Raw genomic sequence first — 84,845 nt, forward strand, 5'->3', positions numbered from 1 at the left:
CCTTGTTCCTGACGACGCCCTCGCGGGGCGGAAAAACGCGGTCGAATTAGGGGGTTTCGCCGCGCGATGCAAGGGTTTGCGACGCGCGCCCGGCTCAGGCCGCCCTGCGCGAGCCCGCGCGCTCGCGCGCAACAAGCGCCCAGACATGGCCGAACGGGTCGAAGAGCGAGGCGACGCGGCGTCCGTAGAGGTCGTTCTGCACCGGATCGCGCAGGGTCGCGCCGGCCGCGATGGCCTGCCCGACGGCGGTGCCGACATTGTCGACGCCGAGATGGAAGATCGTGCTGACGGCGCCCGGCGCCTTCGGGAAGAACGGGCCGCCGCGCTCCGGCGCCGGCATCCTGGCGGGATCGACGCCTGCGACATGGATCAGCATGCCGCCGATCCGCATCTCGACGGAGGTCGGCACGCCGTCGACCCGGTGGACCTCGCCGCGCTCGGCGCCGAAGGCCTCGGCATAGAAGCTCGCGGCCTCGAGCTCGCGGCCGAGCTCGACGAACAGGGCAAGGGCGAAATCGCCGCGCGCCTCGGCGCCCAGATCGGTGCCCATGTCGCTGGAGCCATCGGAACGGAGGTCGGTCATCATCGTCGTCCCTTGCGGTTGCTGAGGCGGCGCAGCATGCCGGCAAGCGCGACGAAGCTAAGGCGCCGCTCTGGCGCAATCGCGGCAGGATGCCGTAAGACGGCGCCGCTGCGGCGGCGCCACGGCCGCCCGGAGACAGGACGACGAGATGACCGAGACTGCCCCGCGCCCCCGTATCGCCATAACCTATTGCAGCATGTGCAACTGGATGCTCCGCTCCGCCTGGATGGCGCAGGAGCTGCTCCAGACCTTCGGGCAGGATCTCGGCGAGGTCGCGCTGATCCCGCGCACCGGCGGCATCTTCCTGATCCACTACGACGACGCGCTGATCTGGGATCGCGCGGTCGATGGCGGCTTCCCCGATTCGAAGCAATTGAAGCAGCGCGTGCGCGACCGGCTCGATCCGCAGCGCAGCCTCGGCCATGTCGACGGCCACAAGGCGGCGGGCGACGCCGGCGCCTGACCGGCCAAAAAACGAGAAGGGCGCCGGGAGAGCCCCGGCGCCCGCCGATGCTGCCGAGCGGGTTCGACTCAGAAGGCGACGCGTAGCTGGGCGGTGCCGCCGAGGCGGTTGCTGCGGGCGGCGAATTCGCCGTCCAGGTTGAGGCCGAGTGTGACGCTCTCGGTCAGGCGGGCGCTGATGCCGGTCGAGACGAGCGCGCTGTTGCGGTCCATCGTCGCGCCGCGGGTCGAGAAGGCCGTGCCCGGCAGGGCGATCAGGCTGGCCGAGAGGGCCTCGCCGCGCTGGAAGTAATGCGCCCAGGCGCCGCGCACATAGCCGGTGACGCCGATGCCGAACAGGGTCGTCCTGGCGTCGAGCTGCAGGCCGATCTCGCCGCGCGAGGTGACGTCGCTGCGCCGTGTCAGGGTCAGCGCTCCGACCGTGACGCCCGTCCAGTTGGTCTCGACGATCGCCGGCGTGCGCGAGCGGGTGGCCTGCACGGCCGCCAGCGGCGACAGGCTGATGCCGTTCCACTCCAGCGCCGCGAGATTGGCCTGAAGACGCCCGCTCCAGGCTGTGGCCTGATAGGAGGAGGTCACGGCGGTGCCGAGCGCCCGGATGGCGCGGCGGACATCGGTGTCGAGCACGGCATAGCTGCCGGAGGCCGCGAGCTTCAGCGGGCCGAGCTTCGTGCTGCCATAGAGGCCGAGCTGGTAGATGTCGGCCTCGGCGCGGCCGAGCCCGCCCGGCATCGAGGCGTGCGCGCGCCCGGCCGAGACGGCGATGCCGGCGATCGTGCCGGGCATCAGGCGGATGTCGACGCCGGTGGCGATATGGGCGTCCTCGATGCGGCGGCGGGCGGAGCCGGCGGCCGCATCGCCATCGGTGCGGCCGGTCGAGCCCGAGGCCGAGCCCCAGACCGCATAGCGCGGTGCGTCGAGCCGCGCCGGAGCAGCCGGCATGTCTGCGCCCTTGCTGACCGTGCCGGAGAAGCTGGCCATGCCGGGGCCGGGACCGCCATCGTCGAGGCGGCCGGCGGCCATCGGGTCGAGCATCGCACCGAGGAAGCGGTCGGACGAGATTTCGGTGACTGCGGCCGAGGCGGTATGGACCTCGCCGGTCAGCTGCCGCAGCGCGCCCGGGATCGCCGCCGCCGGCAGGTTGTAGATCGGGAAGAGCCCCGAGACGTCGAGGCCGCGCGCGGCCGCCGCGTCGATGGCGGCGGCGATGGCGAGCCCGTTGGCCGATTGGGCGTCGGGGGCGAGCACGGAGATGATCTGCCGCGGCCGCAGCGTCAGCAGGACCTCGCTTCCGGTGTAGCTCACCACCGTCGCGACGCCGTCGCCGAAGGAACCCGTGCTGTCCACGGTCGCGAAGGTGCCACTGCGGCCGCCGGCGGCCGAGAGCAGCGTGTAGGGATTGTCGAAGCTGTAGCTGCCGCCCAGCGGCACCAGCCTGAGCGTGCCGGCGAGGCTGGCGGTGCCGCTCACGTCGAGCCGGTCGGCGGTCGCGCCCTGCACCTCGGCCAGATAGGTCGAGCCGGCGGCGAAGCTCAGGTTGCCGCGGATGGTCAGCGTGCCGGGCGAGGTTCCGGGCGAGATGGTCGAGCCGGCATTCGCGGCGACGTTGCCGATCACGCTGCCGGTGCCGGAGAGCACGCCGCCGTCCAGCGTCAGCGCCGGGGTGACGAGGCTGCCGTTCACGATGGTGGCGCCGGCCGTCTGCCGGTAGCCGGAGCTCGCCGCCAGCGTGCCGCCGGTGGCGATCTCGACGCGGCCGGCATTGTCGACCGAGGTCAGGGCCGTGCGCCAGCTGCCCGCGTTGAAGCTGCCGGTGTTGGCGAGGCTGGCCGTGCCGGAGAAGGCGCTGTCGCGATTCGGGCGCCAGACCCCGCTGTTGGCGATCGCCACGGTCGAGCCGGCGACGTTGGCGCCGGCGCCTGCGATCAGGCCGGCATTGTCGACCGTGAGCTGCCGGCCGGCGCCGGTCTGGCGGAAGGCGTAGCCGGTGCCGTCGATCACGCCGCTCGCCAGGTTGGTCAGCGTGGCGTTGGAATTCGTCGAGACCGCCGTGGTGCCGCCGACGATGGTGCCGGCATTGCTGATCGTGGCGTTGCGCTGGTCGAGGATCGCGACCGTGGCCTGGGTCGCGTCGCCCGGCGAGAGCGTGACGCCGTCGGCGATCGACAACCGTGCCGTCTCGACGCCGCTGCCCTCGAAGCGCACCGCCCCCTGGACGTTGGCGCCGAGGCTGACCGTGTTGGTCGACGGACCCTGCGTCACGACCTGGACGCCGATGCCGGAGGCGCCGGTCGCAATCGCGGCGCCGACGGTGATGGTGGCGTCGCCCGGCGCCGCGTTGACGTTGCGATAGAGGATGCCGACGCCCGACGGCGTCGAGATCGTGCCCGTCGTGACGGTCGAGATCGTGGTGGCGCCGGTGGTATCGGCCTGGATCTCGATGCCGTTGCCGCCGGTCAGGCTCATCGTGGCGTTCATGCCGGTGAGGTTGACGGCACAGGTCGAGGACGGGCTCTGCTCGACGAGAATCCCGCCGGCGCCGTTGAAGACGCTGGGCGGCGTGGTCGTCGCGAAGGTGAAATCGGTGCCACCCGTATCACTGAAAGACAGCAGGCCCTGGAACTCGGCCGCGACATTCCCGGTGCCGTCGCCGATCTCCACGGCGACGGGCGCGCCGCCATAGCTGAGCGGGAACGGGCTGATGGTGCCCACGAACGTGTTTGCGGCGGGGTTTGGGCACGCCGCCGATGCGGCCAGCGGGAGCAGAAGCGCAGTCAGGGAAACGCCGGCTGCCAGACGGAGCCGGTGGACAAAGAGCGAGGACCGCATAGGGGAAGGCCGCGAGCACGAGAAACGGGAAGGCCGCAGCCGATCAGGCCGTGACGGCGCAAGATCGACGGCACTCCGTTCCGCCGTCAATCGGTCGCCTGCCCAACTGCATGCATTTGGCGATGGTGCGGCGCCCGGGACACGTTTTGCGCTGGCGCCGGCGCGCCCTGTCATGCGCCGGCGGCGGTGTTGCGGTCGATTCCCCTGCGTCATCCATGCGGTAACTCTAGGTCGCCCGCGAAGCAGAGATTCGCCGCTTGCGCCCTCTTGGCTTGGGCGTCGTGCGATGCTCATCTCGTCCGACGATCCGCACCCTCAGCAGCCCTGCCGGCGAGGGACCATGGCCGCGCTCACGATCCATCTCGGGCTGCTCGCGGTCGCCTTCGCCGGCGCCGTCGCAGGCCTTCTCGCCCAGCATCTCGACTGGCCGCTCCCGGCGGCGCTGATCTGGAGCGCGGCGACGATTCCCGTCGCCCTCGCCCTGGCGGTCGCGATCCTGCGGGATCTCCTGACCGGGCGCGTCGGCGTCGACGCGATCGCGCTCGTCGCCATGGTCGCCTCGATCGCCCTCGGCGAGCCGCTGGCCGGCACCGTGGTGGCGATGATGTATGCGGGCGGAAATCTGCTCGAGGATTATGCGCGCGGGCGGGCGGAACGCGAGCTGCGCTCCCTGCGCGACCGCACCCCCCGCATCGCGCACCGCCGCGAGGGCGAGGCGCTGGTCGACATCGAAGCCGAGGCTGTCGTCGCGGGCGACGAGTTGCTGGTGCGGGCCGGCGAGCTTCTGCCGGTCGACGGCGAACTTCTCGACGCGCGCGTCAAGCTCGACGAATCCGCGGTCAGCGGCGAGCCGCTGCCCGAGACCAGGGTGAAGGGCGACCCGTTGCGCAGCGGTACTGTCAATGCCGGCGAGGCCTTCCGGTACCGGGCGTCGGCCGCGGCGCGCGAGAGCACCTATGCCGGCATCGTGCGGATGGTCGAGGCGGCGCAGACGGCGAAGGCGCCCTTCATCCGCATGGCCGACCGCTTCGCGCTGCTCCTGCTGCCAGGCACGCTGCTGGTGGCCGGGCTGGCCTGGTGGCTCTCGGACGATCCGGTGCGGGCGCTGGCGGTGCTGGTGGTGGCGACGCCCTGTCCGCTGATCCTCGCGGCGCCGGTGGCCTTCATCGGCGGGGTGTCGCGTGCGGCGCGTTCCGGGGTGCTGATCAAGGGCAGTGCGGCGATCGAGGGGCTGGGGCGGGTACGCACCGCGATCTTCGACAAGACCGGCACGTTGACCGAGGGCGGTGCCCGGCTGATCGCGCTCCATGTCGCGCCAGGCGTCGCGCCCGACGAGATCCTGCGACTCGTCGCTTCGCTCGAACAGGCCTCGCACCACGTCCTCGCAGAGACGCTGGTGGCGCTGGCGCGCCAGAGGGGCCTCGCGCTGGTTCAGCCCACGCAGGTCAGGGAATACCGCGGCTCCGGCCTCGAAGGGATTGTGGACGGGCGCAGACTCATCGCCGGATCGCGGCGCCTCGTGCTGGGCGAGGCGCTGTTGCCGGGCTGGATCCTGCCGGAGCCCGCAAGCGGCAGCACAGGTGCGCTCACCATCCTGGTCGCGCTGGACGGCGAGCCGGTGGCGCAACTGGTGATGGCTGACGCGCTCAGGCCCGACGCGCTCGGGACATTGGCCCGGCTGCGCGGCCTCGGGATCGATCGCATCCTGATGGTGACCGGCGACGATGCGCAGACCGCGGCCGCCATCGCTGCCGGCCTGCCGATCGATGCGGTCCGCGCGCAATGCAGCCCGGCCGAGAAGGTGCAGGCGATCCGTGCGGAAAAGGCCCGGCAGCCGACGATGATGGTCGGCGACGGACTCAACGACGCGCCGGCGCTCGCGGCCGCCGATATCGGCGTGGCGATGGGCGCGCGCGGCGCGACGGCCTCGTCGGAGGCCGCCGATGTCGTCATTCTCGTCGACCGGGTCGAGCGCGTCGCGCTGGCGGTCGCGATCGCCCGGCGCACCCATGCGATCGCGCGCCAGAGCATCGTCGTCGGGCTCGGCCTGTCGGGGATCGCGATGATCGTCGCCGGGTTCGGCTATATCCCGCCGGTGGCGGGCGCCCTGCTGCAGCAGGGCATCGACATCGCGGTGATCCTCAACGCGCTCCGCACCCTGATCGGCCCCGAGGCTGCCGGGCGCTCCGGGCAGGCGCGTGCACGGTCGGGCGGCGACGGGGAGATCGAGGCGGCCGGCGGCACGCCCTGACACGGCCATCGCCCGATAAACAGTCATGGAGAAAAGGCTGGAGCGGGTACCGGGAATCGAACCCGGGTATTCAGCTTGGAAGGCTGCTGCTCTACCATTGAGCTACACCCGCATCGGGCGCCAAATTCCGCATCGGAGGGGGTGGTGTCAACCTGCTTCTTCGGCGCGGTGCGCTTGAGGCGCGCGAAGACGGCGCGGGCCGTCATCGCGGCAGCTTGGCGGAGGTGCGTCCGGGCGGGGCGAGGCGAATCGGCGGCGGCAAGGAACGATTCGCAGCTGGCCCGGTCAGTCTCAGGTGCGGTGGGCACGACGATACCGGCCGAGGCGAAAGGCGCTGTGCCTCGTCTCTGCTCGATGTGCGGCTAGGTCGCTGCGAGGTGTCGTGCCCGTCAGCGCGGGCAGGGCAGGATGGTGGGGGAAGTAGGACTCGAACCTACGAAGGCATAGCCAGCGGATTTACAGTCCGCCCCCTTTGCCGCTCGGGACATTCCCCCGCCCTGCCTGCGATCCGGCCTGAGGGCCGGCTCGCAACCGTCTGTCTCACTTGCGTGAAGCAGCGGGCGCGGCCGGACTTATGGTGACCGGCCGCGCCCATGTCAACGCCAAAAAGGCCGCCGGCTTCCGAAACCCTGTGCACGCCTCGCCGGCTGTCGCTCGATCGCCGCGCCGCTGAACGGAGGCGGGAACCATGACCGAGGGCATGGCTGCGACGCCCGATCTTTCCGCAAACTGGCGTTACCTCCGGGGCGCGATGCCATGGCGCGCGGCGTCGAGCTGCGACAGCACGAAGGCTCGGCGCTCGGCTACCGGTGCGCGGGGCAGCGGCACCGGCACGTAGCCGAAGGAGCGCCAGGCGGCGGCGACCGCTTCGCAGGTCCGTTCCGCCTCGGCGCGGCCCTGCCGGCGCTCGGTGTCGCGTGTGTAGATCTCCGGCCAGAACGGCGCCAGGAAGACGGCGCGATAACGCAGCGTGGCGGCCGCCCGCATGAGATGGTCCGGCACGGGCAGGCCGGTCAGCCTGAGATAGCCGACGATGTCGGGCAGCCCGCGGTCGAAGAATACCGGGCCCGGCAAGGCCGCCGCCTCGCGATGCGAGCGCAGGTCGAAGCCGAGCATCTGCTCAGCGAAGGCGGCGGGATCGCGCCAGGGAAGGGCCGGGCCGTCGATCGCCTGCTGGTCGCGGATCACGGCGCGGCCGGCCTCGGGCATCACCGCATGGCCGGCGGCCGCGAGGGCGTCGAGGAGGGTGGTCTTGCCCGCGCCGGGGCCGCCGGTGACGGCGTAATAGGGCAGGTCGGTCATGCTGTCGGCTCCTTGGCCTCGCGGATCTCGTGTGAAGGAAGGCGGGTGTCGTCGCCGCTGCGGGCTGGCCAAGCGCGGTGCGGCGTGGCAGGGCTGGGGCTCCATCCTCGTCGGAAGCCGCGATGTCCTCGCCCTCACGTCCCCGTCCCGCCGCCCGCCATGCCGGGCGCCCGAAGCGCCCTTCCGGCCCGCTGCCGCATCGCCCCGGCGATATCGACGAGGCGGTGCTCTACGGCGCCCATCCGGTCATCGAGGCGCTGCGCAACCCGGCGCGACGTTTCCGCAAGCTGCTGGCGACGGAGAACGGCCTGCGGCGGCTGACGGAGGAGGTGGGCGAGCTGCCCCTGGCGCCCGAGATGGTGCGCCCTTCGGAGATCGACCGGCTGTTGACGCCCGATGCGGTGCATCAGGGGCTCTATCTCGTCTGCGATCCTCTGCCCTCGCCGGATCTCGATGCGCTGCCGCAGGACGCGGTGGTGCTGGCGCTCGATCAGGTCACCGATCCGCACAATGTCGGGGCGATCCTGCGCTCGGCCGCCGCCTTCGCGGTCGCGGCGGTGATCGTGACGGTGCGCCATTCGCCGGCGGCGACCGGCGTGCTGGCCAAGTCTGCCTCCGGCGCGCTGGAGCATGTGCCGCTGGTGGCGGTGCGCAATCTCGGCGATGCGCTCGATATGCTGGGCCGCCGCGGCTTCATGCGCATCGGCTTCGATTCGGAAGGCAGCGAGCCCTTCGAAGGCGTCACCCTGCGCCGTCCGCTGGTGCTGGTGATGGGGGCCGAGGGCAAGGGCTTGCGCCAGCGCACCCGCGAGCTCTGCGACCATCTCGTGCGGCTCGACATGCCGGGCGCGATCAAGAGCCTCAACGTCTCGAACGCCACGGCGATCGCGCTCTACGCCGCGAGCCGCGCGGACTGACCCGGCAAGCCGGGCGCTGTGGCGTCCGGCAGCGCTGTCCGCAGCCTTTGCAGGCACTGAACGCGCCGGCTTCAGCGCGCCGCGTCGCCCTCGCCGACACCCGGAGTCCGAGCCGATAGGGCGTTCAGCCATCGGCCGCGCGTGCATCCGCCGTTCGTCTTACGCCTTTCGGTGCAAGACCAAGTGCTCGCTTGTCGCAGGGGAGGGGCAGTTTCATTCCTACACCCAGAACAGTGGCCGTTCCAAGGCCACGTCCTGGGTCGGCCCTGTCCGGCTCCAACGCAAGACCGCCGAAAAGGCGGCCGGAGGGCGGCGGATGGTCCGGATCGCCCCCTGGAGGAACGTTAAGACGGGAGCGCTTCATGAGCATGGCACATGCATCGGCGGCTTCGACGCCACGCCCGATGACCAAGGAAGAGAAGCGGGTCATTCTCGCCTCCTCCTTGGGCACGGTCTTCGAATGGTACGATTTCTACCTCTACGGCTCGCTGGCCGTGATGATCGGCGCGCACTTCTTCTCCGCCTTCGACCCGAACACGCGCGCGATCTTCGCGCTGCTGGCGTTCGCGGCGGGCTTTCTGGTGCGCCCGTTCGGCGCGCTTTTCTTCGGCCGCCTGGGTGACCTGATCGGCCGCAAGTACACCTTCCTCATCACCATCCTGATCATGGGCGCCTCGACCTTCCTGGTCGGCCTGCTGCCCGGCTACAACACGATCGGTTGGGCGGCGCCGGTCATCCTGATCGTGCTGCGCATGCTGCAGGGCCTCGCGCTCGGCGGCGAATATGGCGGCGCCGCGGTCTATGTCGCCGAGCACGCGCCGGTGGGCCGTCGCGGCTTCTACACCTCGTGGATCCAGACCACGGCGACGCTCGGCCTGCTGCTGTCGCTGGTCGTCATCCTCGGCATCCGCACGACGATGGGCGAGGCGGACTTCGCCGCCTGGGGCTGGCGCATTCCGTTCCTGCTCTCGATCTTCCTGCTCGCCATCTCGGTCTGGATTCGTCTCCAGATGCAGGAATCGCCCGCCTTCAAGAAGATGAAGGCGGAGGGCACGGGCTCCAAGGCGCCTCTGTCCGAGGCCTTCGGCCAGTGGAAGAACGCCAAGATCGCGCTGCTGGCGCTGTTCGGCCTCACCGCCGGCCAGGCGGTGGTCTGGTACACCGGCCAGTTCTACGCGCTGTTCTTCATCCAGAGCATCCTGAAGGTCGACCTCTACTCGGCCAACGTGCTGATCGCCTGGGCGCTGATCCTCGGCACCGGCGGCTTCATCCTGTTCGGCTCGCTGTCGGACCGGATCGGCCGCAAGCCGATCATCCTGTTCGGCTGCCTCATCGCGGCGCTAACCTATTTCCCGCTGTTCGGCGCCCTGACCAAGGCCGCCAATCCGGGCCTCGCCGCGGCGCATGAGAACGTCAAGGTCGAGGTCGTCGCCGATCCCACCACCTGCGGCTCGGTGTTCGATCCGGTCGGCGTGCGCACCTTCACGCAGCCCTGCGACATCGCCCGCCGCACGCTGGCCCAGCAGGCGATCGTCTACACGACCAAGCCCGCCCCGGCCGGCACCCCGGCCAAGGTCACCGTCAACGGCAAGGACCTCGTGATCGACGCCGGCTTCGCCAAGGCGCTGGCCACCGAGGCGGTTGCCGCCGGCTATCCGGCCGCCGGCGATGCCCGCATCGTCAAGACCGGCTTCATGGGCGCGCTGTTCAACACCCAGTCGCTGACGATCATCGCCATCCTGACGGTGCTGGTGATCTACGTGACCATGGTCTACGGCCCGATCGCGGCCGCGCTGGTCGAGCTCTTCCCGACCCGCATCCGCTATACCGGCATGTCGCTGCCCTACCATATCGGCAATGGCTGGTTCGGCGGCCTGCTGCCGGCGACCTCGTTCGCCATGGTGGCCGGCACCGGCGACATCTATTACGGCCTCTGGTACCCGATCGTGATCGCCATGATGACCTTCGTCATCGGCATGCTCTTCGTTCCCGAGACGAAGGATCGCGACATCATGACCTACGACCATTGAGGCGGCGGGCATCACGCCTTAGCCTGAAACAAGAAGGCCCCGCCCGAAAGGGCGGGGCCTTTGACGTTGGCGGTCGCGCCTGCGGCCGGCCGGCTCAGGCCGGCAGCACGGTCACCGGCGTGCCGAGCGCGACGCGGGCGTAGAGGTGGATGATATCCTGGTTGATCATCCGGATGCAGCCCGAGGAGACGTTGGTGCCGACCGTGTAGGGCTCGAAGGTGCCGTGGATGCGGTAGCCGAGATCGCGGCCCTCGCCGAAGAGGTAGAGCGTGCGGGCGCCGAGCGGGCTCTTGGAGCCGCCGCGGACGCCGAGCCCGCGCGGGGTCTTCTCGAGCTGCGCCCTGATCTCCGGCTCGCGCTCGATCATTTCCGGCGGCGGCACCCAGTCGGCCCAGTCGCGCTTCATGTTGATGCGGGCCGCGCCGGTCCAGCCGAAGCCCTCGCGGCCGACGCCGACGCCGTAGCGCGTGGCGACGCCGGGCGATTCGACGAAATAGAGGTGGTAGGAGCCGGGATCGACGATGATGGAGCCGGGCGCCTCGCCGCGGCGGAACTCGACGGTCTGGCGCAGATAGCGCGGCTCGATGCGCTCATAGTCGATCGCCGGCACCGGGAAGCGCTCGCCCGGATAGGCCATGTAGACCTCGGCATAGTTCGGCCGCGACAGCGTGCGCGTCGGATCCCGGCGTGGCGCGGCGATCTCCGGCAGCGCGACGATGCTGCTGCTGCCGCAGCCGGCGAGGCCCGCGGCGGCGGCTGAGAGGGCGGGTATGGTAAAGGCGCGGCGGGTCAGCATCGGAACTCACTCGGTCTAAGGTTTGCAAAAGCATCGACTTAGATGGTTACGACCGAATGAATGCCGCCGGCGTCGCATCGAGGGCTGCCGCGCCGGCGGCACGGGCGCATGCCCGCGCCTTGCGCCGGTCAGCCCCGCTACCGCGCGACGGCACCGGCAAAAATCGGGGGCTTTCAGGCGATTCCAGCCCGCCCTTGCCCTCGCCGCGCCGGGCTGGTAACCGCAGCGGCGGGCCGGCGTAGCACAGCGGTAGTGCAGCGGTTTTGTAAACCGAAGGTCGGGAGTTCGATCCTCTCCGCCGGCACCATTCCACCCCAACGGAGGCAGTGCAGATAATTCAACGACTTAGGGTGAGCACACCCGGAAATCATTGGAGGTTTTTGCCCTTTTGGGCTCTTCCCGTCGACCGGCCGAACCCGCGCCAAACCGTGAACAAACCGCCCCGCGCCGCCCCCCGCCGCTTCGCGCCTATACAAATTCTGTACATGGCGGCCCCGCTCTGTTCTCGCCTCACCGGTTCCAGTTCGGCCAGCGGATTCGCTGGGTCGGCGAGTGGTAGGCTCGCTCAGCTCTCTTGCTCTCGTCGCGCACGCGCTCGCAGCGGAAGCCGCTCGGGAAGATCGCGATGTCGCCGATCGCCATCAGGGCTGACCAGCTGGCGGCGATCGCCAGGATGACGTCGCGATGGCAGTCGACGGTCTTCGGACACCAGCACGAGACGTCGCGGCCGCCGGCGGCGCTCCGGAGGTCGCGCAGGATCTCCGCCACGGTCGGCGGTGCAGGATCGCCCTCGGCGCGCAGCTCGGCCCGAGCCATGTCGGCGATCGACTCGGGCAGCGTCCCGAGGGCGCCGGCGATCCAGAGCGCATAGAGGCGCGTCGCAGCCCATTACCGGATGCGGTAGGACGGTCTGCTGGATGCGGGTGAGGTTCGCGAAGCACCGTTGGGGACTGCCCCATGACCGCTAAGCCCCGACCTCCGCCCGTCGAGGTGATACCGGCCGATCAAAGGCTCAGATCGTCCGGACCGTCCTTCTTGCGCCCGCGCGCCACGATCTTGAGGCTATCGTCCGGCAGGGGCCGCTGCAGGTAGCTCGCGACCGGCCAGTCAGCGGTCATCCAGGTCGCGCACTGCTCCGCCGTCGTCAGGATCACCGGCATCGCCTTCGGATGGATCGCCTTCACCTCTGCATTCGGCTCGGTCGTCAGGAACGCATAGAGGTCGGCCTCGACCTCTCCTTCCTTGAGCTTGCGGACCGACTTCCACTGCGGCGTCCAGATCCCGGCGAAGAAGGCGGTCGGCCGGCTCTCGTCGAAGGCGAACCAGATGTCGCCGCCGGCGGCCTTGTTGAACTCCGAGAACGACGTGAACGGCACCAGGCACCGATGTTCGACGCCGAGCCACCGACGCCAGTGCGGGCTTTTGGTGTTGCGGACATTGGTGACGCCCGGATCGGTCTTGCGACCTTCGAGAGCGAAGGCAGGCGACGGCATGCCCCAGCGGGCTTTCGCAAGGCGCGGGACGCCGTCGCCGTTGCGCACGATCGGCGCCTCGTAATCGGGAAAGATGCCGGTCTGCGGCGGCAGGTTCATCCCGCCATCGTCAAAGCTGGCGAAGAGCTTGCGCATGGCTTCGACCGGCATTGTGTGGCTGTAGAGGTTACACATCCTCGTCGCGGTCCGAGCAGGCGCGCCAGAACACGGGCTGCAGCATCTCATTGTCCTCCGATACCCAAAGCCCTTCGGAGAAACGCATTCGCTGCACTTCAGGGATCCTGTTAGGCACCATCCCCTCGACGAGAGATCCGTCGCGGGGAGCTGTTTCCATATCCCGCCAACCCTCAACCTCCATCGTCAGCCTCCCCGATCCGCCGCCGGCGCTCGAGCGGCGCCGGCTCTGCAGGCAGCATGTCGCGCCGGCCGCCCTCGATCAAGGTCAGTCCTGAAAGGGACGGCGGCAGGTCCGGCGGGCCGCGGCGCCGCAGATCCGGGCAATAGCCGCCGCACTTCATCCCGTACTTTTGCGGCTTGCGCGTCGGATTGTATGGCGCCCATTCGCAACCGGCGATGAACCGGCCGACGAGCCGGCCCATGGTCACGTCGGCCCCGAACTTGGCGGCCAGGACCGCTAGCCGCACATCGCCGCCGCGCCGGCAAAAATGGCAGGCGAAGCGCACGACCACCCAGGGATAGCGGCGCAGCAGCGTGTCCTCGTCTGGCGGCTCGTCAGCCATCACGCTCTGGCCGCGCGCCCTGTGAGAACACGCCGCGCACGAACCCGCGCGAGACCGACCGATCCGCATCCGCCAGGAGCACGATGAAGCTCTGCGCTAGCGCCCGCAGCGCTGCAGCTTCAGACCCATACTCGTCGAGCAGATCGCCGACCAGGCCGGTGATCTCCGCATCCATGCAGGTGTCGTCTTCCGGCTGTTCGATCGGCTGGGCTGCCATTGATTTCGTCCGCTGATTATGAGAACGAAAAAAGAACAAAACTCAGCTAGGAGTCAAGCCATGGCCGCCGTCGATGCCTTCTTCCTCCAGCCCTTCAAGACGCACCGCAAGCGCCTGGTGCCGGCTCAGCGCGTGCCCGCGAAGACGAAGCATCACGCCATCAATGATGGCGAGCGGCTGGCGCGTACGGCCGAAGGCGTCGCGGTAATTCACGTCGTCGCCGACGATGAGACCGGCGAGGTCGGCGCGATCGAGGTACTGGCGCGCCACGGCGCCATCCCGGACGAGTTCGAAGAGCAGATCCGCGCGCTGTGAGGCGAAACCCGCGCCGGGCCTATGATGCGGATGGCCGCGAGATCCAGCCCGAGACCGTTGCCAGCCACCTCGCGCACGGGAAACGCGAAAAAGGCCCGGCCCCGCGTGAGCGAGGCCGGGTAGTCGGGGAGGGGCCGGTTGCGCCGGCCAGGCGATCGCGGGGCGTCAGCCCGGCAATGGCGGGACCCGAATCTGCGGCAGCTCCTGCCAGATCGTCCAGAGACCGTGCGGCATGCGGTAGTTGATCTGTCCGCGGATGATGAGGCCCGGCACGCGGTCGAGATCGACGGGGATGACGACGCAGAGCTCGTTCCGCCCTGGTCCGAGCGCACTGGCCTGCGGGTTGCGCAAAACGGCCCCGTCGCGCTGGCGTTCGGTGATCGCCGGGAACTCGACAGCGGTCCCCTCTACCGTGATGGACCAGGAGACGACGATCGGCTGCGCATAGCGGACCTTGGTCCAGTACCAGGCCCAGCACATGCGGCCCGGCGATCGATCCTGCTGGTCGATCTCGACGCGCTGCTCGGTCAAGACCGGCGCGAAGCGCGCCTCGAGCATCGGCGTGGCGTAGAGGAACAGCGTCGTCCCAATGATGCCGGCGACCGCCCACACCGCCACAGCCGCGACCGTTCGCGCGCCGAGCATCACTTCGCTCCCTTGATCGCGAGCCAGACCGCCGTGCAGATGCCGCCGAGCAGCACCGTGACGACGGCCTTGAGCCCGTGGCTGACGAGCGCCTCCCGCGTCTCGCGGGCGGCGCGCATCGCGGTCAGGTCCTTGCGGAAGGCCGGGATATCGTCGATCCCGACCCGATCGAGGAAACGCTGTATCCCCTCCTCGACCATACCCTCGACGTCTTCGGGCTTGAGCGCATCGCGCTTGAACAGCACGGCGGCGCGCTCGGCCGCCGCCGTGGCCATGCGGTCGAGATCAGCCAGGTTGACCATTGCATAGCTCGGCGGGACATCGGTGGGGTTCGGTGGGGGCATCGGGGCCGTCTCCGGAGCGGGTTCGGTCAGCCGCGGGTGACGACGGTGGATGGATTGTCGACCTTCGCCGCGATTTCCGGCGTGGTGACGATCCTGGCGACCTCGGAGAGTGCGGCCGCGCGCGCGACGAGGTTCGCCCGAGTGTCGCGCCAGGAAGCCCAGGCGCCGTAGGCGATCGTCAGCAGAAGCACGACGCCCTGCATGATCCAGTCCGTGACCGCGCCGGCGTAGCCGGTCTCGATCCCGAGCCGGGCCAGCAGCCAGACGACTGCGCCGAAGAGCCATACGCGGAGTGTCGGCAGGAGAGGCTTGATGAAATCCATGACGATGCTCCAGTCAGGTTCTGCGTGCCGCGTCGAGCGCGGCATAGGCCGAGGCGAGGCTGGCGAGGGCCGTCGCGAGGTTCCTGGGCGGCGCGGCGCAGAAGGTCGCGACGACGATCCGCGCGTCCTGCGCGGCGCGCTGCGCCTTCTCCGGCGCGAAGATGTCGACGGCGAGCGTCGCAGTCTGGACCTCCGCGCAGTAGCGGGCGAGCTTCGCGCTGACCTTCGCGATCTGCGGGTCGATTCTGGTCTCGCCGATCACGGCGCCGACGCCGGCGGCGATCTGCTGCCAGCTGGTGGCCGTGGTGTGCGAGGTGCAGGCGCCGAGCGCGAGCGCGCAGGCGAGCGCGGCCGCCGCAATGATGCGGTGCTTCATGGTGGTGCTCCGATGTCAGGGATGGCGGCGGCCGGCCGCCGGCGGGGTTCACCGACGTTTGGACGGCGGCCGGTGAAAGTGGAGGAGCCAGACCGCCGCACTGATCGGCGGGAAGGCCTCGCGCAGAAGGGCCGCCAGCATCAGATCGCCCGCCCCAGATCATCCTTGCCGACCTTGAAGGAAGGGCAGGCCTTGGCGTTCGTGTAGTCGTTGTGGCCGTTGACGCGTCTCACGCCGCGATGCTTGCGGGCGAGCTCGCGCGTCAGCCAGAGCATCGAGGCGCGCTGCGCGGCGGTCCTGGTATCCTTCGGCGTCTTCCCGTCGGCGGCGACCCCGCCGATATAGCAGCAGCCGATCGTGCCGCGGTTCTTGCCGCCGTCGGCGCAGTGCGCGCCCTGCTGACCGACTGGCCGGCCGAGCATGATCCGGCCGTCGCGGTAGACGACGTAATGGTAGCCGATGTCGCTGAAGCCACGCTGCTTGTGCCAGGCGCGGATGTCGGCGACGGTGAAGTCCTTGCCCTCCGCCGTCGCCGCGCAGTGCCAGATGATCTCGTCGATCGCCCGGGCCGTGGCGAGCAGCTGGAGGCTGGCGGCGTTCGGCGGGGGTACAGCAATCGTACTGGCGGCCGCCGGGGCAGACGGCGCCGGCTGCGCCATGGCCGACTTGTCCGGCTCGCCGCGGCCGGGCATCGGCGCGGTGATCGCCTGCTTCAGCGCTGTCTTCGTCTGCGGACCGGCGATACCGTCGTCGACGAGCCCGTGGCCGCGCTGGAAGGCGATGACGGCTCGCTCGGTCGCCGCTCCGAAGTCGCTATCTGCGATCAGCGCGGGCGATGCCCCAGCAGAATTCAGGTCGAGCTGCAGGGTGCGGACGGCAGCGCCACGGCTGCCCCGCTTCAGGGTCCCGGTCATGTCGGTGCTCCGGATAATGAAAAGCCGCCCGAAGGCGGCTGGTCAGGACGGCTAGCGCGCCATCGCCTCGCGCCACAGCTCGTCGATCGTCGGCTCGTCGAGATCGAGCGCGGTCCCGATCTGGGCTATGAGCGGGTGGTCGCGGCGATATTCACTGGCGTCCTGCCATTCGATCGTCGCGATTGAGCGATCCGGCTCGGCCAGGCTGAGGATCGCGGGCTCGACCTGATCCAGCACGCCGTGCGCTAGCAGCGTGAGCCGGAGCTGCCGACGTGTGATCGGACGAAGCGGGATTTCGGGCTCCGGATCGGGATCTGGCGACGCGAAATCGTGGCCGTCCCAGGTCCAGCCGGGCGCGGCCTCCTCGGTGGCGACGAGGATTGCTCCGTCCGGAGCCTCGATCACCGCCTCATAGGTGACCTCCTCGGCGCCTCCCGGCCCCTCAACCGAATAGGTCGCCGGGCCGCGCGCGGCACGGCCGTCCGGATCGATGGTCTTGCCCGTGATGTCGATGACAGCCGTCACAAGGCCGCCGCTGACGATGACTGCGTGCATGCTGCGATCCCTCAGTATTCGAGCCAGACTTCGCCACGAGCGCCAGTTCCACCCACGTAGCTGGCTCCGCCGCTGGCCGAGGCCCCGCCTCCAGGCACTCGACCATTCGCGGACGCACCGGCTCCGCCCATCACGCGCTGGCCGCCATTTGGCGAGGCCGAGCCGTTGCCTCCGAGAATGGCCGGGCCATACACGACATAGCCGTAGTCGCCATTCGAACCGGCCAGGTTGATGTCGCCGCCCACCGCAGCACCCCCGTTTGGCGAGTTCGCGCTGCCGTTGGTCGTCGTGCCGTTGAGGCCGCCACCGCCGCCACCCGCCGTAATTGTGGTGCCGTTGACCGTGACCGTGGTCGCATCGCCTGGCTGGCCGGCGCGGGCAGGAGAGCCCGCCCCTCCGAGCCCGCCGGCGCCGACCGAGAACGACACGACATCGCCAGGAGACACGTCGAAGGAGCGCTGGACATACGCGCCGGAGCCTCCGCCCGAAGCCGCGCCGACGGTCGAGTAACCGCCACCGCCGCCCGCACCCCAGGCCGAAACGCGAATTCGGTACACGCCGGCCGGGACAACGAATGTCCCACCGCCCGTCGCGGTGACGATGACGCGCGTGGTTAGGAAGGACGCCGCACGGATCTCGGACGGAAGCGGCGCGATGACGCAGATCGCGGTGCCATCGTCGAGTGTCGGATACCACCGGCCCGCGACCAGATCCCCGACGACCGGGTCAGAGCCGTCTGCCTTCTTGACCAGGCGATTTCCGCGGCCGCTGGTGTTCGCATAGACGGTCGTGCTCGTGTTCGTGCCGGGCGCCTTGACCCAGAGGACGCGGCCGGCGGCGTAGGCGGGAATGGCAAGTGCGGGATCAATCGACCAGGCGTTGGCCGAACCGCCTGCCACGGCGAAGTTCATTCGTCCGCTCTGCACAGCGTAGGCCAGCATCTCGTCGAGATCGTCGATGGGGATGCCGCTCGCTTGGAAGAGCGTCAGGAACTGCGCCTTGTAGTTGTTGATATGCTCGGCGGTCAGTGGCGTGCCGTCCTCGGCATTGTCGTCGGTGCAGTCCTTCAACCAGGAGAAGCCGGCACCAGCGGCGTCCCCTGCACGGCCAGGGCGCGCGAGCGCGTGCTCGGGCGTCGAGGTATAGGGGCCGAGGATGTCGACCATCGGTGGGACGAGCGGTTTCACCATGAAAGTCAGTCTCCGAAGGTCACGATGACGAGGTCGGCATGGGCCGGGATGAAGGGCTCGACGACGCAGCGCAGGCGGGCGACATCGAAGGCACAGCGGCGCACGCGCCCCGCGCGGTAGCGGCCGGTCAGGGCCGGCCGGATGCGGGGCTGGTCCGAGACATCGACCCGCAGCACGATGGTGGACGGGGGGCGGCCGGTGCCTCCCGCCCGGGCCTTCCCGGCGCGGGCTCGCCCGGCGCGTTCGCCGCAATAGCGGGCGAGCCTGTCGCAGCGGACACGGAAGCCGGCCGCCTCGGCCATGCGAACCAGGAGGTCGCAGAGATCGTCGATGATCGGCAGACCGCGCGCGCAAGGATTCTGCTCGACGCCGCACGCGTCCGGCAGGCCGAACTCGCGCAACCATTCGGGCCTGGTCTCGATCGCGGTCGAGCAGAGTAGCTCGCGTTCCAGCGCGCAGGCCCGCAGGTAGAGCCCGTGCAGCGCGCTCGCGGCGGCCGACCAGTAGGCGAAGAGGACGGACCCCTCGTGCGGGCCGCCCGTCCGCGTCTGCCAGGCCCGGCCGGGCGGAAGATGCGCGAGAACGGCCTCGCGGACCTCGCTCTCACTGCGGCAGTCGCGGCCGAGCATCATCCGGAGAACGTAAGAGCGCCGGGGACCGGGAGGCGGCCTGCCGCCACGGCGACGTCGCTCCCAGGCTCGACAAGCACGTGCCTGTCTTCGCCAGCAGCATTGGCCACGGCCTGACCGATCCAGGAGCGTGAGAACGTCTGGCTCGTGGCGAGGAACGGCATCGCCGGATGTCCTGGATCGATGCCGGCGACGCGCGCGCGCCGGGCGAACATCTCGACGATCTCGATCTCGATCGCGTTGCGGGTCGCGATCTTGTTCGGGCTGAGGCCGGAGATCGTCACATCGACCGGCAGGGCTTCGGGCGCGGCGACAATGATGTCGGCGACGCCTGAGGCCCCGACGAGCTCGAGATGCGACTTCACTCGGGCGATCTCGCCGGCCGGCGCAATGCCGTTCTCGTAGATGCCGTCGAAGAGCGGGTACAGCCGCACCGTCCCGGGCCCGAACGGACGGCGCTCGACGAAGACTCGGCTGACCCCGCTGACCTCGCTGGCCCAGATCACATAGTCGGACGGGCGAGCGTGGCCAGGGCGGTAGGCCTTGAAGAACTTCAGGCGAGCGCGATAGGCCGCGAAGCTTTCGCGATCCGCGCCGCCTGTCAGCCCGGATGCTCCGACCACCGCCCCGGTGATCTCCGGAACGCCCTGCAGCGCCAGCGCGACGCCGGGCAGCGCAACGCTGGCGCTGCCCGCCTCAAGCGCGACCACCGGCAGCGCGACCTCGCCTGGCCCGGCCGCGAAGACGTCGGTCGCGAGGCGATAGGCGCGTCCGTCGGCGCGGGTCAAGATCGTGCCCCGCGCGATCGCCGCTGCCGCCGCGGCCGTGGCGACCACCTCGCCCGAGGCGGCGCTCGCCTGCCGAATAGGCAGCTCGAGATCGGCGCCATGGTCCTCGAGGACCTCATCGTCACAGGAGTGAACGAAAATCTGCCGGGCGATCCAGTCCTGATGATCGTAGGCGCCGCCGACCGCGCCGCCGTAGGCCTTGGCCGAAATCGCGACATTGTTCGGCCAGAGCCGGGCGAGCGCGCCCTCGAGCGCCCCGTCGAAGGCGGTGCGCAGCTGCGCCGCGATCTCTCCGGGTGTCCTGATCGAGAATGGCATGCGTCGGGCTTCCTAGTTCACCTGGTTCCACAGCAGCGCGAAGCGCTGGCTGAAGCTCTTCGTTCCGTCCTGGCTGAAGGCGTCGACCAGGAGGTCGAGCCGGTCGGCGGCACGATCCATCTCGACGCTGACGTCGAAGCGGGCGACGGCGCCCTGCAGGCGGATCGGCTCCAGCGCCTCGACAGCGGCATCGCGAACCCGGGCGGGCAGGGCATCGGTCAGCGCCGAGCGCTCGTAGAGCCAGATCCAGGAGCCTAGATCGGCCTCGCCGAGATCCTCGCGGACGTCGATCCGGTCGCCGAACCAGCCGCGCCGGTCGCCGTCATCGAGCATGGCGCCTTCCGGCGCACGCTTGTCCGTGAACAGCGCGATGATGATCGCGGTGGCGAGGCCGGCCTTCGCCTGCAGGCCGCCGCGGCTGCCGCTGGTGCCGCCTGGATCATCCAGCGCCCAGTCGCCCTCGCCGAACTCGTTCGACCAGACCGTGTCCCAGTAACCGGAGAGCGGCGCGAGGGCGCCGTCGCGCACTATGCGGATCTGCATATCAGATCTCGGCCGGTGTCGGGCTGTCGGGCTTTGCCGGGGCGACCGAAGCATAGACGCTCTGCGAGGGGCCGCCCGTGGTAACGACCGGGAACCACGGCCCCTTGCCGAGATAGATCGCCTCGCAATCGAGCCATATCCATTCGGTGGCCTCGACCTTTTGACGGCTGATCCCGCGCAGGTGGCTGTGCTTGCCGGCATGGTCCCAGTCGGCCTTGGTCGGGACCATCTTCAGCACCTGGCCGAATTCGTCGTAGAGCGCGGTCGCGCCAACGGGCAGGTCGCGCGGGCGCTTGCCTTTGAGCTCGAATCCGATGGCGAAGGTGCGCTCGGCCCGCCCGCCGAGCCGCAGCAGGAGCCCCTCCGCTCCGTCGCCCGGGTTCGAAGAGATCCCATGCTGCTGATGCCGAATGACGCCGTCGATCTCCTCGCCGGGCAGGCCGCGCACCTTGATCCGGTGATAGTCGCCGCTGTCGTCGCCCGACAGCATCCGGCCGCGCGAGATCATGTTGCGGAGCTGGTCCTGCATCAGTCCTCTCCCTGGTTCCAGCCGGCGCCAGACTTGTTCCCCTTGCTCTTCCTCCCGCCGTAGCTGCGCGGGTCGACGAGCTCGAACTGCGTGGAGGAGCCGCCACCGCCGCCGGCGGTCTTGCGCTGCGTGCAGCTGATCTTCTCGATCAGCATGTCCTGCGCGAGATCGAGCCATTGCGACTCGCACCAGTAGAGATTGCCGGGCTCGTAGAGCTTGCCGGCGGCGTCGCGCCAGCCGGCGACCAGGGCCTGGGCGCGCAGGGCCTCGCCGGCGGCGCGGTCGCGCAGATGGCGGGCGTATTCCTTCGCGCCCTCTTTCGAGAGGTCCTTGTCGACGACGACAATGCGGGTGCGCGGCCCCTCGACGCCGGGATCCTCGGATTCGCCCTCGATCTCGGTCGCCTCGGCGCCGCTGCCCTCAGACGCCTGGCCGATCACCTTGTACTTGCCGTAGCGGCGCGAGTAGTCGTGCTTGGCGCCGCCCTCGCCGAGGAACTCGCCTTCCTTCAGCCCTCCGGCATGGCGGCGGCCCGTCGGGCCCTTCGTGATGGTGGTGCCGCCGTCTGCGTCGCCGCGCAGCGTCAGGCGCTGATCCTTGAGCATGCGCTCGAGGGCGCGAAACGGGGTCTCGCCAGGCGTGAGCTGGAACTTCGGGAGCACCACCTTGATGCCGGGATCCGTCGAGACCTTGCAGCGCGCCTCGTCCAGCTCGCGGACGATCTCCTCCGGGGTCTTCTTGCGGAAGCCGCCCGTCTTGTGGACGGCCGAGGCGTCGACCAGCGCCGCCCCATGGCCGCGCGCCGAGACTGTCATCGACCGGCGATCGGCGGTGATCCTCGGGTGCTTAAAGTCCATCTTCCCGGAGAAGACTGTCTCGCCGTTCGATGTGACCTCGATCGGGACGCGGCCGTTGAAGGTCCTGTGCACCTCCTTCAGCGTGTCGTCGGAGGCCGCAATCTCGAAGGTCAGCCCGCGCGCCGCCTCGTTGATGGCGGCCGTCCAAGTCAGGCTTTCCCAATCGCGCCAGAGCTGACCGCTGACCCGGATCAGCACGTCCTCGCGGATCTCGACGAGCATCAGATTTCGCCCGCAACGGGGCCCGCCGGGGCTTTCGCCCGGAAACGGAGCGGCATGAAGGAGGGGCTGCGCACCCGGTTCGACCGAGCCAGCTCGCCGGCGCGTCCGGGCTCTTCGTAGAGCGCATAGGCCCAGACGATCGCCGGCTGCGAGCGATTGGTTTCCACGAAGACCAGCGGTGCGAGATCACGGCTGACGATGGACAGGTACTCGACGACGGCGCTGCGCAGCGCGTCGAGCGCGGCGCCGGCGCTGGTGGTCCCGGCCGGCGTGACCGCGTCGCTGCGCGAAGGTGCCGCGAGCACTCCGGAGAAGCCAGGCCGGAGCGGCGCAGAGAGCCTGCCGAGGCCGGAGAGCTCCTCGACGCAGCTATCGACGTGGGTCAGGAAGCTGGAGAGCGCCTCGCCGACCTCCTGCTGGTCGCGCCAGTCGCGCCGCGCCAGCGCTTCTGCCTCTACTGCGACAGCGACGACATGAGCAAAGCTCGCAAGGCCGGATTCCGCAAAGAATGCCGCTGCGGCTGAGGGTGCCGCGCTCGGCCGGGCCGATGGAGCGACATCGAGCATCGGGCGGAAGGAGCCGGAAGCGACCGCCACCGGGTCCATGCCGAAGCCGAGGTCAATGGCGGCCTGGCCGAGATCGGTGAGCAGCGTCGTCGCGGCCTCCGTGCCCCGGCCAATCTCGCCGGTGCGCAAGGACAGCTCGGTCGTCGTCACCGCAGTGGCGGCCGAGGCGATGGACGTCGCGAGGTTGTAAATGCCGACGACCGCAGAAACGATGTTGCCGACCATGGCGATCGCCGAGGAGGCTGTGCCGGCGATCTGCAGGGCCATGCCGACGACACTGGCGGCGGTGCCGGCAATCGATCCGAGTAGGTTGGACGTCGCGGTGAAGACGTTGTTCGCAGCCTGCGCCGGCGAGGCTGCGGCACCCCGGACCGGCTCGACGAGCCAGCGCATGTCGAGCGCGACATAGCCGTGGCGGCTCGCCTTCCGGCTGCGCGTGCACGAAAGCGGGCGGGCCTTGACCGGGCCGACCATTGGCATAACCAGCATGCCGGGCTTGTCGTCCCGGAAGGTCGCGGCGACCGCGTCGCCCTCGGCATCGGCAGTGCGCGACGCGACGAAGCCGACGAGAGAAAGCTCTGTCGGTCCGCGGCCGAGCCGCTCGAGCCGCCACATCCCGTTAGGAACCTCGTGGACCGCCTGGCGCAGCAGGTTTCTGACTTCCTCGTCGTCGACCTCGAAAGGCACTCCACGGAATGAGGCCGGTCTGAGCGTGCTCGCCCAGTCGCGATGGCGGGCCATCAGTCGCCGCCAGCTTCCGACATGGTCTTGCCGGTCGAGCCTGCCGAAGTGACGGCGGCGGAACCGGCCTTCAGGTTCCCGACGGCCGTGATCGTCTGATTGATCTTAGCCATCAGCCCGGGCTCGAGGCCGATCGTGCCGATAAGCTTCACCTCGGCCGAGCCCTCGAGCTTGGCCTCGATTTGCGCGTTCTTCAGCGCTGACCCGAGATCAGGCAGCGCCACGCCGCCCTTCGGCAAGGCGTTCTCATAGGCCGAGACGCGGCCGATCTCGGTCTGGCGGCTGGCCTCGGCCTCACGGTCCCACCAGCGCGGCATGCGGATGGTGTCGCGCTGAGCGGTCCCTGGAGCGGCAAGGCCGAAGCTCGGCCCGGATGGGCCTAGTGGAACGATGCCGGCATCGCCGAGCGTCGGCGAGTGCTGCGCCCGGACCTGCTGGGTCTGCGCTCGAAGAGCCTCATGGTAAGCTCGGCGCCGGTTGCGGCCCTGATTGTGAACCTCACCAGGCGCGACATCCTTGTACAGCCGCGCGTTGTCCTGGCCGATCGTATAGTTGAGCAGCTCGTACGCGCCATATGCTAGGCCAGCGTATCCGAGGCTCCGCGCGCCGAAGCGCGCGAAGGTCGATCCGATGCCGCCAGCCTTGGTGAGCGCGGCGCCGGCTCCTGCAGCGCCTGCGGCCGTCGCGCCGCCGCCGGCGATCGTCGCGGCTGTCGACGCGGTCTTGATACCGAGCAAGACGCCCGCGGCCGTGGAGACGGCGGTTCCGAAGACGATTAGCTTGTCGGGAAGGTTCCCGAGCGCCTCGATCGTGTTGCCCAAGGCGTCGATCGACGGGGTCAACCAGCCGGAATTGGCGGTGCCAATGTTGGTATAGGCAGTCTCGATCGCGCCCGTCAGTCGCTCCAGCGCACCGCCAAGGCCGCCTGTGATCGTCGTGCTGATCTTGTCGCCAAAGTCGCCGGGGGTTGTGCGCAGTTCCTGCCGGTCGCGCTCGAACTGCTCGAAGGCCTTGGCGATCAGGCCGATCTTGTTGCCGTGCTTATCGGTCGCGAAGGCGTTGAGCACGCCCAATGTCGGGTCCTTGGCGAGGATCGCCTGCAGCAGGCCTTCGGAATCGACGCTTTCGGCCGAGAACTTGTGGAACTCGCCGACCTTCTTCGCCACGGCCTTCCTGTCGGCCGCTCTCATCGTGCCGTCCTTCTTCGGCGCGAAGAGCGACGAGACTGCCTCGGTGACCGCTTCGGTAAAGCGCCCGCGGTCAGCGACGATCTCTGTGTCGGAGAGCGCGTCGTTCAGCTTCTCGCGGATCTCGGGGGTGAAGGATTTGCCGAAATCCTGCTTGAACTTGCCTTCGAGGCTGTCGACGCTGAGGCCGCCCGGCATCTTCGAATACTTGCTGTAGTCGACGCCGGCGGTCGCGAGCGCGGCCAGTCCCTTGTTGGTCGGAGCGACGAGTTTGGACGACAGGGTGCGCAGCGCCGTGCCGGCCTGGTCGCCGGAAATGTTCGAGCGCTTCATGCCGATGGCTAGCGCGCCCATAGTCTCGTCGCTGAGGCCGGCGATACGCCCGGCGGAGACACCGCGCTGGACGAACGGCATCAGGTCATGATGGCTCATCGCACCGAGCTTGCCCATGCGAATGAGCAGGTTCGACGCGCGTTTGGCCTCGAAATCGGCCTTTTCCGGGGTTGAGATGTCCTTGCCGGTCGAGAGCAAGAATCCGGTCACCGCCTGAGCGGCGTCGTCCATCGTGGTGCCCTTCATCGAGAGGGCGTAATTCTTCATCTGCCCGACCAGCGGGGCGATGGTCTGGGCGTTCTTCATGTGCGCTGGCAGGCGATTTGCCGTCGTGGTCTGCGCCTCGACGACGTCGATGTTGGTGAACTTCGTGTCGGCGCCGATCCGCTTGGCCTGCGGAATCAAAATGCGGTTCTGCTCGTCCTCGCTGAGGTCTGCGAAGGCCCTCTGGCGTCTGACCGCATAGTCCATCTCGCCGGCGGTCGTGACCGTCTTTTTCACCGCCTGCTTTGCATAGTAGCCGGCGACCAGGCCGCCGCCGACGCCGATATACGGGCCGTGGCCGGGCTTCTGGCCGGGCGTCTCGTGCGGCCGCTGGGAGATGAGAGGCACGCCGGAGCCGGATCTGGCGGCGGTGCCCCAGGGGCTCGTCGCCTGAGCCCGCATAGCGGCGGTCGCGCGGCGCGTGTCCTGCTCGAGCCGGCGCTGTGCCGTTGCCAGCCGCTCGACATTGATGCCGGCAGCCTGCAGCGCTTGGCGTCCGGCGAGAACCGCGTCCTTCTGCGCCGCCAGCGCACGACCGGTCTCCTGGACCTGCTGACGAACCTGTCTGTAACGCTCAGTCTGTACCCGCGTCGGCGGGCCGATCATGTTCATCTCGCGGCTGACCGCCCGCAGGCTGGTCAGGGCCTCGCGATGCGTGCGGCCGAGCTCGAGTGCGCCCCGTGCCGCCTCGCGAAAAACCTTGATCTTGCCGAGGTCATCGCCCGCCTTGGCGTACTTCGCCATGGACTGCCTGACAGCGTCGACCTGCGTCGTGACCGCCTTGACCTGCTTCGATGAGTTGGAGAGCTGGCGCAGTTTCGCCGCCACCGAGTTGAAGGCCTGGCCGGTGCGGTCGTCGGCGAGGATGACGACCTTGCTCTGGAGCTCGCGCGCCATGGGCTATGGCTGCCTGTGCTCTTCGACCCAGGCCGCGGCGCGGACATAGAGCCGAAGCATGTGGTGCAAGGGCAGTGTCATGATGTCCGCAGGCTTCCAGCCAAGGCCGAACATCAGCTGGTCGGCGATGCCGTCCCAGTCGCGTCCGGCTGGGAGTACAAAAAATCGCAGATCACCTCGTGCACGCGCCGAGCGATCCGGAAGCCGGCGGCGTGGAGCACTGCAGGGTCGGCGCTCTCGTCGTCGCCGGTGGTGACGAGGCGCTCGGCATAGGCCTTGATCCGGTCGATGTGCTCGACTCTGATGAGCACGCCTTCGCTGTTGCGCTGGTCCTGCAGGACCTCGCCGAAATCCATGTAGTCGTGATAGCCGGGCGCCCGAACCTTGACGTATTCGTAGCGCTTCGTGCCGATTACGACTGGCGGATCGAGCGGGATTTTGACGTCCGTCCGGCTCACAGCGAGGTCTCCCGGTACTCATCGGCCCGGAAGGCGAACATCACGCCGCTGATCGCGCCGGTCTTGCGGTCGCGCTTCACCGAGCCCGTCATGGTGGCGCGGGGGCAGACATGCATGACGCGCGCGGTCTGCTCGATCAGCGTCAGGTTCTCGTCGCAGAGGTCAAAGACCTCGTTGAAGCTCGGGCCGCTGATCGTCTCGAGGATCTCGACGGTGAGCAGGCCTGGCATCATCTCCTCGGTCGAGTAGAGCATGCCGGACGAGGTCGCCTTGGTCTCGCGGGTCTTGCCGGTGGTGTCGAGCTCGACATTGCCGATGATCTCGAATTTCCGGCCGGCATAGGACAGCGTCATCTTGCCGCCGAAGCGCTTGCAGGTCATCGCGACTTACCTTTCAGGTTGCGCCGGTCAGGCGGCGAGCTGCTGCGGGAACTGGCGGAAGAGCACCGCCGCGGTCCTGAAGACGTGGAGCTGGTTGACCACGTCGAAGGGCAGGTAGACATCGAGCATGTCGGGCTCGACGCCGTTGCGGACGACCTGGACCAACTGGGCGAAGAGCGCCGAATTCTCGACGACGCCCTCGGCCTCGAGCCGGACGTACTCGTGAATCAGCGTCGCACGCGCCTCGGCGGGGGTGGTGATCGCCTCGAGGTCGAAGCGGTCAGTCGAGGCCAGGCCCTGGCGGCCATGAGCGTTCAGCACCGCGTTGCGGATCGAGCGCACCACGAACATCGCCTGGTAGATCTGGTTAATGTTGAGCCAGGTCCAGTCGATCGCGCCGGCGGGCGACTGCGAATACGTCGTGATGATGCGGTCGATCTGGACCGTGCCATCGCGCGTGACGTCGAAGGTCGAGATGCCGTCGTAGAGCAGCGTCTCCTTGTTCGACTTGGTGAAGCGGTCGATCCGGTTGCGCGGCGGCTTGACGCCGGCGAGCGCCAACGTGCGCAGCGGCCGGGAGATTTCGCCGGCGCCGGAATCGGTCAGGTGGAAGGAGGAGATCGCGGCCGCCGACGAGCACCAGAGCTGCGGGCCGGTCGGCGAACCGTAGAAGCCGATGATGCTCTCGTGGCTGTTGTTGCGCGCCGAGCCGAGGCCGGACAGCGCGCCGACCGACGCCTTCTTGGCCGTGATCATATGGCCGTAGATCTGCTGGTTGTCGTGCCAGCGCGCGTCCATCTCGGCCTTGATAGCGTTGAGCGAGACGGTATCCGCCCAGGGCTGGCCCCAGGTGTCGAACTCCTCGTCGCCGAGGCCGGCGAGCAGCGTGGTCCACTGCGCTTCGGTCGGCGTGCCGGTGCCGCCGGTCATCGGCGTGACGGTCGCGATCGCGGCGATCGCGTTGTCCTGCGGCGGGACGTAGACGTCGATGTCGTTGCCGAGAGCGCCCGGATGGCGGGCGGTCAGCAGGACCTCGTTGTCGTCATCGTCATAGGTCGCCTCGACCTCGACCAGGGCGGCAGAGATCGCGGCGGCGAAGGCGGTGCCGATCTGGTCGAGCGTGTCGGCCCGGGTCGCGGCCGAGACGACCTGGACGCCGCCGATCTCGACGATGCACGGCCCGGCGATGCCGCCGCCCGGCAGAGCCGCGAGCGCGATCTTGCCGGTCGCGGCGCCGGCGCCGGTCGGGTCCGGCATCGGCGCGGCCCAGTACTCGCCGCTCGGGCGGTTCAGCATGCCGTTACGGCACATCCGCGCCAGATCGGAGCCGGCACCGAACAGGCGGTCGGCCTCGAGCTCGGAGGCGACGAGGACCGGCACGGAGACCGCCGCGGCGCCGCCGGCGAACTTCTGGGCGATGTAGATGATCCGTCCGCGCTGCTGGTAGGGGGTGCCGCCGCTCCTGACCTCGACATGGAAGAGGCCGGAGCGCGTGGTCGACGAAATCTCATTGAACGCGACCATGCGCGATCACTCCTGTTCGGTGGTGGAGGGACGGGGGGCGAAGCGGCGGCGCGGCGGGGCCGCGTCGGGCGCGGCGGCGGCCGGGAGCTCGGGGGCGGCCTCGAGAAGGTCGCCGGTGAGCAGGAAACGCCGGTAGTAGGCGGTGTCCGGAACCAGGCCGCCGGTGGCGGGCACGGGTTCCATGAGGCGTTCGGGCTGGCGGACGCAGGCGCCCTCCGCCGGAATCACCTTGATGGTGCCGGTCATCTGCGGAATGTCCTCTGCGGTCAGGGGGTGGGGTCGGGCTCGGGTTCGGGATCCGGGAGGTCGAGCCCGGAGACCCCGAATTCGAGCGCCGGCGTATCCCGCGCAGCCGCCGCGTCGGTCCGGCGGGCGGTGACCTTGAACCCGCGGAGCCGTCCGACCTGCTCGGCGAGGGTCAGGCCCGCCGCGTTCTCGACGACGGCGCGGACACGGTCGCCCTCGGGCAACGCGCCGACGATCGCGGCGATATCCGCGCCGAAGCGGGCGAGGCCCTGGGCCGGCACGTCCGGTGCGACCGCCGGGGGCGGGACGCAGACCGCGAAGACCCGGCAGCTCAGGACCATGAGCCGCATCGGCATTTTGTTGGCGCCGGAGGCGTCGCGCACCGTGGTCGAGTTTCGCTCGACATGCTGGACGAGGCCCGACCAGACCGGATCGCGCTCCAGCGCCCAGTCGATCTCCTGCTCGATGATGTCGATCAGGGCCTCGGCGGTGTCCCAGTCGTCGGGCGCGATCTCGGCGAGGGCGCCGTCCACGGTCGCCAGGGCGATCTGGACCAGCATGTCGACGCGCCGGTCGGATTCGTGGCGGCTGACCTCCTCCTCGACGGCGACATCCTCGGTCGAGATGATCAGCACCGGCCGGTAGTCGCCGGCACCGATCCGATCGAACTTGCTCCATCCGGTGTCGTGGACGTCGGTCCCGGCGAGAGCCGGAGAGGCCTTCACGGCGGCGATCGCCGAAAGCCGCAGGGCGAGACGGGTCAGCGACATCAGACGGGCGCCTTGGCCTCGAGGACCCGGCAGTCGATGCGCGCCGGGCCGGCCGGCAGGACGTCCTCGATCACCCACGCGGTGCCGTCCTCCCGGATGAAGAGGTCGCCGCGCCTGAGCCCAAGCGGCGCAGCTGCGGAGCGCCATTCTGCAGGGATCAGCGCCTTGTCGATCGAGATCGCGACCTGGCGCGTGCTGGCGGCGAGGCCAGGCACGCTGAGGCCGGGCACCTTGCCGTTCATCGCGTGGCGCGAAGCGGCCTGCGCCTCATGGAATATCGCCACGAAAGGCGTCTCGCGGGCGAAGCGTGCCGGGTCGGGCTCGCGCCCAGCCCGGGGCAGGATGGCGAAAGGCTCGCCATGGCGCTCGTCGAGGATCGGCTGCACGGCGCGGTGCCGTGCAGCGAAGAGCGAGGGCATCAGGCGCCGGGCTCGATCGCCTCGGCCGGGGTCGGCTCGCCGGCGGCTTGGGCGGGCTCCGCCGGCTTGGCCTTAGCGGACTTGGCCGGCTTGGCCTTGCTGCCCGCTGCCTCAGAATCCGCCGCAGGGCCCGGCGGGTCCTCGCCCTGCCCAGCCGAATCGTCGTCTCCGTCGTTCTCGTCGATGATGCCGACGATCGGCTCGTGCGGCAGCGGCGGCCAGCGGACGGCCTTTCCGTCCGCGATCGCGGCCTTCGCCACGTCGACCGGCTCGTCGAGGACGAGGCCGGCATGCAGCGTGCGGCGGGTCAGGCCAGGCACCACGTCATAGGAGAAGGTCCCGATCATCTTGATCTGCATCGAGGCCTCCTCAGGTCATCGTCGCGCGCACCAGCAGGGCCGGGCGCTTGACGATGGGCAGGGGATTGGCCTGCGCCTTGAACTCGATGCCCTCGTCGTGATCCAGGCGCTTCTGGGTGACGAAGATCATCTGGTCCTCGCGCGGCGCCGAGTTGACCTCGGAGAGCGCGGTCGGGGGCGCGAGATAGGTCTGGAAAGTCTCGCGCGTGCCGGTGGGGTAGATCCTGGCCTCGCCGGCCGGGATAAACTTGCGGTTCACCGTCGTGCCGTCCTCGGCGAGGTAGTTCGCATTGCCGCGGTACTCCTCCCACATGATCCCGCGGTGCAGGAAGCCCTTGCGGACATCCTGGCGCAGCGGCTCCGCCTGGGAGGTGTAATACATGTACGCCTTCTCGACGTCAGCGTGGCCGACATAGGCGTCGAAGAACTCCGGCGAGCACAGGCCATGGGCGCGAACCATGGTCTCGCCGTGAAGATTGTCCTCGAGATACCGCATGACCTCGTTATTTTTCGTCATCATCTTCGTCGCCGGATTCGTCAGATCGAAGTCGACGACCTTCTCGGTGATCCCGAATTCGGCGAAGTAGTCGATGATGACCGAGCCGTCGGCATCGAGCAGGACACCGTTCAGCGCCGACGCCCGCAGGGCTTCCAGCGTGATGTGGAACTTGCCGGCGATGTCCTCGAGCTTCTCGTTGACCGCGTTCTGGACGCGGTCCAGCACGTCGGTCGCGCCGTAGGGAATCCGGTTCTGCAGGTCGCCGGACGCCAGCGCGTCCAGGTGCGGGATGTGCGGCACCTTGAAGATCCGCACGTTGCGACGGCCACGGATGGCGGCGGTGCCGCGCGCGCCGCGCTCGGCCGTGCGCAACAGGTTGAGCACGCCGTTCTTATACTCGATCTCGACATAGGTCGTCGCGACCCCGCGGATCGGGAAGAGGCCGAGTTCGTTGATGCGGCCATAGGTGTTGGGGACGATGTTAACCGAGTCGACGAGGTTGCGCGTGGCGAAGACCGGATCGTCGAGGAGGTCGAGGACGGTGGAGTTCATGAGCGTTCAGGCCCCCTGAGCCGAAAGGATGCCGGCCTTTTCGAGATGCTCGACAGCGACGGCTTTCTGGTCGGTCGTCACGCCGCCGGCGAAGACGAGCTCGTTGCGGACGACGACGGCCTTGCGGGCGACGGTGACGACCTTGGCGTCGGCCAAGGTGGCGTCGCAGGCGCCGATCGCGATCTCGGCCGCGATCTGCGAGCCATCGGCCGCGGCGGGCGCATAGGGCTTGGCCTTCTTGCCGGTCGGCACCACGGCGATGTCGAAGCCGTCGCCGGCGACGAAGGCCGTGCCGCCCACCGTGATGGTGAAACCGAGATCGTCGGCGACCGCGACGCCGGTCGCGCCCGAGGCGACGACGTCGCCGCCGGGATCAGACAGGTCGAACGCGGTCGCCCCGGTGAAGCGGACGCTGTACGTGCCCGCCTTCGCCCGGCCGGACACCGTCACGGCCGAGATCGTGCCGTTGCCGGTATTGCCGCCGGCCTTGGCGACGGCGCTCGCCGTGCCGCTCCGGACCAGGCCGAGGACCTGGCCGATCTCGATCTTGCCGGAGCCGGAGGCGACGATGCGCTCCTCCAGCGAGTAGACAGGGTCGTGGTGCTTCAGGACGTCCGAGGCGCGCCTCGGCTCGGTTCCGCGCAGGGCCATGTGCGCCTCCTCAGCTACGGGCGCCGGCGCCGAAGCGCTTGGCCATCTTGTCGGCGAGAGAGCCGCTCGCCGCGGCGGTCCCCGGCTTCGTGCCGGGGCCGAGATCGTGATCGGGCTGGCCGGCCATCGCCTGAGCGAGGCCCGTCTTGGGAGCCGGGGCGGCGGCGAGCACCGCCGCCGCCTGGTCGGCGCTGACGTCGGTGTCGAGCGCGAGTGCGAGCGCAGCGGCCGGCGAGACCTTCGCGCCGTCGAGCGCCATGATGCCCTTCAGCCGCGCACGTTCGGCGGTGGCGCCGGCCTTCTGGCCCTCGGCGACGCCTTCGGCCCTGGCCTCGGTGCGCGCCGCCGTCAGCGCCGCCTCGTGCTCGGCGCGGGGGATTCCCGCGTCGGGCGCGGGCTGGTTCTCGGTCTGACCGGACATCTGGGCTCCTCTGGCTCCGGTGATTGCGCGGGATCGCGCGGCAGGCGTCTTCAGGATGTCGTCGAGGGTGGCGACACGATCAGCGAGGCCGGCTTCGACGGCCGCCCGGCCGCGGAAGACGCGGGCGCCGGCGGTGCGTATGGCTTCCTCGGTGAGGCGCTTCGGCCGATGGGCCGCGACCGTGGCGACGAATTCGCCGTAGAGCGTGTCGACCTCGCGCTGCACGTCGGCGCGCACGGCTTCCGGCAGCGGCTCGAACGGGTTGAAATCGGCTTTGCCGGCGCCGGCGTGAATGATGGTCGGCCGCAGTCCAGCCTTTTCCAGCGAGGCGGACCGGTCGAGGTGCACGATGATGACGCCGACGCTGCCGACCGAGGCGGTCGGCGTGACCAGGATCTCGGATGCGCCTGACGAGACGAGGAATGCGGCCGAGCAGCAGACCGCGTTGACCAGCACCGTGACCGGCTTCTCGGCATCGAGGGCGCGCAGCGCTGCGGCGGCCTCGAAGGCGCCGGCCGCCTCGCCGCCGGGCGAATCGACGTCGAGGACAACGCGGCTGACGGCAGTATCGGCACGCATCACCGAGAAGAGGGCGCCAAGCCCTTCGTAGCTGGTCAGTCCCGACGAGGCGCCGATCCAGGCGCCGCGGTTGACGAGCTTGCCGCGCATCTGGGCGATGGCGACGCCGTCCCCGGCCATGCGATAGCCGGCATAACTCCCGTCGGCCCGCCGCACCGGCGTGCCGACGAAGGCCGAGGCCTCCGTATCCGGCATCTCGCCGTCGAGATCGACCAGTTGCTCGGCGCCGATGCGCGGCAGCAGCACCGAGGCGGCGATCGCCGCGGCCTCCGGCTCAATCAGCAGCGGCCGGTTGAAGGCGAGCTCGGCGATGCGGAAGAGCTGGCCGGTCACGCCGCGACCTTCTCGAGCTCATCCTCGCTATCGGCGGGCTCGCCGGCGGCGGGCTTCGGCGGATTGCGATTGACATGCGGCAGCGGCAGCCCGTGGCGCCGTGCATAGGCGTTCTCGCGAGCCTGCTGCTTCATGTTCTCCTGCCAGTCATGGCCCTGCTCGTTGGATTCTCGCTCCAGCGTCGAGATGCCGGTCTGCAGGCGCTTCTCGGCGGCCTGCGCCTCCTTCATCGGATCGACCCAGCCCCGGCCGGGGCCGATCCAGCGGGCCTGACACCAGGCAGAGCGGGCCTCCTGGAAGGACGGCGCGCCGGCCGGCAGGACGAGACGGCCATCGTCGACGGCCTCCTCCAGCACCGCCGCGAACCAGGGGGCGAGGAAGCCGTGGCCGAAGAACCACTGGCGGGCATAGAAGCCGCGCCAGACCTCGAGCAGCGCGGCGCGGGCCGAGGAATAGTTGACCTGGCCCCAGTCCATCGAGAGCTGCTCGTAGGTGGTGCCGAGCGCGGTGGCGATGTTGCGTAGGCAGGCGCGCTCGAACATCTCGAACTGTGCGGCCGGGCGCGCAGCGTTCGGGAAGACGATGTCCTCGTTGGTGTAGAGCGAGGTGACCTTGACGCCGGGTAGGTCGATCGCGGTATCGCGCCAATAGTCGACGCGGGCGGCGTTGTAGGCTTCCATGCTGCCCGCGAGATCGGAACTGTCCATCTGGCCGAGCGAATCGAGCAGGGCCTTGTGGTCGAAATCGGATTTCAAGAAGGCGGCGAGCGTGGCGTTCAGCACGGCGGCCTGGAGCTCGGCCTCGTCATAGCGCCCGAGCATGCGAAGCTTCTTCACCACGGTCTTCAACCGCGAGATGCCGCGGACCTCGCCGGCGCGCTCGGGCTCGAAATGGTGCAGCACGATGGCGCGGCCCCAGGCCGTTTCGCGCTCGATACGCTCGTGCCGGCCGAAAGAGGTCGTAATCGCATGGTCCGCCGGGTGGCGGACACCGATGTGATAGGCGAGCGGCTCACCCCAGCCGCCGAGCTCGACGCCCTGGTAAAGGACATCGCTGTCGGGCTGGCCGGTCGGATTCGAGAGGCGGTCCGGGTCGACGATCTGCAGGGCGGTACGCCACGGTGCCGGCGAACGACGCCAGCGCAGCACGCCGAGCGCCTCGCCGTCCCACATGAAGTGTCGATAGGCGAGGGCCAGCAGGCCGCCTACAGGCAGACGGCGAGCGGCGTCGCACCAATTGCTGGGGTCTGTGGCGTAATCGGTCCAGATCGCCTCGATCCGCGTCGCGATCTCGTCGGCTGCGTCCGGCGTGATCCCGAGGAGGTCGGCGTTCGGCGTCGAGGAGCAGCGCCAGCCCGACCCGATGATCGAGTCGACGACGCGGCTGACGCCGCCCGAGGCCCAGCCGTCGTTACGGGCTAGATCGTGGACGCGCGCGTTGACCTCTCCGCGATCCCAGGCGACGGCGGCCCGGCCGGCGACGCGGGGAGGGCGCCAGCCGGCGAGATCGGGATGGGTGCGAGACGCCGCGACATGCGGGCGGTCGCGCCCCGGCGCCTGCGCCCTGACTGGGAGACCGTAGGCGTCGAGCAGCGCCATCAGAACACTACCCGGCGCGAACGTGCGCGTGTCACGGACGGGCAGAGGCCGAGCTCGCGCTCCATCTCGGCTATGTAGCGCTCGAGATCCGCTAGCCTCGCCGGCGTCCACTGGATCTCCTGGACGGAGTCGAGCGATTTCGACATGGTCTTGACGACGCCGCCGACGGTCAGCAGCTGGTGGCGAGCGGCCTTCGCCTCGCGCAACCGAAGCTGCAGGGCCGCGATGTCTTCGGACGATAGCGTCATCAGAAGCCCCGGAGCACCGAGCCGAGCGCCCGGTTCAGGTCGATCGGAAGCTCGCGGGCGACAGTCGCTTCATAGGCCGCCTTGCTGGCGTCCTTCACCATCTCGACCGGGATCGCCGGGCCATAGGTGATGGCGATCTTCAGTCTCTTCTTACCGAGGCGCTTGAAGACATGACCGCCGAGCGCGAGGGCGACGCGGTTCGGGAACCTGCCACCGCGGGAGAAGGCGCCGGCGAAGACGCGGCGTTTGCCCCAGGGGGCGGCGCTGACGCCCTTGGCGGTTTCGCGCGCGCCGAACTCCTTCAGCGGGATGTACGGCCCGCGAGCCCGGACTGCCGCGGAGAGATGGCCGGCGCTGGCGGCCTCTCGCTTCAACGCCGCCCTGATCCGGCCAGCCTTGAGCCCGGTCTGTTTGGGCAAAGCCCGCACGATCTGCGTCTGCACCTTGGCGTTCGTCGCATTCAGTGCGCGGGCGACGGCGACCGGAGAGAGCGCGGCGGCTCGTTGGAAGGCCTCGGCTACACCGCCGATTCCGGCGGCGTTGACGTCGATCACCAGCCCGGCGCCGCCGCCGGCGTTCTTCCGGCTCGCGCCGAAATCGCGCAGCGAATTGCCGGCGACGACGCCGCCGGTGCGCTGTGCCATGAAAACGGCCATCAGCGGCGGATCAGCCCGATGGCGCGAGCAGACGCGGCCCTGCGCGCCAGTTCCAGATCGATGCGGGCGGAGCGAGAGACCTCCGCGGCGCGGCGGGCGGCCTCGCCGATATCGCCGCGCAGGAGCGCGCGGGCGCCAGCGGCGATATCGCCGCGGCGCTTGGCACAGTTACACATGATCGGTCCTCGGATTTACGGGGTCACTTTCGCCGCAGCAGCGCCGCGAGCTCGCGGGCCTTGGCGTTGGCGTCCGGCTTCTTCGGGGCGGCGGATCCGGCGGCGGAGAGCTCCGCTAGGCGGCGCTCCCAGTCCGGCCGGAAGAAATGACGCGCCGCGGATGCATAGACGAAGCAGTCCATCACCTCGGCGCGGCGGTTCGGGATTCGCACGAACTCCCGCTCAGGACGGCCGCGGCGATAGACGATCTGCGGCGGCTCGGAGAGGAGCTGCTCGTACCATTCGCGGCCGAAAGCGTTCGAGAAGCGCATCCAGCCAGGTTGGGGCGTCGGCAGTTCGAGGCGCGACCAGAGATCGGCCTTGAACTGCTCGGTCGCGAGCAGGAACAGCTTGCCACGCATCTTCAACTTCGCGGCTTTCTTCACCGGCTCGTTCTGAGGGTTCGATGCGCCCTTGATCGCATAGGTGCGGCAGCCGCCGTGCCGCGCCATCGCAAAGGCCATCAATCGCTCACTACGCTGTCGTCCCGAGGAGTCGCCCGCATCGATGCATGCGACCTCGATGCCGACCGTGCCGCCGAGCGGATGCGCCCAGCGCTGCTGCAGCAGCGTGTCGAGTTCTTCCCAGACCTCGGCGAAGCTGGTGTCGCCGGTGAGCACCTCATGGCCGAGTGCCTGGACGCCGCCGAGGCACCAGCCCCAGAGCCCGACCTCGAGACGATCATGCTGAACGTCGACGCCGGCGGTGACGTAGAGCGTCTCAGCCGGCAGGCTGGCCGACCAGGTGCCTCTATCTCGATCGAATACCAGGCCGAACGGCTCGGCACGCGCCAGCAGAGTGTCCTCGTCGACCTGCGCCTGCGTGAGCCTGAAGGGCCGGCCGAGAACGGTGTTGGTGAACACCTGCATCTCGCTCGGCCCAGCAGCCTTCGCCTTCTCGTACTCGGCGACGAGGCGGGGCCAGGCGGCGTTGGCAAAGAGCGACAGCAGGGCCGAGAGCCTGAAGCCCGCGTGGTCCCTGATTTCGGGCTTCATCGGGCGGGCCCGCATGCCCTCGATCATCCCGGCCTTCTGCTCGTGGCTGATGATGCAGCCGGAGCATGGACAGACCAGGTGGACGGTCTCCGGCTTGCCGGCGTCCCATTTCAGCTGCTCCCACTGCAGCTCGAAGAACTCGCTGCATTGTGGGCAGGGACACTCGAACACTGTCTGGTTCGAGAGCTTCCAGCTCTTCTCGACATTGGAGACGTTCTCCAGCGTCGGTGTCGAGCCCAGGACGATCTTGCGATCGGCATGGGCGAATGTCCGCTTCTCGGCGAGGGCGATCGGGTCGCCCTCGACGGTCACCTCCATCGCGTCGGCCTCGTCGATGAAGAGGCGTTTCGCGTCGTGGCGGCGCAGGTTGCGGGGGCTGCGCGCTGCGAGGATCTTGAGCGATCCACCGCCGGCGAAGGCCTTCATCACCATGGTGTTGCGGCCGTCGTTTCGACCCGTCCGCAACAGCCCGGCCAGCGCTGGCGATTCCTGAAAGGCCGGCTCGATCTCGTCGACGGCGAAGCCCCGGGCGTCGTCGTCGGTCGGCACCAGCAGGATGATAGAGGCCGGCTGCGTCGCCGCCGAGGCGCCAATCGCTGCCATCAGGCACTTGGTGAAGCCGACGCGCGCCGCCTTCAGCACCGTGACGCGCTCGATGGCCGGATCCCCGATCGCGTCCAGGATGAATCGCTGATAGGGCCAAGGCTTGAAGCGCCCGGGCTCGGAGGAAGCGCGCTCCGCCAGACGGAAATTCTGCGCCGCCCAGTCCGACAGGGTCAGCCGGGGCGGCGGGGCGAACAGCGCCAGCACCCGCTCGACGAGCAGGTCCTCCGCCGATACGTGCTTCGTCACTTCCTCGCTTTTCTGGCCTTGCGGGCGGTATCCACTGCCTCCTGGAGCTTCTCGGTGGCCGCGTCCGCGAGCGCCTCGCGCAGGAGGGCGTCGATGACGCCGATATCCGCCCGGGTCAGGTGGGGCAGGCGCCCCGCCGCCTTGACTGGAACCGACAGCAGCGAGAGCTGCGCGGCTCGGACGATGCGCTCGAGCGCCGGGGCGATCGCGTCCACCTCGATCGCCTCGCCCCGCGCCAGTGCATTGTCGCGCTCGACCCGTTCTGCCTGGGCCCGGGTGAGCCTGGCGCGTTCGGCGACGAGATCGTCCTCTCCTGACCGATGACCCGCCGCCTGTCCGCGGAGGTGGCGGACGAATGTCTGGACGGATTTGCCGAGGTCGTAGCGCCCTGGCGCGATTTTCACGACCAGACCGCGCTTGGCGAGGTCCCGGACGTTGCGATCGGAACAGTCCAGGAGCTTCGCGAGGGTCAGCTCGTCGATGCCGGAAGCTGGCTTCGCCGGCGGCGCCATCGCATCACCGGCCCCCGATTCTGGCGGCGGAACCCCCTAGGGCGAAACAACTTGAGCGATACAGCGGGGTGCTGCGCGCTCCGTAGGGGGCGGCCCGTCGGAAGGACCCGCGGGCCTTGCGGCCCTGGCCGCACGACCAGCCGACTACCGCGGCGCCCCCGCCACATCTGGGCAGGCGGACCGTGGTCATCGGCTGGTACTCCGTGTGAAAACGAAACGCGTCCCGCCGGGGCTGAATCCGCGGGACGCGTCGAGAGGAAGACCGAACCCCGTGAGGCGGACACGGGGCGCAGGACTTCACGCTGCATTTCTGATCGCAGATACCGTGCGCTCCCGGCAAGACCAGCATGGCGGTTATCGTCGCCTCCCGCGCTATCCCCCGCGCCGCGCCCTGAGCGCTTGCCGCGCCGTGCCGCGCCGCGACCGGATCAGCCCGATCGTGCTGTTCTGCACAGGTCACGGCTCACCCTGCTCCTGGTCCGAATCGTCCACCCTGCGCGCCTGCCTGACCTTCCGGCGCTTCTTCGCCCTGCGGGTGAGGTCCTTGTCGGGCACGACGACGCGACCGCATTGCATGCAGGTCTGCTCCGGCTCGTCCTCCTCTGGCTCGTCGTCCTCGTCCTCGGCTTCCTCCTCGGCGCGGAGGATTGCCTCCAGCTCGCCCTCGCCGAAGCCGGTCAGCGCCATGTCGAACCGCGCCAGCTCGAGCGCGGCGAGCTCGGCCTTCAGGATCTCGTCGTCCCAGCCGGCGTCCAGCGCGAGCTTGTTGTCGGCGATGACGTAGGCGCGGATCATCTCGGCCGACCAGCCGCGCGCGACCACGACGGGCGCGTCCTCGACCCCGAGGAGATCGCCGGCGAGTACACGGCCGTGGCCGGCGATGATCGTGTCCTCCTCGTCCACGAGCACCGCATTGGTCCAGCCGAAGGTCCGCATCGACGCTGCGATCTTCTCGACCTGATCGGCCGTGTGCGTCCGCGCGTTCTGCGCATAGGGCTTGAGGTCGCGCACCTTGCGGGTCGCGCGCTCGAGCTCCGGCAGGACGAGCTGCTTGCGGTCACCTTTCGCCATCGCCTCCTCCCTCGCCCTTCACCACGCGGATGATCTCGATGGCCGCGACGTCATGGCCCCAGGCCTGCTTCTGGTTCTTCGCGCGGCGCCGCTTCTGGTCGTAGAAGCCCCCGGCGAAGGCGAGGTCGACCACCGCGTCGACGAAATGGCGCAGGCCGTCGCCGGCCGGGATCGGCTCGCTGCGACAGGCCGCGGTGAGCGCCTGCCATCGCATCCGGCCGAGCGGGCCGTCGCCCATGGCGGCCTTGGCCATGTCGACATCGGCTCGGATGCCGGCGACCTGCTCGGCCATGGCCAGCGCTGCGCCATGCAGCTTGATCTCGTCCGGATCCAACCGGCCCTTACGCGCGCTCGCTTCCAGTTCGAGCGGCGTCATGCGGATGCCGCCGGCGCCCTTCTCGATCACGTTGGAGGGCGGCGACCGCCGCAGCGCGAGCACCGTCTCGTCGTAGGCGCGCAGCCGGTCCGCCAGCCAGCAGGCGGCGTCGTACTCCTGGGGGCCGATCTTGACCGGTACGCCGAGCACGAACATGAGGCCGAGCGTCGAGCCGAGCCGCGGATCGAGCACGCCCTCGGCGCCGAGCTGGCGGAAGCGTTGGGCCTGTGCCTGGCGCCGCGCGGCGCTTCCGGCGCGCTCGGCGGTCTGGAGGATGCGCCCGGCCTTGTCGCGCCTGACCTTCAGCGGATCCTTGCGCCTGCGCCCCGGTCGTCTCGCCGCTGGATTGTTCTGCTGCACGTCATCACGGTCCCCATGGTTCAGCCCCTGAGGTTGTCGGTCAGGCCGCCGCTCCCGGCCCCTCCCGCGCGCGGCGCGCGGCGACCTCGCGGTCATAGCTCCAATCCTGCGCCGGGAACAGCGAAGGTCGCCACCATCCGTTGCGGCCGTTGTGCGAGGATCCGGCCGGCATGCCGGGCCGGCCCGCTGCACGGTACGCCCGGTCCCAGGCGGCGAAGGCCGGTGTCCCGACGGCGACGAAGACCTGCTTCGCCGGCGGCGGCGGAACCTCGCCATCGGCCGGATAGTCGAGATAGAGCCGCTCGGCGATGAAGGTCTTCAGGTGGCAGCGCTTGCTGCGCGGCCCCAGCGTCATGGCCCGAAGATAGGCCGGCGCCGCGACGAGCACATGGCGCCGGTTCGCCCGGTCCAGCCCCTCGAAGCGCGCCTCGGCCTGGATCCGGCTCTCACCGTCCTCCCACGGCCAGATCGCAGCGAGATCGACCCAGCGCGCCGGCGGCGGCTCGGGCTCGGCGGACCTGATCGTCACCTCGTCGAGGATCGATCGACCCACAACCTCTGCGGGCCGAGGCTGCGGGGGTAAGGGGGTGTGGGATAGTTCTTGGTTAGAGTCAGTTCTTAGTATGTCGTCATGATTTGCCAGACGTGGCAAATCATGACGTGGCTCGGCACAAAGCGGGAACGAAGCCTGAGCCACGTCATGATTTTCATGAGATGGCTCGGCCGGCAAGCCGCTGGATTCGCGCGCCTCTTCCTGCTCCGGCTCGGGCGGCGCCGCCTCGTCGAGCACGACATATTCCATGCCGACGAAGGCCTTGGTGACGGGATCGCGCTTGCGCTCGCGCGTCACCCATCCGAGTTCGACGAGCTCGCGGACGAGGTTGTGCATCTTGTTGATGCCGACCTTGAACCGCCCGCGCAGATGCTCGACCGAGAGCGCCCAGTCGTCCGGCCGCGAGCGCAGCCAGGCGAGCAGCGCCATCGCCTCGAGCGAGAGCCGCTCATCGTCGAAGACCTCGTTCTCGACGACCGTGAAGTTCTTGGTGCGGCGCCGCCGGACGATCACTCCGCCGCCTCCTGATAGTCGAACAGGGGAGCCCCTGCGCCGGCCTTCTCTCGCTCCAACGCGGCCGCACATGCGGGGTTGATCCAGAGAACCTCGGTGCGCTCGCGGGCGCCGTCGGCAAGCGCTGCGCGCTCTACGCGCAACCATCCATCCAGCAGACGGTCATAGAGCGGCGAGGGATAACCCGAGAGCACCACCATGCCCTTGAGCGAGCGGAGCGCCTCGAGGAGCATGACATGATCAGCATCCGTCAATTCGTGCCGATACTTGTGCTTGGCGCAGTAGGGATTCCCGCCCGATCGCGTCTCATGGACATAGGGTGGATCGACATAGTGCAGCGCCTCGGCTCGGTCATGTGCGCGCATGACCGCGACCGCGTCCCGACTTTCGATGACCACGCCGGAGAGCCGCGCGACGATGTCCGGCAGCAGAGCAGGGTAGTTCGCCCAATCATGTGCCGGCGTCGTGCCGCTTTTGTTGCTGTCCGCCCGGAAGCCCGTCGAACGACCGAGCGCACCTGTGTTGCCGAAGCCCATCAGGCTGCGGATGATCAGGCGCCGGGCCTGCTCGACAGGCTCGTCGGACGGCTCATAGGCTGCCATGAATTCGGCCCGCGCGAACGGCGTCAACGCGAGCTGCTCGCCGAGACGCGCGGAGTCCGGCCCGCGCAACACGCGGAACAGGTTCACAAGCTCCGCGTCGAGGTCGTTGTAGACCTCCGCATAGGCCGGCGCTTTCCGCAGCAGCACCGAGGCCGCGCCACCGAACGGCTCGACATAAATCCGGTGACGCGGAAAATGGCCGATGATCCATGGTGCCAGCAGCCATTTGCCGCCATGCCAGCGCAGAAGAGGGCGTTGAGGCTCGCTCATGCCGCCCTCACGCTACGCCAGCGCCGATAGATCGGACATTTTTGCCCGACCATGATTGACAATCGGGCATATGTGCCCGATACTCTTTTCATCGGAAACGGAGAGGAGAGATGAATCGGGACCAGTTGATCCGCAGCCTTCGCCGCTACGCCCGAAACCGGAGCATCCGGTTCGAGGTGGACACGAAGAAGGGCTCCGGATCGCACTACCGGGTCAGGCTTGGCGACAAGGTCTCGACCCTTCAGAACGACCTCAATCCCGGACGGATCGAGCGCTTTCTGAAACAGCTTGGAGTGAACCTCGCCGATCTCTGATCGGCGAGGCCCCCCCGGCGGTAGATGGTTCCCGGCGAGACTCTGCTCTCCACAGCAAGGAGAAGGACTAAATGCATGACCCTCACTTTCGGCGTCGCGGTCACGCGCGAGGCTGACGATTGGGTGGTGAGCGTGCGTGATCTCCCGGAGGTGGTCACCTCCGGGGCTTCCCTCGAGGAGGCACTGGCGCTCGCCACCGACGCGATCGAAGTGGTCGTCGCCGGCCGTATGGACGACGACGAACCGCTCCCCGATCCCACCGCCGTCCTGCCGGGGGAGCACGCCGTGCCGCTCCCGGCCGGGCTCGCGGCCAAGGCCGCGGTCTATGTCGCATGGAAGGCGAGCGGTCTGCGTAAGACCGAGCTCGCCCAGCGCCTCGCGCGCGACGAGAGTGTGGTCCGCCGCATCCTCGATCCGCGCCATGGCACGAAGCTCGAGCATCTCGACGAGGCCGCCCGCGCCCTTGGCGGACGGCTCGTGGTCAGCTTCGAGCCGGCGGCCTGAGGCGGCACGATCCTGGAGGCCCGCCGGTTCGCGCCGGCGGGTCTTTTCGTCCGATGCGTCTGACACCAGGCAGTCGCACCGCCACATCAGAACGCTCCAGGCGCCGTGCGTCGGGCCGAGGTCTGCGACGATCATCCAGCCGCGCCTGTGGTAGGCGTCGACCTCGGGATGCGGCACATAGCGGAACAGGCCGGTGCGGATCACGGCGCTAGTCTCCCGGCCTCGGTCGCCGCAGGCAGCGCGATCCCCAGCCCGACCGCGAGCTCCGGCCGCGCCCGCAGCGCCTCGGCGATCGTGGCCGCCATGGCGAGCGCCAGCGCCTGGCGTCTGACATCTGACAAGGCGGGCCCGAACAGGGGCGGCTCGCGCGGCACCTCGCCGGCGCTGAGGCTCAGGTGACGGGAGAGGTCCTCGCGCGCGGCGAGCAACTCCAGCTCGTTGATCGAGAAGGTCTCGGCCCTCGCGGCGCGCTCCAGGCGCGTGGCGAGTTCGGCGAGCCCGATCGGCCCGGTGGCGGGAAAGGCGCTCACGGTGCTGGCTCCCGGTGCTTGCTGTCAAGGTAGCGTTGCGCGAGCAGGCGGATGCGCGACTCGTTCGAGTAGGTCTCGGCGACGCCGGCGAGGGGATCGACGATGCCGCGGGCCTGTGCCTTCTTCAGGCCGTTGACCTCGATGACGAGCGGGTCGGAGCCCGAGCCGCTGACGAAATAGAGCGCGTCGATCTCGTCCGCTTTCTGGCCCGGCCGGTCGACGCGGCCGACGAGCTGCTCATAAGTCGCGGCCGTCCAGTCGAGCTCGCCGATGCAGACGGTCGCGCAGCGGTGTTGCAGCCCGTCGAGCCCCGAGCCCGAGCGCAGCGAGATGACGAACAGGTCGGTCTCGCCGGCCATAAAGGCGGCCTTGGCACTGTCCTTCTGCGCCGGGCTTTCCGAGCCGGTGTAGAGAACCGGCCGGAAGCCCGCGAGCTCCGTCAGCCAGATCTCGTAGACGTCGCGGTGCCAGCCCGCGAGGATGACCGGCGTGCCGGCCTCGAGCAGGATGCGGACATAGGCCGCGACGCTTCTCGCCTTGGCGACGCCGGTGACCATACGCGCGAAGGCGTCGAGCTCGCGTGCCGCCTGGCCGCGATCGACGAAGGAGCCGCTGACGACGCGCATGGCCAGCGAGCGGGCGAGCGCTTCATGCTCCTGTTCAACGGCCTCGTCGCTCTCGACATCGATGACGAGGCTGTTGACCTTGCGCCCCTGCCGCCGGCGCCTGATCACCACCTGCATCTCGCGCAAATAGGTGCCGAGCGCGTCCGGGTCGCGCACCACCCATTTTCCGCTCTGGCCGCTGCACCATTCGCGAACGAAGTCCTCCCAGTCGCCGAGCAGGCCCGGCGCCAGGAACTCCAGGATGTTGAAGATCTCGGAGCCGTAGTTGAAGACCGGCGTCGCCGACAGGCCGAGCCGCAGCTGCGCGTGATCGCAGAAGACCTTCGCCGCCCCACCCTTGGCCGTCTTGGAGCCGTGCCTGAGCTCCTGGATCTCGTCGAAGACCACCGCCTTGAAGAAGCCGGTCGCGGCGATGTCGGCCCAGCCGCAGATGTTCGAGTAGCGGAAGATGTAGAGATCGGCCGGCGGCAGGTCGTAGGGCGTGCGGCCCTCGACGATATGGGCCCGCAGATGTGTGAAGGGGGCGATGAACTCCTTCACCCATTGCGAGGGCAGATGCGCCTGCACGACGATCGCCGCCGGCAGATGCTGCGGTGACGAGGCGAGTGCGCCGAGCGCGACCAGCGTCTTGCCGAGCCCGACATCGTCCATGCAGAGCAGCCGGCCGGTGCGCAGCAGCAGCGCGACCGCCTGAGCCTGGCCGTGATAGAGCGCGCGGCCCTCGCGCAGGCCGTGGCCGGGCGGCGGTGTCCACTGCGGCAGCAGGATGGCCTCGATCTCGTCCCGACTACGCTGGAAGCTCGCCTTGCCCGTCCGCAGCCGCTTGCGGTCCTGCGCGCTCATCGCCATCGGATAGCGCTGGGTGAACCAGTCGAGATCGGCGCAGACCTCCGGCGTGTCGCGGAAGCCGAAGCTCTCGACCTGGTCCTTGCGGATCGCCGGGAACATCGCCTTGAGCTTCAGCGCGACATGGGGCGGGGCGCCGGACATCACCCAGCGCCCGCCGAGATGGGCGAGCTCGCCATAGACGGCCGTGGCCTGGGCGTGCCGGGCGATCGCGTTCACAGCCAACCCCGGCCGAGGCTCGCGACGAAGACCGGCTTGCCGGCGATCGTGGTGGGCAGGCCCATGGCGGCATTGGTGGCGAGGACCAGCGCCTGGATCGAGTCGTGCGCGCAATAGCGCTGGCATTGCCGGAAAATCGCCCTGCGCTGGCCCTTGATCTTGATCTCGACGCCGACGCCGTCGACGAGGAAGTCGATGATGTCGCCATCGCCGAGATTGTTCTCGCGCAGCGCGAGCCCGCAATGCTTCAGCAGATGCGGCTCGAGCGCCGCCTGCAGCGCCTTCTCGTCTGAAAGCGGCAGCCGCAGGCTCTCGATCAGCCGGACGATGGCGCGCGCGCGGGCGCGGGCGATCAGCATCCCCGCGCCTCCGCCAGCCTTCATGTTCGGCGTGGTCATGGTCATGCTTCTCCCTCGTCGCGAAGCTGCGCGCGAAAGCCGATGACAACCTTGGCGATGAGGCGACCGGTTTGCCTCGGGGCATTCACGACGGCCATGATCAGCAGCAGTAGAACGGCGAATGCTGCGCTCACGCCGGCGCTCCCTTGACCTCGAGAGTGCGGATCGGCCCGCCAGCGAGCGCGTCGTCGAAGACGCCGACGACGAGGCGCCCGGTCATCCAGGCGAAGGTGTCGAGATTGGTCCGTCCGGAGAACAGCAGCGGCCCCTGCGCATGCTGATGGTGGCCGTGCACGATATGGCGCTGGCCGTGGCCGTCCTCGCAGCCGTCGGGGTAGAGCATCCAGCCCATCCGCTCGTCGTCCTGTCGATCGAGCGGCCGCGCCGGATCGACGCCTGCATGGACGAAGACGCGATGGCGATCGACATGCAGGCGCGGCAGGGCGGCGAGCCAGGCGAGATGCTCGGCCGGCACGTGAACGACGGCCGATGCGATGCTGTCGCCAATCCGCGCGCCATAGGAGAGGAGCGTCGCGCCGCCACCGTTCGGCATCCACCAGCGCCCGGCGAGCCCGGCGTCGCGGGCGCAGGCGAGCATGATGTCCTCGTGGTTGCCGCGCAGGCAGATGCGTCTGATCCAGGGCGGCAGCGCCGGATCTTCCATCAGCCATTCGAGCACGCCGCGGCTCTGTGGCCCGCGGTCGACATAGTCGCCGAGATGCACGATCGTCGCCGGGCGGCCGGCGCTGTCGGCCGAAATCGCGTCATAGGCCAGCTCGAGCAGGTCGAGCCGCCCGTGCAGGTCGGCGATCGCATAGGTGAGGGCGGCCGCCGTCATGCCTGCACCGTTTCCGGCGCCGCCGGCGCTCCACCGAGCATCGAAGCGAACACCGAGATATCGGTCTCCTCCTCGACGAGCGGCCGGAACTGGCTCGCGAGCCAGTGCACGATCGCCGAAAGCGGCCCGTCGCGCTGCTGGACCGGGATCTCCCAGAAGTCGAGATAGATCTCGCCGACGCTGACGATGTCGCTGTCGGGCGAGCCTCGACGTGCGCTGCGCACCGTCAGGACCTCGCCGATCATCGGCTGGCGGGTCGGGACGGCATAGCCGCCGCGCTCGACCGCGAACCAATCGTCATCGATGCAGACGCAGCGCGCGCCCGGCACCGCCCAGTGGAAGGACGCGGTCATTCCGTCTCTCCTGTGGAGGCGGCGGAGGCCGCCACGATCGCCGCATGGGCCGCCAGCACCATCCTGCGATAGAGCGCCTTGACCTTTGCTTGTTCAGTTCGCCACGGCTGCTTGGGCGGGAAACCGGGGTTCGATTGCCGCAGAAGGTCGTGAAAGGTCGACCAGGCGGCCTCGGCCGCGGCCTCGAGCTGCCGGCCGTCGAGCATCGCTGGGATGCTGACGGTTTTCATGCCGTCCCTCCCGCCAGCGCCTCGTAATGCACCGTCCGCAGCGGGCCCGGCAGCCAGCCGGTCTCCTCCGCGATCGCGGTCGCGGTCTTGGCGAGTTCGTCCTTCTTGCCGGCGATCGCCCAGCCTTTCGCCTCGTGCGCCGCCGCCTTCGCGACCTTGCCGGGCGCCCGGGCGAAGAACTCGGCCGGCAGGAAGGCCTCCGCCACGGCCCCGCGGAAGGCGGGTCCGTCGAAGGCGCCGATCAGCGCGTCCCGGCCGGCGGGGAGCTTGCGGTCGATAGAGCAGGTGAGGGCGGTGATGTTGAGCGCCCCGCCGATCGCCCGGGCGAGCTCGGTCAGCAGCGCATGGCGGTCCAGCGCGAGGCATTCCGCGAGCCGAGCCTGGAAGGCTGCGTTCCGCACGGGCGGCTTGCGCGCGGCCGAGCCGTCGAGCGTCACCTTGAACGGGTTGCCCCAGCGCGAGGAAGTCAGGGCCGCGACGGTCGCCGCGAGGGCGAGCTCGGGATCCTGGACGAGGCACTGCGCCACCGCCTGGCCGAGCTGCTCGCTGAGATCCTCGACGAGTGCCTTCGACAGGCCGTGCTCCGGCTCTGCGTCGTCAGCTTCGGCTTCCTCGCCTTCCGGCCCGCTATGGGCGCTGGTGCCGCGTTCGTCCTCGCCGTCATCGTCATCGTCATCGTCGCCGGTGGAGTCGGCCTGCTCCGGCCGCAGCCGCAGCGTCGAGAGTTCGACCTCGCCGTTATGGCCGATATCGACCAGCACGCCCGAGGCCGCCCGCGCTGCGGGCAGGGCGGCTGCGCGCTCGTGCAGGCCGCGCTTCGCCTTCCAGGCCTCGCTTCCGTTGCGATCTCGGCCGGTCAGCAGCTCCTTCTCTAAGGGAGATGCGAAAGGCAGCAGGTCGAGCGTGCCGTAGCTGTAGTGGTTGCTCGATCTCGGCTCCGCCCAGGCCCAGCCCTGCTCGGTGACGAGCGCGGCGCAGATCGCGGCGATTTTCTCATGCGCCAGCCGCTCCAGGATCGCCGGATCCTCGACCAGAACATCGTCGCCGAATAGATTCTCGGTGAGCGCGCCGCCAGCGGCCAGATAGGCCTCCCGGCCGACGAAGCGGAAGCTGCCGGATTCAGCGCGCGTTCGCTCGCCGCGCAGGACCGACGCCGCCTGCCATTCGTTGAAATGGCCCTTGTGCTCGGTTGCGACCTTGAGCGCCGCGCGCTGCACGTCGTGGCTCTCCGACATCGTGAAGAGCTGCGCCTGTTCCTGGCCGATTTTGCCGTCGCGCCAGGCCTTGCGGATTTCGGGGGCGAGGCGGCCGAGTGCCAGGCGCTGGCGCACCGCCTTTTCGGTCAGCCCGAACCGGTCGGCGATCGCGGCGACGGCGAGCCCCTCCTCGACCAGGCCGGAGAAGGCCTCGAACTCGTCGACCGGGTGCAGCGCGACGCGCATGACGTTCTCGGTCAGCGAGATCTCGTGCAGCTCGTCTTCCTGCGCGAGCGTGACCCAGACCAGGTGATCCTTCGGGATCTTGCCCTGCTTGCGCAGCAGCTGGAAGGCGCGCAGGCGCCGGTTGCCGGCGCCGACCCGGTAGCGCTCGCCGGTCTCCGCGACGACGAGCGGCTGCAGCAGGCCCCGGTGCAGGATCGAGGCCGCGAGGCTGGCGATCTCCGCCTTGGTCGCGGAGGTGCGGACATTGACCTGCCCGCCCTCGTCGAGGCGGTCGAGCGGCACGGTCAGGCGCGGTGCCTGGGCCTGCCCGGCCTCGCTGTCGCGCGGCCAGGGATCTTCCGCGAAACCGTTCGCGGCGGTTGCTGCGTCGCTCATGATGTCAGCCTCATCATCTGGGTTGCGGGGCGCCAAGGCGCTCGAGCGCCGTGGCGAAGTCGTCGAGCATCGCCCGGTCCGGCCGGCCTTCGGCCAGCCTGGCGAGAATCTGGCGGCGCAGATCGGCGACGCCGCCGATGCGGTCGACCCGCGCCAGCCCTGCCGAGACCGTGGTGCGCTCGCGGTTCATCCAGCGGCCAATCTCCTTCGGCGCCGCCGGTGTCAGCTGCTCGGCGAGCCATGCGAAGGACTGACGCGCCCTGGCTTCGCGCGCGCCGCGGCCTTCGCCGGTGAAGGAAGCCAGCGACAGGCCGAAGGCCTTCAGCACTGCCTCGCGCACCTCGGCGAGGCTGGCGGCATCGACATGGCCAGGTTCGCCCTCACGCGCGGCGAACACCCGGGCGAGGCTGGCGGCGACCTCCGCGATCGGGCCGTTTATGCGCAACCCGCGCGCCGCGATGCCGATCCGCGCGAGGAACAGGGTCTGGTTGACGAAAGCCGGATCGACGCCGAGCGCGGCGGCGATGTCTGCACTGCCGAGCCCGGCACGCCGGCGCATCAGCCATGCCGCGAGCCGCCGCACCTGCAGCACGCCGGGGTCGGGCTCGACCATGGCGAGGCGTTCGGGCGCGACGCCGCAGGTCGCGAGCGCGAGCGCAGTCATCTCCGCGATGCGCTTGCGCGGCGAGCCTTGCGTCTCGGGTTCCCGGCTCATGGCGCAGCCGCCCGGCGCAGGCGGATGCTCTCGCCGAAGTGCACGATCTCGATGCCGATGCTGGAGAGGTCGTCGGCCCATTGCTTCAGCACGGCCTGCACGGCGGCCGGGCTGCGCGCCCCAGCCCGTTGTGCGACCGAGGCGGCCGGCAGCAGCGCACCGGGTGACAGCACCTGCAGGATGGCGTTGACGAGCGGAAAGCCCTTCAGCGTCCCGCGCGGCCCGACGATCGTCATCGCGTCGACCGTGACGATGTGGTCAGCAGCAGGCGCGGGCGCTGTCTCTGCAGTCTCAGTATCTGGCCCCGGTCGCGCCGGCCGCACGGCGCTGTCGCTTGCGCGACGGACTGTCCCCTTTTCCGCCGGTGGAGAGACCGGCGGCGGGGCGGGGGGATCTGCGCGATCCGAGGCGGGAGGACTGGCCTCGGGCTCGCCGGCGACTTCCGTTGCCCGTTCGGGCGAAACTACCGCCATGGGCGCTTCGTTGGCCGTCTCGGCCGAATTCTCCAGCGCAACCGGATCGACGCCCATGCTGGCGGGCTCCCCGGTTGCGCGCCCAGTTACGTCGGGTTGCTGCTGTTGCGCTACGTCATGATCGCCTCCTGCATTGGCCGGCCCAGCTGCCGGCTGGGGATCCTTGCTCGCCGGCGCCTCCCCGATCGGAGTGACGTTTGCGACAGGCATGTCGGTCGCGTGCCGCGCGGCTTCGGGCGCGACTTCGGCCGCCTGCGGCGAGAGCGGGACCGGAGGCGTGCGGCGGCGGTCGTAGCCGTCCTGGAAACGACGACCACCGGCATCCTTCGCCGCGCGGATCAGGTCATAGACATCATCGACGACGACGCCGGTTAGTCTGGCGATATCGCCATAGGTGAGCTCGGTCTTCGCCCAGAGATACAACACCCGGTCGGCGATCGTGCTGGAGCTCCAGCCGACGATGTTGGGGCGCGCTTGATCGCGGTGCACGACGGCAGGATCCGCTTCGGTCGTGTCGACCAGCAGGCCATCCTCGGCCGCGAGATCTTCGGCCCGATACGCGTCTTGCTGGATGCACGGCTCGTCCTGCGTCAGGCGACCGCGCGCGAGGTCTCCAGCCCGTGCCCGCTCGTCGCCGCGCTGTCGACCCTGCCGAATGAACCAGGAGACGGTCTGCGCACTGGTTTCGACGAGGCGGGCGATCGCCGGATTCGACAGCGCCGTCGTGCCGTAGAGCTGGAGCACGCGCTCGCCCTTCCGGGCGTCGGTCGCGGTGTCGTCCTGGCTGTTCTCGCCTACGGTCTCGCCAGCCCGGTCGGGCCGCTCGCAGTGGGCCGCCGCCTGCTCGGCCAGTGGCGCGCCGTCGAGAACGTGCAGCAGCACCGCCTCGGGCGCGAGGCCGCAGCGCCGGCCGAGCGAAACGATCCGCGCCAGCATTGCACCGACGCCGTTGGGCAGCACGGCGTTCACGGCGAAGGCTCCTGGTCGGTATTGTCGACGCTCTCGGCCCGCAGGCGTCGGCAGTCGTCGAGCAACCGGTCGGCCTGCGCCAACCTGAACGCCGCCAGGACCAGCAGTGCAATTCCGGTCCCCAGCACCAATGCCGGCGGTAGCAGAACGGCGATTTCGAGCGCGGTCATGCTGCCCTCCGCGCCGGCTTGTCGAGGTTGGCGAGGGCGGAGAGGTCGGCCCTGCGCTCGGTCGCCGCGACGGTGAACCGCTTGCGATGGGCCTCGCACCACGAGGTCGGCTGGAGTTCGGTGATCCCGGCACGCTGAACTCTGCGCCATTCCACCGGCGCCCCGCAGACGCGCTTCTCTCCGATCGCCGCAGCGTCCCAGCCCGGCATCCAGGCGGCGCAGTGCTTCGTCGGGTCGCGCTCCAGGAAGCGCACACCCGGATTGAGCCCGCCGTTCGCGTCGACCTTCGCCTCGAACGCCGCGATCTCGGCCGTCCGCTCAGCTTCAGCCGCGTCGAACAGCGGATCCAATGTGCGGGCCGGGCGGAAATCACCCTCACGCCGGCGCCGCTTCGGCTCGGCCGGAGACGGCGACGGGAGCGGTGAACCGGATGGGCGCGCAGGGCGCGTGGCTTTCCCGGCAGAGAGCGGGCGCTTCGGCTTAGCGACCGTCACGTTTGGCCGCGGGCTGGTCCGACGCGGCTCGGCAAAGCCCTTGCGCCGCGCGCGGCCGATCAGCGCATTCTTGCTGCGCCCGGTGCCGAAAACGGCGTCGAGATCGCTCGCGATGTCCGCGTAGCTCGCGCCACCGGCGAGCGCGCGGCGCAGGAAGTCGTCTTCTTCCTCGGTCCAAATCGTCAGGCAGGTCATCGCTCAGCCCTCGCGGTCGTGGAGTTCGGGGCCCTCGCGCTCCGGCGCGATGCAGGCCAGCCAGGCTCGGTGCTTTTCGCGGGCGAACTCGGCGGCGTCCTGGCGCCGCTTCCAGATCATCAACCAGCGAAAGGCCCGCCAGGACGCGAAGGCGACCCACAGATCGGCAAGCGCCGGCCTCATCGCGAATGCGCCAGCGTCTCGTCGAGCTCGGTCCGCAGCGCCTGCAGGCGCGCGGTGAGATCGTCGACGTGCTCCGCCCTCATCGCCACGGCCAGCCAGTCCGGCGCTCCGCCGGCGACCGGCGAGGGCCCGAAGCAGGCGACGAGCAGCGACGGCCCATAGGCCGTGGCGAGCCACAGCAGCGCCTCGCCGCCGGGGGCGGAGCCACGGTTCAGCCATTTTCGCACCTGCTCGACGCTGATGCGTCCGCGGCAGCGGGCGGAGACCGCCTCGGCGGTCTTGGTCGGATGCAGGCGCCTGAGATAGGCGGCGAGCCGCGCGCTCCAGTCCGGCGCGACCGTGGCGCGGGACCTGCGTCCTCGGCCCGGGGCCTCGCGTCCGGCCACCGCGGCTTCGGGTCCGCCCCGTCGCTGCCAGAACGGGCCGTCGGCGCCATCGCCGTCACGGAGCCCGAGCATCATGTCCGTCATGGTTCAGCCCTCGTCAGGTCGAGATCGCCTCGACCGTGGTCAGTTTCTGCCTCGAGCCGCGCGCGGCTCTCGCCGCGGCGATGCAGATCGCGATGAATTCCTGAGCCGAGACAGCGCCGCCGGTGGTCTCCTCGACCTTGGTCGCAAGCGTGACGCTCGGGTTGCGCTTGCCGGCGATCGGCCGACTCAGAGTGCTCGCCGCGCAGCCGATGCGCGCCGCCAGGCGATTCAGGTTCTCGCCGGGGTGGTCCGCGAAATACTGCTCGAGAGCGTTCATGGCGGACACTTTGCCTATTTGGCAAATTCAGGTCAAGCGCCATTTTGCCTATTTGGCTCTGGTGTCGCTTTGCCTGTTTGGCAAAGGCTGCGGGAATGAGCGCGAACGCATTGAGGTCGCTGCGCGAAGAGCGTGGCTGGACGCTGGAGCAGGTCGCGGAGGCGACGGGGCTATCGGTGTCCTATGTGCAGCGCCTCGAGCGCGGCGAGCGGAACCTGTCGGTGAAGAACATCGACAAGTTCGCAGCGGCCTTCGGCGTCCCGCGCGAACGTGTGATCAGCCGGGACAGGGTGGACGTCCCGATCGTGGGCTTGGCAGGCGCGGGGCCTAATGCTTCAGTGATCTTCGGGATGGGCCAAGGTAGCGCCGAGACTGCGCCCGCCCCGCCGCTATGGACGCCGCAGACCGTTGCGCTTGAGGTTCGGGGGAACTCAATGAGGGGCATCGCCTTCGATGGGTGGTACGTCTACTATGACGACGTCAGGGGGGAGATCACCGAGGACATGATCGGGCAGCCCTGCGTGATCGGCCTCGAAGGCGATGAGGTGGTCGTCAAGCTCCCCTATTATGGCCGCGAGCCCGGCACTTTCGACCTAGAAAGCTCGAACCAGGCCGTCGATACGATGCGCGGCCGGCGGGTCGAATGGGCCTGCATCGTCACGGCGATCGTCCCTCGGAATCCTGCGCGCCGCCTGCTCGACCGTTCCGCTAACGAGGCGAGCGTCTAGAGATGCGCGTTCGGGGTATCGCGATCGCGCTGGCGTCGGGGCTGCCGTTTCTTGGCTGCCAGGCGGAGGCCTCGCAACTGCAGCTGAGAACCCAGGCCGGCCTGTTCGCGCCGGTCGGCACCTATCGGATCGGTGTCGTCGGCCAGCGCGCGATTTTCGGAACGAGCGACCTGGTTGCCATCTGTTACGCGTTGCCGGGGGATCGCATTTCGCTCGTGCTCCGCGCCGCGGATCGCTTCTTTGCCATGAACGGTCACGCGCGGGATTCTGCCGCTGGTGGGACGATCACATGGCAGCGCAGCTCCTACGAGGTCGTCGATCCTCATCGTGCGGCCGGCCCGATCAGCGACTTCATCTCCGGCGTCATCAGGGAAAGTCAGCAGGCTTGCAGCCGGTAGTTTTGCCTATTTGGCGAATTACCGCTTGACCTGATTTTGCCAAATAGGCAATCATGCGGCCGTCGATGAACGACGGGGCTGATCCGCATGACACCTGTTGCCGCCCGCCTGCTGCTGCGCCGCGCTCTCTGGACCCTTGTCGAGACCGGCTGCGTCCTCCTCTTCGTCGCCATGGTGCTGACCTGGGCGGCGCTCGGCGCCGGGGCCTGACATGGCGCCGCCCGTCCCTTTCACCAGGCCGCCCTACCGGCTGACGACAGGCAATCTCGTCCGCCTCCTCGGCGACGAAAGCCGCACCACCGTCGCCGGCATCCACAAGATCGGCCGCGACGAGAAGACCGCCCTGCAGAACGGCGCGTTCATCCGCCGTGCCTGCAACAGCTTCGCCGACATGCACGGCGTGATCGCCGACGCGGTGCCGATCCTGGAAGCAGTGCTCGAGGACCGCGAAGCGGATCGCGGCGAGGACGAGATCCTGCGCGACCTGCTGGACCGCGCCCGCGCGGCCCTCGCCACGGCGGAGGGCCGCGGGCATGGCTGACGTTACGGTCCCCCTCTCGCCGACCGACCGGGCGATCTGCGACGCCGTCGCCAAGCTCGACCTCGCGGTCGAACGCGAGGCGAGTGTTGGCCGAGACGAGATGCGCCTGGTCTGCCGCGACCTCTGGCAGGCGATGGAGAAGGACCGCCAGCGCCGTGCCGAGCTGATGCTGGCGCCGGATCCCGGCCAGCTGCGCGGGGAGTTTGGGGCCTTCAAGCGCCGCTTGCGGATTCTCTCCGACATCGGCCCCCAGATCCTGGTCGCAAGCGGCGTGCTCGATCCGGAGGACGCTGTCGCCTTCGCTCGCTTCGACGCGCGGCCGTTCGCCTTCCTGTTCGAGCTGACGCCCGAGCGCTTCGAGGTGCTCTTTCAGCTGATCCTCGACATCGAGGAGCAGAACCGATGACGATTCCGACCGCGGTGCTTCAAGTGCTCGACGCCGCGCTGGTGGCGGGCAGCACGGTTCGGCTTACGGGTACGCTCGACCGGGCGCTCTACACGAAGGTCGACAAGGTCCTGCAGGCGGCTGGCGGCAAGTGGAGCAGGAAAGAACGGGCGCATGTCTTCCTGGGCGATGCCGCCGGAGCTCTTGAGCAAATCATCCTGACCGGGGGGGGGTCGAAGAAGCAGGAACTCGGCCAATTCGACTCGCCGGCCGAGGTTGTCGCAGCGGTCATGGAACTCGCCGGCATCGATCAGCCGATGCAGGTCCTCGAACCGAGTGCCGGCCGGGGTGCGCTCGCCCTGGCGGCGGCACGGCTCACGGATCACGTGCTGTGCGTCGAGATCGATCCCGCTCGCTGCGCCTCTCTGGTGAAGGCTGGGCTGCGATCGGTCATCGAGGCTGATTTCCTGTCGCTGGATGGTCTAGGCCTTTTCGACCGCGTCGTCATGAACCCACCGTTCGCCGGTCAGGCTGACATCGATCATGTCCTTAGGGCGGCCAAACGCGTGCGGCCAGGTGGGCGCCTCGTATCGGTCATGTCGGCCGGTACCGGGTTTCGCCAGAACCGCAAGGCCGTCGCTTTCCGCGAATGGATCGCGCGGCGCGGCGGGCGCTGCGCGCCACTACCATCGGATGCCTTCAGGGCCTCCGGCACTTCCGTCCAAACATGCATCGTCAGCGTCGATATCGGCATGGATGGCGCGGAATGACGAACGCTCCGCTCGCCCTCGATCTCGCCTTTCTCGACCGTGTCGCGCAGGACGAGGCCTTCCAGACCGCCTGTCTTCGCTATGCGCACGCGAACGGATCCTCCCACGCGATCGCATTCGCGGTGCTGACAGCGGCCGGCGCATTCCGCACGCGCCTCGCCCTGCAGGGAGCGGTTCACGCCCTGCGTTCCTACGAGTTCGGCAATGCCGCGCCCGGGCTTGCCCGAGATGTCGCCGATACGGCCGAGGCGCTGCTTGCCATGGCCCCGTCCACGCCATGCGAGAAAGAACACCGATGAACGCGAAGATCGTCGACCGCGAACAGCTCGCCAGCGTCATGGCGCAGAACCGCGCGATGCTGGAGCACCGCGCAGGGATGCCGGGGCAGGTCGGCGTCTCGGCGCGCCTCGGTCTGGCGACCTTCGGCGCGGACCAGTGGACCGCCGACGAGGTCGAGCGTGGGACCGCCGACGCTCACATCGTCGTGGCCGCGATCGAGCGCGCGGCGTCGATCGTGTCAGCCCGGACCGCGGGTCTCACTGCCGAGGCGAGAGAGGCCTGCATCGAGCTGCTCGTCGACACGGTTCGCCGCGGCCATGCGCTGATCGACGCTCTGCCGGCCGACACGCGCCGCGCGGTCGAAATCACAACCCACGCAAAGCAGTGAGGACCACGATGGACGATCCGGTTCAGGGCGATCAGCTGAAGAGCATCGTCGAGCGCATCGAGCGCCTCGAGGAAGAGAAGCAGACGATCGCCGACGACATCAAGGAGGTCTACGCGGAGGCCAAGGGCTGCGGCTACGACCCCAAGGTGCTGCGCAAGGTGATCGCGCTGCGCAAGCGCGACCTCGACGAGCGCAAGGAAGAGGAGGCCATCATGGACCTCTACCTTCAGGCGGTCGGGGAAACGGCATGACGGCCGCGGCCGTCGCCCCGCCGCGGCCTGACCAGATCGCGGCGCCAGCGGAGCCCGACCGCGCCCTCGACTATGAGGGCGCCCGCCTCGAGCTCGCCCGCCTCGGCGTCACGCAGGCCGGCGGCGAGCCCTATAGCGAGCGCCAGGTCCGCCGGCTCGCCGAAGACAGCAAGCTGCCGTTCTTCAAGGCGCCGGACCGTCGCCGCCTGATCATGCGCTCGGCGCTGATCGCGACCGTCCGCGCCTGGCAGGTCGAGGCGACGCGCTCCGCCCAGCAAAGCCGGGCCGAGGCGCTGCGCGCCCGTCGGCCAAAAGGGAGGGCGTGATGCAGCAAGCGATGTCCGGCCCCGGAAGCGCCCGCGTGGAGCTCACACGCGCCGACCGCGACTGCATCGAGCACGCCCTCGGTCTCACCCGTGCCCGCCGGCCCTTCCGCAACTTCTTCGCCGCCGAGCCCGGCAGCCCTGACCATACGGTCTTCATGAGGCTCGCCAGCCGGGGCCTCGCCACCCTCCATCGCCGGGCCGGCCCCGGCCAGCCCTGTGACCTCTACGCCGTCACCGAGGCCGGCCAGCGCGCCGTCGGCGTCACGCCGCCGTTCAAGGGAGCAGGAGCATGAACGAGTCGATCGCCGCGCCGGCGGCCGAGGTCCTGCTGCCCGAGGGCGAGGGCTGGGAATGGATGGTCGTCGAGATCTTCGGCCATCGCCGCCATGTCGGCCGCGTCCGCGAGGAGGACCGCTTCGGCGCCAGGATGCTGCGCGTCGATGTCCCTCGTGTCGAGGGCGAGGCCGTGACGGGCTGGGCCAGCCACTTCTATGGCGGCGGCTCGATCTTCTCGGTCACGCCGACCGACGAGGCCTCGGCGCTCCGCGCCAATCGGCCTTACGCCCGTCCGTCACCAGTCGCGCTGCCGGCGCCCTACCGAGAGGACGAGGACGAGGACGAATTCCCCGAGCACGATGATCATCAGGACGAGGACGAGACCGATGACGAGCACGCCTGACCCCGCCGCGGCCGCGCAGCAGAACCTCACCGATTTCATCCTCGCCGAGGTCCATCGTCAGACGAGCGAGGAGGCGTTGCGCAAGGTCGTGGCCGAGAAGATCGGCGGCGTTGTCGCCCGCGCCGTCGACGACTCCATGCGTACCTATGGCGGCGTCGGCCAGAAGATCGCGAAGGCCGTCGAGAAGGCGCTGGATCTCGGCGAAGCGCTCGACGTCCCGAGCTACGGCCACATGGTCACCGCGATGCTGCGGGCCAAGATGGACGAGGTGCTCGGCCAACTGGTCAACGAGAAGCTCTCCGCCGAGATGACCGAGATCCTGAAGCTGGCGCCGAAGGAGGTGAAGCTCTCGGAGATCGTCGGGCGACTGGTCGAGAGCGAGGAACAGGACGCGGACCGTCGTGGCGAGAGCGTCACCTGTATCGTCGAGGAAAGCAGCGCCGTCCCCGGTTACCGCCACATCTACATCGACCCCGAGGCCGACAAGCGGAAACACTCCTGCGACGCTCAGATTGCGCTGGATTCCGATGGCAAGATCTACGGCCTGGTGATCGGCGGCCGCGACGCCAAGGAGACGATCGTCATGGGCCGCATGCACGGCTGGCGCAAGATGATCTTCGGAGCCTATGCCTGCGGTTCGAAGATCATCCTCGACGAGGACGAGGTCGTCACCGCCATCGGTGAGGACTGAGCCATGAGCCTGGCCCTCGCAAACCTCGCCCTGCTCGCCACCGCCGTCTCCGCGATCGAGGCCGTCGATGCGCTGCGGCTGATGGCGCAGCGACGCGCCATCGACGCGACCTCTAGCGCGAGCCGGGCCGCGCTGATCCTCTGCCTGGCCGTCGGCCTTCTCGCCATCCTGCCCATGGTGCGCTGATGACGGTCCTCCTGACGCTCTGCCTCGCCGCGGTCGGTGCCTTCGCCGGGACAGTTCTGATCGGCGCCGGCGCCGCTGCCATGTTCGGCGAGGAGGAGGCGGGCGGCCGGCGGCTCGCCCTTGCCGGCGAGGCGCTGATCGCGGGCGCCGTCGCGCTCGCCTTCTTCGCGGGAAGGCACAGCCTCTGATGGGCGCCTTCTCCGCCATCGAATGGTGCGACCACACCGCCAATCCCTGGATCGGCTGCCAGAAGGTCGGCCCCGGCTGCGACCATTGCTATGCCGAGGCGCGCGACAACCGCTTCGAGGGCGGAGCCCATTGGGGCCCGGGGGCGCCGCGGCGCCGGACCGCGCCGGCGACGCGCAATGCCCCGCTGCGCTGGAACCGGGCGGCGCCGGCCTTCCATGCCGGGCACGGCCGCTGGCCCCGCGTCTTCTCCGGCTCGCTCTGCGATATCTTCGACAATGCCGTCGACCCGGCCTGGCGCAAGGACCACTACCAGATCGTGCGCGAGACGAAAAACCTGCGCTGGATCCTGGTGACGAAGCGCATCGGTAACGCGCCCGCCATGCTGCCCGAGGGCTGGCTCGATGGCGGCTTCGACCATGTCGGCATCATGATCACTACGGTCAACCAGGCCGAGATCGATCGCGATGTTCCCAAGCTGCTCGACCTGCCGATGACCGGCAACCAGTGGCGCGGCGTCTCCTATGAGCCGGCGCTCGGCCCGGCGGATTTTTCGCGGTTGAAGGTCGTGAACCGCTATGGTTTCGGCGGTAGCTACGATGCGCTGCGCGGCCTCTGGCGCCCGGGCGACGACGAGGGCGCCGCCGTCGCGCATCCGCGCGCCACGGTGCTCGACTGGATCGTCTGCGGCGGCGAGAGCGGCGACGAGGCCCGCCCGATGCATCCCGACTGGGCGCGGGCGGTACGCGACCAGTGTGCGGCCGCCGGGACCGCCTTCCTTTTCAAGCAGTGGGGCGAGTGGGCGCCGTCGACACCGGAGCAGGCGTACGCCAATCCGCGCTCTGGCTGGCGGTGTTTTGCTGGGCATCCGCACGTCGCGAAGGCCCATGAACTCTATCCGGAGAATGGCGCCGCCTTCGTCGAGCGGATGGGCAAGAAGGCCGCCGGCCGCCTGCTCGACGGCAAGCTCCACCACGCATTCCCCAGGCAGCTGTCATGACCCGCCGCACCGACGACTGGCCGGGCTCGGCCGAGCACCGCCGCGAGCTGCGCCGAGCCCGCCTCGTCCAGATATCGCTCGCCGGGCTCGTGCTGGCCTTCCTCACGATTTTCGCGGTCGTTGTCCGGGCCGAGCAGGTCGACGGCGCCCGCATCGTCATCATCGATGGCGACACGGTGGTGCTGCCTGATGGCGAGCGGATTCGGATCCTCAACATCGATGCGCCGGAGACGCGCGGCGCCCGCTGCGAGGCGGAGCTCGTCGCCGGACTGAAGGCGAAGGAGCGCCTCGCGCAGCTGCTGCGCGCAGGTCCCGTCGAGATCCGCCGCTGCGAGGCCTCTGGCCGCTGCCGCGATCCGTTCGGGCGCACGCTCGCCCGGCTCGTCGCCGGCGGGCGTGATCTCGGCGAGGTCCTGGTCGCCGAGGGCAGGGCGTTGCCCTGGGCGCCGGGCCCGGCCGCCCGCTCGGCCCGGGTTCTCTACTGGTGTGGGAGCTGACGATGGCGAAGCGAGCGAAGGTGGACATCGAGCGCGTCGTGGAGCTGCGCGAGGGACTGGGCTGGAGCCACAAGCGGATCGCGGAGGCTCTCGGCTGCTCGGAGGGCAGCGTCTCCTGGTGCTGCCTGGTCAACGCCATCGAACGGCCGGGCGCCCCACCGCGGCCGAGCACGATCAAGCCGGGCGCCGTGATCCAGCGCGGTGCGCATGTCGTGCGCATTTTCTCCGACGAGGAGGACGCCCGCCTGCTCGCGCTCGAGGCGGAGGGGCTGCGCATCGGCAAGATCGCCAAGGCACTCGGCCGCCGGCCGAATTCCGTGCGTGCCCGCCTCGCCACGCTCGCCCGTCGCGAGGAGCGCGCGGCATGATCCTCGACTGCATCACCGTCTGGCAGCCCTGGGCTAGCCTCATCGCGATCCGCGCCAAGCCCTACGAGTTCCGCGGCTGGGTTCCGCCGAAGGCGATGATCGGGAGGCGCATCGCCATCCATGCCGGCGCGCGGCCGGTGCGCAAGGCGGAGGTCTCCGATCTCCTCGAGCGCCTGCAGGGCCGCGGCGACGGTCCGCCGCCCTGCCTGTATGCCGCGATCGCCGAGCCCTTCCTGCGCCAGGTGTTGGCCGGGCTGGATGCCAAGGATCTGCCGATCTTCGGCGAGCCGGCTTTTCGCCTGCCGCTCAGCTCGGTGGTCTGCACCGGGATCCTCGGCCGGCCGAAGCGCGGCGACGACTGCGCCCGGGAGTTCGGCTTCGACGCGGCGAACGACCGCGACCGCGACGGCGCTTTCAACTGGGGCTGGCCGCTGACCGCTATCGAGGAGGTGCTGCCGCCTTCGCCGGCACGCGGGGCGCAGGGCTTCTGGAAGTGGACCGAAGCATGAAACAGGGCCGGTTACTGTCTGTGCATGCCCTTCGCACGCAGCTGCTCGACCTGCAGAAGCGCGTGAACCACGAGGCCGAGCGCGGCGTCGATGACGACGTCGGAGACTTCCGGCGCCACGTTCACCAGGGCTGCACGGAGCGAGCCGTCATTGTCCGGCACTCTGTCTGCCATGCTGAAAACCTGCATCGCAAGCGCGGCAACAGATGTCGCCAAAGCGACACTGGCGATCTGCACCGCGTTTTCTTGCCAGCCCGCGGGCATCGATTCGCTGCTCATCGAATCAGGCTGCCACGCCCTGACGCCGGCCGCAAACGGATCGGCTGATGGCGAAGAAGCACAAGGCACCGCCCCTGAAGATCCCGAGGAGCCAGATGAGCAAGTTCGACATCAAGCCAAGCAAGATAATGATCGGCACCCCCGGGACACCGGGCTTCACGGAGGTTCGGCTCGACGCCGAGCAGGTCCATGGCCCGGCGGCGGGCTGCACCTGCGAGCTCTGCAGGCCACAGTCGAGCACGCGCGGTGGCGGGGACGGCGGGTCGGACCGGCGGTCGTCCTACGAGGAATTCAGACGATCCATGCTAAGAGAGATCTCGCGGTCCGCTGGCATATCCTTCGAGTTAGCCATTTCCCGAGAGGGCAGTGACGGGCAGTCGGCAGAATCCGCCGCCTACCGTGCGGCGCGCAAGCAGGTCGAGAAATACCTGCTCACCGCCGAGCTCGACGTCGCCTGGGACGACGTCGTCGGAAACGAGGCGGCCCGCGCGGCGCTGGTCGAGGCGATCGAAGCGCCAAGGCTTCATGCCGAGCTCTATGCCCATTACGGCCAGAGGCCGCTCAAAGGCGTTCTGCTCTACGGCCCGCCGGGCTGCGGCAAGACCATGTTCGCCAGGGCGGCCGCCTCGGTGATCGGCAGGCTCCATGGCAAGGCGGCCGAGCTCGTCAAGATCAACGGGCCCGAAATCCAGAGTCCCTATGTCGGCGTCACCGAGCAGACGATCCGCGACATCTTCGCCTTCGCGCGGCTCTACGCGAAGGAGAAGGGCCACCCGCTGACGATCTTCATCGACGAGGCCGACGCGATCCTGCCCGCCCGCGACGGGCGCAGCGCGCCCTGGCACGCGAGCAACGTCGCGGCATTCCTCGCGGAGATGGACGGGCTCGAGGCTTCCGGCGCCTTCGTCATCTTGGCGACGAACCGGCCCGACGCGATCGACGCCGCCCTGCTGCGCGACGGCCGCTGCGACCGGAAGATCAGGGTCGAGCGGCCGACCCGCGAGGCCGCGCGCCAGATCCTGTCGCGCGGCTTCGCCGGCGCGCCTCTGGCCGGTGGCCAGGACGAGCTCGAGGCCGTGACGGATGCCGCCCTCGCGGCTTTCTACAGTCCCTCCCGCGTGCTTGGGAACGTCCGGACCGGCCGCGGCAAGGACGCGAGCGACTATCCGCTGCATCTGGCGAGGATCGTCAACGGCGCCATGCTCGTCGGCATCGTCGAGCGCGCGAAGGGCATCGCCTTCCGCCGCGACCTTGCCGCCGGCGTCCGCACCGGCATCGCCCCGGCCGATGTCGTGGCGGCGGTCGACGAGGTCGAGCGCGAGAATAAGGGGCTCGACCACAGCCACGCCGTGATGGAGTTCATCCAGACGATCGGCGAGCAGCTCGGGGAGACCGTCCATTGACCACCCGGGCCGAGCACATGGCCTGGTGCAAACAGCGCGCGCTCCTCGACATCGACTGCGGCGCCCTCGCCGGTGCGGTCGCGAGCCTGCTGAACGATATGACGAAGCACCCGGAGACCAGGCAGATCGCCCTGCTGCCGACGACCAAATTGCTCATGGCGGACGGCCTGCGACTCGCACTTTCTGGCGACGCTGCGGGCTTGCGTCGATGGGTAGAGGGCTTCGCATGACCGTCCCGTTCCCGCTCGTATGGCCCATTGGATTCCCCCGCGCGAAGAGCCGGCGCTCTTCCCAGTTCAAGACCAGCCTCGCCGGAGCGCTGAAGAACGTGCAGGGCAGCCTCCGGCTGTTCGGGAGCGACAGCGGCCGCGCCGTTACGAACGTGGTGATCTCGTCGAACGTCTCGCTGGGCCAGCAGCGGCCGGCAGATCCCGGCGTCGCGGTCTGGTTCAGCTGGGACGGCGAGCAGCGATGCTTCGCCGTCGACCTCTACGCCAAGCCCGAGGAAAACCTACAGGCCATCCATCATGTGCTCGAGGCGCGCCGAACCGAGATGCGTCACGCCGGCGTGTTCATGGCCAAGGCCGCGATGGAGGGGTTTGCCGCTGCGCTACCGGCGCCGAGGGCGAAGACCTGGTGCGATGTCCTGAAGGTCAATGAGACGGACGATCTGACGACGATCGAGACCGCCTATCGCCGCCTCGCGGCCGAGCGGCACCCTGACCGCGGCGGGTCGGACGCGATGATGGCCGAGCTGAACGCGGCTCGAGATCAGGCCAGGAAGGCGAAGTCCAGCTAGCGCGACGACGGCCGAACCTCGCGGTTCGGCCAGGCGGGAGAGCTTGCCGGCAACCCGCCTCGATGGAGCGAAATCTCATCGGCCGCCGCGGCGGCCGAAGCCGCATCTCAGAGGCGGCGATTCCCGAGGTGAAAACAAGATGGAAGCCGTGCGTCCGGTCAGTCCTCTGGCCGGCTATGTGGGAGGCAAGCGCCAGCTTGCGAGAACAATCATCGAACGGATCGGCGCGATTGAGCACACGCTCTACGCCGAACCCTTCGTCGGAATGGGCGGGGTCTTCCTGCGTCGACCGGCGCGGCCGAAGGTCGAAGCCATCAACGACTATTCGCGCGATGTCGCGATCTTCTTCCGAATCCTGCAGCGCCATCACCAGGCGTTCCTGGACATGCTCAAGTGGCAGGTGGCGAGCCGCGCCGAGTTCGAACGCCTGAACGCTCAGGATCCTGAGACGCTGACCGACCTCGAACGGGCGGCACGCTTTCTCTACCTTCAGCGCCTGTCTTTCGGCGGCAAGGTCAGCAGCAGGACGTTCGGGATCGCCACCACATCGAGCTCGCGTTTCGACATTACGCGCCTGGCTCCTCTGCTCGAGGCGGCGCACGAGCGCCTCGCTGGCGTCTGGATCGATTGCTTGCCCTGGGCGGACTTCATCGCCCGCTGGGATCGGCCCGGCACCCTGTTTTACCTCGATCCGCCCTATTGGGGGACCGAAAGCTATTACGGCAAGCTGCTTTTCGCGCGCGAGGAGTTCGCCGCTATTGCCAGCGCGCTCCGGGGCCTGCAGGGCCGCTTCATTCTGTCGATCAACGATGTGCCGGAGATCCGGGACATGTTCGCCTGGGCACGGATCGAGCCCGTCGACCTCAGCTACTTCGTCGCCGGCAGCCGCAAGCTGAAGCCGGCGCGCGAGCTCATCATCACCGACCGGAGATCCTGACATGAGCTACGGCAGACGCGAGCAGCGCAGCCGCAAGCCCGGCGCCGTCCACTCCAAGTCCGCGATCTATGTCGGCCGGGGTCGCGGCGCCGCCGGTCGCTGGGGCAATCCGTTCAGGGCCGCAGGGCCTGCCGCGATGGCGTTCGCCCAGCTGCACAAGGCCGAACACTACCGGGGTCTGCAATGGGCCGCGACGCGGCTCTACGCGCTCTGGGTCGCCGGCTCGCTCGCGACGCTGCCGGCGGCGATAGCCGCGGCGGCCTCTGCCGAGCTGAAGGCGTTGGGGGACCCGGCGCCGCCGACCGTCGAGGAAATCCGCAGAGCCTTCCTCGGCGCCGCTGGCGGCCGCGACGTCTCGTGCTGGTGCGCCGCTTCGGTCGACTGCCATGGCGATGTGATCCTCGCTATCGCCGGCGGCTGGTTACCCCAGGCGGCGATCGGAGACACGCCACTCTTTCCGAGTGGGTTTCGTGTCGAACGGCGAAAGGACGTGACCAGGCGCGCCGAGCGCGCCTTGCTCTCTCCGGTTCAGCGGATGCGCTGGCCGAACTGGAACCGGTGAAGATCGTGCAGCGTGGCGGGAAACGCGACGCCATGGCATAGTCAGCGCGGAGGGCTGGCCATGGCATCGATGCAGAAGCGCACATGGACGAGCGCGAGCGGCGAAGAAAAGGTCGCTTGGCGCGTGGTCTATGCCGACCAGAGCGGTCGAACCAGGACGCGGCAGTTCAAGAAGCAGTCGGACGCCAAGGCGTTCAGGAACACAGTCACATCGGCCGTTGCCACCGGGACGCACGTCCATGACCGGGACACCATCACCGTCGCTGCTGCGGGCGATATCTGGTTGAAGGCGACGCTCGCAGGTCGGGACGGCCGGGCGCCTGTCGAGGAACGGACTTACGATACCTATAGGGACGTCTTCGAGAACCACATCCGACCGCGGCTGGGCGGCGTAAAGCTAACCAAGCTCTCGCGCGCGGCGATCGCCGCCTATCGTGACCAGATGCTCGAGGACGGAGTGAGCCGCTTCCGGACGAAGCGCGCTCTCAGCTACCTTGGAGCGTTGCTCGGCGAAGCCCAGAGCCGCGAGCTCGTGGCGGTCAACAACGCGCGGGACGTTAGGGTCGTCACCCGCACGCGTGACATGGACGAGGAGGATGAGCGCGTCTCGGTGCCATCGATCGAGCAGGTCCGCGACCTGGTGGACCGTGCGCGGCTGTGGAGCAAGGCGCCACCTGCCATCGTCATACGCGGCCGCATCACGGCGAACCCGCGCTTCAAGGTGGAGCGCGGGCGAATGCTGTACATGCTGATCCGCACAGCGATCGCCACCGGCATGCGCATCTCGGAGCTGCTGGGCTTGCCGCGCAGCAAAGTCGATCTCAATGCCGGCACGATCACGGTTTCGCAGCGGCTGTCCCAGAAGGGACGGCTCGGCAAGCCGAAGTCCCGGGCGGGCTACAGGACTATAGAGATACCGGCCGAGCTGGTGCGCGAGCTGCGCGAGTGGATCCTGCAACGTCCGAAGGGGGATCTGGATCTGGTGTTCCCGAACGCCTCGGGCGGAGCCGAGGGGTACGGAAATTTCCGGCGTCGGTTCTGGATACCCCTGCTCCGCAGCATCGGAGCGGCCCGCGTCGTCCCGGGCGACAATGACGACGATGTCGGGATCGATGCCGACTTCACCCTGCACTCGCTCAGGCACTTTCACGCCTCGCAATACATCAGCAGCGGCGCCACCCCTCTCGATGTGATGACCCGCATGGGCCATTCGTCGATCCAGGTGACGTTCGACGTCTATGGCCACCTCTTCCAGGACGAGCAGGCGAAGGCCCGCCGGCGTGGCCATGTCGAATCGATGGAGCAGCTCCTGTTCGGCCGAACAGACAAGCCATGAGCACCCTCGGCAGGCCGCATGAGCCTGCCGGGCCCCGTTGCGGGCCTGTACAAATTCTGTACATAGGAGCGAATTTCGCGGGTAAGCAGCTGATTTAGCGTCCTGCCGCGACAGTTTTGTAAACCGAAGGTCGGGAGTTCGATCCTCTCCGCCGGCACCATGCTCTTCCCAGAGTGACGCGTCGCAGCGCGGGCGCCGTTGTCGCACCCGGGCGCCGCCGGGCCCGCTTCTCGCCGCATTGCGGTTGTTCCTGATTGCCTGGGCGGGGGAATCGCCCGCCCGGAACCAGGGACGAAACCGCATGATTGATCTCGCTCAGACCCTGCGCCACGCGTTGCCCCGCCGGCTGGCTTTCGCCGGCGTCGTGATGGCGGCGGCCATGTCACCCGCAATTTCGCCCGCGTCTGCGGCCGACGATTTCAATCTCACCTACCATGTCGAGCGCAGCGACGCCGACAAGCTCAGCCTCGACGACTGTGCCGCGGTGGCGGAGAAGGAGGCCGGCATTGCGGGGTACGCGATCGCGGCGCAGCGCTTTCCCGGCCAGCTCGTCGTGCTCAGCGGCGGCACGCCGCGCGTCGGCGCGCTGACGGTCTACTGCATCGCGGTCGAGGACAAGACGGTCTCGGTCGTGCAGGGCACGGACTATACCGGCAAGAAGGGCCGCCTGGCCGAACTCGCCGACGCGATCCATCTCGGTATGACCAAGGCGGCCAAGTAGCGGGCGTCCAGCGGGCATCGAGCCCGCATTTGCACAGTCGGGCGGCGGGACGCGGCCGCCACGGGTTGAAACCGGGGCGGGGCATGCGGCTTAATGCGCCGCTTCACAGCAAGGAGGAACCCGATGCGACTGGCGCTCGCCATCATCACTCTGGCCCTGGCCGGCTGCACCAGCACGAGCACGCCGCCGGAGGCGCAACGCCCGGCCGGCAACTACACGGTCGGCACCGCCCATTGCTCGAAGTTCAGTTGGGGCACCGCGCAGATGGCCGAGTGCCTGGAGAAGGCGGCGCAGAGCCAGGCCACGCTGTCGGACGCCGGCAACGGCTGATCGCCGCCGGCCGCAGGTGCGGGGCCTCGCCCGGCCACAGGCCGGAAAAGCGCTTGGCGCGCGCGCCATAGCATTGTATGAAGCCAAGGATGACGGCGCGCGGCTCCCTGAGCCCCGCGCCGCGAATCTTTCAGGATGGTCGATTCGCCGTGTCCGCGGCCGATGGCGACGTCCGGAACGAGGTGACCGGCGCGATGGCGAAGACGAATCCCTTCCAGTTCCTGCAGGAAGTGCGCAACGAAGGCGCCAAGGTCACGTGGCCCTCGCGTCGCGAGACGCTGATCACCACCGGCCTCGTCCTGCTGATGGTCCTGGTCTCCAGCCTGTTCTTCCTCTTCACCGACACCGTGATCCGCTGGGTGCTCGGTCTCTTCCTCGGCTGAACGGAACCAAGAACGTGAGCACCCGCTGGTATATCGTCCACGCCTATTCGAACTTCGAGAACAAGGTCGCGCAGTCGATCAAGGATCAGGCCGCGCAGCGCAGCCTCGAGGACAAGTTCGAGGAAGTGCTGGTTCCGACCGAGAAGGTCGTCGAGGTGCGCCGCGGCCGCAAGGTCGAGACCGAGCGCAAGTTCTTCCCCGGCTACGTGCTGGTGAAATGCGAGATGACCGACGAGGTCTATCACCTCATCAAGAACACTCCGAAGGTCACGGGCTTCCTCGGCGCCGACAAGGCCAAGCCGATGCCGATCCCGGAGACCGAGGCGCTGCGCATCAAGGGCCAGGTCGCGGAGGGCGTCGAGCGTCCGAAGCCGACGGTGGTCTTCGAGGTCGGCGAGCAGGTCAAGGTGGCCGACGGCCCCTTCGCCTCGTTCAACGGCGTCGTCGAGGATGTCGACCATGCCCGCGCCCGCCTCAAGGTCGCGGTCTCGATCTTCGGCCGCGCCACGCCGGTCGAGCTGGAATACAGCCAGGTCGAGAAGCTCTGAGCCGACAGGCTCCGCGGCGCGCATCGGCGCGCCGCCACCGGCCGCCGTGTTAGCCGGTTACCACCCGCACCATGCCGCGCGGGTCTAGTCTTCCCGAGACGAACGCGCCCGCGAGGCGGCGCGGCTTAGAGGGAGGACGAGCGATGACCGGCAAGCGTATCCTGATGATCGTCGGCGATTTCGGCGAGGACTACGAGATCATGGTGCCGTTCCAGGCCCTGCTCGCGGTCGGCCATGCCGTCGATGCCGTCTGCCCCGACAAGCGGGCGGGCGAGAGCGTCGCGACCTCGATCCACGATTTCGAGGGCCAGCAGACCTATTCCGAAAAGCGCGGCCACAATTTCTCGCTGAACGCGGATTTCGCGGCCATCGATCCGGCGAACTATGACGCGCTCGTGCTGCCCGGCGGGCGGGCGCCGGAATATCTGCGGCTGAATGCGCGCGTCATCGCGATCGTCCGGCACTTCTTCGATGCGGACAAGCCGGTGGCGGCGATCTGCCATGGCGCCCAGATCCTTGCCGCCGCCGAGGTGCTGAAGGGCCGCAGCTGCGCGGCCTATCCGGCCTGCAGCCCCGAGGTCACGCTGGCGGGCGGCCGCTATGCCGACATCGCGATCGATGCCGCGACGACCGACGGCAATCTGGTCACGGCACCGGCCTGGCCGGCGCATCCGGCCTGGCTCGCACAGTTCCTCGCGGTGCTCGGCACCCGCATCAGCCATGGCGTGCAGGCCAAGGCCGCGTGACCGACCAAGACGGGCTGACGCGAAGGGCCGCGCCGCGCTAGTCTCGCCTGGCGGGCGCGGATGGTGCGGCGCCGACATGACGGCGGGAGGACGGCCATGTGCAAGCTCTTCGTCCAGGCGGATGCCGGTCTCTGGCAGGCGCGACCGCGCTCGGTCAGGATCAGCGGCTTCTCGACCAGCGTGCGCCTGGAAAATCTCTACTGGCGCGTGCTGGAGGAGATTGCGGCGCGCGACGGCCTCTCGCTCGGGCAATTGCTGGCCCGCCTCTATGACGAGCTGCGCGACACCCATGGCGAGGGCGAGAACTTCGCCTCCTTCCTGCGGGTCTGCTGTGCGCGCTACCTGATGCTCCAGCTCGCCGGGGACGTGCCGCAGGACACCGGCAGCCCGATCGCCGGGCTCGACGCAGACCGCATCCTGGCGGCCGAGGCGCTCAGGCTCGGGGGAGGGCGCCCGCACCGGGTGACGCCGCGCCCCCCGGCAGGGCAGGGGCGCAGCCTCGCCTCGTGAAGAGGGCGGGGTACCGGCTCACGCTGGCTCCCGAAGGCCGACGGATTGCGGAAGCGGACGGGGGCGCCGATCGGCTCCGAATCGCCGACTGAGCGGCGCGGGTCCATCTCCGCGAAGGCGGGAAGGGCGCACCCCTCGACCCGCAGGATCGCGATCGTCATGCCGGGCGTCTCCTCCCGGCGACGAGGATAAACGGGCGATTGCGACCGGAACCGGGGCAGGCCGCCGCGTCGCCCGCGCGAGGACGGGGCTTCCCCTTCGGGTGCTTATGTGCCATAGGGCGCCCCTCACATGCGTGGAAGGCCGGCCGGCTGCCAACCGGACCACCCTGCCGCACCACGCTCTGCAACCACCCCGATCCGGACCATGAGCGGTTCCCGGGCGGGGCGTCGTCGTTCCGGTCGGCACCGGGGCAGGCGGCAGGAGCAGCCATCATGGCGAAGAAGATCACGGGCTACGTGAAGCTTCAGGTTCCGGCGGGCGCGGCCAATCCGTCGCCGCCGATCGGTCCGGCGCTGGGTCAGCGCGGCCTCAACATCATGGAATTCTGCAAGGCCTTCAACGCGAAGACCGCGCAGATGGAAAAGGGCATGCCGATCCCGGTGATCATCACCGCGTATCAGGATCGCTCCTTCACCTTCGAGATGAAGCAGCCGCCGGTGTCGTACTTCCTCAAGAAGGCGGCTGGCGTGGCTTCGGCCTCGAAGACGCCCGGCAAGGGCGGCGCGGCCGGCAAGGTGACCGAAGCGCAGCTGCGCGAGATCGCCGAGAAGAAGATGGCTGACCTGAACTGCGACAGCGTCGAGGCCGCCGTGGCCATGATCCGTGGCTCCGCCCGGTCCATGGGCCTGGACGTCGCGGGCTGAGGGAGGGCTGACAGATGGCACATACCGGAAAGCGCGTCGTCAAGGGCCGTGAAGGCATTGAGCGCACCAAGCTCTACTCCCTCGACGAGGCGATCGCCCTCGTGAAGGAGCGGGCTACCGCCAAGTTCGACGAGACCATCGAGATCGCGATGAATCTCGGCGTCGACCCGCGTCACGCCGACCAGATGGTCCGCGGCGTCTGCAACCTGCCGAACGGCTCGGGCCGGACGCTGCGCGTCGCCGTGTTCGCGCGCGGCGCCAAGGCCGAGGAGGCCAAGAAGGCCGGGGCCGACATCGTCGGCGCCGAGGAGCTGGTCGAGACCGTCCAGAAGGGCGAGATCAACTTCGATCGCTGCATCGCGACCCCGGATATGATGGGTCTCGTCGGTCGTCTCGGTAAGGTGCTCGGCCCGCGCGGCATGATGCCGAACCCGCGCGTCGGCACCGTCACCATGGACCTGACCGCCGCCGTCGCCGCCTCGAAGGGTGGCTCGGTCGAGTTCCGCGTCGAGAAGGCCGGCATCGTGCATGCCGCCGTCGGCAAGGTCTCGTTCGACGCCGCCAAGCTGGGCGAGAACATCCGCGCCTTCGTCGACGCGGTCGCCAAGGCCAAGCCGGCCGGCGCCAAGGGCACCTATATCCAGCGCGTCGCGATCTCGTCGACCATGGGCCCGGGCGTCAAGGTCGAGCCGAACACGGTCGCTGGCGCGTAAGCCGCGCCCGGCGGGCCGCCCTCGCGGCGGCCTCGCCCCGCCTCGCCAGGCCGGCCCTGCGCCGTGCCTTGCGAGGATTGCACTTGGCAGAAGCCCGGGGAATGGTTAAATGTCCCCTGTGTTTCCATGAGTGTTGGGGCTTCCACGTGCTCGCCACGGGGAGGTCCATTCGCGTTTTTCGACGGTTTTCCGTCGAAGAATGGGTGCTCTGGCCCGAAAGAAGCGATTCTCGAGGTCCGGGCGTCCAGTCCTGTCTGAGACTGCAGGTGCCTCCCGGTTCGTCCGGGGAGCATAATTTCGCCAAGAGGCCTGCATAGACGGTGCATGAAACTCTGGCGGGGCCTTTATGGCTCCGATCGAGGTTCGAACCATCTCACCTGCCCGCGGCCACAGGCCCGGACGGGGACAGGGCACTGAAGCGTCGCTCCGGCGAGGGGTCGGTGTCAACCGGCTGCCAGCCAGGGCGGCAAGTGCAACTGGCGGTGGGTTCCGACCTGCCGCCTACCGGAGAGAGCCCAGTGGATAGAGCGGCAAAAAAAGATGCCGTCGCGTCGCTGAACGACGTGTTCTCCAACACGTCGGTCGTCGTCGTGGCCCACTATGCGGGTTTGACGGTGGCACAGTTCCAGAAGCTTCGTCGCGAGATGAAGGCCAATGGCGCCACCGTGAAGGTCGCAAAGAACCGGCTGGCCAAGATCGCTCTTGAAGGCACTGATGTCGCGTCCATCGGCAACCTGCTGAAGGGCCCCACCCTGATCGCCTATTCGGACGATCCGGTTGCGGCTCCCAAGGTCGCCGCCGCTTTCGCCAAGGATCACGACAAGCTCGTCATCCTCGGCGGCGCGATGGGCACGACTGCTCTGAACCCCGACGGCGTCAAGGCCCTGGCCACGATGCCCTCGCTCGACGAACTGCGCGCCAAGCTCATCGGCCTCGTCCAGGCCCCGGCTACCAAGCTCGCGCAGCTCACGAACGCCCCGGCTGGAAAGCTGGCGCGCGTGGTTCAGGCCTACGCCGACAAGAGCGCTGCCTGAGCAGCCGACACACCCTCAATCGTTCGAACCTCTCAACTATCAGGAAACTGAACAATGGCCGATCTCGCCAAGCTCGTCGACGACCTCTCGTCGCTCACCGTCCTCGAGGCCGCTGACCTCGCCAAGATGCTCGAAGAGAAGTGGGGCGTCTCCGCCGCCGCCGCTGTCGCCGTGGCCGCTGGCCCCGCCGCCGGCGCTTCGGCCGCCGCCGTCGAAGAGCAGACCGAGTTCACTGTCGTCCTGGCCGCGGCCGGCGACAAGAAGATCGAGGTCATCAAGGAAGTCCGCGCCATCACCGGCCTGGGCCTCAAGGAAGCCAAGGACCTCGTCGAGGGCGCTCCGAAGCCGGTCAAGGAAGCCGTCGCCAAGGACGAGGCCGAGAAGCTCAAGAAGCAGCTCGAGGCCGTCGGCGCCAAGGTCGAGCTCAAGTGAGCAGGGCCGGCTGATGCCGGTCCGTCACTAGTCGCTAACGACAGTCCCGGGGCGCCCCTGCGCCTCCGGGGCTGTTGCGTCGTTTCCGCTCCGGACACGACGCGCTCCATGGCCAGCCGCCGCTCGGGCGGCCCGGCCAGTCCAGTTGCCGTCGGCGCAATCAGGCGCCGAGCGGCTCACCCGGAGGCCCGTCCGCAAGGCGCGGACCGCCGGGTGAGCCGTCCGAGATCGCGAGGAACATGATGGTCAATTCCCTCCAGGGCCGCAGGCGCGTCCGCAAGTTCTTCGGCAAGCTCAAGGAAGTCGCCGAGATGCCGAACCTCATCGAGGTTCAGAAGGCGTCCTACGATCAGTTCCTGATGGTCGACGAGCCCAAGGGCGGCCGCCCGGACGAGGGGCTCCAGTCCGTCTTCAAGTCGGTGTTCCCGATCGGCGATTTCTCCGGCGCCTCGCTGCTGGAGTTCGTCAAGTACACCTTCGATCCGCCGAAATACGACGTGGACGAGTGCCGCCAGCGCGGCATGACCTTCTCGGCGCCGCTCAAGGTGACGCTGCGCCTGATCGTGTTCGATATCGATCCCGACACCCAGGCCAAGTCGGTCAAGGACATCAAGGAGCAGGACGTCTACATGGGCGAGATGCCGCTCATGACGGACAACGGCACCTTCATCGTCAACGGCACCGAGCGCGTCATCGTCTCGCAGATGCACCGTTCGCCGGGCGTGTTCTTCGACCACGACAAGGGCAAGACCCACTCCTCGGGCAAGCTGCTCTTCGCCGCGCGCATCATCCCGTATCGCGGCTCCTGGCTCGACATCGAGTTCGACGCCAAGGACATCGTCTACGCGCGTATCGACCGCAAGCGTAAGATCCCCGTCACCTCGCTGCTGTTCGCGCTGGGCATGGACGGCGAGGAGATCCTCGCGCGCTTCTACAACCACATCACCTACAGCCGTGACGGCGACGCCTGGCGCGTGCCCTACGACGCCGAGCGCATGAAGGGCTTCAAGGCCAGCGTCGACATGATCAACGCCGAGACCGGCGAAGTCGTGGTCGAGGCCGGCAAGAAGCTGGTCGCGCGCACCGCCCGCCAGCTGGCGGAGAAGGGGCTGAAGTTCCTGCGCGCCGGCGACGACGATCTCTACGGCCAGTACATCGCCGAGGACCTCGTCAACCCGCAGACCGGCGAGGTCTTCGCCGAGGCCGGCGACGAGATCGACGAGAAGCTGCTGAGCAGCCTGCTCGAGGCCGGCTTCGACGAGATTCCGGTGCTGGACATCGACCACATCACGGTCGGCCCCTACATCCGCAACACGCTCAAGGTCGATAAGAACTCGCGCCGCGAGGAAGCGCTGTTCGATATCTACCGCGTGATGCGCCCGGGCGAGCCGCCGACGCTCGAGACCGCCGAGAACATGTTCCAGTCGCTGTTCTTCGACTCGGAGCGCTACGATCTCTCGGCCGTCGGCCGCGTGAAAATGAACATGCGCCTCGACCTCGACGCCGAGGACACCGTGCGCATCCTGCGCAAGGAGGACATCTTCGCGGTCGTCAAGGCGCTGGTCGACCTGCGCGACGGCAAGGGCGAGATCGACGACATCGACCATCTCGGCAACCGCCGCGTGCGCTCGGTCGGCGAGCTGATGGAGAACCAGTACCGTCTGGGCCTGCTGCGCATGGAGCGCGCCATCAAAGAGCGCATGTCGTCCGTCGACATCGATACCGTGATGCCGCAGGATCTGATCAACGCGAAGCCGGCGGCCGCCGCCGTGCGCGAGTTCTTCGGCTCGTCGCAGCTCTCGCAGTTCATGGACCAGACGAACCCGCTCTCGGAAGTCACGCACAAGCGTCGTCTTTCGGCGCTCGGGCCGGGCGGCCTGACGCGTGAGCGCGCGGGCTTCGAGGTCCGCGACGTGCACACCACGCACTATGGCCGCATCTGCCCGATCGAGACGCCGGAAGGCCCGAACATCGGCCTGATCAACTCGCTCGCCACCTTCGCGCGCGTCAACAAGTACGGCTTCATCGAGAGCCCGTACCGGCGCATCCGCGACGGCAAGCAGACCGACGAGATCATCTATCTTTCGGCCATGGAAGAGGCGAAGTACAACGTCGCCCAGGCGAACGCCGTCGTCGACGCCGAAGGCCGCCTCACGGACGACCTCATCGTCTGCCGCCGCGCGGGCGAGGTCATCGTGACGCCGGTCGACAAGGTCGACTTCATGGACGTCTCGCCGAAGCAGGTCGTCTCGGTCGCCGCGGCGCTGATCCCGTTCCTCGAGAACGACGACGCGAACCGCGCGCTGATGGGCTCGAACATGCAGCGCCAGGCGGTGCCGCTGGTTCGCGCCGACGCGCCCTTCGTCGGCACCGGCATGGAAGCCGCGGTCGCCCGTGACTCGGGTGCCGCCATCGCGGCCCGCCGCGCCGGCATCGTCGACCAGGTCGACGCGACGCGTATCGTCATCCGCGCCTCGGACGAGATGGACCCCACCAAGCCGGGCGTCGACATCTACCGTCTGCAGAAGTTCCAGCGCTCCAACCAGTCGACCTGCATCACGCAGCGTCCGCTGGTGCGCGTCGGCGACGTCATCAAGAAGGGCGACATCGTCGCCGACGGTCCGTCGACGGAGTTCGGCGAGCTGGCGCTCGGCCGCAACGTGCTCGTCGCGTTCATGCCGTGGAACGGCTACAACTTCGAGGACTCGATCCTGCTCTCGGAGAAGATCGTCTCGGAAGATATCTTCACCTCGATCCATATCGAGGAGTTCGAGATCGCCGCCCGTGACACCAAGCTCGGGCCGGAGGAGATCACGCGCGACATTCCGAACGTGTCGGAAGAGGCGCTGAAGAACCTCGACGAGGCCGGCATCGTCTATATCGGCGCCGAAGTGGCGGCCGGCGACATCCTCGTCGGCAAGATCACGCCGAAGGGCGAGAGCCCGATGACGCCGGAAGAGAAGCTGCTGCGCGCCATCTTCGGCGAGAAGGCCTCCGACGTTCGCGACACCTCGCTGCGGGTGCCGCCGGGCGTGCAGGGCACGATCGTCGAGGTCCGCGTGTTCAACCGCCACGGCGTCGACAAGGACGAGCGCGCCCAGGCGATCGAACGCGAGGAGATCGAGCGTCTCGCCAAGGACCGCGACGACGAGCAGGCGATCCTCGACCGCAACACCTTCGCCCGCCTCGCGGAGATCCTGACGGGCAAGACCGGCCTCGCCGGCCCGAAGGGCTTCAAGAAGGACACGGTCATCACGCGCGAGCTGATGAGCGAGTTCCCGCGGTCCCAGTGGTGGCTGTTCGCGACCGCGGACGACGCCCTGATGACCGAGATCGAGGCGATGCGGAAGCAGTACGACGAGTCGAAGAAGCGCCTCGAGCAGCGCTTCCTCGACAAGGTCGAGAAGCTGCAGCGCGGCGACGAGATGCCTCCGGGCGTGATGAAGATGGTCAAGGTCTTCGTCGCGGTGAAGCGCAAGATCCAGCCGGGCGACAAGATGGCCGGCCGTCACGGCAACAAGGGCGTGGTCTCGCGCATCGTGCCGGCGGAGGACATGCCGTTCCTCGAGGACGGCACCCATGCCGACATCGTGCTCAACCCGCTCGGCGTGCCCTCGCGCATGAACGTCGGCCAGATCCTGGAGACCCATCTGGGCTGGGCCGCCGCCGGTCTCGGCAAGCAGATCGGCGCGGCGATCGACGCCTACAAGAAGGCGCATGATCCCAAGGCGCTGCGGGCTTCGTTCGACGCCGTCTACGAGGACAACGAGATCATCGCCTCGATGGACGAGAACGAGCTGATCGAGATGGGCCAGAACCTGCGTCGCGGCGTTCCGATCGCCACGCCGGTGTTCAACGGCGCCAAGGAGTCCGATATCGAGCGGCTCCTGGAGCAGGCCGGGCTGCACAGCTCCGGGCAGTCCACGCTGTATGATGGCCGTACCGGCGAGCCTTTCGACCGCAAGGTCACGATGGGCTACATCTACATGCTGAAGCTGCACCACCTCGTTGACGACAAGATCCACGCCCGTTCGATCGGCCCCTATTCGCTGGTCACCCAGCAGCCGCTGGGCGGCAAGGCGCAGTTCGGCGGCCAGCGCTTCGGCGAGATGGAGGTGTGGGCGCTCGAGGCCTATGGCGCGGCCTACACGCTGCAGGAGATGCTGACGGTGAAGTCGGACGACGTCGCCGGCCGCACCAAGGTCTACGAGTCGATCGTGCGCGGCGAGGACAACTTCGAGGCCGGCATTCCGGAGAGCTTCAACGTGCTCGTCAAGGAAATGCGCTCGCTGGGCCTCAACGTCGAGCTGGTCAGCAACAAGCCCCGGACGGACGAGCTGCCCCCGGCCGAGGCTGCCGAGTAAGGCTGCGGGCCCCTTGCGGGCCGGACCGAGTACTCATGCCGGCGGCACTCACGCCGCCGGCCGATGGATCAACGAGCCGGGCAGGGCGGTTCCCAGAACCCCACCGGCTTCAGGAGACAGGCGATGAAGCAAGAGGTCATGAACCTTTTCGGCCAGCAGCCCGTGCAGCAGGCCTTCGACGCGATCAAGATTTCGATCGCCAGCCCGGAAAAGATCGCCTCCTGGTCGTTCGGCGAGATCAAGAAGCCCGAGACGATCAACTACCGGACGTTCAAGCCGGAGCGCGACGGCCTGTTCTGCGCCCGCATCTTCGGGCCGATCAAGGACTACGAGTGCCTGTGCGGCAAGTACAAGCGCATGAAGTTCAAGGGCGTGATCTGCGAGAAGTGCGGCGTGGAAGTCACGCTCGCACGCGTCCGGCGCGAGCGCATGGGCCATATCGAGCTCGCCGCCCCGGTCGCGCATATCTGGTTCCTGAAGTCGCTGCCCTCGCGCATCGGCCTGCTCATGGACATGCCGCTCAAGGACCTCGAGCGCATCCTTTACTTCGAATCCTACGTCGTGCTGGATCCCGGCCTGACGCCGCTCAAGGACCGTCAGCTCCTCACCGAGGAGGAGTATGTCCGGGCGCAGGAGGAGTACGGCGCCGACACCTTCACGGCCCAGATCGGCGCGGAAGCCATCCGCGAGATGCTGCGTGCGCTCGACCTCGACCAGATCAACGCCGATCTGAAGCATGAGATCGCGACGACCACGTCGGAGCTCAAGCCGAAGAAGCTGATGAAGCGCCTCAAGATCATCGAGGCCTTCCAGGAGTCCGGCAACAAGCCGGAGTGGATGGTGATGACCGTGATCCCGGTCATCCCGCCGGATCTGCGTCCGCTGGTGCCGCTGGACGGCGGCCGCTTCGCGACCTCCGACCTGAACGACCTCTATCGCCGCGTCATCAACCGCAACAACCGCCTGAAGCGGCTGATCGAGCTGCGCGCGCCGGACATCATCATCCGCAACGAGAAGCGGATGCTGCAGGAATCGGTCGACGCGCTGTTCGACAACGGCCGTCGCGGCCGCGTCATCACGGGCGCCAACAAGCGCCCGCTGAAGTCGCTCGCCGACATGCTGAAGGGCAAGCAGGGGCGCTTCCGCCAGAACCTGCTCGGCAAGCGCGTCGACTATTCGGGCCGTTCGGTCATCGTGGTCGGCCCGGAGATGAAGCTGCACCAGTGCGGCCTGCCGAAGAAGATGGCGCTCGAGCTGTTCAAGCCGTTCATCTATGCGCGCCTCGACGCCAAGGGCTACTCGACCACGGTCAAGCAGGCCAAGAAGCTGGTCGAGAAGGAGAAGCCCGAGGTCTGGGACATCCTGGACGAGGTCATCCGCGAGCATCCGGTGCTGCTGAACCGCGCCCCGACGCTGCACCGCCTCGGCATCCAGGCCTTCGAGCCGGTGCTGATCGAGGGCAAGGCGATCCAGCTGCACCCGCTGGTCTGCGCCGCGTTCAACGCCGACTTCGACGGCGACCAGATGGCCGTGCACGTCCCGCTGTCGCTCGAGGCGCAGCTGGAAGCGCGCGTGCTGATGATGTCGACCAACAACATCCTGCACCCGGCGAACGGCCTGCCGATCATCGTGCCGTCGCAGGACATCGTGCTCGGCCTCTACTACCTCTCGATCGTTTCCGAGGGTGAGCCCGGCCAGGGCAAGATCTTCGGCGATTTCGGCGAGCTCGAATACGCGCTGCACGAGAAGGTCGTCACGCTGCATTCGAAGATCAAGTATCGCTGGACCGGCACCGGTCCCGACGGGCAGCCCTATCGCAAGATCTACGACACCACGCCGGGCCGCGTGATCCTCTCGACCGCGCTGCCGGACCATCCGGCCGTGTCCTTCGACGTCGTCAACAAGCTGATGACCAAGAAGGAGATCTCCAACATGATCGACGCCGTGTATCGCGGCTGCGGTCAGAAGGAATCGGTCATCTTCTGCGACCGCGTCATGGGCCTGGGCTTCAAGCACGCCTTCAAGGCGGGCATCTCCTTCGGCAAGGACGACATGGTCGTGCCGGAGAACAAGTGGGAGATCGTCGACGCCACCCGTGCGCTCGCGAAGGACTACGAGCAGCAGTACCAGGACGGCCTGATCACCCAGGGCGAGAAGTACAACAAGGTCGTCGACGCCTGGGCGAAGTGCTCCGACAAGCTCGCCCAGGAGATGATGGCCCGCATCTCGACCGTCCAGAAGGACGAGACCGGCCGCGACAAGCAGATCAACTCGATCTACATGATGAGCCACTCGGGCGCCCGTGGTTCGCCGGCGCAGATGCGCCAGCTCGCCGCCATGCGCGGCCTGATGGCCAAGCCGTCGGGCGAGATCATCGAGAGCCCAATCATCTCGAACTTCAAGGAAGGGCTCGACGTTCTCGAGTACTTCAACTCGACCCACGGCGCCCGTAAGGGCCTCGCCGACACGGCGCTGAAGACGGCCAACTCCGGCTATCTGACCCGCCGCCTCGTCGACGTGGCGCAGGACGCGATCATCTCCGAGGTGGATTGCGGCTCGGACAACGGCATCAAGATGCGCGCCATCGTCGATGCCGGCCAGGTCGTGGCGTCGCTCGGCGTGCGTATCCTGGGCCGTTCGGCGGCCGAGGACGTCACGAACATCGAGGGCACGGTCATCGTTCCGAAGGGCACGATGATCGAGGAGAGCCATATCGAGAAGATCAACGCCGCCGGTGTCCAGGAGGTGAAGATCCGTTCGGTCCTCACCTGCGAGACCAAGAACGGCGTCTGCGCCACCTGCTACGGGCGCGATCTCGCCCGCGGCACGCCCGTCAACATGGGCGAGGCTGTCGGCGTCATCGCTGCGCAGTCGATCGGCGAGCCGGGCACGCAGCTCACCATGCGTACCTTCCACATCGGCGGCGCGGCCACGATCGCCGACCAGTCCTTCGTCGAGTCGAACTTCGAAGGCACGGTCAAGATCCGCAACCGCAACGTCGCGCGGAACTCGGATGGCGACCTGATCGCGATGGCGCGCAATCTCGCCATCGTCATCACCGGCCCGGACGGGGCGGAGCGCGCGGTCCATCGCGTCCAGTTCGGCTCGAAGTTGCGGGTCGACGAGGGCGATGCGGTCAAGCGCGGCCAGCGCCTGATCGAGTGGGATCCCTATTCCCGCCCAATCCTGGCGGAGGTCGACGGCAAGATCGGCTACGAGGACCTCGTGGACGGCATGTCGATCACCGAGACGACCGACGAGGCGACCGGCATCAGCAAGCGCGTCGTCATCGACTGGCGCGGTTCGGCCCGTACCTCCGATCTCAAGCCGGCGATCACCGTGCTGGGCTCGGACGGCAAGCCGGCCAAGCTCGCCCGTGGCGGCGATGCCCGCTACATCCTGCCGGTCGACGGCATCATCTCGGTGGAACCGGGCTCCTCGATCAAGGCCGGCGACGTGCTGGCGCGTGTCTCGACCGACTCGGCCAAGACCCGCGACATCACCGGCGGTCTGCCGCGCGTCGCCGAGCTCTTCGAGGCGCGCCGGCCGAAGGATGCCGCGATCATCGCCGAGAAGTCCGGCGTGATCGGCTTCGGGAAGGACTACAAGAACAAGCGCCGCGTCACGCTGACGCCGCATGACGGCTCCGACGGCGTCGAGTACCTGATCCCGAAGGGCAAGCACATCCACCTGCAGGACGGCGACGTCGTGGAGGTCGGCGACTACATCCTCGACGGCAACCCGGCCCCGCACGACATCCTGGCGATCAAGGGCGTCGAGGAGCTGGCGGCTTATCTGGTGAACGAGATCCAGGAGGTCTATCGCCTCCAGGGCGTCGGCATCAACGACAAGCACATCGAGGTGATCGTCCGGCAGATGCTGCAGAAGGTCGAGATCACGGATGGCGGCGACACCGACATCCTGACCGGCGACCAGATCGATCGCGTCGAGCTCGAGGAGATCAACACGAAGATGCGCGAAGAGGGCAAGAAGCCGGCTTCGGGCGTCCCGGTCCTGCTCGGCATCACCAAGGCCTCGCTGCAGACCCGCTCGTTCATCTCGGCGGCGTCCTTCCAGGAGACCACCCGCGTCCTCACCGAGGCGGCGGTCAACGGCAAGTCGGACAATCTCGAGGGCCTCAAGGAGAACGTCATCGTCGGTTCGCTCATCCCTGCCGGTACGGGTGCCCAGGTCGCCCGCATCAAGCAGATCGCGACCCGCCGCGACGATCTCATCGTCGGCCAGAAGGCCGACGCTGCGGCCAAGGCTGCGGCTGCGGTGCTTCCCGCCGCCGAGTGATCGTGCTGCAAGGGACTGTCCGGCTCCGGCCGGACCATGCTAGAGAGGGTCGCCTTCGGGCGGCCCTCTTTTCGTTAAGGGGCTGGTAACCGGCGGCGGCTTAGGCGAGGTGAGCCTGCGCGGCGGTGGCCGCGTCGCGGCGCGCGCGACGCGCCGGAGCCGGGGAGGGCGCCCCGCGGGGCCGGTCCCGCCGCCCCCCCGAAAAGACCCCTCTGACGCCGTAGTTTCGCGTCGATCCGGGGTTGACGCGAATCCTTACGTGAGTCATAAGCGCGGCACTGTCGACGGCTGTCGGACACGTTTGTCGCTTGCCTTGATTGCGAGCGAGCTTCGCGACCGAAACTCCGTCGGAATTCCAGCGTCGATCGACGACATGGCAGGACGGCATGAATGCGGGCTTCCCGTGTTCCTCTGCTTCGCGAACGCGCCTGAGGCTACCCTGGACGGGTACCGATGGCGCGGCTTCGTTTGTGTCATGGAATCGGGCTTCGCTGGTCGGGACCACGGAATTTTGTAAACGCTCGAGGGAGCGAGAGGCCTTAAATGCCGACAATCAGCCAGCTGATCCGCAAGCCGCGCTCGCCCGTCAAGGCGCGCAACACTGCTCCGGCGCTCGAGAATTGCCCGCAGAAGCGCGGCGTCTGCACGCGCGTCTACACGACGACCCCGAAGAAGCCGAACTCGGCGCTTCGTAAGGTCGCCAAGGTGCGCCTGACCAACGGCTTCGAGGTCATCGGCTACATCCCCGGTGAGGGTCACAACCTTCAGGAGCACTCCGTGGTGATGATCCGCGGCGGCCGCGTGAAGGACCTTCCCGGCGTGCGTTACCACATCCTGCGCGGCGTGCTCGACACGCAGGGCGTCAAGAACCGTAAGCAGCGTCGTTCGAAGTACGGCGCCAAGCGTCCGAAGTGATTGAGTGTCGGACCGGCGGGCAAGGGCCAGCCGGTTCGCCGTTTTGAGATTGACCGGAGACTAGACGATGTCCCGCCGCCACAGTGCCGAAAAGCGCGAGATCATCCCGGACGCCAAGTTCGGCGACGTGATCGTGACCAAGTTCATGAATTCCGTCATGTACGAAGGTAAGAAGTCGACTGCCGAAGGCATCGTCTACGGCGCCTTCGACATCATCGAGGGCAAGCTGAAGACCGACCCGCTCGCCGTCTTCAAGAGCGCGCTCGAGAACGTCGCCCCGGCGATCGAGGTCCGTTCCCGCCGCGTCGGCGGCGCGACCTACCAGGTTCCCGTCGAGGTGCGCACCGAGCGTCGCCAGGCGCTGGCCATTCGCTGGCTGATCGCCGCGGCCCGTTCGCGCAACGATCGCACCATGGTGGAGCGTCTCTCCTCCGAGCTGATCGATGCCGCCAACAACCGTGGCAGCGCCGTGAAGAAGCGTGAAGACACGCACCGGATGGCGGAAGCCAACCGCGCCTTCTCGCACTACCGCTGGTAAGCGGCGACCGCCCTTTCGGATCGACAGAGCATTCTCATGGCACGTTCCCATCCCATCGATCGCTATCGCAACTTCGGCATCATGGCCCACATCGATGCGGGCAAGACGACGACGACCGAGCGCATCCTGTTCTACACGGGCAAGAACCATAAGCTGGGCGAGACCCATGACGGTTCGGCCACGATGGACTGGATGACGCAGGAGCAGGAGCGTGGCATCACGATCACCTCGGCTGCGACGACCTGCTTCTGGCGCGATCATCGCCTGAACATCATCGACACCCCCGGCCACGTCGACTTCACCATCGAGGTCGAGCGTTCGCTGCGCGTGCTCGACGGTGCCGTCTGCGTGCTCGACGGCAACCAGGGCGTCGAGCCCCAGACCGAGACCGTCTGGCGTCAGGCCGACAAGTACGACGTCCCGCGCGTCGTCTTCGTCAACAAGATGGACAAGATCGGCGCCGATTTCTATCGCTGCGTCCAGGACATCATCGACCGCGTCGCCGGCAAGCCGGTCTGCTTGCAGATCCCGATCGGTGCCGAGTCGGACTTCCTGGGCGTCATCGACCTGATCAAGATGAAGGCGATCGTCTGGAACGGCGAAGCGCTGGGCGCCGCCTATGAGGAGCAGGAGATCCCTGCCGACCTCGCCGACAAGGCCGCCGAGTACCGCTCCAAGCTGATCGAAGCCGCCGTCGAGATGGACGATGCGGCGATGGAAGCCTATCTCGACGGCACCGAGCCGGACATGGAGACCCTGCGTCGCCTGATCCGCACTGCTGTGCAGCGTCGCGCCTTCCACCCGGTCCTCTGCGGCTCGGCCTTCAAGAACAAGGGCGTGCAGCCCCTGCTTGACGCCGTCGTCGACTTCCTGCCGTCGCCGGTGGATCGCGGCGAAGTCGAAGGCCTCGACTTCAAGACCGAGGAGCCGGTCGTCCGCAAGCCGGGCGACGACCAGCCCTTCTCCATGCTCGCCTTCAAGATCATGGACGACCCCTTCGTCGGCACCATCACCTTCTGCCGCGTCTATTCGGGCAAGGTGGAGACCGGCGCGAGCGTCCTGAACTCGACCCGCGACAAGAAGGAGCGCGTCGGCCGCATGCTCCTGATGCACGCGAACAACCGCGAAGACATCAAGGAGGCCTATTCGGGCGACATCGTCGCTCTGGCCGGCCTGAAGGACGTCCGCACCGGTGACACGCTCTGCGATCCGGCCCAGGCCGTGATCCTCGAGCGCATGGAGTTCCCCGAGCCGGTCATCACGATCGCGATCGAGCCGAAGTCCAAGGCCGACCAGGAGAAGCTGGGCCTCGCCCTGTCGAAGCTGGCCAACGAGGACCCGTCCTTCCGCGTCTCGACCGACCAGGAGTCGGGCCAGACGATCCTTAAGGGCATGGGCGAGCTCCATCTCGACATCAAGGTCGACATCCTGAAGCGCACCTACAAGGTCGACGCTAATATCGGCGCCCCGCAGGTCGCGTATCGCGAGACGATGACCAAGAAGGCCGAGGTCGACTACACCCACAAGAAGCAGACCGGCGGCACCGGGCAGTTCGCCCGCGTCAAGCTGGTCGTCGAGCCGAACGAGACCGGCAAGGGCTTCGAGTTCGAGTCGAAGATCGTCGGCGGCGCGGTGCCCAAGGAGTACATCCCGGGCGTCGAGAAGGGCCTGAACTCGGTTATCGGCTCCGGCGTGCTCGCCGGCTTCCCGGTGGTGGACATCAAGGTCTCGCTGATCGACGGCGCCTTCCACGAGGTCGACTCGTCGGCCCTGGCGTTCGAGATCGCGTCCCGTGCGGCCCTGCGCGAGGCGCTCCAGAAGGGCGGCTCGGTGCTGCTCGAGCCGGTGATGAAGGTCGAGGTCGTGACCCCGGAGGACTACACCGGTTCGGTCATCGGCGACCTCAACTCGCGTCGCGGCCAGATCCAGGGCCAGGACATGCGCGGCAACGCCGTCGTCATCAACGCGATGGTGCCGCTCGCCAACATGTTCGGTTACGTCAACCAGCTGCGTTCGTTCAGCCAGGGGCGTGCCAACTACACGATGCAATTCGATCACTACGAGCAGGTCCCGTCGGCGGTCGCCGCCGAGGTCCAGGCCAAGTACGCCTGACCACCTGCCCGTATCCCTGAACACTGAGCGTAATTCGACGGACGGAGGC

Annotated in this window: 105 protein-coding genes and 3 tRNA genes; 48 read left to right on the plus strand and 60 right to left on the minus strand. The window is 68.5% G+C overall.

The annotated features are described in order from the left end of the window. Positions 1–94: 94 nt before the first annotated feature. Positions 95–583 (minus strand): VOC family protein, encoded by a 489-nt coding sequence (locus ABE438_RS17240; protein WP_346503897.1) that lies wholly within the window; start codon positions 581–583, stop codon positions 95–97. Between the two features lie 148 nt (positions 584–731). Here ABE438_RS17240 and ABE438_RS17245 point away from each other — a divergent pair, with 148 nt between their 5' ends. Further along, the gene (locus ABE438_RS17245; protein WP_346503898.1) at positions 732–1,046 is read left to right on the plus strand and encodes an Rdx family protein; all 315 of its coding nucleotides are present in this window, start codon (positions 732–734) and stop codon (positions 1,044–1,046) included. Positions 1,047–1,114: 68 nt separating this feature from the next. On the opposite strand, the gene ABE438_RS17250 is transcribed toward ABE438_RS17245, so the two are convergent. Continuing rightward, complete coding sequence (locus ABE438_RS17250; protein WP_346503899.1) at positions 1,115–3,757, minus strand: autotransporter outer membrane beta-barrel domain-containing protein; 2,643 nt, start codon at positions 3,755–3,757, stop codon at positions 1,115–1,117. 457 nt (positions 3,758–4,214) lie between these two features. On the opposite strand from ABE438_RS17250, the gene ABE438_RS17255 reads away from it, so the two are divergent. Next, the gene (locus ABE438_RS17255; protein ID WP_346503900.1) at positions 4,215–6,125 is read left to right on the plus strand and encodes a heavy metal translocating P-type ATPase; all 1,911 of its coding nucleotides are present in this window, start codon (positions 4,215–4,217) and stop codon (positions 6,123–6,125) included. Between the two features lie 38 nt (positions 6,126–6,163). On the opposite strand, the gene ABE438_RS17260 is transcribed toward ABE438_RS17255, so the two are convergent. The 3 genes from ABE438_RS17260 to ABE438_RS17270 all read right to left on the minus strand — a co-directional run bounded on the left by ABE438_RS17260 (position 6,164) and on the right by ABE438_RS17270 (position 7,427). Further along, positions 6,164–6,237 (minus strand) — tRNA-Gly (locus tag ABE438_RS17260). Positions 6,238–6,534: 297 nt separating this feature from the next. Beyond that, positions 6,535–6,619: transfer RNA gene (locus tag ABE438_RS17265), tRNA-Tyr, on the minus strand. 241 nt (positions 6,620–6,860) lie between these two features. Further along, positions 6,861–7,427, minus strand: a complete 567-nt coding sequence (locus ABE438_RS17270; RefSeq protein WP_346503901.1) for an AAA family ATPase — start codon at positions 7,425–7,427, stop codon at positions 6,861–6,863. Between the two features lie 122 nt (positions 7,428–7,549). Between ABE438_RS17270 and rlmB the strand changes: the two genes are divergently transcribed. Both rlmB and ABE438_RS17280 read left to right on the plus strand, forming a co-directional pair. Then, complete coding sequence (gene rlmB, locus ABE438_RS17275; RefSeq protein ID WP_346503902.1) at positions 7,550–8,344, plus strand: 23S rRNA (guanosine(2251)-2'-O)-methyltransferase RlmB; 795 nt, start codon at positions 7,550–7,552, stop codon at positions 8,342–8,344. Between the two features lie 362 nt (positions 8,345–8,706). Beyond that, complete coding sequence (locus ABE438_RS17280; protein ID WP_465248632.1) at positions 8,707–10,374, plus strand: MFS transporter; 1,668 nt, start codon at positions 8,707–8,709, stop codon at positions 10,372–10,374. Between the two features lie 94 nt (positions 10,375–10,468). On the opposite strand, the gene ABE438_RS17285 is transcribed toward ABE438_RS17280, so the two are convergent. Then, a complete protein-coding gene (locus ABE438_RS17285) occupies positions 10,469–11,170 on the minus strand; it encodes a L,D-transpeptidase (protein WP_346503903.1) in 702 nt (233 codons plus the stop codon). 232 nt (positions 11,171–11,402) lie between these two features. Between ABE438_RS17285 and ABE438_RS17290 the strand changes: the two genes are divergently transcribed. Continuing rightward, positions 11,403–11,477, plus strand: a tRNA-Thr gene (locus tag ABE438_RS17290). A gap of 203 nt (positions 11,478–11,680) precedes the next feature. Here the strand turns inward: ABE438_RS17290 and ABE438_RS17295 are convergent. The 4 genes from ABE438_RS17295 to ABE438_RS17310 form a co-directional block, all read right to left on the minus strand. Continuing rightward, the gene (locus ABE438_RS17295) at positions 11,681–11,986 is read right to left on the minus strand and encodes a hypothetical protein (RefSeq protein ID WP_346503904.1); all 306 of its coding nucleotides are present in this window, start codon (positions 11,984–11,986) and stop codon (positions 11,681–11,683) included. Positions 11,987–12,174: 188 nt separating this feature from the next. Then, positions 12,175–12,837, minus strand: a complete 663-nt coding sequence (locus ABE438_RS17300) for an SOS response-associated peptidase (RefSeq protein WP_346503905.1) — start codon at positions 12,835–12,837, stop codon at positions 12,175–12,177. 173 nt (positions 12,838–13,010) lie between these two features. Beyond that, the gene (locus ABE438_RS17305; protein ID WP_346503906.1) at positions 13,011–13,403 is read right to left on the minus strand and encodes a hypothetical protein; all 393 of its coding nucleotides are present in this window, start codon (positions 13,401–13,403) and stop codon (positions 13,011–13,013) included. Continuing rightward, positions 13,396–13,620, minus strand: coding sequence for a hypothetical protein (locus tag ABE438_RS17310; protein WP_346503907.1), 225 nt, complete (start codon positions 13,618–13,620; stop codon positions 13,396–13,398). The genes ABE438_RS17305 and ABE438_RS17310 overlap by 8 nt, the downstream gene beginning before the upstream one ends. Positions 13,621–13,680: 60 nt before the next feature. Between ABE438_RS17310 and ABE438_RS17315 the strand changes: the two genes are divergently transcribed. Continuing rightward, the gene (locus tag ABE438_RS17315; RefSeq protein ID WP_346503908.1) at positions 13,681–13,935 is read left to right on the plus strand and encodes a hypothetical protein; all 255 of its coding nucleotides are present in this window, start codon (positions 13,681–13,683) and stop codon (positions 13,933–13,935) included. Positions 13,936–14,100: 165 nt separating this feature from the next. Here the strand turns inward: ABE438_RS17315 and ABE438_RS17320 are convergent, their stop codons facing one another. From ABE438_RS17320 to ABE438_RS17485, 34 genes are all read right to left on the minus strand, one after another. After that, a complete protein-coding gene (locus ABE438_RS17320; protein WP_346503909.1) occupies positions 14,101–14,580 on the minus strand; it encodes a hypothetical protein in 480 nt (159 codons plus the stop codon). Further along, positions 14,580–14,924, minus strand: a complete 345-nt coding sequence (locus ABE438_RS17325) for a hypothetical protein (RefSeq protein ID WP_346503910.1) — start codon at positions 14,922–14,924, stop codon at positions 14,580–14,582. The genes ABE438_RS17320 and ABE438_RS17325 overlap by 1 nt, the downstream gene beginning before the upstream one ends. A gap of 26 nt (positions 14,925–14,950) precedes the next feature. Beyond that, positions 14,951–15,247, minus strand: coding sequence for a hypothetical protein (locus ABE438_RS17330; protein ID WP_346503911.1), 297 nt, complete (start codon positions 15,245–15,247; stop codon positions 14,951–14,953). 13 nt (positions 15,248–15,260) lie between these two features. Further along, positions 15,261–15,623: a hypothetical protein gene (locus ABE438_RS17335; protein ID WP_346503912.1), complete on the minus strand. Its 363-nt coding sequence runs from the start codon at positions 15,621–15,623 to the stop codon at positions 15,261–15,263. A 140-nt stretch (positions 15,624–15,763) separates the two neighbouring features. Then, positions 15,764–16,537: a peptidoglycan-binding protein gene (locus ABE438_RS17340; RefSeq protein WP_346503913.1), complete on the minus strand. Its 774-nt coding sequence runs from the start codon at positions 16,535–16,537 to the stop codon at positions 15,764–15,766. 51 nt (positions 16,538–16,588) lie between these two features. After that, positions 16,589–17,092: a hypothetical protein gene (locus tag ABE438_RS17345; protein ID WP_346503914.1), complete on the minus strand. Its 504-nt coding sequence runs from the start codon at positions 17,090–17,092 to the stop codon at positions 16,589–16,591. Positions 17,093–17,103: 11 nt separating this feature from the next. Continuing rightward, a complete protein-coding gene (locus ABE438_RS17350) occupies positions 17,104–18,282 on the minus strand; it encodes a glycine-rich domain-containing protein (RefSeq protein WP_346503915.1) in 1,179 nt (392 codons plus the stop codon). Between the two features lie 5 nt (positions 18,283–18,287). Next, positions 18,288–18,914 carry a hypothetical protein gene (locus tag ABE438_RS17355; protein WP_346503916.1) on the minus strand — a complete coding sequence of 209 codons (627 nt, stop codon included), beginning with the start codon at positions 18,912–18,914 and terminating at the stop codon, positions 18,288–18,290. After that, on the minus strand, positions 18,911–20,017 hold the full coding sequence (locus ABE438_RS17360) for a baseplate J/gp47 family protein (protein ID WP_346503917.1): 1,107 nt from the start codon (positions 20,015–20,017) through the stop codon (positions 18,911–18,913). The genes ABE438_RS17355 and ABE438_RS17360 overlap by 4 nt, the downstream gene beginning before the upstream one ends. Positions 20,018–20,029: 12 nt before the next feature. After that, on the minus strand, positions 20,030–20,560 hold the full coding sequence (locus ABE438_RS17365; RefSeq protein WP_346503918.1) for a phage GP46 family protein: 531 nt from the start codon (positions 20,558–20,560) through the stop codon (positions 20,030–20,032). A gap of 1 nt (position 20,561) precedes the next feature. Continuing rightward, positions 20,562–21,089, minus strand: coding sequence for a phage baseplate assembly protein domain-containing protein (locus ABE438_RS17370; RefSeq protein ID WP_346503919.1), 528 nt, complete (start codon positions 21,087–21,089; stop codon positions 20,562–20,564). Beyond that, the gene (locus ABE438_RS17375; RefSeq protein ID WP_346503920.1) at positions 21,089–22,168 is read right to left on the minus strand and encodes a phage baseplate assembly protein; all 1,080 of its coding nucleotides are present in this window, start codon (positions 22,166–22,168) and stop codon (positions 21,089–21,091) included. The genes ABE438_RS17370 and ABE438_RS17375 overlap by 1 nt, the downstream gene beginning before the upstream one ends. Next, positions 22,168–23,475, minus strand: coding sequence for a DNA circularization N-terminal domain-containing protein (locus ABE438_RS17380; RefSeq protein WP_346503921.1), 1,308 nt, complete (start codon positions 23,473–23,475; stop codon positions 22,168–22,170). Before ABE438_RS17380 ends, ABE438_RS17375 begins: the two co-directional genes overlap by 1 nt. Continuing rightward, complete coding sequence (locus ABE438_RS17385; RefSeq protein WP_346503922.1) at positions 23,475–26,156, minus strand: phage tail tape measure protein; 2,682 nt, start codon at positions 26,154–26,156, stop codon at positions 23,475–23,477. Before ABE438_RS17385 ends, ABE438_RS17380 begins: the two co-directional genes overlap by 1 nt. 113 nt (positions 26,157–26,269) lie before the next feature. Further along, a complete protein-coding gene (locus ABE438_RS17390; RefSeq protein ID WP_346503923.1) occupies positions 26,270–26,614 on the minus strand; it encodes a hypothetical protein in 345 nt (114 codons plus the stop codon). Further along, a complete protein-coding gene (locus tag ABE438_RS17395; RefSeq protein ID WP_346503924.1) occupies positions 26,611–26,994 on the minus strand; it encodes a hypothetical protein in 384 nt (127 codons plus the stop codon). Before ABE438_RS17395 ends, ABE438_RS17390 begins: the two co-directional genes overlap by 4 nt. Positions 26,995–27,021: 27 nt before the next feature. After that, on the minus strand, positions 27,022–28,518 hold the full coding sequence (locus tag ABE438_RS17400; RefSeq protein ID WP_346503925.1) for a phage tail sheath subtilisin-like domain-containing protein: 1,497 nt from the start codon (positions 28,516–28,518) through the stop codon (positions 27,022–27,024). Between the two features lie 6 nt (positions 28,519–28,524). Further along, the gene (locus tag ABE438_RS17405) at positions 28,525–28,764 is read right to left on the minus strand and encodes a DUF2635 domain-containing protein (RefSeq protein WP_346503926.1); all 240 of its coding nucleotides are present in this window, start codon (positions 28,762–28,764) and stop codon (positions 28,525–28,527) included. Between the two features lie 20 nt (positions 28,765–28,784). Next, entirely contained in the window at positions 28,785–29,534 is a 750-nt protein-coding gene (locus tag ABE438_RS17410) for a hypothetical protein (RefSeq protein WP_346503927.1), read from the minus strand. Continuing rightward, positions 29,534–29,953 carry a hypothetical protein gene (locus tag ABE438_RS17415; protein ID WP_346503928.1) on the minus strand — a complete coding sequence of 140 codons (420 nt, stop codon included), beginning with the start codon at positions 29,951–29,953 and terminating at the stop codon, positions 29,534–29,536. The genes ABE438_RS17410 and ABE438_RS17415 overlap by 1 nt, the downstream gene beginning before the upstream one ends. Continuing rightward, positions 29,953–30,312, minus strand: a complete 360-nt coding sequence (locus tag ABE438_RS17420) for a hypothetical protein (RefSeq protein ID WP_346503929.1) — start codon at positions 30,310–30,312, stop codon at positions 29,953–29,955. The genes ABE438_RS17415 and ABE438_RS17420 overlap by 1 nt, the downstream gene beginning before the upstream one ends. A 10-nt stretch (positions 30,313–30,322) precedes the next feature. Then, positions 30,323–31,363 (minus strand): major capsid protein, encoded by a 1,041-nt coding sequence (locus ABE438_RS17425; RefSeq protein ID WP_346503930.1) that lies wholly within the window; start codon positions 31,361–31,363, stop codon positions 30,323–30,325. Between the two features lie 6 nt (positions 31,364–31,369). Further along, on the minus strand, positions 31,370–32,014 hold the full coding sequence (locus ABE438_RS17430; protein WP_346503931.1) for a head decoration protein: 645 nt from the start codon (positions 32,012–32,014) through the stop codon (positions 31,370–31,372). Positions 32,015–32,024: 10 nt separating this feature from the next. Next, positions 32,025–33,347, minus strand: coding sequence for a S49 family peptidase (locus tag ABE438_RS17435; protein ID WP_346503932.1), 1,323 nt, complete (start codon positions 33,345–33,347; stop codon positions 32,025–32,027). Then, positions 33,344–34,945: a phage portal protein gene (locus ABE438_RS17440; protein ID WP_346503933.1), complete on the minus strand. Its 1,602-nt coding sequence runs from the start codon at positions 34,943–34,945 to the stop codon at positions 33,344–33,346. The genes ABE438_RS17435 and ABE438_RS17440 overlap by 4 nt, the downstream gene beginning before the upstream one ends. After that, positions 34,945–35,193, minus strand: a complete 249-nt coding sequence (gene gpW, locus ABE438_RS17445; protein ID WP_346503934.1) for a gpW family head-tail joining protein — start codon at positions 35,191–35,193, stop codon at positions 34,945–34,947. The genes ABE438_RS17440 and gpW overlap by 1 nt, the downstream gene beginning before the upstream one ends. Next, positions 35,193–35,747, minus strand: coding sequence for a phage tail protein (locus ABE438_RS17450; protein ID WP_346503935.1), 555 nt, complete (start codon positions 35,745–35,747; stop codon positions 35,193–35,195). Before ABE438_RS17450 ends, gpW begins: the two co-directional genes overlap by 1 nt. A gap of 101 nt (positions 35,748–35,848) precedes the next feature. Further along, positions 35,849–36,025, minus strand: coding sequence for a hypothetical protein (locus ABE438_RS17455; protein ID WP_346503936.1), 177 nt, complete (start codon positions 36,023–36,025; stop codon positions 35,849–35,851). A gap of 23 nt (positions 36,026–36,048) precedes the next feature. Then, positions 36,049–37,911, minus strand: coding sequence for a phage terminase large subunit family protein (locus ABE438_RS17460; protein WP_346503937.1), 1,863 nt, complete (start codon positions 37,909–37,911; stop codon positions 36,049–36,051). Next, the gene (locus tag ABE438_RS17465) at positions 37,908–38,423 is read right to left on the minus strand and encodes a hypothetical protein (RefSeq protein WP_346503938.1); all 516 of its coding nucleotides are present in this window, start codon (positions 38,421–38,423) and stop codon (positions 37,908–37,910) included. Before ABE438_RS17465 ends, ABE438_RS17460 begins: the two co-directional genes overlap by 4 nt. 456 nt (positions 38,424–38,879) lie before the next feature. Further along, the gene (locus ABE438_RS17470; protein WP_346503939.1) at positions 38,880–39,494 is read right to left on the minus strand and encodes a ParB/Srx family N-terminal domain-containing protein; all 615 of its coding nucleotides are present in this window, start codon (positions 39,492–39,494) and stop codon (positions 38,880–38,882) included. Continuing rightward, positions 39,481–40,230 carry a hypothetical protein gene (locus tag ABE438_RS17475; protein WP_346503941.1) on the minus strand — a complete coding sequence of 250 codons (750 nt, stop codon included), beginning with the start codon at positions 40,228–40,230 and terminating at the stop codon, positions 39,481–39,483. The genes ABE438_RS17470 and ABE438_RS17475 overlap by 14 nt, the downstream gene beginning before the upstream one ends. A 40-nt stretch (positions 40,231–40,270) precedes the next feature. After that, the gene (locus ABE438_RS17480; RefSeq protein ID WP_346503942.1) at positions 40,271–41,212 is read right to left on the minus strand and encodes a hypothetical protein; all 942 of its coding nucleotides are present in this window, start codon (positions 41,210–41,212) and stop codon (positions 40,271–40,273) included. Positions 41,213–41,292: 80 nt separating this feature from the next. After that, positions 41,293–42,168, minus strand: coding sequence for a DNA adenine methylase (locus ABE438_RS17485; protein WP_346503943.1), 876 nt, complete (start codon positions 42,166–42,168; stop codon positions 41,293–41,295). Positions 42,169–42,278: 110 nt separating this feature from the next. Between ABE438_RS17485 and ABE438_RS17490 the strand changes: the two genes are divergently transcribed. Beyond that, positions 42,279–42,482 (plus strand): hypothetical protein, encoded by a 204-nt coding sequence (locus ABE438_RS17490; RefSeq protein ID WP_346503945.1) that lies wholly within the window; start codon positions 42,279–42,281, stop codon positions 42,480–42,482. A gap of 75 nt (positions 42,483–42,557) precedes the next feature. Continuing rightward, the gene (locus ABE438_RS17495; protein WP_346503946.1) at positions 42,558–42,986 is read left to right on the plus strand and encodes a type II toxin-antitoxin system HicB family antitoxin; all 429 of its coding nucleotides are present in this window, start codon (positions 42,558–42,560) and stop codon (positions 42,984–42,986) included. A gap of 200 nt (positions 42,987–43,186) precedes the next feature. Here ABE438_RS17495 and ABE438_RS17500 read toward each other — a convergent pair whose 3' ends face one another. From ABE438_RS17500 to ABE438_RS17570, 15 genes are read right to left on the minus strand one after another with little or no spacing between them, the layout of a single operon-like run. After that, positions 43,187–43,516, minus strand: a complete 330-nt coding sequence (locus tag ABE438_RS17500; RefSeq protein WP_346503947.1) for a hypothetical protein — start codon at positions 43,514–43,516, stop codon at positions 43,187–43,189. Next, the gene (locus ABE438_RS17505; RefSeq protein WP_346503948.1) at positions 43,513–45,207 is read right to left on the minus strand and encodes an SNF2-related protein; all 1,695 of its coding nucleotides are present in this window, start codon (positions 45,205–45,207) and stop codon (positions 43,513–43,515) included. Before ABE438_RS17505 ends, ABE438_RS17500 begins: the two co-directional genes overlap by 4 nt. Then, the gene (locus ABE438_RS17510) at positions 45,204–45,605 is read right to left on the minus strand and encodes a hypothetical protein (RefSeq protein ID WP_346503949.1); all 402 of its coding nucleotides are present in this window, start codon (positions 45,603–45,605) and stop codon (positions 45,204–45,206) included. The genes ABE438_RS17505 and ABE438_RS17510 overlap by 4 nt, the downstream gene beginning before the upstream one ends. Before the next feature lie 2 nt (positions 45,606–45,607). Beyond that, the gene (locus tag ABE438_RS17515) at positions 45,608–45,739 is read right to left on the minus strand and encodes a hypothetical protein (RefSeq protein ID WP_346503950.1); all 132 of its coding nucleotides are present in this window, start codon (positions 45,737–45,739) and stop codon (positions 45,608–45,610) included. After that, positions 45,736–46,443, minus strand: coding sequence for a metallophosphoesterase (locus ABE438_RS17520; RefSeq protein ID WP_346503951.1), 708 nt, complete (start codon positions 46,441–46,443; stop codon positions 45,736–45,738). Before ABE438_RS17520 ends, ABE438_RS17515 begins: the two co-directional genes overlap by 4 nt. Next, positions 46,440–46,796: a hypothetical protein gene (locus tag ABE438_RS17525; RefSeq protein WP_346503952.1), complete on the minus strand. Its 357-nt coding sequence runs from the start codon at positions 46,794–46,796 to the stop codon at positions 46,440–46,442. Before ABE438_RS17525 ends, ABE438_RS17520 begins: the two co-directional genes overlap by 4 nt. Beyond that, on the minus strand, positions 46,793–47,026 hold the full coding sequence (locus ABE438_RS17530; RefSeq protein ID WP_346503953.1) for a hypothetical protein: 234 nt from the start codon (positions 47,024–47,026) through the stop codon (positions 46,793–46,795). Before ABE438_RS17530 ends, ABE438_RS17525 begins: the two co-directional genes overlap by 4 nt. Further along, positions 47,023–48,843, minus strand: a complete 1,821-nt coding sequence (locus tag ABE438_RS17535) for a ParB/RepB/Spo0J family partition protein (RefSeq protein WP_346503954.1) — start codon at positions 48,841–48,843, stop codon at positions 47,023–47,025. The genes ABE438_RS17530 and ABE438_RS17535 overlap by 4 nt, the downstream gene beginning before the upstream one ends. A 13-nt stretch (positions 48,844–48,856) precedes the next feature. Continuing rightward, the gene (locus ABE438_RS17540; protein ID WP_346503955.1) at positions 48,857–49,558 is read right to left on the minus strand and encodes a helix-turn-helix domain-containing protein; all 702 of its coding nucleotides are present in this window, start codon (positions 49,556–49,558) and stop codon (positions 48,857–48,859) included. After that, positions 49,555–51,000 (minus strand): hypothetical protein, encoded by a 1,446-nt coding sequence (locus tag ABE438_RS17545; RefSeq protein WP_346503956.1) that lies wholly within the window; start codon positions 50,998–51,000, stop codon positions 49,555–49,557. Before ABE438_RS17545 ends, ABE438_RS17540 begins: the two co-directional genes overlap by 4 nt. Beyond that, positions 50,997–51,170, minus strand: a complete 174-nt coding sequence (locus ABE438_RS17550; RefSeq protein WP_346503957.1) for a hypothetical protein — start codon at positions 51,168–51,170, stop codon at positions 50,997–50,999. The genes ABE438_RS17545 and ABE438_RS17550 overlap by 4 nt, the downstream gene beginning before the upstream one ends. Beyond that, the gene (locus tag ABE438_RS17555) at positions 51,167–51,859 is read right to left on the minus strand and encodes a GcrA family cell cycle regulator (RefSeq protein ID WP_346503958.1); all 693 of its coding nucleotides are present in this window, start codon (positions 51,857–51,859) and stop codon (positions 51,167–51,169) included. The genes ABE438_RS17550 and ABE438_RS17555 overlap by 4 nt, the downstream gene beginning before the upstream one ends. Before the next feature lie 3 nt (positions 51,860–51,862). Continuing rightward, positions 51,863–52,042 carry a hypothetical protein gene (locus tag ABE438_RS17560; protein WP_346503959.1) on the minus strand — a complete coding sequence of 60 codons (180 nt, stop codon included), beginning with the start codon at positions 52,040–52,042 and terminating at the stop codon, positions 51,863–51,865. After that, positions 52,039–52,512 (minus strand): hypothetical protein, encoded by a 474-nt coding sequence (locus ABE438_RS17565; RefSeq protein ID WP_346503960.1) that lies wholly within the window; start codon positions 52,510–52,512, stop codon positions 52,039–52,041. The genes ABE438_RS17560 and ABE438_RS17565 overlap by 4 nt, the downstream gene beginning before the upstream one ends. Before the next feature lie 13 nt (positions 52,513–52,525). Further along, entirely contained in the window at positions 52,526–52,789 is a 264-nt protein-coding gene (locus ABE438_RS17570) for a helix-turn-helix transcriptional regulator (protein WP_346503961.1), read from the minus strand. 95 nt (positions 52,790–52,884) lie between these two features. Here ABE438_RS17570 and ABE438_RS17575 point away from each other — a divergent pair, with 95 nt between their 5' ends. The 19 genes from ABE438_RS17575 to ABE438_RS17665 all read left to right on the plus strand — a co-directional run bounded on the left by ABE438_RS17575 (position 52,885) and on the right by ABE438_RS17665 (position 60,971). Further along, on the plus strand, positions 52,885–53,517 hold the full coding sequence (locus ABE438_RS17575) for a helix-turn-helix domain-containing protein (RefSeq protein WP_346503962.1): 633 nt from the start codon (positions 52,885–52,887) through the stop codon (positions 53,515–53,517). Between the two features lie 2 nt (positions 53,518–53,519). Beyond that, positions 53,520–53,915, plus strand: a complete 396-nt coding sequence (locus tag ABE438_RS17580) for a hypothetical protein (RefSeq protein ID WP_346503963.1) — start codon at positions 53,520–53,522, stop codon at positions 53,913–53,915. Positions 53,916–54,002: 87 nt separating this feature from the next. Further along, positions 54,003–54,125 (plus strand): hypothetical protein, encoded by a 123-nt coding sequence (locus ABE438_RS17585; RefSeq protein WP_346503964.1) that lies wholly within the window; start codon positions 54,003–54,005, stop codon positions 54,123–54,125. A gap of 1 nt (position 54,126) precedes the next feature. Next, positions 54,127–54,456: a hypothetical protein gene (locus ABE438_RS17590; RefSeq protein WP_346503965.1), complete on the plus strand. Its 330-nt coding sequence runs from the start codon at positions 54,127–54,129 to the stop codon at positions 54,454–54,456. Beyond that, positions 54,449–54,862 (plus strand): hypothetical protein, encoded by a 414-nt coding sequence (locus tag ABE438_RS17595; RefSeq protein WP_346503966.1) that lies wholly within the window; start codon positions 54,449–54,451, stop codon positions 54,860–54,862. The genes ABE438_RS17590 and ABE438_RS17595 overlap by 8 nt, the downstream gene beginning before the upstream one ends. Beyond that, entirely contained in the window at positions 54,859–55,611 is a 753-nt protein-coding gene (locus ABE438_RS17600; RefSeq protein WP_346503967.1) for a class I SAM-dependent methyltransferase, read from the plus strand. Before ABE438_RS17595 ends, ABE438_RS17600 begins: the two co-directional genes overlap by 4 nt. Continuing rightward, positions 55,608–55,910 carry a hypothetical protein gene (locus tag ABE438_RS17605; RefSeq protein WP_346503968.1) on the plus strand — a complete coding sequence of 101 codons (303 nt, stop codon included), beginning with the start codon at positions 55,608–55,610 and terminating at the stop codon, positions 55,908–55,910. The genes ABE438_RS17600 and ABE438_RS17605 overlap by 4 nt, the downstream gene beginning before the upstream one ends. Then, positions 55,907–56,278: a hypothetical protein gene (locus tag ABE438_RS17610; protein WP_346503969.1), complete on the plus strand. Its 372-nt coding sequence runs from the start codon at positions 55,907–55,909 to the stop codon at positions 56,276–56,278. The genes ABE438_RS17605 and ABE438_RS17610 overlap by 4 nt, the downstream gene beginning before the upstream one ends. Positions 56,279–56,286: 8 nt before the next feature. Further along, positions 56,287–56,529 (plus strand): DUF2312 domain-containing protein, encoded by a 243-nt coding sequence (locus ABE438_RS17615; RefSeq protein WP_346503970.1) that lies wholly within the window; start codon positions 56,287–56,289, stop codon positions 56,527–56,529. Beyond that, entirely contained in the window at positions 56,526–56,855 is a 330-nt protein-coding gene (locus ABE438_RS17620; RefSeq protein ID WP_346503971.1) for a hypothetical protein, read from the plus strand. The genes ABE438_RS17615 and ABE438_RS17620 overlap by 4 nt, the downstream gene beginning before the upstream one ends. Before the next feature lie 35 nt (positions 56,856–56,890). Then, on the plus strand, positions 56,891–57,148 hold the full coding sequence (locus ABE438_RS17625; protein ID WP_346503972.1) for a hypothetical protein: 258 nt from the start codon (positions 56,891–56,893) through the stop codon (positions 57,146–57,148). Further along, a complete protein-coding gene (locus ABE438_RS17630; RefSeq protein ID WP_346503973.1) occupies positions 57,145–57,534 on the plus strand; it encodes a hypothetical protein in 390 nt (129 codons plus the stop codon). Before ABE438_RS17625 ends, ABE438_RS17630 begins: the two co-directional genes overlap by 4 nt. Next, positions 57,518–58,225, plus strand: a complete 708-nt coding sequence (locus tag ABE438_RS17635) for a hypothetical protein (protein ID WP_346503974.1) — start codon at positions 57,518–57,520, stop codon at positions 58,223–58,225. The genes ABE438_RS17630 and ABE438_RS17635 overlap by 17 nt, the downstream gene beginning before the upstream one ends. A gap of 3 nt (positions 58,226–58,228) precedes the next feature. Beyond that, positions 58,229–58,411, plus strand: a complete 183-nt coding sequence (locus tag ABE438_RS17640) for a hypothetical protein (protein ID WP_346503975.1) — start codon at positions 58,229–58,231, stop codon at positions 58,409–58,411. Beyond that, complete coding sequence (locus ABE438_RS17645) at positions 58,411–58,599, plus strand: hypothetical protein (protein ID WP_346503976.1); 189 nt, start codon at positions 58,411–58,413, stop codon at positions 58,597–58,599. The genes ABE438_RS17640 and ABE438_RS17645 overlap by 1 nt, the downstream gene beginning before the upstream one ends. Further along, on the plus strand, positions 58,599–59,597 hold the full coding sequence (locus ABE438_RS17650; protein ID WP_346503977.1) for a DUF5131 family protein: 999 nt from the start codon (positions 58,599–58,601) through the stop codon (positions 59,595–59,597). The genes ABE438_RS17645 and ABE438_RS17650 overlap by 1 nt, the downstream gene beginning before the upstream one ends. Continuing rightward, entirely contained in the window at positions 59,594–60,094 is a 501-nt protein-coding gene (locus tag ABE438_RS17655; RefSeq protein WP_346503978.1) for a thermonuclease family protein, read from the plus strand. Before ABE438_RS17650 ends, ABE438_RS17655 begins: the two co-directional genes overlap by 4 nt. Before the next feature lie 2 nt (positions 60,095–60,096). Continuing rightward, a complete protein-coding gene (locus ABE438_RS17660) occupies positions 60,097–60,462 on the plus strand; it encodes a sigma factor-like helix-turn-helix DNA-binding protein (RefSeq protein WP_346503979.1) in 366 nt (121 codons plus the stop codon). Continuing rightward, positions 60,459–60,971 carry an ASCH domain-containing protein gene (locus ABE438_RS17665; protein WP_346503980.1) on the plus strand — a complete coding sequence of 171 codons (513 nt, stop codon included), beginning with the start codon at positions 60,459–60,461 and terminating at the stop codon, positions 60,969–60,971. Before ABE438_RS17660 ends, ABE438_RS17665 begins: the two co-directional genes overlap by 4 nt. 11 nt (positions 60,972–60,982) lie before the next feature. Here ABE438_RS17665 and ABE438_RS17670 read toward each other — a convergent pair whose 3' ends face one another. After that, complete coding sequence (locus ABE438_RS17670; protein WP_346503981.1) at positions 60,983–61,249, minus strand: hypothetical protein; 267 nt, start codon at positions 61,247–61,249, stop codon at positions 60,983–60,985. A gap of 47 nt (positions 61,250–61,296) precedes the next feature. On the opposite strand from ABE438_RS17670, the gene ABE438_RS17675 reads away from it, so the two are divergent. The 21 genes from ABE438_RS17675 (at position 61,297) to fusA (ending at position 84,796) form a co-directional block, all read left to right on the plus strand. After that, positions 61,297–62,652 carry an ATP-binding protein gene (locus ABE438_RS17675; RefSeq protein WP_346503982.1) on the plus strand — a complete coding sequence of 452 codons (1,356 nt, stop codon included), beginning with the start codon at positions 61,297–61,299 and terminating at the stop codon, positions 62,650–62,652. After that, positions 62,649–62,882 (plus strand): hypothetical protein, encoded by a 234-nt coding sequence (locus ABE438_RS17680; protein ID WP_346503983.1) that lies wholly within the window; start codon positions 62,649–62,651, stop codon positions 62,880–62,882. The genes ABE438_RS17675 and ABE438_RS17680 overlap by 4 nt, the downstream gene beginning before the upstream one ends. Beyond that, positions 62,879–63,451 (plus strand): J domain-containing protein, encoded by a 573-nt coding sequence (locus ABE438_RS17685; protein WP_346503984.1) that lies wholly within the window; start codon positions 62,879–62,881, stop codon positions 63,449–63,451. Before ABE438_RS17680 ends, ABE438_RS17685 begins: the two co-directional genes overlap by 4 nt. A 139-nt stretch (positions 63,452–63,590) precedes the next feature. Beyond that, positions 63,591–64,388: a DNA adenine methylase gene (locus ABE438_RS17690; RefSeq protein WP_346503985.1), complete on the plus strand. Its 798-nt coding sequence runs from the start codon at positions 63,591–63,593 to the stop codon at positions 64,386–64,388. A gap of 1 nt (position 64,389) precedes the next feature. Continuing rightward, positions 64,390–64,950: a DUF4326 domain-containing protein gene (locus ABE438_RS17695; protein WP_346503986.1), complete on the plus strand. Its 561-nt coding sequence runs from the start codon at positions 64,390–64,392 to the stop codon at positions 64,948–64,950. 60 nt (positions 64,951–65,010) lie between these two features. Beyond that, on the plus strand, positions 65,011–66,285 hold the full coding sequence (locus ABE438_RS17700; RefSeq protein ID WP_346503987.1) for a tyrosine-type recombinase/integrase: 1,275 nt from the start codon (positions 65,011–65,013) through the stop codon (positions 66,283–66,285). Between the two features lie 301 nt (positions 66,286–66,586). Continuing rightward, on the plus strand, positions 66,587–67,006 hold the full coding sequence (locus tag ABE438_RS17705; protein WP_346503988.1) for a DUF6180 family protein: 420 nt from the start codon (positions 66,587–66,589) through the stop codon (positions 67,004–67,006). Between the two features lie 123 nt (positions 67,007–67,129). After that, positions 67,130–67,336, plus strand: coding sequence for a hypothetical protein (locus tag ABE438_RS17710; protein ID WP_346503989.1), 207 nt, complete (start codon positions 67,130–67,132; stop codon positions 67,334–67,336). Between the two features lie 194 nt (positions 67,337–67,530). Continuing rightward, positions 67,531–67,719, plus strand: coding sequence for a preprotein translocase subunit SecE (gene secE, locus ABE438_RS17715; RefSeq protein WP_346504001.1), 189 nt, complete (start codon positions 67,531–67,533; stop codon positions 67,717–67,719). A gap of 14 nt (positions 67,720–67,733) precedes the next feature. Beyond that, complete coding sequence (gene nusG / locus ABE438_RS17720; protein ID WP_346503990.1) at positions 67,734–68,267, plus strand: transcription termination/antitermination protein NusG; 534 nt, start codon at positions 67,734–67,736, stop codon at positions 68,265–68,267. Between the two features lie 143 nt (positions 68,268–68,410). After that, positions 68,411–69,013: a DJ-1/PfpI family protein gene (locus ABE438_RS17725; protein ID WP_346503991.1), complete on the plus strand. Its 603-nt coding sequence runs from the start codon at positions 68,411–68,413 to the stop codon at positions 69,011–69,013. 96 nt (positions 69,014–69,109) lie between these two features. Then, on the plus strand, positions 69,110–69,523 hold the full coding sequence (locus ABE438_RS17730) for a ribbon-helix-helix domain-containing protein (RefSeq protein ID WP_346503992.1): 414 nt from the start codon (positions 69,110–69,112) through the stop codon (positions 69,521–69,523). Between the two features lie 434 nt (positions 69,524–69,957). Next, positions 69,958–70,389: a 50S ribosomal protein L11 gene (gene rplK / locus ABE438_RS17735; RefSeq protein ID WP_346503993.1), complete on the plus strand. Its 432-nt coding sequence runs from the start codon at positions 69,958–69,960 to the stop codon at positions 70,387–70,389. A gap of 14 nt (positions 70,390–70,403) precedes the next feature. Beyond that, positions 70,404–71,102: a 50S ribosomal protein L1 gene (gene rplA, locus ABE438_RS17740; protein ID WP_346503994.1), complete on the plus strand. Its 699-nt coding sequence runs from the start codon at positions 70,404–70,406 to the stop codon at positions 71,100–71,102. Positions 71,103–71,620: 518 nt separating this feature from the next. Further along, positions 71,621–72,136 carry a 50S ribosomal protein L10 gene (gene rplJ, locus ABE438_RS17745; protein WP_346503995.1) on the plus strand — a complete coding sequence of 172 codons (516 nt, stop codon included), beginning with the start codon at positions 71,621–71,623 and terminating at the stop codon, positions 72,134–72,136. A 54-nt stretch (positions 72,137–72,190) separates the two neighbouring features. Continuing rightward, positions 72,191–72,568, plus strand: a complete 378-nt coding sequence (rplL, locus tag ABE438_RS17750; protein ID WP_346503996.1) for a 50S ribosomal protein L7/L12 — start codon at positions 72,191–72,193, stop codon at positions 72,566–72,568. Positions 72,569–72,810: 242 nt separating this feature from the next. After that, complete coding sequence (rpoB, locus tag ABE438_RS17755) at positions 72,811–76,932, plus strand: DNA-directed RNA polymerase subunit beta (protein WP_346504002.1); 4,122 nt, start codon at positions 72,811–72,813, stop codon at positions 76,930–76,932. Positions 76,933–77,055: 123 nt separating this feature from the next. Further along, positions 77,056–81,231, plus strand: coding sequence for a DNA-directed RNA polymerase subunit beta' (gene rpoC / locus ABE438_RS17760; protein WP_346503997.1), 4,176 nt, complete (start codon positions 77,056–77,058; stop codon positions 81,229–81,231). Between the two features lie 543 nt (positions 81,232–81,774). After that, complete coding sequence (gene rpsL, locus ABE438_RS17765) at positions 81,775–82,146, plus strand: 30S ribosomal protein S12 (protein WP_057189964.1); 372 nt, start codon at positions 81,775–81,777, stop codon at positions 82,144–82,146. Positions 82,147–82,213: 67 nt separating this feature from the next. Further along, a complete protein-coding gene (gene rpsG / locus ABE438_RS17770; protein ID WP_346503998.1) occupies positions 82,214–82,684 on the plus strand; it encodes a 30S ribosomal protein S7 in 471 nt (156 codons plus the stop codon). 36 nt (positions 82,685–82,720) lie between these two features. Continuing rightward, entirely contained in the window at positions 82,721–84,796 is a 2,076-nt protein-coding gene (fusA, locus tag ABE438_RS17775; RefSeq protein ID WP_346503999.1) for an elongation factor G, read from the plus strand. The last annotated feature ends 49 nt before the right edge of the window (positions 84,797–84,845 follow it).

This window comes from Allobosea sp. TWI1241, assembly GCF_039673065.1.
Taxonomy (GTDB): Bacteria; Pseudomonadota; Alphaproteobacteria; order Rhizobiales; family Beijerinckiaceae; genus Allobosea.

What these genes read in the sequence shown, in the direction of transcription:
- ABE438_RS17240 (WP_346503897.1), bottom strand. Translation starts at nt 583, where the DNA reads ATGACCGACCTCCGTTCCGATGGCTCCAGCGACATGGGCACCGATCTG.
- ABE438_RS17245 (WP_346503898.1), top strand. Translation starts at nt 732, where the DNA reads ATGACCGAGACTGCCCCGCGCCCCCGTATCGCCATAACCTATTGCAGC.
- ABE438_RS17255 (WP_346503900.1), top strand. Translation starts at nt 4,215, where the DNA reads ATGGCCGCGCTCACGATCCATCTCGGGCTGCTCGCGGTCGCCTTCGCC.
- ABE438_RS17270 (WP_346503901.1), bottom strand. Translation starts at nt 7,427, where the DNA reads ATGACCGACCTGCCCTATTACGCCGTCACCGGCGGCCCCGGCGCGGGC.
- rlmB (WP_346503902.1), top strand. Translation starts at nt 7,550, where the DNA reads ATGTCCTCGCCCTCACGTCCCCGTCCCGCCGCCCGCCATGCCGGGCGC.
- ABE438_RS17280 (WP_465248632.1), top strand. Translation starts at nt 8,707, where the DNA reads ATGAGCATGGCACATGCATCGGCGGCTTCGACGCCACGCCCGATGACC.
- ABE438_RS17285 (WP_346503903.1), bottom strand. Translation starts at nt 11,170, where the DNA reads ATGCTGACCCGCCGCGCCTTTACCATACCCGCCCTCTCAGCCGCCGCC.
- ABE438_RS17295 (WP_346503904.1), bottom strand. Translation starts at nt 11,986, where the DNA reads ATGGCTCGGGCCGAGCTGCGCGCCGAGGGCGATCCTGCACCGCCGACC.
- ABE438_RS17300 (WP_346503905.1), bottom strand. Translation starts at nt 12,837, where the DNA reads ATGTGTAACCTCTACAGCCACACAATGCCGGTCGAAGCCATGCGCAAG.
- ABE438_RS17305 (WP_346503906.1), bottom strand. Translation starts at nt 13,403, where the DNA reads ATGGCTGACGAGCCGCCAGACGAGGACACGCTGCTGCGCCGCTATCCC.
- ABE438_RS17310 (WP_346503907.1), bottom strand. Translation starts at nt 13,620, where the DNA reads ATGGCAGCCCAGCCGATCGAACAGCCGGAAGACGACACCTGCATGGAT.
- ABE438_RS17315 (WP_346503908.1), top strand. Translation starts at nt 13,681, where the DNA reads ATGGCCGCCGTCGATGCCTTCTTCCTCCAGCCCTTCAAGACGCACCGC.
- ABE438_RS17320 (WP_346503909.1), bottom strand. Translation starts at nt 14,580, where the DNA reads ATGCTCGGCGCGCGAACGGTCGCGGCTGTGGCGGTGTGGGCGGTCGCC.
- ABE438_RS17325 (WP_346503910.1), bottom strand. Translation starts at nt 14,924, where the DNA reads ATGCCCCCACCGAACCCCACCGATGTCCCGCCGAGCTATGCAATGGTC.
- ABE438_RS17330 (WP_346503911.1), bottom strand. Translation starts at nt 15,247, where the DNA reads ATGGATTTCATCAAGCCTCTCCTGCCGACACTCCGCGTATGGCTCTTC.
- ABE438_RS17335 (WP_346503912.1), bottom strand. Translation starts at nt 15,623, where the DNA reads ATGAAGCACCGCATCATTGCGGCGGCCGCGCTCGCCTGCGCGCTCGCG.
- ABE438_RS17340 (WP_346503913.1), bottom strand. Translation starts at nt 16,537, where the DNA reads ATGACCGGGACCCTGAAGCGGGGCAGCCGTGGCGCTGCCGTCCGCACC.
- ABE438_RS17345 (WP_346503914.1), bottom strand. Translation starts at nt 17,092, where the DNA reads ATGCACGCAGTCATCGTCAGCGGCGGCCTTGTGACGGCTGTCATCGAC.
- ABE438_RS17350 (WP_346503915.1), bottom strand. Translation starts at nt 18,282, where the DNA reads ATGGTGAAACCGCTCGTCCCACCGATGGTCGACATCCTCGGCCCCTAT.
- ABE438_RS17355 (WP_346503916.1), bottom strand. Translation starts at nt 18,914, where the DNA reads ATGATGCTCGGCCGCGACTGCCGCAGTGAGAGCGAGGTCCGCGAGGCC.
- ABE438_RS17360 (WP_346503917.1), bottom strand. Translation starts at nt 20,017, where the DNA reads ATGCCATTCTCGATCAGGACACCCGGAGAGATCGCGGCGCAGCTGCGC.
- ABE438_RS17365 (WP_346503918.1), bottom strand. Translation starts at nt 20,560, where the DNA reads ATGCAGATCCGCATAGTGCGCGACGGCGCCCTCGCGCCGCTCTCCGGT.
- ABE438_RS17370 (WP_346503919.1), bottom strand. Translation starts at nt 21,089, where the DNA reads ATGCAGGACCAGCTCCGCAACATGATCTCGCGCGGCCGGATGCTGTCG.
- ABE438_RS17375 (WP_346503920.1), bottom strand. Translation starts at nt 22,168, where the DNA reads ATGCTCGTCGAGATCCGCGAGGACGTGCTGATCCGGGTCAGCGGTCAG.
- ABE438_RS17380 (WP_346503921.1), bottom strand. Translation starts at nt 23,475, where the DNA reads ATGGCCCGCCATCGCGACTGGGCGAGCACGCTCAGACCGGCCTCATTC.
- ABE438_RS17385 (WP_346503922.1), bottom strand. Translation starts at nt 26,156, where the DNA reads ATGGCGCGCGAGCTCCAGAGCAAGGTCGTCATCCTCGCCGACGACCGC.
- ABE438_RS17395 (WP_346503924.1), bottom strand. Translation starts at nt 26,994, where the DNA reads ATGACCTGCAAGCGCTTCGGCGGCAAGATGACGCTGTCCTATGCCGGC.
- ABE438_RS17400 (WP_346503925.1), bottom strand. Translation starts at nt 28,518, where the DNA reads ATGGTCGCGTTCAATGAGATTTCGTCGACCACGCGCTCCGGCCTCTTC.
- ABE438_RS17405 (WP_346503926.1), bottom strand. Translation starts at nt 28,764, where the DNA reads ATGACCGGCACCATCAAGGTGATTCCGGCGGAGGGCGCCTGCGTCCGC.
- ABE438_RS17410 (WP_346503927.1), bottom strand. Translation starts at nt 29,534, where the DNA reads ATGTCGCTGACCCGTCTCGCCCTGCGGCTTTCGGCGATCGCCGCCGTG.
- ABE438_RS17415 (WP_346503928.1), bottom strand. Translation starts at nt 29,953, where the DNA reads ATGCCCTCGCTCTTCGCTGCACGGCACCGCGCCGTGCAGCCGATCCTC.
- ABE438_RS17420 (WP_346503929.1), bottom strand. Translation starts at nt 30,312, where the DNA reads ATGCAGATCAAGATGATCGGGACCTTCTCCTATGACGTGGTGCCTGGC.
- ABE438_RS17425 (WP_346503930.1), bottom strand. Translation starts at nt 31,363, where the DNA reads ATGAACTCCACCGTCCTCGACCTCCTCGACGATCCGGTCTTCGCCACG.
- ABE438_RS17430 (WP_346503931.1), bottom strand. Translation starts at nt 32,014, where the DNA reads ATGGCCCTGCGCGGAACCGAGCCGAGGCGCGCCTCGGACGTCCTGAAG.
- ABE438_RS17440 (WP_346503933.1), bottom strand. Translation starts at nt 34,945, where the DNA reads ATGGCGCTGCTCGACGCCTACGGTCTCCCAGTCAGGGCGCAGGCGCCG.
- gpW (WP_346503934.1), bottom strand. Translation starts at nt 35,193, where the DNA reads ATGACGCTATCGTCCGAAGACATCGCGGCCCTGCAGCTTCGGTTGCGC.
- ABE438_RS17455 (WP_346503936.1), bottom strand. Translation starts at nt 36,025, where the DNA reads ATGTGTAACTGTGCCAAGCGCCGCGGCGATATCGCCGCTGGCGCCCGC.
- ABE438_RS17465 (WP_346503938.1), bottom strand. Translation starts at nt 38,423, where the DNA reads ATGGCGCCGCCGGCGAAGCCAGCTTCCGGCATCGACGAGCTGACCCTC.
- ABE438_RS17470 (WP_346503939.1), bottom strand. Translation starts at nt 39,494, where the DNA reads ATGGCGAAAGGTGACCGCAAGCAGCTCGTCCTGCCGGAGCTCGAGCGC.
- ABE438_RS17480 (WP_346503942.1), bottom strand. Translation starts at nt 41,212, where the DNA reads ATGGCGCTGCTCGCCTGGCTGCGCTCGCGGCCGGACGACTGGGCGCTC.
- ABE438_RS17485 (WP_346503943.1), bottom strand. Translation starts at nt 42,168, where the DNA reads ATGAGCGAGCCTCAACGCCCTCTTCTGCGCTGGCATGGCGGCAAATGG.
- ABE438_RS17490 (WP_346503945.1), top strand. Translation starts at nt 42,279, where the DNA reads ATGAATCGGGACCAGTTGATCCGCAGCCTTCGCCGCTACGCCCGAAAC.
- ABE438_RS17495 (WP_346503946.1), top strand. Translation starts at nt 42,558, where the DNA reads ATGACCCTCACTTTCGGCGTCGCGGTCACGCGCGAGGCTGACGATTGG.
- ABE438_RS17510 (WP_346503949.1), bottom strand. Translation starts at nt 45,605, where the DNA reads ATGACCACGCCGAACATGAAGGCTGGCGGAGGCGCGGGGATGCTGATC.
- ABE438_RS17520 (WP_346503951.1), bottom strand. Translation starts at nt 46,443, where the DNA reads ATGACGGCGGCCGCCCTCACCTATGCGATCGCCGACCTGCACGGGCGG.
- ABE438_RS17525 (WP_346503952.1), bottom strand. Translation starts at nt 46,796, where the DNA reads ATGACCGCGTCCTTCCACTGGGCGGTGCCGGGCGCGCGCTGCGTCTGC.
- ABE438_RS17530 (WP_346503953.1), bottom strand. Translation starts at nt 47,026, where the DNA reads ATGAAAACCGTCAGCATCCCAGCGATGCTCGACGGCCGGCAGCTCGAG.
- ABE438_RS17535 (WP_346503954.1), bottom strand. Translation starts at nt 48,843, where the DNA reads ATGAGCGACGCAGCAACCGCCGCGAACGGTTTCGCGGAAGATCCCTGG.
- ABE438_RS17540 (WP_346503955.1), bottom strand. Translation starts at nt 49,558, where the DNA reads ATGAGCCGGGAACCCGAGACGCAAGGCTCGCCGCGCAAGCGCATCGCG.
- ABE438_RS17550 (WP_346503957.1), bottom strand. Translation starts at nt 51,170, where the DNA reads ATGACCGCGCTCGAAATCGCCGTTCTGCTACCGCCGGCATTGGTGCTG.
- ABE438_RS17555 (WP_346503958.1), bottom strand. Translation starts at nt 51,859, where the DNA reads ATGACCTGCCTGACGATTTGGACCGAGGAAGAAGACGACTTCCTGCGC.
- ABE438_RS17560 (WP_346503959.1), bottom strand. Translation starts at nt 52,042, where the DNA reads ATGAGGCCGGCGCTTGCCGATCTGTGGGTCGCCTTCGCGTCCTGGCGG.
- ABE438_RS17565 (WP_346503960.1), bottom strand. Translation starts at nt 52,512, where the DNA reads ATGACGGACATGATGCTCGGGCTCCGTGACGGCGATGGCGCCGACGGC.
- ABE438_RS17570 (WP_346503961.1), bottom strand. Translation starts at nt 52,789, where the DNA reads ATGAACGCTCTCGAGCAGTATTTCGCGGACCACCCCGGCGAGAACCTG.
- ABE438_RS17575 (WP_346503962.1), top strand. Translation starts at nt 52,885, where the DNA reads ATGAGCGCGAACGCATTGAGGTCGCTGCGCGAAGAGCGTGGCTGGACG.
- ABE438_RS17580 (WP_346503963.1), top strand. Translation starts at nt 53,520, where the DNA reads ATGCGCGTTCGGGGTATCGCGATCGCGCTGGCGTCGGGGCTGCCGTTT.
- ABE438_RS17585 (WP_346503964.1), top strand. Translation starts at nt 54,003, where the DNA reads ATGACACCTGTTGCCGCCCGCCTGCTGCTGCGCCGCGCTCTCTGGACC.
- ABE438_RS17590 (WP_346503965.1), top strand. Translation starts at nt 54,127, where the DNA reads ATGGCGCCGCCCGTCCCTTTCACCAGGCCGCCCTACCGGCTGACGACA.
- ABE438_RS17595 (WP_346503966.1), top strand. Translation starts at nt 54,449, where the DNA reads ATGGCTGACGTTACGGTCCCCCTCTCGCCGACCGACCGGGCGATCTGC.
- ABE438_RS17600 (WP_346503967.1), top strand. Translation starts at nt 54,859, where the DNA reads ATGACGATTCCGACCGCGGTGCTTCAAGTGCTCGACGCCGCGCTGGTG.
- ABE438_RS17605 (WP_346503968.1), top strand. Translation starts at nt 55,608, where the DNA reads ATGACGAACGCTCCGCTCGCCCTCGATCTCGCCTTTCTCGACCGTGTC.
- ABE438_RS17610 (WP_346503969.1), top strand. Translation starts at nt 55,907, where the DNA reads ATGAACGCGAAGATCGTCGACCGCGAACAGCTCGCCAGCGTCATGGCG.
- ABE438_RS17615 (WP_346503970.1), top strand. Translation starts at nt 56,287, where the DNA reads ATGGACGATCCGGTTCAGGGCGATCAGCTGAAGAGCATCGTCGAGCGC.
- ABE438_RS17620 (WP_346503971.1), top strand. Translation starts at nt 56,526, where the DNA reads ATGACGGCCGCGGCCGTCGCCCCGCCGCGGCCTGACCAGATCGCGGCG.
- ABE438_RS17630 (WP_346503973.1), top strand. Translation starts at nt 57,145, where the DNA reads ATGAACGAGTCGATCGCCGCGCCGGCGGCCGAGGTCCTGCTGCCCGAG.
- ABE438_RS17635 (WP_346503974.1), top strand. Translation starts at nt 57,518, where the DNA reads ATGACGAGCACGCCTGACCCCGCCGCGGCCGCGCAGCAGAACCTCACC.
- ABE438_RS17640 (WP_346503975.1), top strand. Translation starts at nt 58,229, where the DNA reads ATGAGCCTGGCCCTCGCAAACCTCGCCCTGCTCGCCACCGCCGTCTCC.
- ABE438_RS17645 (WP_346503976.1), top strand. Translation starts at nt 58,411, where the DNA reads ATGACGGTCCTCCTGACGCTCTGCCTCGCCGCGGTCGGTGCCTTCGCC.
- ABE438_RS17650 (WP_346503977.1), top strand. Translation starts at nt 58,599, where the DNA reads ATGGGCGCCTTCTCCGCCATCGAATGGTGCGACCACACCGCCAATCCC.
- ABE438_RS17655 (WP_346503978.1), top strand. Translation starts at nt 59,594, where the DNA reads ATGACCCGCCGCACCGACGACTGGCCGGGCTCGGCCGAGCACCGCCGC.
- ABE438_RS17660 (WP_346503979.1), top strand. Translation starts at nt 60,097, where the DNA reads ATGGCGAAGCGAGCGAAGGTGGACATCGAGCGCGTCGTGGAGCTGCGC.
- ABE438_RS17665 (WP_346503980.1), top strand. Translation starts at nt 60,459, where the DNA reads ATGATCCTCGACTGCATCACCGTCTGGCAGCCCTGGGCTAGCCTCATC.
- ABE438_RS17670 (WP_346503981.1), bottom strand. Translation starts at nt 61,249, where the DNA reads ATGAGCAGCGAATCGATGCCCGCGGGCTGGCAAGAAAACGCGGTGCAG.
- ABE438_RS17675 (WP_346503982.1), top strand. Translation starts at nt 61,297, where the DNA reads ATGGCGAAGAAGCACAAGGCACCGCCCCTGAAGATCCCGAGGAGCCAG.
- ABE438_RS17685 (WP_346503984.1), top strand. Translation starts at nt 62,879, where the DNA reads ATGACCGTCCCGTTCCCGCTCGTATGGCCCATTGGATTCCCCCGCGCG.
- ABE438_RS17690 (WP_346503985.1), top strand. Translation starts at nt 63,591, where the DNA reads ATGGAAGCCGTGCGTCCGGTCAGTCCTCTGGCCGGCTATGTGGGAGGC.
- ABE438_RS17695 (WP_346503986.1), top strand. Translation starts at nt 64,390, where the DNA reads ATGAGCTACGGCAGACGCGAGCAGCGCAGCCGCAAGCCCGGCGCCGTC.
- ABE438_RS17700 (WP_346503987.1), top strand. Translation starts at nt 65,011, where the DNA reads ATGGCATCGATGCAGAAGCGCACATGGACGAGCGCGAGCGGCGAAGAA.
- ABE438_RS17705 (WP_346503988.1), top strand. Translation starts at nt 66,587, where the DNA reads ATGATTGATCTCGCTCAGACCCTGCGCCACGCGTTGCCCCGCCGGCTG.
- ABE438_RS17710 (WP_346503989.1), top strand. Translation starts at nt 67,130, where the DNA reads ATGCGACTGGCGCTCGCCATCATCACTCTGGCCCTGGCCGGCTGCACC.
- secE (WP_346504001.1), top strand. Translation starts at nt 67,531, where the DNA reads ATGGCGAAGACGAATCCCTTCCAGTTCCTGCAGGAAGTGCGCAACGAA.
- ABE438_RS17725 (WP_346503991.1), top strand. Translation starts at nt 68,411, where the DNA reads ATGACCGGCAAGCGTATCCTGATGATCGTCGGCGATTTCGGCGAGGAC.
- ABE438_RS17730 (WP_346503992.1), top strand. Translation starts at nt 69,110, where the DNA reads ATGTGCAAGCTCTTCGTCCAGGCGGATGCCGGTCTCTGGCAGGCGCGA.
- rplK (WP_346503993.1), top strand. Translation starts at nt 69,958, where the DNA reads ATGGCGAAGAAGATCACGGGCTACGTGAAGCTTCAGGTTCCGGCGGGC.
- rplA (WP_346503994.1), top strand. Translation starts at nt 70,404, where the DNA reads ATGGCACATACCGGAAAGCGCGTCGTCAAGGGCCGTGAAGGCATTGAG.
- rplL (WP_346503996.1), top strand. Translation starts at nt 72,191, where the DNA reads ATGGCCGATCTCGCCAAGCTCGTCGACGACCTCTCGTCGCTCACCGTC.
- rpoB (WP_346504002.1), top strand. Translation starts at nt 72,811, where the DNA reads ATGGTCAATTCCCTCCAGGGCCGCAGGCGCGTCCGCAAGTTCTTCGGC.
- rpoC (WP_346503997.1), top strand. Translation starts at nt 77,056, where the DNA reads ATGAAGCAAGAGGTCATGAACCTTTTCGGCCAGCAGCCCGTGCAGCAG.
- rpsL (WP_057189964.1), top strand. Translation starts at nt 81,775, where the DNA reads ATGCCGACAATCAGCCAGCTGATCCGCAAGCCGCGCTCGCCCGTCAAG.
- rpsG (WP_346503998.1), top strand. Translation starts at nt 82,214, where the DNA reads ATGTCCCGCCGCCACAGTGCCGAAAAGCGCGAGATCATCCCGGACGCC.
- fusA (WP_346503999.1), top strand. Translation starts at nt 82,721, where the DNA reads ATGGCACGTTCCCATCCCATCGATCGCTATCGCAACTTCGGCATCATG.